97 protein-coding genes, 6 tRNA genes and 1 riboswitch (2 of these 104 only partly in view) are annotated in these 115343 nt (G+C 64.1%); of the genes, 37 read left to right on the plus strand and 66 right to left on the minus strand.

Going from position 1 to position 115343, the window contains the following annotated elements; all coding sequences use genetic code 11:
• The 9 genes from gltB to hisI all read right to left on the minus strand — a co-directional run.
• Positions 1-914 carry the 5' portion of a glutamate synthase large subunit gene (gene gltB, locus AC1L6K_RS14500; protein WP_480952778.1) on the minus strand. 3652 nt of this gene lie to the left of the window's left edge, so 914 of the gene's 4566 nt are visible here — the first part of the coding sequence; its start codon is at positions 912-914; its stop codon lies off the left edge, out of view.
• A gap of 1450 nt (positions 915-2364) precedes the next feature.
• Entirely contained in the window at positions 2365-3636 is a 1272-nt protein-coding gene (gene lgt, locus AC1L6K_RS14505; RefSeq protein WP_480952779.1) for a prolipoprotein diacylglyceryl transferase, read from the minus strand.
• A complete protein-coding gene (gene trpA / locus AC1L6K_RS14510) occupies positions 3636-4487 on the minus strand; it encodes a tryptophan synthase subunit alpha (RefSeq protein WP_480949564.1) in 852 nt (283 codons plus the stop codon). Before trpA ends, lgt begins: the two co-directional genes overlap by 1 nt.
• On the minus strand, positions 4484-5932 hold the full coding sequence (trpB, locus tag AC1L6K_RS14515) for a tryptophan synthase subunit beta (RefSeq protein ID WP_480949565.1): 1449 nt from the start codon (positions 5930-5932) through the stop codon (positions 4484-4486). Before trpB ends, trpA begins: the two co-directional genes overlap by 4 nt.
• 132 nt (positions 5933-6064) lie before the next feature.
• Positions 6065-6880: an indole-3-glycerol phosphate synthase TrpC gene (gene trpC / locus AC1L6K_RS14520; RefSeq protein WP_480949566.1), complete on the minus strand. Its 816-nt coding sequence runs from the start codon at positions 6878-6880 to the stop codon at positions 6065-6067.
• 2 nt (positions 6881-6882) lie between these two features.
• A complete protein-coding gene (locus tag AC1L6K_RS14525; RefSeq protein WP_480949567.1) occupies positions 6883-7158 on the minus strand; it encodes an HGxxPAAW family protein in 276 nt (91 codons plus the stop codon).
• A gap of 97 nt (positions 7159-7255) precedes the next feature.
• Positions 7256-7867: a Trp biosynthesis-associated membrane protein gene (locus tag AC1L6K_RS14530; RefSeq protein ID WP_480949568.1), complete on the minus strand. Its 612-nt coding sequence runs from the start codon at positions 7865-7867 to the stop codon at positions 7256-7258.
• Positions 7864-9417, minus strand: coding sequence for an anthranilate synthase component I (locus tag AC1L6K_RS14535; RefSeq protein WP_480949569.1), 1554 nt, complete (start codon positions 9415-9417; stop codon positions 7864-7866). Before AC1L6K_RS14535 ends, AC1L6K_RS14530 begins: the two co-directional genes overlap by 4 nt.
• A gap of 56 nt (positions 9418-9473) precedes the next feature.
• Positions 9474-9890, minus strand: a complete 417-nt coding sequence (gene hisI, locus AC1L6K_RS14540) for a phosphoribosyl-AMP cyclohydrolase (protein ID WP_480949570.1) — start codon at positions 9888-9890, stop codon at positions 9474-9476.
• A 147-nt stretch (positions 9891-10037) separates the two neighbouring features.
• Here hisI and AC1L6K_RS14545 point away from each other — a divergent pair, with 147 nt between their 5' ends.
• Positions 10038-10682 carry a TIGR03085 family metal-binding protein gene (locus tag AC1L6K_RS14545; RefSeq protein ID WP_480952780.1) on the plus strand — a complete coding sequence of 215 codons (645 nt, stop codon included), beginning with the start codon at positions 10038-10040 and terminating at the stop codon, positions 10680-10682.
• Positions 10683-10810: 128 nt separating this feature from the next.
• On the opposite strand, the gene hisF is transcribed toward AC1L6K_RS14545, so the two are convergent.
• From hisF to AC1L6K_RS14640, 19 genes are all read right to left on the minus strand, one after another.
• A complete protein-coding gene (gene hisF / locus AC1L6K_RS14550; protein ID WP_444530028.1) occupies positions 10811-11581 on the minus strand; it encodes an imidazole glycerol phosphate synthase subunit HisF in 771 nt (256 codons plus the stop codon).
• Positions 11582-11624: 43 nt separating this feature from the next.
• On the minus strand, positions 11625-12470 hold the full coding sequence (gene hisG / locus AC1L6K_RS14555; RefSeq protein ID WP_480949571.1) for an ATP phosphoribosyltransferase: 846 nt from the start codon (positions 12468-12470) through the stop codon (positions 11625-11627).
• Between the two features lie 93 nt (positions 12471-12563).
• Positions 12564-12827 carry a phosphoribosyl-ATP diphosphatase gene (locus AC1L6K_RS14560; protein ID WP_444530030.1) on the minus strand — a complete coding sequence of 88 codons (264 nt, stop codon included), beginning with the start codon at positions 12825-12827 and terminating at the stop codon, positions 12564-12566.
• A gap of 203 nt (positions 12828-13030) precedes the next feature.
• Positions 13031-13519: a 6,7-dimethyl-8-ribityllumazine synthase gene (gene ribH, locus AC1L6K_RS14565; RefSeq protein WP_480949572.1), complete on the minus strand. Its 489-nt coding sequence runs from the start codon at positions 13517-13519 to the stop codon at positions 13031-13033.
• A complete protein-coding gene (locus AC1L6K_RS14570; RefSeq protein WP_480949573.1) occupies positions 13516-14226 on the minus strand; it encodes a GTP cyclohydrolase II in 711 nt (236 codons plus the stop codon). The genes ribH and AC1L6K_RS14570 overlap by 4 nt, the downstream gene beginning before the upstream one ends.
• Positions 14223-14897 (minus strand): 3,4-dihydroxy-2-butanone-4-phosphate synthase, encoded by a 675-nt coding sequence (gene ribB / locus AC1L6K_RS14575; protein WP_480949574.1) that lies wholly within the window; start codon positions 14895-14897, stop codon positions 14223-14225. Before ribB ends, AC1L6K_RS14570 begins: the two co-directional genes overlap by 4 nt.
• The gene (locus tag AC1L6K_RS14580) at positions 14894-15526 is read right to left on the minus strand and encodes a riboflavin synthase (protein WP_480949575.1); all 633 of its coding nucleotides are present in this window, start codon (positions 15524-15526) and stop codon (positions 14894-14896) included. The genes ribB and AC1L6K_RS14580 overlap by 4 nt, the downstream gene beginning before the upstream one ends.
• A gap of 1 nt (position 15527) precedes the next feature.
• On the minus strand, positions 15528-16688 hold the full coding sequence (gene ribD / locus AC1L6K_RS14585; RefSeq protein WP_480949576.1) for a bifunctional diaminohydroxyphosphoribosylaminopyrimidine deaminase/5-amino-6-(5-phosphoribosylamino)uracil reductase RibD: 1161 nt from the start codon (positions 16686-16688) through the stop codon (positions 15528-15530).
• Complete coding sequence (gene pnuC, locus AC1L6K_RS14590) at positions 16685-17425, minus strand: nicotinamide riboside transporter PnuC (RefSeq protein WP_480949577.1); 741 nt, start codon at positions 17423-17425, stop codon at positions 16685-16687. The genes ribD and pnuC overlap by 4 nt, the downstream gene beginning before the upstream one ends.
• A gap of 126 nt (positions 17426-17551) precedes the next feature.
• Positions 17552-17696: riboswitch (FMN riboswitch) on the minus strand.
• 261 nt (positions 17697-17957) lie between these two features.
• On the minus strand, positions 17958-18635 hold the full coding sequence (rpe, locus tag AC1L6K_RS14595; RefSeq protein WP_480949578.1) for a ribulose-phosphate 3-epimerase: 678 nt from the start codon (positions 18633-18635) through the stop codon (positions 17958-17960).
• Positions 18636-18719: 84 nt separating this feature from the next.
• On the minus strand, positions 18720-20297 hold the full coding sequence (locus AC1L6K_RS14600) for an RsmB/NOP family class I SAM-dependent RNA methyltransferase (RefSeq protein WP_480949579.1): 1578 nt from the start codon (positions 20295-20297) through the stop codon (positions 18720-18722).
• Positions 20294-21214, minus strand: a complete 921-nt coding sequence (locus tag AC1L6K_RS14605) for a methionyl-tRNA formyltransferase (RefSeq protein WP_480949580.1) — start codon at positions 21212-21214, stop codon at positions 20294-20296. Before AC1L6K_RS14605 ends, AC1L6K_RS14600 begins: the two co-directional genes overlap by 4 nt.
• Positions 21211-21774, minus strand: coding sequence for a peptide deformylase (gene def, locus AC1L6K_RS14610; RefSeq protein WP_480949581.1), 564 nt, complete (start codon positions 21772-21774; stop codon positions 21211-21213). The genes AC1L6K_RS14605 and def overlap by 4 nt, the downstream gene beginning before the upstream one ends.
• Before the next feature lie 78 nt (positions 21775-21852).
• The gene (locus AC1L6K_RS14615; RefSeq protein WP_480949582.1) at positions 21853-22695 is read right to left on the minus strand and encodes a PD-(D/E)XK nuclease family protein; all 843 of its coding nucleotides are present in this window, start codon (positions 22693-22695) and stop codon (positions 21853-21855) included.
• 159 nt (positions 22696-22854) lie between these two features.
• A tRNA-Val gene (locus AC1L6K_RS14620) sits at positions 22855-22926 on the minus strand.
• Positions 22927-23010: 84 nt separating this feature from the next.
• A tRNA-Gly gene (locus AC1L6K_RS14625) sits at positions 23011-23083 on the minus strand.
• Positions 23084-23121: 38 nt separating this feature from the next.
• A tRNA-Val gene (locus AC1L6K_RS14630) sits at positions 23122-23193 on the minus strand.
• A gap of 49 nt (positions 23194-23242) precedes the next feature.
• Positions 23243-23316: transfer RNA gene (locus AC1L6K_RS14635), tRNA-Cys, on the minus strand.
• A gap of 24 nt (positions 23317-23340) precedes the next feature.
• Positions 23341-23413 (minus strand) — tRNA-Gly (locus tag AC1L6K_RS14640).
• A 594-nt stretch (positions 23414-24007) separates the two neighbouring features.
• On the opposite strand from AC1L6K_RS14640, the gene AC1L6K_RS14645 reads away from it, so the two are divergent.
• A tRNA-Val gene (locus AC1L6K_RS14645) sits at positions 24008-24082 on the plus strand.
• A gap of 450 nt (positions 24083-24532) precedes the next feature.
• Positions 24533-24916: an antitoxin gene (locus tag AC1L6K_RS14650; protein WP_480949583.1), complete on the plus strand. Its 384-nt coding sequence runs from the start codon at positions 24533-24535 to the stop codon at positions 24914-24916.
• Between the two features lie 111 nt (positions 24917-25027).
• Here the strand turns inward: AC1L6K_RS14650 and zapE are convergent, their stop codons facing one another.
• Complete coding sequence (gene zapE / locus AC1L6K_RS14655; protein ID WP_480949584.1) at positions 25028-26095, minus strand: cell division protein ZapE; 1068 nt, start codon at positions 26093-26095, stop codon at positions 25028-25030.
• Between the two features lie 260 nt (positions 26096-26355).
• Between zapE and AC1L6K_RS14660 the strand changes: the two genes are divergently transcribed.
• From AC1L6K_RS14660 to ybaK, 3 genes are all read left to right on the plus strand, one after another.
• Entirely contained in the window at positions 26356-27276 is a 921-nt protein-coding gene (locus tag AC1L6K_RS14660) for a sulfurtransferase (RefSeq protein WP_480949585.1), read from the plus strand.
• Between the two features lie 115 nt (positions 27277-27391).
• Positions 27392-27850 carry a SufE family protein gene (locus tag AC1L6K_RS14665; RefSeq protein WP_480949586.1) on the plus strand — a complete coding sequence of 153 codons (459 nt, stop codon included), beginning with the start codon at positions 27392-27394 and terminating at the stop codon, positions 27848-27850.
• 232 nt (positions 27851-28082) lie between these two features.
• Entirely contained in the window at positions 28083-28583 is a 501-nt protein-coding gene (gene ybaK, locus AC1L6K_RS14670; RefSeq protein WP_480949587.1) for a Cys-tRNA(Pro) deacylase, read from the plus strand.
• 41 nt (positions 28584-28624) lie between these two features.
• Here the strand turns inward: ybaK and AC1L6K_RS14675 are convergent, their stop codons facing one another.
• Positions 28625-29842 (minus strand): alpha/beta hydrolase family protein, encoded by a 1218-nt coding sequence (locus AC1L6K_RS14675; RefSeq protein WP_480949588.1) that lies wholly within the window; start codon positions 29840-29842, stop codon positions 28625-28627.
• A 122-nt stretch (positions 29843-29964) separates the two neighbouring features.
• On the opposite strand from AC1L6K_RS14675, the gene AC1L6K_RS14680 reads away from it, so the two are divergent.
• From AC1L6K_RS14680 to AC1L6K_RS14720, 9 genes are all read left to right on the plus strand, one after another.
• Positions 29965-30456 (plus strand): hypothetical protein, encoded by a 492-nt coding sequence (locus tag AC1L6K_RS14680; protein WP_480949589.1) that lies wholly within the window; start codon positions 29965-29967, stop codon positions 30454-30456.
• A gap of 14 nt (positions 30457-30470) precedes the next feature.
• On the plus strand, positions 30471-30965 hold the full coding sequence (msrB, locus tag AC1L6K_RS14685; protein WP_480949590.1) for a peptide-methionine (R)-S-oxide reductase MsrB: 495 nt from the start codon (positions 30471-30473) through the stop codon (positions 30963-30965).
• A 104-nt stretch (positions 30966-31069) separates the two neighbouring features.
• On the plus strand, positions 31070-32455 hold the full coding sequence (locus tag AC1L6K_RS14690) for a DUF6421 family protein (protein ID WP_480949591.1): 1386 nt from the start codon (positions 31070-31072) through the stop codon (positions 32453-32455).
• An 18-nt stretch (positions 32456-32473) separates the two neighbouring features.
• Complete coding sequence (locus tag AC1L6K_RS14695) at positions 32474-33199, plus strand: SDR family oxidoreductase (protein ID WP_480949592.1); 726 nt, start codon at positions 32474-32476, stop codon at positions 33197-33199.
• A gap of 42 nt (positions 33200-33241) precedes the next feature.
• Entirely contained in the window at positions 33242-34309 is a 1068-nt protein-coding gene (locus AC1L6K_RS14700) for a threonine aldolase family protein (protein WP_480949593.1), read from the plus strand.
• 431 nt (positions 34310-34740) lie between these two features.
• Positions 34741-35319, plus strand: a complete 579-nt coding sequence (locus AC1L6K_RS14705; RefSeq protein WP_480949594.1) for a DUF3000 domain-containing protein — start codon at positions 34741-34743, stop codon at positions 35317-35319.
• Positions 35320-35389: 70 nt separating this feature from the next.
• A complete protein-coding gene (locus AC1L6K_RS14710) occupies positions 35390-36832 on the plus strand; it encodes an HRDC domain-containing protein (RefSeq protein WP_480949595.1) in 1443 nt (480 codons plus the stop codon).
• Positions 36833-37116: 284 nt separating this feature from the next.
• Entirely contained in the window at positions 37117-38364 is a 1248-nt protein-coding gene (locus tag AC1L6K_RS14715) for a thiolase family protein (protein ID WP_480949596.1), read from the plus strand.
• The gene (locus tag AC1L6K_RS14720) at positions 38361-40505 is read left to right on the plus strand and encodes a 3-hydroxyacyl-CoA dehydrogenase NAD-binding domain-containing protein (RefSeq protein ID WP_480949597.1); all 2145 of its coding nucleotides are present in this window, start codon (positions 38361-38363) and stop codon (positions 40503-40505) included. The genes AC1L6K_RS14715 and AC1L6K_RS14720 overlap by 4 nt, the downstream gene beginning before the upstream one ends.
• A 90-nt stretch (positions 40506-40595) precedes the next feature.
• On the opposite strand, the gene AC1L6K_RS14725 is transcribed toward AC1L6K_RS14720, so the two are convergent.
• Entirely contained in the window at positions 40596-41210 is a 615-nt protein-coding gene (locus tag AC1L6K_RS14725) for a hypothetical protein (protein WP_480949598.1), read from the minus strand.
• A 128-nt stretch (positions 41211-41338) separates the two neighbouring features.
• Here AC1L6K_RS14725 and AC1L6K_RS14730 point away from each other — a divergent pair, with 128 nt between their 5' ends.
• A complete protein-coding gene (locus AC1L6K_RS14730; RefSeq protein ID WP_480949599.1) occupies positions 41339-41791 on the plus strand; it encodes a Rieske (2Fe-2S) protein in 453 nt (150 codons plus the stop codon).
• A gap of 48 nt (positions 41792-41839) precedes the next feature.
• Here AC1L6K_RS14730 and AC1L6K_RS14735 read toward each other — a convergent pair whose 3' ends face one another.
• From AC1L6K_RS14735 to AC1L6K_RS14780, 10 genes are all read right to left on the minus strand, one after another.
• Complete coding sequence (locus AC1L6K_RS14735; RefSeq protein WP_480949600.1) at positions 41840-42829, minus strand: aldo/keto reductase; 990 nt, start codon at positions 42827-42829, stop codon at positions 41840-41842.
• A 128-nt stretch (positions 42830-42957) separates the two neighbouring features.
• Positions 42958-44343 carry an MFS transporter gene (locus AC1L6K_RS14740; protein ID WP_480949601.1) on the minus strand — a complete coding sequence of 462 codons (1386 nt, stop codon included), beginning with the start codon at positions 44341-44343 and terminating at the stop codon, positions 42958-42960.
• On the minus strand, positions 44336-44776 hold the full coding sequence (locus AC1L6K_RS14745) for a MarR family winged helix-turn-helix transcriptional regulator (RefSeq protein WP_480949602.1): 441 nt from the start codon (positions 44774-44776) through the stop codon (positions 44336-44338). The genes AC1L6K_RS14740 and AC1L6K_RS14745 overlap by 8 nt, the downstream gene beginning before the upstream one ends.
• A 157-nt stretch (positions 44777-44933) precedes the next feature.
• Positions 44934-45614 (minus strand): hypothetical protein, encoded by a 681-nt coding sequence (locus AC1L6K_RS14750; protein ID WP_480949603.1) that lies wholly within the window; start codon positions 45612-45614, stop codon positions 44934-44936.
• Positions 45611-46168, minus strand: a complete 558-nt coding sequence (locus AC1L6K_RS14755) for a DUF402 domain-containing protein (protein WP_480949604.1) — start codon at positions 46166-46168, stop codon at positions 45611-45613. The genes AC1L6K_RS14750 and AC1L6K_RS14755 overlap by 4 nt, the downstream gene beginning before the upstream one ends.
• 14 nt (positions 46169-46182) lie before the next feature.
• Positions 46183-48174 (minus strand): 1-deoxy-D-xylulose-5-phosphate synthase, encoded by a 1992-nt coding sequence (gene dxs, locus AC1L6K_RS14760; protein WP_480949605.1) that lies wholly within the window; start codon positions 48172-48174, stop codon positions 46183-46185.
• Positions 48175-48636: 462 nt separating this feature from the next.
• Positions 48637-51465, minus strand: coding sequence for an aconitate hydratase (locus tag AC1L6K_RS14765; protein WP_480949606.1), 2829 nt, complete (start codon positions 51463-51465; stop codon positions 48637-48639).
• A 68-nt stretch (positions 51466-51533) separates the two neighbouring features.
• The gene (locus tag AC1L6K_RS14770) at positions 51534-54140 is read right to left on the minus strand and encodes an HAD-IC family P-type ATPase (RefSeq protein ID WP_480949607.1); all 2607 of its coding nucleotides are present in this window, start codon (positions 54138-54140) and stop codon (positions 51534-51536) included.
• Between the two features lie 8 nt (positions 54141-54148).
• Entirely contained in the window at positions 54149-55606 is a 1458-nt protein-coding gene (locus AC1L6K_RS14775; protein ID WP_480949608.1) for a class I SAM-dependent RNA methyltransferase, read from the minus strand.
• Between the two features lie 5 nt (positions 55607-55611).
• Positions 55612-57582, minus strand: a complete 1971-nt coding sequence (locus AC1L6K_RS14780) for an APC family permease (protein ID WP_480949609.1) — start codon at positions 57580-57582, stop codon at positions 55612-55614.
• Between the two features lie 221 nt (positions 57583-57803).
• Between AC1L6K_RS14780 and AC1L6K_RS14785 the strand changes: the two genes are divergently transcribed.
• Positions 57804-58475, plus strand: a complete 672-nt coding sequence (locus tag AC1L6K_RS14785; protein WP_480949610.1) for a potassium channel family protein — start codon at positions 57804-57806, stop codon at positions 58473-58475.
• 1 nt (position 58476) lies between these two features.
• Positions 58477-59136 carry a potassium channel family protein gene (locus tag AC1L6K_RS14790; RefSeq protein ID WP_480949611.1) on the plus strand — a complete coding sequence of 220 codons (660 nt, stop codon included), beginning with the start codon at positions 58477-58479 and terminating at the stop codon, positions 59134-59136.
• Positions 59137-59229: 93 nt separating this feature from the next.
• Here AC1L6K_RS14790 and AC1L6K_RS14795 read toward each other — a convergent pair whose 3' ends face one another.
• The 4 genes from AC1L6K_RS14795 to dut are packed head-to-tail and all read right to left on the minus strand — an operon-like array spanning position 59230 to position 61691.
• Positions 59230-59964 carry a DUF3159 domain-containing protein gene (locus tag AC1L6K_RS14795; protein ID WP_480949612.1) on the minus strand — a complete coding sequence of 245 codons (735 nt, stop codon included), beginning with the start codon at positions 59962-59964 and terminating at the stop codon, positions 59230-59232.
• A complete protein-coding gene (locus AC1L6K_RS14800; RefSeq protein WP_480949613.1) occupies positions 59965-60294 on the minus strand; it encodes a single stranded DNA-binding domain-containing protein in 330 nt (109 codons plus the stop codon).
• An 11-nt stretch (positions 60295-60305) separates the two neighbouring features.
• Complete coding sequence (locus AC1L6K_RS14805) at positions 60306-61097, minus strand: DUF3710 domain-containing protein (protein WP_480949614.1); 792 nt, start codon at positions 61095-61097, stop codon at positions 60306-60308.
• 51 nt (positions 61098-61148) lie between these two features.
• On the minus strand, positions 61149-61691 hold the full coding sequence (gene dut, locus AC1L6K_RS14810; protein ID WP_480949615.1) for a dUTP diphosphatase: 543 nt from the start codon (positions 61689-61691) through the stop codon (positions 61149-61151).
• Positions 61692-61785: 94 nt separating this feature from the next.
• Between dut and AC1L6K_RS14815 the strand changes: the two genes are divergently transcribed.
• Positions 61786-62301 (plus strand): DUF3093 domain-containing protein, encoded by a 516-nt coding sequence (locus tag AC1L6K_RS14815; RefSeq protein ID WP_480949616.1) that lies wholly within the window; start codon positions 61786-61788, stop codon positions 62299-62301.
• Between the two features lie 27 nt (positions 62302-62328).
• Here AC1L6K_RS14815 and AC1L6K_RS14820 read toward each other — a convergent pair whose 3' ends face one another.
• Positions 62329-62619, minus strand: a complete 291-nt coding sequence (locus AC1L6K_RS14820; RefSeq protein WP_480949617.1) for a DUF4193 family protein — start codon at positions 62617-62619, stop codon at positions 62329-62331.
• Between the two features lie 298 nt (positions 62620-62917).
• Between AC1L6K_RS14820 and sepH the strand changes: the two genes are divergently transcribed.
• A complete protein-coding gene (sepH, locus tag AC1L6K_RS14825; protein WP_480949618.1) occupies positions 62918-64369 on the plus strand; it encodes a septation protein SepH in 1452 nt (483 codons plus the stop codon).
• A gap of 71 nt (positions 64370-64440) precedes the next feature.
• Here sepH and AC1L6K_RS14830 read toward each other — a convergent pair whose 3' ends face one another.
• The 3 genes from AC1L6K_RS14830 to AC1L6K_RS14840 all read right to left on the minus strand — a co-directional run bounded on the left by AC1L6K_RS14830 (position 64441) and on the right by AC1L6K_RS14840 (position 69633).
• The gene (locus tag AC1L6K_RS14830) at positions 64441-65676 is read right to left on the minus strand and encodes an alkaline phosphatase family protein (RefSeq protein WP_480949619.1); all 1236 of its coding nucleotides are present in this window, start codon (positions 65674-65676) and stop codon (positions 64441-64443) included.
• Between the two features lie 4 nt (positions 65677-65680).
• On the minus strand, positions 65681-66370 hold the full coding sequence (locus AC1L6K_RS14835; RefSeq protein WP_480949620.1) for a DUF5998 family protein: 690 nt from the start codon (positions 66368-66370) through the stop codon (positions 65681-65683).
• A 587-nt stretch (positions 66371-66957) separates the two neighbouring features.
• A complete protein-coding gene (locus AC1L6K_RS14840) occupies positions 66958-69633 on the minus strand; it encodes a bifunctional acetate--CoA ligase family protein/GNAT family N-acetyltransferase (RefSeq protein ID WP_480949621.1) in 2676 nt (891 codons plus the stop codon).
• Positions 69634-69717: 84 nt separating this feature from the next.
• Between AC1L6K_RS14840 and AC1L6K_RS14845 the strand changes: the two genes are divergently transcribed.
• Both AC1L6K_RS14845 and AC1L6K_RS14850 read left to right on the plus strand, forming a co-directional pair.
• Positions 69718-72369 (plus strand): DNA gyrase/topoisomerase IV subunit A, encoded by a 2652-nt coding sequence (locus AC1L6K_RS14845; protein ID WP_480949622.1) that lies wholly within the window; start codon positions 69718-69720, stop codon positions 72367-72369.
• An 86-nt stretch (positions 72370-72455) separates the two neighbouring features.
• Complete coding sequence (locus AC1L6K_RS14850) at positions 72456-72974, plus strand: DinB family protein (RefSeq protein WP_480949623.1); 519 nt, start codon at positions 72456-72458, stop codon at positions 72972-72974.
• Between the two features lie 194 nt (positions 72975-73168).
• Here the strand turns inward: AC1L6K_RS14850 and AC1L6K_RS14855 are convergent, their stop codons facing one another.
• From AC1L6K_RS14855 to AC1L6K_RS14870, 4 genes are all read right to left on the minus strand, one after another.
• The gene (locus AC1L6K_RS14855; RefSeq protein ID WP_480949624.1) at positions 73169-74188 is read right to left on the minus strand and encodes a GNAT family N-acetyltransferase; all 1020 of its coding nucleotides are present in this window, start codon (positions 74186-74188) and stop codon (positions 73169-73171) included.
• Positions 74189-74197: 9 nt separating this feature from the next.
• Positions 74198-77677: a thiol reductant ABC exporter subunit CydC gene (gene cydC, locus AC1L6K_RS14860; RefSeq protein ID WP_480949625.1), complete on the minus strand. Its 3480-nt coding sequence runs from the start codon at positions 77675-77677 to the stop codon at positions 74198-74200.
• 1 nt (position 77678) lies between these two features.
• Complete coding sequence (cydB, locus tag AC1L6K_RS14865) at positions 77679-78770, minus strand: cytochrome d ubiquinol oxidase subunit II (protein ID WP_480949626.1); 1092 nt, start codon at positions 78768-78770, stop codon at positions 77679-77681.
• A gap of 71 nt (positions 78771-78841) precedes the next feature.
• Positions 78842-80443, minus strand: a complete 1602-nt coding sequence (locus AC1L6K_RS14870) for a cytochrome ubiquinol oxidase subunit I (protein ID WP_480949627.1) — start codon at positions 80441-80443, stop codon at positions 78842-78844.
• 172 nt (positions 80444-80615) lie between these two features.
• On the opposite strand from AC1L6K_RS14870, the gene AC1L6K_RS14875 reads away from it, so the two are divergent.
• On the plus strand, positions 80616-80993 hold the full coding sequence (locus AC1L6K_RS14875; protein ID WP_480949628.1) for a BlaI/MecI/CopY family transcriptional regulator: 378 nt from the start codon (positions 80616-80618) through the stop codon (positions 80991-80993).
• 65 nt (positions 80994-81058) lie between these two features.
• Positions 81059-82009, plus strand: coding sequence for a M56 family metallopeptidase (locus AC1L6K_RS14880; RefSeq protein ID WP_480949629.1), 951 nt, complete (start codon positions 81059-81061; stop codon positions 82007-82009).
• A 139-nt stretch (positions 82010-82148) separates the two neighbouring features.
• Here AC1L6K_RS14880 and AC1L6K_RS14885 read toward each other — a convergent pair whose 3' ends face one another.
• Positions 82149-84260 (minus strand): DNA gyrase/topoisomerase IV subunit B, encoded by a 2112-nt coding sequence (locus AC1L6K_RS14885; protein ID WP_480949630.1) that lies wholly within the window; start codon positions 84258-84260, stop codon positions 82149-82151.
• Between the two features lie 209 nt (positions 84261-84469).
• Here AC1L6K_RS14885 and AC1L6K_RS14890 point away from each other — a divergent pair, with 209 nt between their 5' ends.
• The 3 genes from AC1L6K_RS14890 to AC1L6K_RS14900 all read left to right on the plus strand — a co-directional run bounded on the left by AC1L6K_RS14890 (position 84470) and on the right by AC1L6K_RS14900 (position 88138).
• Positions 84470-84694: a DUF7455 domain-containing protein gene (locus AC1L6K_RS14890; RefSeq protein ID WP_480949631.1), complete on the plus strand. Its 225-nt coding sequence runs from the start codon at positions 84470-84472 to the stop codon at positions 84692-84694.
• A 320-nt stretch (positions 84695-85014) separates the two neighbouring features.
• Positions 85015-85212: a hypothetical protein gene (locus tag AC1L6K_RS14895; protein ID WP_480949632.1), complete on the plus strand. Its 198-nt coding sequence runs from the start codon at positions 85015-85017 to the stop codon at positions 85210-85212.
• 58 nt (positions 85213-85270) lie between these two features.
• The gene (locus AC1L6K_RS14900; RefSeq protein WP_480949633.1) at positions 85271-88138 is read left to right on the plus strand and encodes a helix-turn-helix transcriptional regulator; all 2868 of its coding nucleotides are present in this window, start codon (positions 85271-85273) and stop codon (positions 88136-88138) included.
• Between the two features lie 97 nt (positions 88139-88235).
• Here the strand turns inward: AC1L6K_RS14900 and AC1L6K_RS14905 are convergent, their stop codons facing one another.
• The 4 genes from AC1L6K_RS14905 to AC1L6K_RS14920 form a co-directional block, all read right to left on the minus strand.
• A complete protein-coding gene (locus AC1L6K_RS14905) occupies positions 88236-89504 on the minus strand; it encodes an RNA polymerase sigma factor (RefSeq protein WP_480949634.1) in 1269 nt (422 codons plus the stop codon).
• Between the two features lie 417 nt (positions 89505-89921).
• Positions 89922-91229 carry a DUF4192 domain-containing protein gene (locus AC1L6K_RS14910; protein WP_480949635.1) on the minus strand — a complete coding sequence of 436 codons (1308 nt, stop codon included), beginning with the start codon at positions 91227-91229 and terminating at the stop codon, positions 89922-89924.
• A 193-nt stretch (positions 91230-91422) separates the two neighbouring features.
• Positions 91423-92781 carry an MFS transporter gene (locus tag AC1L6K_RS14915; protein WP_480949636.1) on the minus strand — a complete coding sequence of 453 codons (1359 nt, stop codon included), beginning with the start codon at positions 92779-92781 and terminating at the stop codon, positions 91423-91425.
• Between the two features lie 4 nt (positions 92782-92785).
• Positions 92786-93763 (minus strand): proteasome assembly chaperone family protein, encoded by a 978-nt coding sequence (locus AC1L6K_RS14920; protein ID WP_480949637.1) that lies wholly within the window; start codon positions 93761-93763, stop codon positions 92786-92788.
• 433 nt (positions 93764-94196) lie between these two features.
• Between AC1L6K_RS14920 and AC1L6K_RS14925 the strand changes: the two genes are divergently transcribed.
• From AC1L6K_RS14925 to AC1L6K_RS14945, 5 genes are all read left to right on the plus strand, one after another.
• Positions 94197-95720, plus strand: coding sequence for a leucyl aminopeptidase (locus AC1L6K_RS14925; protein ID WP_480949638.1), 1524 nt, complete (start codon positions 94197-94199; stop codon positions 95718-95720).
• Between the two features lie 238 nt (positions 95721-95958).
• Complete coding sequence (gene lpdA / locus AC1L6K_RS14930; protein WP_480949639.1) at positions 95959-97341, plus strand: dihydrolipoyl dehydrogenase; 1383 nt, start codon at positions 95959-95961, stop codon at positions 97339-97341.
• 142 nt (positions 97342-97483) lie between these two features.
• Positions 97484-99229, plus strand: a complete 1746-nt coding sequence (gene sucB, locus AC1L6K_RS14935) for a 2-oxoglutarate dehydrogenase, E2 component, dihydrolipoamide succinyltransferase (RefSeq protein WP_480949640.1) — start codon at positions 97484-97486, stop codon at positions 99227-99229.
• Between the two features lie 221 nt (positions 99230-99450).
• Positions 99451-99783 (plus strand): hypothetical protein, encoded by a 333-nt coding sequence (locus AC1L6K_RS14940; RefSeq protein ID WP_480949641.1) that lies wholly within the window; start codon positions 99451-99453, stop codon positions 99781-99783.
• A 193-nt stretch (positions 99784-99976) separates the two neighbouring features.
• The gene (locus AC1L6K_RS14945) at positions 99977-100405 is read left to right on the plus strand and encodes an OsmC family peroxiredoxin (protein ID WP_480949642.1); all 429 of its coding nucleotides are present in this window, start codon (positions 99977-99979) and stop codon (positions 100403-100405) included.
• 132 nt (positions 100406-100537) lie between these two features.
• On the opposite strand, the gene AC1L6K_RS14950 is transcribed toward AC1L6K_RS14945, so the two are convergent.
• On the minus strand, positions 100538-102289 hold the full coding sequence (locus tag AC1L6K_RS14950) for a serine/threonine protein kinase (protein WP_480949643.1): 1752 nt from the start codon (positions 102287-102289) through the stop codon (positions 100538-100540).
• A gap of 112 nt (positions 102290-102401) precedes the next feature.
• On the opposite strand from AC1L6K_RS14950, the gene lipB reads away from it, so the two are divergent.
• The 3 genes from lipB to AC1L6K_RS14965 all read left to right on the plus strand — a co-directional run bounded on the left by lipB (position 102402) and on the right by AC1L6K_RS14965 (position 105050).
• Positions 102402-103118 carry a lipoyl(octanoyl) transferase LipB gene (gene lipB, locus AC1L6K_RS14955; RefSeq protein ID WP_480949644.1) on the plus strand — a complete coding sequence of 239 codons (717 nt, stop codon included), beginning with the start codon at positions 102402-102404 and terminating at the stop codon, positions 103116-103118.
• Complete coding sequence (lipA, locus tag AC1L6K_RS14960; RefSeq protein ID WP_480949645.1) at positions 103115-104131, plus strand: lipoyl synthase; 1017 nt, start codon at positions 103115-103117, stop codon at positions 104129-104131. The genes lipB and lipA overlap by 4 nt, the downstream gene beginning before the upstream one ends.
• A gap of 148 nt (positions 104132-104279) precedes the next feature.
• Positions 104280-105050 (plus strand): DUF4191 domain-containing protein, encoded by a 771-nt coding sequence (locus AC1L6K_RS14965; RefSeq protein WP_444532783.1) that lies wholly within the window; start codon positions 104280-104282, stop codon positions 105048-105050.
• A gap of 442 nt (positions 105051-105492) precedes the next feature.
• Here AC1L6K_RS14965 and AC1L6K_RS14970 read toward each other — a convergent pair whose 3' ends face one another.
• On the minus strand, positions 105493-105930 hold the full coding sequence (locus AC1L6K_RS14970; protein WP_480949646.1) for an RDD family protein: 438 nt from the start codon (positions 105928-105930) through the stop codon (positions 105493-105495).
• Between the two features lie 179 nt (positions 105931-106109).
• On the opposite strand from AC1L6K_RS14970, the gene glnA reads away from it, so the two are divergent.
• On the plus strand, positions 106110-107534 hold the full coding sequence (gene glnA, locus AC1L6K_RS14975) for a type I glutamate--ammonia ligase (protein ID WP_480949647.1): 1425 nt from the start codon (positions 106110-106112) through the stop codon (positions 107532-107534).
• A gap of 386 nt (positions 107535-107920) precedes the next feature.
• Here glnA and AC1L6K_RS14980 read toward each other — a convergent pair whose 3' ends face one another.
• From AC1L6K_RS14980 to AC1L6K_RS15000, 5 genes are all read right to left on the minus strand, one after another.
• Positions 107921-108106: a CsbD family protein gene (locus tag AC1L6K_RS14980; protein ID WP_480949648.1), complete on the minus strand. Its 186-nt coding sequence runs from the start codon at positions 108104-108106 to the stop codon at positions 107921-107923.
• A gap of 94 nt (positions 108107-108200) precedes the next feature.
• Positions 108201-108416, minus strand: coding sequence for an AsnC family protein (locus AC1L6K_RS14985; RefSeq protein WP_480952781.1), 216 nt, complete (start codon positions 108414-108416; stop codon positions 108201-108203).
• 208 nt (positions 108417-108624) lie between these two features.
• Positions 108625-109536 carry a glutaminase gene (locus AC1L6K_RS14990; protein ID WP_480949649.1) on the minus strand — a complete coding sequence of 304 codons (912 nt, stop codon included), beginning with the start codon at positions 109534-109536 and terminating at the stop codon, positions 108625-108627.
• A gap of 102 nt (positions 109537-109638) precedes the next feature.
• Positions 109639-110385 (minus strand): amino acid ABC transporter ATP-binding protein, encoded by a 747-nt coding sequence (locus AC1L6K_RS14995; protein ID WP_480949650.1) that lies wholly within the window; start codon positions 110383-110385, stop codon positions 109639-109641.
• On the minus strand, positions 110382-111827 hold the full coding sequence (locus tag AC1L6K_RS15000) for an amino acid ABC transporter substrate-binding protein/permease (protein ID WP_480949651.1): 1446 nt from the start codon (positions 111825-111827) through the stop codon (positions 110382-110384). Before AC1L6K_RS15000 ends, AC1L6K_RS14995 begins: the two co-directional genes overlap by 4 nt.
• A gap of 305 nt (positions 111828-112132) precedes the next feature.
• Here AC1L6K_RS15000 and AC1L6K_RS15005 point away from each other — a divergent pair, with 305 nt between their 5' ends.
• Positions 112133-113620: an arylsulfatase gene (locus AC1L6K_RS15005; RefSeq protein WP_480949652.1), complete on the plus strand. Its 1488-nt coding sequence runs from the start codon at positions 112133-112135 to the stop codon at positions 113618-113620.
• A gap of 61 nt (positions 113621-113681) precedes the next feature.
• Here AC1L6K_RS15005 and AC1L6K_RS15010 read toward each other — a convergent pair whose 3' ends face one another.
• On the minus strand, positions 113682-115343 hold the 3' portion of the coding sequence (locus AC1L6K_RS15010; RefSeq protein ID WP_480949653.1) for a bifunctional [glutamine synthetase] adenylyltransferase/[glutamine synthetase]-adenylyl-L-tyrosine phosphorylase. 1500 nt of this gene lie beyond the right edge of the window; the window shows 1662 of its 3162 coding nt (coding positions 1501-3162); the start codon falls outside the window, past its right edge — the gene reads right to left on this strand; its stop codon occupies positions 113682-113684.

Raw genomic sequence — 115343 nt, forward strand, 5'->3', positions numbered from 1 at the left:
ATGGGGCGGCCCGACAGCCACAAGAGCTCGGCCACCTCATCAAAGGAAGCAGAGTCAGAGGCTCCCGGGGTGCAGACGGGGAACAGTTCCTCGGGGTTCTCCCCCAGCAGCGGGTGGGCCATGGTGGACTGGCGGGCGCGCATCCAGTTCCGGTTGCCCTTGACGGTGTTGATTTCACCGTTGTGCGCAATGGTGCGGAACGGCTGGGCCAAGGGCCAGGACGGGAACGTGTTCGTGGAGAAGCGCGAGTGAACAATGGCCAGCTTGGTGGCGAAGCGCGGATCGGAGAGGTCCGTGTAGAACGGCTCCACCTGGGCGGTTGTCAGCATGCCTTTGTAAACAATGGTCTTGGAGGACAACGACGGGAAGTACACACCGGACTTTTGCTGGGCACGCTTGCGCAGCCGGAATGCCTTGCCGTCCAGGACGTTGGCCGTGAGCACATCCAGGGGCTGCGCAGGCTCCTTGGCCAGGGCCACGAACAGCTGGCTGAAGTGGGGCATGCAGGCAAGCGCGCTGGCCCCAACAAGGTCGCTGACCACCGGAACTTCACGCCAGCCTAGGACGCGCAGCCCTTCGCTTTCGGCCAGCTCCTCCAGGTCGGCCTTTGCCGCTGCCAGCTCGACGGGCTCAACTGGCAGGAATGCGGTGCCAACGGCGTAGTTTCCAGGGGCGGGCAGCTCAAAGCCGACGACAGCGCGGAAGAATTCATCGGGGACCTGGGTCAGAATGCCGGCACCGTCGCCAGTTCCTTCGTCGGCGCCTACGGCGCCCCGGTGCTCAAGGTTGCGCAGGGCAATGAGGGCCTTCTGCACAATATCGTGTTCCGGGATGCCACGCAGGGTGGCAACGATGGCCAGGCCACAGGCGTCCTTCTCGGATTCCGGGCGGTAGAGGCCCGCCTGTTCCGGCATGCCGGCGAAGCGGGTGAACGGCGATACGGCCGGTGTTTGGTGGGAGTCACGTGCTTTGGTCCGTGTCACGACGTGTAGGTCCTTCCCCTTGTTGGAGCGATTCGTGGGGACGACGCTGGCCCGGTCGTTGGGAAAGCGGATCCTCCTCAACGGTGCTGCTTTGTTTCCGTACTGCCCGGGGCTGCCCGGAAGTCTCCGGAACTGCTCAGCAGGCGCCCATGCAGCAGAACGGGTGGTTTCTAGTGCACTTGCACAAAGGAGACTGGATGTTTGGGTCACAACTCCCTGCGCGGCGTGTTTCACTATATCGCCGCCGGAAGCAACGGAATATACTGATCTTATATCTTGGAAGTCTATGCACGATCAGTAATATTTTTGGGCGAACATGGCTGTCTCCAGCGTATTTCCCGGCTTCCAACGGAGCTGCCAACCCACTGACAGGCTCCCCCTCCAAACGCTCGCGCAGATATGGGGCGTTTTTCCCAAACGCTCGCGCAGATATGTCTAGTCCTGGATTACGCTGCCCATTGGCCACGCCGCTTTCGTCCAGGGAAGTTGTCGGCCGAGACGCAGTCCGCGCCGCCCTGGCCTTACTGCCGTTGTTTGAAATGCCAGATCATTCGATCGAAGCGGCTCCCCCGGCGTTGAAATCCGAATACACCGAGAAGGGGCCAAGCCCGCACAGTTCTGAGGCTGCTTCGTAGAAAATGGCTCAAGCCCGCGAGACGGCGTATCTTCGACGCATTCTCGCGACCAAGGACCTTTCTCGGCGAAACGTGAAGCCGCAGGAGACGGCTCCGGGTCATTCTCGACGAAGCACACCCTCTGGCACAACATTCCCGTACACCTGCGAAAGTAAACGGTGGCCAGTAACTGACGGTGGAGCAGCTGCGCCCCGACATCGACTCGACGCCCGATGGTGCAGTCACAGCTTTTCAGGCGGACGTGCCTGCTAGCCGGGTCGCCGGCACGGGGACCCGGCTGTCTGCGGATGGCGGCGAAGCAATCAATGCCACACCACATTCCGGCACACTCAAAACGGCCCGGGCTGCCACGCACAACTTTGCCCTGAATCTGAATGGACAGCCCGCCGCAACCGGCGCCCATGCCCCTTGCATTGCCCTCGGCGCGGACCTCGGCGCGGACATCGGAGAACGTGCCCCGGCCGAGGTGCCCGTTCAAGACCCCGGCAGCGCTTGGCGTGGCAACCTGGCAGCTGCCCATCCAACGGGCCACCCCGGATCTCGCCATGTCACAACTGACGCGACCCAGCCACTGGCGAAGGCACGCATCAGTTACGGCCCGTAGTACGGACCGGCCTGCCAATGGGACAACTGCCTTCAAGTATTAGGTGCATCCATGCAAAAGGGCGGCCCCGGAATCCCGGGACCGCCCTTTTATGGAACGCTCAACCCTTCATGGCCCAACAGCTGGGCGCAGCAGCTATTGCTCAGGCATCCTTTGCCTGATCGCGCTCAGCGCTGTCGGTTGCTCCGGCAGGCCGGGACTCGTCGACCTTGGCAGCGTCACGGGCGCCGGCATCGGCGTCCGTCCTCGTCCAGGAAGCAGCGTCAGCCGCGGACACATCTTCAATCTCAGACTTGTCAGCCGCTGCGGCCTTGCCCTCGTCCGCCGCCGACTCCTGCGCGGAGTCCGTCACGGACCCAGCCACAGCGCTGTTGCCGGAAGGCCTGCCGGCGGGTTCGACGTCGTCGTCCTTGGCCGTTGCCGCAGTCTCCTTTGACGACGCAGCGTCCTTCGACAACCCAGTCTCGGAAGCCTTGGCACCCGCGGCGACCTTCTCCGCAATGGTCTCGTCGACGGCTGCACCCACCATGGCGGGTTCGCGCCCGGCCAGGTACACGGACTCGTTGTCCCTGCCACGACTCGCGTACGTAATCACCAGGAAGGCGACCAAGGCCACCACGAAGACAACAATGCTCGTCCACACGTTAAGACGGGCGGTGACGCCGAAGAAGGTGATTTGTTCGGCTGTGTCAATGCGCAGCATTTCAATCCACACCCGGCCTGCGGTGTAGATCATTGCGTAGAGCAGGAACAGTCGGCCGCTGCGCAGCTTCAGCTTGCGGTCCACGAGCAGCAGAACGACGACACCCAGCAGGTTCCAGACACATTCGTACAGGAATGTGGGGTGGAACAAGGTGTCGGGGCTGTAGCCTGCGGGCACAAATTCGGGCGAAACGCTCAGGCCCCACGGCAGGGTGGTGGGGCCGCCAAAGAGTTCCTGGTTGAAGTAGTTGCCCCAGCGCCCGATGGCCTGCGCGAGCAGGATTCCCGGGGCTGCGGCGTCAATGAACGCCGAAATCTTCACGTTTGCGCGGCGGCAGCCGATCCAGGCACCCACCACGCCGAGCACGACGGCACCCCAGATGCCCAGGCCGCCAAGCCAGATTTGCGGTATCAGGGAAAGGTCGCCGGTACCGTCAAAGCCGGGGCCGAAATAAGCCTCGGGCGAGGAGAAGACATGGTAGAGCCGGCCGCCGATGATGCCAAAGGGAATCGCCCAGATGGCGATGTCCCAAATGGAGCCTTCGGGGCCGCCGCGGCGCTTCCAGCGGACGTCGGTCAGCCAGAGTGCTGCGACGATGCCCAGCAGGATGCACAGCGCATAGGCGTGGATGCGCAGCGGGCCAACGTCAAATCCAGACCATGCGGGGGCCGGGATGGAGGCCGCGAGGGCATGGGGCGCGAGAGACGAAATCACAGGGTGGCTGCTTCCGTGGTGGAGGGGGCTGCAAAGCCGGAGCTGAGTTCCTTGGCCAAGGCGCCGACGGCGGGCACGCCGCCGTCGCGCAGTGCGGCAACCAGTGCCGTGCCGACAATGACACCGTCAGCATAGGCGGCAATCTCGCGGACATGCTTGGCCTGGGACACGCCCAGGCCCACGCAGGCGCGTTCGGCGCCGGCGGCATGCGCCGCGGCGACGACTGCTTCGGCTGCGGTGGAGACGGAGCTGCGGGCGCCGGTGACGCCCATGATGGACACGGCGTAGACGAACCCGCGCGATGCCGCAACTGTCATGGCCACACGTTCCGGCGTGGAGGACGGCGCCACCAGGAACACGCGGTCAAGGCCGTACTTGTCGGAGGCGGCGAACCACTCGGCCGCCTCGTCCGGAATCAAGTCCGGGGTGATCAGGCCGGCGCCGCCGGCTTCAGCCAGGCGGCGGGAAAATTCGTCAACGCCCATGCGCATGACGGGATTCCAGTAGGTCATGACCATGACGGCTGCGTCCGTTTCAGCCGTGATGGCGGCAACGATGTCAAAAACATCGGCAACGTGGAAGCCGTTCTCCAAAGCCTGTGTGGTTGCTGCCTGGATGACGGCACCGTCCATGACGGGGTCGGAGTACGGGATGCCGATTTCAATGATGTCGGCGCCGTTGCGGGCCACTGCAATGGCCGCGTCGATGGAGCCCTGCCTGTCGGGGAACCCCGCCGGCAGGTAGGCGATCAGGGCCTTGCGCCCTGCAGCCTTGGCCCTGTCGATGGCGGCCGCAGACTTGCTGGCAATCACGCCAGGTCCGGCCGTGTTGGTGTTTGTCTCACTCATTGGGCATCCTCTGCATTGATATCCGCGGCTGCACTGCCCGCCGAAGCGTCGGCACCGGAAGCGGCGCCTCCCCCGTGGGCTGCACCCTTCGCGCTCCGGGTGGAAAGCATGGTGCCCTTCACATTGCCGTCCTCATCGAGCATGTCGAACCACTCGGCCGCCGTCTGCACGTCCTTGTCACCGCGGCCCGAGAGGTTGACGATGATCACCACGTCTTCGGGCTTCGCGGCGTCGACGACGAGGCGCTGGCCCACCGTCAAGGCACCGGCCAGGGCGTGTGCGGACTCAATGGCCGGGATGATGCCTTCGGTGCGGCACAGCAGCTTGAAGGCGTCCATGGCTTCGGTGTCGGTAATGGCCTCGTAGGTGACCCGGCCAATGTCGTGGAGGTAGGAGTGCTCGGGGCCAACGCCCGGGTAGTCAAGTCCCGCCGAGATGGAGTGCGACTCGATGGTTTGGCCGTCGTCGTCCTGCATCAGGTAGGTGCGCGCACCGTGCAGCACGCCGGGGCGCCCCAGGGTGATGGTGGCCGCATGGCGGCCGGTGTCGACGCCGTCACCGGCTGCCTCAAAACCGTAAATCTTGACGGCAGTGTCGTCGAGAAAACCGTGGAACAGGCCGATCGCGTTGGAGCCGCCGCCGATGCAGGCGCAGACGGCGTCGGGCAGCCGGCCGATTTGATCGATAATCTGGCCGCGGGCTTCCTCGCCGATGACCTCATGGAAGAAACGGACCATGGCCGGGAACGGATGGGCCCCCGAAACCGTGCCGAGAACGTAGTGCGTGTTCTCCACGTTGGCGACCCAGTCGCGCAGGGCGTCATTGATGGCGTCCTTGAGCGTCTGCGAGCCGTTTGTGACGGGCACCACCGTTGCGCCGAGCAGCTGCATGCGGGCTACGTTCAGCGCCTGGCGGCGGCAGTCTTCGGCACCCATGTACACAACGCATTCAAGGCCCAACAGGGCGGCCGCGGTGGCGCTGGCCACACCGTGCTGACCGGCACCGGTCTCCGCGATGATGCGGGTCTTGCCCATGCGCTTGGCCAACAAGGCCTGGCCCAGGACGTTATTGATCTTGTGAGAACCAGTGTGGTTGAGGTCTTCACGCTTGAGGAATACGCGAGCTCCTCCGGCGTGGGCGCTGAAGCGCTTTGCCTCGGTCAGCAGCGACGGCCGGCCGGAGTAGTTCTTGTTAAGGTCAGCGATTTCTGCCAAGAATTCAGGGTCAACTTTTGCTTTTTCAAAAGTTTCCTCGATCTCATCCAGGGCGGCAATGAGCGATTCCGGCATCCACCGGCCGCCGTAGCTCCCAAAGTAGGGGCCGGGCGCGTGCCGCAGCGAAGGCTCGGGTGTTGAGCCTGCAGGGACGCCGCCCTGCAGGAAAGCTGTTGCCGGATCCACCATGTCAGCGGGATCCTGTGACGAAGCTGCTGGCACTTGAGCCATCAATTCCACCTGTTCCTGGATAGTTGTGCACTTCATTGTCTATGCGCGGTGGCGCCTGCGGGTGTGTCTGCCGGCCCCGTGCAGCCGGTGCGCCGGGGCGAAGGGCCCGCCCGTTGCCGGACGGGCCCTGCACTACCGTGCGCTGATTGCCAGCGCCCCGGCAGCCTTGAATTCGGCAATCCGTTCGCGGGGGGTTGAATCCTTCACGAGCGCCTCACCCACCAGAATGGCGTGGGCCCCGTGGGCACTGTAATGCTCGACGTCGGACACGTCACGGACACCTGATTCGGCCACCACGATGGGTCCGGCCGGAATGTTTCCGGCCAGCGCGGCAAACACGCCGCGGTCCACATCCAGGGTTTTCAGGTTGCGGACATTGATGCCAATGATCCTGGCCCCAACGGCCACAGCCCGGTCGATCTCTTCCGCGGTGTGTGTTTCCACGACCGCGTTCATGCCCAGTTCGTGGGTCAGGGCCAGGTAGCTGCCCAGCTCCGCATCGCTGAGAGCGGCAACAATGAGCAGGACCAGGTCCGCGCCGTGGGCGCGGGCTTCCCAGATCATGTACTCGTCGCAGGTGAAATCCTTGCGGAGCACCGGAATGTCCACGGCTGCCCGGACCGCGTCAAGATCGGCCAGCGAGCCGCCGAAGCGGTGTTGTTCGGTGAGCACGCTGATGACGGACGCCCCGCCGGCCTGGTACAGGGCTGCCAAGGCTGCCGGGTCGGCGATGCCGGCCAGGTCGCCCTTGGAGGGGCTCCGGCGCTTGACCTCGGCAAAGACCTTCAGATCCGGCCGGGAGGCGGATTCGCCGCCGAGCACGGCCCAGGCGTCCAGGGCCGGGGCCGTGGTCCTGACCTGCTCCTGCAGCTCGGCCAGGCTGACTTGCGCCTGCCGGGCCACCATGTCCTTCCGGACACCGTCGATGATGTCGAGCAATACACTCACTGCTAGTGGCCGTTGCTCTTCAGCTTGCTGCCGCCAACACCGAAGCCGGCGGCCTTCAGGACCGGGCCGAGGATGACGCCCACGCCGATGACGCCCACGCCGATCCAAAACAGCATGGTGGCGCTTTCGCCAATGACGAAGGCGATGCAACCAATAATCGTGCCGATCAGCATGACAGTGACGCTGCTCCAGGCTGCCGGGCTGTTGCCGTGACCCAGTTCAACACTGTGGTCCATGGGTTCTTGCACGGATACTGTTGCAGCCGACTTGTTGCTCATGGTAAATCTCCCTATTTAACGCGGATACTGAAATACATTCTGCCATTAGTTGTCCGTGGACGCCGAAAGGTGCACGCCCCGCGGACATGTGCCGCACTTATGCCGTCGGGTCCTCGCCGCGGCTGAGCTGGTCCCACCTGTCAATCTCGTCCACCGGCTCGGCCGAGGCACCCGCCGGGGCCTGGTTGGCGGCGTCGTACTTGGTGCGCACGCTCCAGGAACGCCCGAACCACAGGATCAGCAGCGCAACCACCCCCAGCACGACGGCTGCCACGACCGCAAGGACCGGGAAAATGGTGGTGGTGGCGTTCGACCCCTGACCCTCGATGCCTGTTGCGGCACCCACTTCGGTCATGGCTGCTGCCACGGGATCGGCCAGAATTCCCAGCACGACGGCGACAATCCCCGCCGCGCCCAGAAACACGATCGCTGTGGTGACGATGCGGGCAATTTTCCCGGCAATGCTGGTGGCCAGGGCCCCGGCCAGGGCCACCAGTGCCAGCGCCGAGACGGCCACGGCGGCCTTGCTGCCCGGGATGTCAAGGTCGGTCTGGGCCACTTCCCCCTGGCCAATGGCAACATGGATCCACGTCTGCGTTGTCGTGCCAAAAACGGCCAGGGCCGCCAGGACGGCCAGGAGGATCAAGGTTGACTTGCGCTGCCAGACCGGGACGGCCTTGGCCGTGGTGTGTGGAAGTTCGGTGTTCACGAGTGGTCTCCTGCGTTCTCATCCAGGGCCCGCAGCGATGCGGCCGCATATACTGCCCGCAGCGGCGCTGCCGCCTTGTTGACTGTTTCCTCGGCCTCGGTTTCATTCACGGAATCAGCAACAATGCCGCCGCCCGCCTGCACATACGCCTTGCCGTCGCGCAGCAGGGCCGAGCGGATGGCGATGGCCATGTCCATGTCCCCGGCAAAGTCCAGGTAGCCGACGACGCCGCCGTAAATGCCGCGCCGGATCGGTTCGAGCTCGTCCAGCAGGCGCAGGGCACGAGGCTTGGGCGCCCCTGACAGGGTCCCGGCCGGGAACGTTGCCGCCAACACGTCGTAGGCGCTCTTGCCGGAGTCCAGTGTCCCCACCACGGTGGAGACCAGGTGCATGATGTGGCTGAAGCGCTCAACGTCCATGAACTGGGTGACATCGACCGTTCCCGGCACACACACCTTGGAGAGGTCATTGCGGGAGAGGTCCACGAGCATCAAGTGTTCGGAGCGTTCCTTCTCATCGGCCAGCAGGTCCTTGGCCAGCCATTTGTCTTCCTCGGTGGTGGCGCCGCGGGGGCGTGATCCGGCGATGGGGTGGGTGATGACTTCGCTGCCCAGCACGCTGACAAGCGCTTCGGGCGAGGAACCGACGATGGAGTACGGCTGGCCGTGGGCGTCCTCAAAGCTGTACAGGTACATGTAGGGGCTGGGGTTGGTGTTGCGCAGCACCCTGTAGACGTCCAGCGCAGAGGCTTCGCAGGCCATTTCAAAGCGGCGCGAAACCACCACCTGGAACACCTCGCCGTCAACAATGGCCTCCTTGGCCAGGTCCAAGGCCTTCAGGTACTCGTTGCGGTCCCACTGCTCGTGCACGCTCTCGGCAAAGCTGGCGGCCGGGACGTCCACCACTGACATGGGCTGGGCGAGCGGTTTGCGCAGCTGGTCCACCATGGTCCGGACACGTGCGACGGCGTCATGCCAGGCGCCGTCGACGTTGTCGTCGGTGCCGTTGGCATTGATGGCGTTCGCGATCAACAGCACAGTGCCTTCGTTGTTGTCGTGTACGGCCATGTCGGCCACCAGGTTCAAGGCGACTTCGGGCAGGTGCAGGTCGTCGGGAGGCGGCGTGGGCAGTTTTTCCCAGTGCCGCACCGCCTCCCAGCCGACAAAACCCACCAGGCCCGAGGTGAAGGGCGGCAGCCCCTCAAAACGCTCGGTGGCCAGCAGCTTCAGCGTGGCTTCCATGGCGTCCACGGGGTTGCCTGTCAGGGGCACGCCCGCGGGTGGCTGCCCCTGCCAGAACGCCCCGCCGTCGTCAGTTGTCAGGGTGGCGCTGGAACGCACGCCGATGAAGGAGTAGCGCGACCAGACACCGCCCACGGCAGCCGATTCCATCAAGAAGGTGCCGGGGGCCCCGGCCGCCAGGGAGCGGTAGAGGCCGATGGGCGTTTGCGCGTCGGCGAGGACTTTCAGATGAACGGGAACAACCCTGCGGGTCCGGGCCAATTCCCGGAATTCCGCCAAAGTGGGGCTGATGACACCTAGATCTTGCATGGAATGTTTGGCTTTCTTCAGTCAAGCGGGTGGAGGAGGCGAAACGGGCGGCGGGATTATTCCCCGCGGCTGCCCACTACTGCGGCCAGCGTCCGGGCATCGAAACAGGTGTGCGTGCCGGTGTGGCAGGCCGCCCCGACCTGGTCGACAGTGATCAACAGGGCATCGCCGTCGCAGTCGAGTGCCACGGACTTCACGTACTGGAAATGGCCGGAGGTGTCGCCCTTGCGCCAATACTCCTGCCGTGAGCGGGAGTAGAACGTGACCCGGCCCGAGGTGAGTGTGCGGCGCAGCGCCTCGTCGTCCATCCAGCCAAGCATGAGCACTTCCTGGCTGTCGAACTGCTGGATGATGGCGGCCACCAGGCCGGCACCGTCATGTTTAAGCATCGCGGCGACGTCCGCGGGCAACTCGAGGGGGGGCTGGCCGGTGGAATTCACTGCCGTTGACTGGGGTTCTGGGCTTTGCTGCATCGCATCCAATTCTAGTGCCAGAAAAAGTTTCGGGGGGCCATCGCGGCCGCCGATTGGATTACGTGGCGCAGCCAATACTCAACTAGACATCCCCTTGCGGCGGTTCCTGGTGCCCTCCCGGGCGAATACATGCTAATTTCAAAAGTGATGCAATTTGTAGAACCTTCCCGTGAATTCCTCGCCGAGACCCTGCTGGCAGCCGGGCCGGGAGCTGACACGCTGTGCGCTGGATGGCGAACCCAGGAACTGGCCGCGCACCTTTACCTGCGCGAACACAATCCCCGCGTGGGTTTGGGGATGGTGTTGAAGCCTTGGAAAAAGGCCACCGAGAAGGCCATTGCCAAGCTCGCAGCCGAATCCGGCACGCCCGAATCCTTTGCGGCACTGGTGGAGAAGTTCCGTGCCGGCCCGCCCAAAATGTCGCCCTTTGCGCTGAAGTCGGTTGACCACAATGCGAACCTGTCGGAATTCTTTGTGCACACCGAGGACGTCAGGCGTGCAACCGACCGATGGGCCCCCCGCTCACTGGATGCCGACTACTCAGAGGCGCTCTGGGCCGAGCTGCTCAAGCGGGCAGCGATCCTGTACCGCAGCGTCGACCTGGGCATAGTGCTTGTCAATCCCGAAGGCCCTCGCCATGTCGCCAAGCGCGCCCCGGTGTCGGTGGCCATCATTGGCGATCCCGGCGAGCTGCTCATGCACGCCAACGGGCGCACGGGCCAGGCACTCGTCTCCTTCGAGGGTCAGCCCGACGCCGTCACACTGCTGCAGACAGCTGAAGTCGGCCCCTAGCCATAAACAACTGAGCCGCAGTTGTGGTTGCTGAATCAACCGGATTCGATTGATTCAGCAACCACAACTGCGGGCTAGATCGCGGTGGTTGGCGGTGGGGTTCGCCGCGTTGGGTCGCGGCGGGGCGCTTAGCGGACTTCGTAGCCGGCGTCGCGGATGGCCTTCTTGACGTCGGCGATGGCGCTGTCCGGCCCAAAGTGGAACACGGATGCGGCCAGCACGGCGTTGGCTCCGGCGGCCACGGCCGGCGGGAAGTGCTCTGGCTTGCCGGCACCGCCCGAGGCGATGATCGGGATGTGCACGGCCGCCCGGACCAGGCGGATCAGCTCCAGGTCGAAGCCTTCCTTGGTGCCGTCGGCGTCGATCGAGTTCAGCAGGATCTCCCCCACGCCGCGGTCGGCAGCCTCCTTCGCCCATTCAATGGCATCAATCCCGGTCCCCTTGCGGCCGCCGTGGGTTGTGACCTCAAAGCCCGACGGCGTGCTCCCGGCCTGGGTGCGCCGCGCGTCAACGCTGAGCACCAGCACCTGGGAGCCGAACCGCCGGGTGATCTCGTCGATGACAGCGGGACGGGCTATGGCTGCGGTGTTGATTGAGGCCTTGTCGGCACCATGGCGCAGGAGCTTGTCGACGTCGGACACCTCACGCACTCCCCCGCCCACCGTCAGCGGAATGAAGATCTGCTCGGCTGCGCGTGACACCACGTCAAAGGTTGTCTCACGATTGCCTGACGACGCCGTCACGTCCAGGAACGTCAGCTCGTCGGCTCCGGCACGGTCGTACCGCTGCGCCAGTTCAACGGGATCCCCGGCGTCACGCAGGTTCTGGAACTTGACGCCCTTGACCACCCGGCCGTTGTCGACGTCAAGGCAGGGAATGACCCTGATGGCAACACTCATGGCAGGTACCTTCTTCGTCTTGAGTTGTTGGGGTGGCCGGCTGTCAGATGCGGCAGGCGTGGATGTTGCTGACGAGGATGGCGCGGGCGCCGAGCTCATACAGTTCATCCATGATCCGGTTCGTGTCCTTGGCCAAAACCATGGACCGAACGGCAACCCAGTCACTGTCGCGCAGCGGCGAAACCGTGGGTGACTCCAGGCCGGGGGTCAGCGCCGTGGCCTTGTCCATGAGCGTCTTCGGGACGTCATAGTCAAGGAGCACGTACTGGCGTGCAACGAGCACGCTGTGCAGCCGGCGGATCAGGACCTCGACGCCGGCCGGCGGGGTGACGCCGCGGCGGCCAATCAGCAGGGCCTCGGAGTTCAGGATGGGCTCGCCGAAAATTTCCATGCCGGCGGCCTTCAAGGTGCTGCCAGTTTCCACGACGTCGGCAATGGCGTCCGCCACGCCGAGACGGACGGAGGATTCAACGGCGCCGTCGAGCCGGACGACCTGGGCATTGATGCCAAGCTCGACCAGGTATTCGCGCAGGAGGCCGTCGTAGCTGGTGGCCAGGCGCTTGCCCTCGAGCTCGGCAGCACTGCTGAAGTCACCCACCGGGCCGGCAAAGCGGAACGTGGACTTGGCAAACCCCAAGGGCAGGAGCTCCTCGGCGTCCACCTGGGCGTCCATCAGCAGGTCACGGCCCGTGATGCCCACGTCCAAGGTGCCGGCGCCGACGTACACGGCAATGTCACGGGGGCGGAGGAAGAAAAATTCCACGTTGTTGTCAGGATCAACCATGACGAGTTCGCGGGAATCGCGGCGCTGGCGGTAGCCGGCCTCCGCCAACATCGCTGAAGCGGCTTCGGACAGGGAACCCTTGTTGGGTACAGCAACACGCAGCATGGGAAATATCTTTCAGGTTGGGTTCAGGCACAAAAGGTTGCGGCATCGAGCACAATGCCAGGTCAGGGACGAAAAAGCAGCCACAGCGGGTGGCTAGAGATGCTTGTAAACGTCCTGAAGGGTCAAACCTTTTGCGATCATCATGACCTGCAGGTGGTAGAACAGTTGGGAAATCTCCTCGGCGCAGGCCTCATCCGACTCATACTCGGCGGCCATCCACACCTCGGCGGCTTCCTCAACCACTTTCTTGCCGATACCGTGAACGCCGGATTCAAGTTCGACGACGGTACGGGAGCCAGCGGGCCGGGCTTCGGCTTTCGCACTAAGCTCATCAAAAAGGGATTCGAAGGTCTTCACGGACTTCATCTTACTGGGTTGGGCGGCCGTCCCGGGATTCCGGGACGGCGCGTGTCCAGCATGTGAACACATTTCCCCCGCCCTCCGGGCCGCAGCGGGCCGAAGACACCCCTGCACACGACTCGCGACGAGTCGTGTGCAGGGGTTCACGGCAGATCGGCGCAAGCCGCACACTGGCAGCTGCGGCTGCGGCTGCGGCTGCGCTATGCCCCGAGCTGCGCCAGGGTCAGTGCCGTGGCGAGGGCTGCCGTCGTGGCTTCATGGCCCTTGTCCTCCACGGAACCGGGCAGTCCGGCGCGGGCAAGGCCCTGTTCTTCGGTGTCGCAGGTGAGCACGCCGAAGCCGACGGGGGTGCCTGTGCGCACGCTGACGTCCGTCAACCCCATGGTTGCCGCCTGGCACACATAGTCAAAGTGTGGTGTTCCGCCGCGGATGACAACGCCCAGGGCCACGACGGCGTCGAACGTTGCGGCCAGCCGCGCCGCAGCCACGGGCAGCTCGAAGCTGCCGGGAACCCGCACGACAGTGGGGTTGTCAATGCCCGCATCGGCTGCCCCGCGCAAGGCGCCGGCCAGCAGGCCGTCCATGATCTCCGTGTGCCAGCTGGCTGCGACGATGGCCAGCTTCAGGCCGGCCGCCGCTGACTTCTCCTCGGGGTTGAAACCGATGGTGGGTGCTCCGTGTCCGCTCATGCTGTGTGTCCTTCCGTGGGTGGGGTTTTCTGTTTGCTTGCCGGTGTGGCGTGTGCCGGGGTGGCTACCGACAATGCGTGGTCCATGCGGTCCCGCTTGGTCTGCAGGTAGCGGACGTTCTCGGCGCGCGCCGGAACTTCCGCGGGCACCACGTTCACGACCTCAATGCCGTGCCGGGACAGGTCGGCCCGCTTCAGCGGGTTGTTGCTGAGGAGGTCGATGCGGCTCAGTCCCAGTGAATGCAGGATCCCGGCCGCGGCCGCATAGTCGCGCCCGTCCACGGGGAGCCCCAACTGCTCGTTGGCCTCCACCGTGTCGGCGCCGGCTTCCTGCAGGCTGTAGGCGCGCATCTTGTTCGCCAGCCCAATCCCCCGCCCTTCGTGCCCGCGCAGGTAGACGAGGGTGCCGCCGAGCCTGTGGATCAGGTCCAGGGCATAGTCCAGCTGTTCGCCGCAATCGCAGCGGTAGGAACCAAAAACGTCGCCCGTCAGGCATTCGGAGTGCAGCCGGACCAGGGGGACGACGGCGCCAGCCTGGGTTTGCGCCGATCCGTCACCGCGGGTGCCCGCAGCCTCGCCCGGTGCGCTGAGGCTGAGGTGTTCGGCCCCTGTCGCCACATCAATCCAGGCCTGCGCCGCAAAGGCGCCAAAGCGGGTGGGCAGCTGCACCACCGGCCCGCCCGTCACGCTTGCCGGGTGGCCGCTCATGCCAGGCTCCCCTGCTCGGCGCCGGCGCCGTCCCCGGCGTCGGCGGAGGCCAGGTGGGCGACGAGATCGGCGATGGAAATCAGCAGCAGGCCGTGGACGTCGGCGAAGTCGCGCAGGCCGTGGAGCCTGACCATTTCACCGCTGTCGTCCACGACCTCGGCGATGACTGCCACTGGCTCGCAGCCGGCCAGCCGGCACAAATCAACCGAGGCTTCGGTGTGCCCGGCCCGCTGGCGCACTCCGCCGGCCACGGCGCGAAGCGGGAACATGTGCCCGGGGCGCGTGACGACGTCGTGCGTTGCCAGCGGACTGGCCAGAACGGCGGCCGTCAGCGACCTGTCAGTGGCGCTGATGCCCGTGGAAACCCCTGTGGCCGCATCGCAGCTGACGGTGTAGGCCGTGCCCTTGGCGTCCTGGTTGTCCTCAACCATGGGTGGCAGGGCCAGCCTGTCGGCGTGGGCACCGTCCATGGGCACGCAGATGACACCGGAGCTGTGCCTGATGGTCCAGCCCATGAGTGCGGGCGTGCTGTGCTGGGCGGCGAAAATGATGTCGCCCTCGTTCTCGCGGTCCTCGTCGTCGACCACAAGCACGGCCTCCCCGCGCGCAATGGCGGCGATGGCCAGTGTGACGGGATCGAGGAGGGTCGCCGGATTTGTTGTGCCGCTCATGATGAGGCTCCCTTGTATGCGCTGAATTCAAGCAGGCGCTGGGCGTATTTCGCCAGCACGTCGACTTCCAGGTTGACGGTGCCGCCCGCTGCCTTGCCGCCAAGGCCAGTGTTGGCCAGGGTAACGGGGATGAGCCCCACCTCAAACCACTGCCCGGGTTCGCTGGCGGGGCTTACGGCCGTGACTGTCAGCGAGACGCCGTCGATGGCGATGGAACCCTTTTCGGCAATGTACTGCGCCAGCTCGCGCGGCACGGCAAACCGGAGCCTGTCCCAGGCGCCCAGGCTCTCGCGTTCCAGCAGCGAGCCAACACCGTCAACATGGCCCTGCACAACGTGGCCGTCAAGGCGGCCCCCGGCCACGACGCAGCGTTCGAGGTTCACGATGTCGCCGCCGTGCAGTTCCCCGGTGGTGGTGCGGAGCAGGGTTTCGCCCATGACGTCGACCTCGACGGTGCCGTCACCCAGGGCCACAGCTGTCAGGCACACGCCGTTGATGGCGATCGAGCCGCCCAAATCCAGTCCGTCAAGGACGTCCCCGGCCTTGAGAACCAGCACTGCGCTGTCCGTTTCCGGTTGCGCCTGCAGCCGCACGACGGTGCCGCGGCCTTCGATAATTCCTGTAAACATGTCAGATTCCTTCATCGCTGGGGGCCGCTTTGGCCGGCATCAGCGTCAATTTCAGGTCCGGGCCCAGCACTTCGACGGGGCCCCTGGTGGTGGCGTCCCATTCCCAGCGCTGCGCGTCGGCGAGCGTGCCGATGCCCAGGTCGGTCAGGGCGGGTATGCCGGCGCCCAGCAGGGTCGGTGCCAGGTACACGACGAGTTCGTCCACGAGTCCCCGGGCCAGAAACGCCGCGTTGATCTTGGCGCCGCCTTCGATCATCAGGTGCCCCACGCCGCGCTCCTGCAGTTCACGCACGACGGCGGCGGGGTCGTGGGTGTGCAGGGCCAGGAAGTCGTCGTTGCCCAGGCGGTCCGGGCTGCTGGGGGTGCCCGAGACGCCGCGGACGGCGGCATCCGCCGGAATTTCGCGCATGCCCATGACGACGCGCAGCGGCTGCTTGGCGGCGTCGGTGTCGTCGGCTGCCCGGGCCGTCAGGCGCGGGTTGTCTGCAATGACGGTTTCGGTGCCCACAACAATGGCATCCACGCGTGCCCGCAGTTCATGTGAATCCTGCCGGGATTCCTGGGAGGTGATCCACTGGCTGGTGCCGTCAACGGCAGCAATCCGGCCGTCCACAGTCTGTGCCAGCCGGGCCGTGATGAACGGCCGGCTTTCCCGGACAGCCACAAACCACTGCCGGTTCATGTCCTCTGCTTCCTCGGCCATCAGCCCCATCCTGACGTTGATGCCCTCATTGTGGAGGATTTCAGCCCCTCCGGAGGCTGGCAGGTGCGGGTCGCGGACGGCAAAAACGACGTTGCCGATGCCGGCGTCGAGAATTGCCTGTGTGCAGGGTCCCGTGCGGCCGACATGGCTGCACGGTTCAAGGGTGACAATGAGTGTGGCCGCCGACAAGTCACGTTTGACACCCGTGCCGAGGAGCCTGTTGATCACATCCGCTTCGGCATGGGCGGTGCCTGCCCCGCCGTGGTGGCCGATCGCCAGGAACGTGCCGTCGGCGTCGATGATCGCGGCCCCCACCAGCGGATTGGCGCCACGCACTCCCTGCCGCGCAGCGGAGAGGGCCGTTTCCATGCCGAGAAGCTCGGCCGCGGTGAACTGTTCCGGCTCCGTGCTGTAGGGGTCCTGGTCAAAGGATCCGCGGTTCAAGTTGCTGAAGTTCATGGTTTGGCCTCTCTAGTGCCCACAGTGATGTCAGGGAAGGTGGTGTCGACCGACACACGGCGGGCTTCGGCATCACTGTTGTGCCGCACCCTCCACCATACGAAGAATCCGGCCAGGGTGAAGGCGCCGTAGAAAATGTACATGAAGGCCGAGGCGTAATAGCCGGCACTAAAGAGCAACGGCACCCCGACCAGGTCAACTGCCACCCAGATGAGCCAGAACTCCACCCAGCCCTTGGCCATGCCGTAGGTGGCGAGCAGTGATCCCATGAAGATCCAGGCATCAGCCCAGACCGGTTCGTAGGACCCCAGGGCTTTAAAGATGGGGGTGAGGATTGCGGTGCCGGCAATCATGGTGCCCACCAGTATCCAGCGGACGCGGGCTCCGGCCCAGCGGGGCTGGACCGCCTCGCCCACGTGCGTGCCGTCGTCCTGCGTGCCCTGGCGGGTTTGCCGCCACCGTTGCCAGCCGTACACGGAGACGGCGATGAACATGATTTGCCGGCCGGCCTGGCCCAGGAGGTTGACGTGGTCGGCCGAGCCGAAGACGGAGCCCACAAAGACTGTGAGCAGCAGGACATTGCCGACAATGCCCACCGGCCAGGCCCAGATTTTACGGCGCATGCCGCCGAGGGCGCTGGCGAGCCCAAAAAGATTTCCTATGACTTCACGCCAGAGAAGGAACCCGCCGCCGGCGAATTCGAGTTTGGCGTCAAAGAGCCACCGCAGAAAGTCCATCGTTACCCTACCCTTTCGAGACCGCGATGGCTCCGGGGGTAACGACAGCGGGCGCGCAGGGTGCAAGGGGTGCGCGGCGGATCTGCAAATGCTTCCGCCACACCCTTGACCTGACGGCCAAAACTGTTCGTGCTTCTCCCATCCAGACTTTAACTGTCGGTTCCGGAATTTCACCAGATCAGCCGGGCGCTGCCTGCTGTTTCCAGCCTGCTGCGCGCGGGTCGCGGACTATAACCGCCGGTTCGGAATTACACCGACCCCGGAGCACGTGATGTTTCAATTGCAGCACCCGCGGTTGCGGGCACCTTTCTACATTATGGCACTTCTTCAGTGCCGTGACTGCTACTGGTGTAAGCGATGGCGGGTCGGATTCATTCCCGGCCGCGTGAACGTCTCGGCCCGCGCCCCACTCCCCCTGAGATGTGCGTTGCAGTTACTGGACAAAAACAGGACAAAACGCCTCGGCATCCCGCCCAATAACTGCCACACGGATTTGCGCGGCAGATCTTGCAAGGGAGGTCAGCAGACCGGTTCAGCCGAAAGCGAGCCGGCCCTTTGCGCGCAGTGAATCGATGGCCTCGGCGGGCGAGGGCTTGCCGTAGACGGCAGAGCCAGCCACGAAAACATTCGCCCCGGCTTCGGCCGCGCGGGTGATGGTTTCCTCGGTGATGCCGCCGTCCACCTGGATGGCAACGTCCACGCCGCTGCCCTCAATGGCGGCCCTGGCACGGCGGATCTTCGGCAGGGTGAGGTCCAGGAAGGCCTGTCCGCCAAACCCGGGCTCGACCGTCATAATCAGCAACATGTCCAGCTCGGGCAGCATGTCCAGATACGGCTCAATGGGGGTTGCCGGCCGCAACGCCATCCCGGCTTTCGCGCCACGGGCCCGCAGTTCCCTGGCCAGTTTGATGGGCGCGTCCGACGCCTCCACATGGAACGTCACCGAGTCCAGGCCGGCGTCCGCGTACAGCGGCGCCCAGCGGTCGACGTCGGAAATCATCAGGTGCGCGTCAAGAGGCACCGGGCTGATCTGCTGGAGCCGTTCAACCACGGGAAGGCCAATGGTCAGATTGGGCACAAAGTGGTTGTCCATGACGTCGACGTGCACCGCGTCGGCGTTCGCGATCCGGGCCAGCTCGGCCTGGAGATTCACGAAGTCAGCTGACAGGATGCTGGGGTTGATGCAACATGTGGACGAACGGCTTGTCACGAAGGAACCTCATCTTCTTGGTTGGGTATTGTGCCCGGACGGCAGGACCTGCTCGGGCCCGGTCCGCGAACCGGGCCCTGCTGATCAGTTTTTGCGGATCAAGGCCAGGAACATGGCGTCGCTTTGGTGGATGTGCGGCCACAGCTGGGCCATTTTCTGGTGGGCGGGCAGCGGCGAAGCGGCATTGCCGGCACCCAGGTTCCCGCCCAGGCTGACGGCGTCAAGTGCGGCACCGGCGTCGAGCAGTTCAAGGTCGTCCCGCTTGCGCATGGCATCCTCAACCACCGCGATCGTTTCGGCCACATGCGGGGAGCAGGTCACGTAGGCGACAACTCCCCCGGGCTTTACGGCCGCCAGTGCCGAGGCAAGGAGTTCGCGCTGCAGCGGGCCAAGTTCGGTGACATCGGAGAGCTTGCGGCGCCAGCGTGACTCCGGACGGCGCCGCAGGGCGCCGAGTCCGGTGCACGGGGCGTCAACCAACACCCTGTCGAACGACTCGGGGTGCTCCTTGCCAATGTCCCTGCCGTCGCCGGTGCGAACAGTCCAGCTGTCCTCCGGCACCGCACCAAGTGCTTGGGAGACCAGTTTGGCGCGGTGCACGGCGGGCTCGTTGGCAAGGAGCCAGGCGCCCTTTTCGGCCGCGAGGGCCGCCAACAGGGCTGCCTTGCCGCCGGGTCCGGCGCACAGGTCAAGCCAGCGCTCCTCGCCGTCGTTTTGTTCAGCTGTGATCTCCACCGCCGCCAGGGCCCTGGCGACCAGCTGCGAGCCGGCGTCCTGGACACGGACGGAGCCTTCGCGGACGCTCTCCAGCCGGCTCAGATCGCCACCGGACGACAGGGCGGACTCCGCCACCAGTTCCCCGGGTGTGAAGCCGGCCTCGAAAGCCTCGGAGAGGTCGCCGAGACCAGGCAGTGCCACGAGATTCACCACGGGGGCTGCGTTGTCGGCCTCCAGCAATGCCGTGATTTCGGATACGTCGCGGCCGTGGGCCACGAGGGCCTGGCGCATGGCGCGCACAATCCACTCCGGGTGTGAGTGCTCGATCGAGGCGATCTTGACGTCATCGCTGAGCCCCTCGGTGAGCTGGCTGATCCACTCGGGCAGTTCCTTTGCCGCGACCTTTCGCAGAACGGCGTTGACCAGTCCCGACGGGCCGGCGCCAATGACGGCACGGGCCAGGCCGACAGTCTGGTCCAGTGCGGCGTGGGTAGGCACGCGCATGGCCATCAGCTGGTGGGCGCCGATGCGAAGGGCATCCAAGATGGCGGGGTCAAGTTCGCTGAGCGGGCGGTCGACACAGCTGGCCAGTATGGCGTCGTAGGTGCCCTGGGCCCGCAGTGCGCCGTAGGTCAGTTCGGTGGCAAAGCCGGCGTCGCGGCGGTCAAGGCCGTGGCGGCGGATGCGTGTGGGGAGCACCAGGTTCGCGTAGGCGTCGTCGGCCGAGACTGCACGCAGCACCTCAAAGGCCACCAGGCGTGCCGGGTCGGCCACGCGGGTGCGCTGGCCGGGAGCCGTTTCGGTCCTGTTCCGGCCGGTGCTGCGGTTGCGTTCACGCCCTGCGTCATCGCGGCGCCTGACCCCGCCCTGCCCCGAACCGCCCAAGCCGCCGCGTTCCTGGCCGCTGTTGTGGTGGCTCGAACGTCCGCCTTGCTCGCTGGTCATTCAAACACCACATCTTCCTTGTTGGCCAGGCCTCGGGCCCAGTCTGTTGCTTTCATAAGTTTTTTGCCCGCGGGCTGAACATCAATCAGTTCCACGGCGTGCGATCCCGTGCCAACCAGCACCGATTTCGCTTCGATCCGCAGCCGGGCCGGAGCCAAATCCGTGACATCTGTGCGCAGCAGCACCGGCGACAGCTTGAAACGCTGGCCGGCCAGCGTGGTCCACGCACCAGGTTCGCTGGTGACCCCGCGGATCCTGCGGTTGATGGCCAGGGCCGGATCGCCCCAGCGCACGTGGCCGTCTTCCAACGTCAGTTTGGGCGCCAGCGAAATGTCGCCTTGCTGTGCGACGCCGGAGAGCTGACCGGCCGCGATGCCGTCGATGGTCTGGGCCAGCAGCACTGCACCGCTGTGTGAGAGCCGCTCGAGCAGTTCCGCACTCGTGTCGGTGGGCCGGATGGACTCCGTCATGGTGCCATATACGGGCCCCGTGTCGAGCCCTTTTTCCAGCAGGAAGGTGGATGCCCCGGTGACCTCGTCGCCGTTGATGACCGAATGCTGCACCGGTGCCGCCCCGCGCCAGGCCGGCAGCAGGGAGAAATGCAGATTGATCCAACCGTGCTCGGGGATGCCCAGCGCGCTCGGCGGAATCAATGCCCCATAGGCGACGATGGCGGCAACCTCCGGCGCCGCGGCAGCGATGTCTGCGGCGGCCCCGGCGTCGATCTTGTCCGCCTTGATGACCGGCAGGCCAAGCTCCGCTGCCCGGGCGGCCACAGGCGACGGCGTCATGACCCTTTTGCGGCCAAGCGGCGCATCCGGGCGGGTCAGGACAGCGACGATTTCATGCCCGGCGGACCGCAAGGCTTCAAGGGACGGCAGTGCAACAGCTGGTGTTCCGGCAAAAAGAAGCCTCATTCGGCGGCACCGGCACTGAATGCCGAGCCAACGGTGCGTGCCCGCTGGGCAACCGTTCCCGCGGTGACGTCGTCGTATTTGGCCATGCGGATGAAGCGGAGCGCTTCCTTGCGGTCCTCGCCTTCAAGGCGGTCCACATAGAGCTTGCCATCGAGGTGGTCCGTTTCATGCTGGAAACATTTGGCCAGCGTGCCTGTGGCCTCCATGTCGATGGGCTCTCCGTGCACGTCGACACCTGTGATGCGCACCCAGCGGTGGCGTTCGACAGTGAAGCCCAGGCCGGGGACGGACAGGCAGCCTTCGGGTTCCGCCGGCGCCATGTCGTCGCTGGCGACCAGGACGGGGTTGATCACACAGCCCTCTTCACCATCCACCGAGTAGGTGAAGATGCGTTTGTTGACGCCGATCTGGGGTGCCGCCAGGCCTGCTCCGCGGACATCGACCATTGTCTGGTGCATGTCGTCGATGAGCTTGGCCAATTCGGGGCCGAAAGTTGTCACTTCCTCGGCGACTGTTCTCAGGACGGGGTCGCCAATGATGCGAATGCTCAGGATGGCCATGGGTGGGCACCTCACTTTGATATTGATGCGAACCAATTCCGGCTCGCCAACTGCTGGCCCTACCAGTCTAGTTGGCCGCTAACGTCCAGGTGGCGCAATATCGAGCAAAGGTGTCCCTGCAGCTGCCGCATCCAATGAGGTTTGCCACACGCGCCGCAGGGACGCGAACTTGAACCAATGTGCCTTGAGTACCTCCGGGTTGGCCCGGAGGGTGCGCACCTCAGTTTCACCAATGGCGACGCCAAGCAGGATGGGGTCCTGCCCATATTTCCAGGGTTCCCAGGTGCCGGCCGCTTCATCAACAATTGACTCTTCGGCCTTCATGCCGGCCACCAGCTGCATGACAACTTTGGCGTCGAGGCTCTTCACCTGGCCGTTGCGGTCCGTGCCCTTGGTCTTGTAGTCGATGATGCACAGTTTTCCACCGATGGTGGCAACCAGGTCCAGGGTGCCTGCGTATCCAAGTGTTTCGTTCCAGACGGTGACCTCGGGAGCAAGCGGCTGGACCTTGAATTCGTCCCACCACGTGTCAAAGCGAAGGGCAAAGTTCTCTTCGCTGTTTTCGGCCAGGGCCTCACGGGCCTCGGCCAGCTGGTGCGGGCGGTCAAGGGCGCGCAGGGCCACCTGCTCGCAATAGTTGTGGACGCGATCGCCCCGGGCGGCTGCGGCATCCCTGAACTGTTCGGCTGCATTGGAACTGTCACGCACTACCGTGCGCAACTGTCCGGGATTGCCCACAGCTGTGCCCAGGTCGGGGTGCTTGGCCACTGCGGATGCAGCCATGTAACCGATCCAACCGTCGAGGGTCGCGGACTGCTGGCCAATAACGGTGGTGATCGAGGGGACCTTGGGCGGGTCCTGCAGGGAGCGGGCGTACATGCGCCCCAATTCTGTGCTGTGTGCCAATGCTGGTGCTGTCATGCCTCTACTATTCCACGACCGTCAGACACCGCGCAGCATGCCGGCCGGGCACTGTGGATAACTGGCATCGCACTGGAACCCCTCAGCCGGGTTAGGGGCCGCGAACACGAAAAAACCGTCCCAACCAACATTGCTGTCGGTTGGGACGGTTTCCTGGAGTGGGCGATACTGGGATCGAACCAGCGACCTCTTCCGTGTCAGGGAAGCGCGCTACCGCTGCGCCAATCGCCCAAATTCGCACGTATGCACGTGCCTGTCCGGGATTGCACAAAACTGCCGGAACCCTGTGGATTCCGGCAGTTCATGATCATTCCGAGTGGTCGACGAGATTCGAACTCGCGACATCCACCTTGGCAAGGTGGTGCTCTACCAGCTGAGCTACGACCACAGGTGTTACAACTTCAAATGAACCTGGTAGTTCATTCGTGGGCGATACTGGGATCGAACCAGTGACCTCTTCCGTGTCAGGGAAGCGCGCTACCGCTGCGCCAATCGCCCAAATGCATCCCGCTGAACTCTACAGCAAAATACTTTGGTTCAGCCAAAATGGAGGTGGGAACGGGATTCGAACCCGTGTGCACGGATTTGCAGTCCGTTGCCTCGCCTCTCGGCCACCCCACCGTAAGTACTGAACGGTGTCCTGCGAGTGGTCGACGAGATTCGAACTCGCGACATCCACCTTGGCAAGGTGGTGCTCTACCAGCTGAGCTACGACCACTTGAGCTTCACTTCCCCGGCCTCGGCGTTTCCGCTTCGGTAGTCCGTGTTGCTGCGGTGAAAACATTACCCGAGGCCTTTCCCAAACACCAAATCGGCACGACCCTCGAAGCGCAACCACGGCATCCAAGGCCCTGGAATTACCGGAATGGCGGGGATTTTGGCCTGGTATTCGAATTACATTGATGTCATTCACGGAGCTGTTTTGGCTGGTTTTGGAGGTATTTCGGGAAAATACACTGTGAGGCGCTGGTCACATTTGCGCAGCTGGCCCCTGAATTTGCGCATGTGGGCCTCGACGCGCAGCTCCCAGGGACGACGCCGGACACTCCCCTGCCGCTTCCCCCTCACCATGGGTGCGGCTGGCCCAGGCCGGCTGCCGCGGCTGCCGCATCTGTGTCGGGCGAAGCCGCAACCAGCAAGCCTGGGCCGCATGCATGTCCCGGCAACGCCCGAACGCCATGAACGCGAGTCCCATGAACGCGTCGTGGCCGACGGTTTCGCCCTAGATTATGAGCCGGGGAAAGTTTGGGCTATTGTTTTGAACGCACCAACGAGCGCGCATGATCCGCAGGCCGGATGATGTTGCGGATTTGGGCGATTGGCGCAGTGGTAGCGCGTTCCGTTCACACCGGAGAGGTCACTGGTTCGAACCCAGTATCGCCCACCAGATTAAAAGCCGTTTCGGCCAGCACATTAGCTGGCGGGAACGGCTTTTTTGTGTTTGCAGCCAGAGTCCCCGGCGTCCATTGTGCAGTCATAGGGGTTCCCCGCCGCAGGCACCTCCCATGACTGCCATGTCGATGGATGGACCCCACGCGGGGGTTGGCGGCCAAACAGTCGTGTGGGGCAGTTGCGGTGGCTCCGGGGTCGGCATATCGCCGCCAGTGGCCTGGTTGCGGCCCCTAACCCGGCCGGCAGGGGCCATGACCCGGAAAGACGCTAAAGACTGCGGCCCTGGTCGCAGATTCGCGTGGAGCACTGGACGCCGGTTCACGCGCCCGCACCATTGGGGCCCCACTCAGGCACCGTCCAAGCTCCGTTTCCCATTGATCCCGCGGCATGCCACAACCCACGAGAGGTGTCCAAACTAAGCGCCGCAGCACCACGGGAAGGCTTCATGGCGCACTCCTCCGCCGTCAAAGTCCACCCGAATAACGTTGCGGGCCGTCTGGCTGAAGCATCGATATCAAGCACCGCGGACGAGCAGGAACACGCCCATGAACTTGCAGCCAGAACCATTGACAATGGCCAACCGCCCACTATGCTGGAAAAAGTTGGGGCGGCAATGGCCCCAGGGAGCGAAGGGAGGTGCCAATTGTCTATTTTTGACGATATTAAGGGCAAGGCCGAGGGATTGATCAACGGCCACGAGGATCAAATCAAGGATGGCGTCGAGAAGGCTGGCGATTTCGTCGACAGCAAGACCGGCGATAAATTCAAGGATCAGATCGACACAGCTCAGAAAGCTGCTGGCGATTTCGTGGACGGTTCGTCACAGTAACTCCGAACCTTCGCCCTTAAACAAGGCGTCAAAGAAGGCGTCGGTCCCGTCGAGAGACGGCACCGACGCCTTTTGACTTTAAGGCCGCTGGCCTGCCAGGCCGCCAGGGCATCACCCCACGGACTGCGGAACGGCCGCTTCCTGTGCTTCCCGGGCCAATGCCGTCAGGCGGGACACGGCACGGAAATACTTCTTTTGGTATCCGCCGGTCATCATTTCGGGAGTGAACAGCTGGTCCAGGGGCGCCCCGCTGGCCAGGACCGGCACGTCCTTGTCGTAGAGCCTGTCTGCCAGCACAACAAAACGCAGCGCCACGGACTGTTCGGTGATGGTGTGCACATTGCGCCACACAACTGCATCAACGCCTTCCAGCAGTTGCCGGTACCGTGACGGGTGGACGCCGGCAAGATGGTCAACCAGCGTGCCAAAGTCGTCCACGGCCACGGTGCTGCCGTCAAAGTCCCGGCGCATGCGCGCGTCAAGGTCGCTGTTGGCAACGGGTTCGGGCGGGGTGGGCAGCCCGCGGTGGCGGAAGTCCTCCCCGTCGATGTGCAGGATCTCAAACTGGTCTGCCAGGACCTGGATCTCCCGCTGGAAGTCAACAGCGGCAAAACGGCCGTCACCCAGGGAACCCGGCAGGGTGTTGGACGTCGCCGCCAGCTTCACTCCGGCGTCGGCCAATTCACGCATCAGCCGGGACATCAGCACAGTGTCCCCGGGATCGTCAAGCTCAAACTCGTCAATGCAGACAAGCTTGTACGCGCTCAGCGCCTCAACCGTCTTGCGAAACGACAACGCACCCACAAGGTTCGTGTACTCCACGAAGGTGCCGATGGCCTTTGGTCCCTCGACCTCATGCCACAGGGACGACAACAGGTGCGTCTTCCCCACACCGAAGCCGCCATCGAGGTAAATCCCGGCCCGCTGCCCCACACCCTTGCCGCCGGCCTTCGCCTTTCCGCCAAAGAACCTGCGCAGTCCGCCGACCGGCTTCGCGACAGTGCCCGCGGCGAATTCCTGCAGCATGCCCACGGCTTGCGACTGCGAAGGCTGTGCGGGATCCGGGCGGTAGGTGTCGAAGGAAACCTCACCGAATCGTGGTGAAGGGACAAAGCCCTTCAACAAATCCTCCACCGAAACTGCCGGGCGGCGGGTGGAAAGTTGCTCAACTTGTACCAAGGATGTTTCCGATCATAAAGAAATTTCAGCCGGGCATGCTGCGCACGGTCCACGACTCACGAATACAAGAATACCCACCACATATTGCGTTTCGTTAACGAAAGGGAAGGATTCAGCACCCCAACTCGTTACGGTAATAAGGAAGAACAGCTGCTGCACCAAGTTCGCTGCGGCACGCCAATCTGTCACTCACGGCCACGGAATGGTCCCGGGATTTCCCGGGGCGGCCCCGGCGTGAACAGTTAATGAGAAGGGGCACCATGCCTGTTGCAGTTGAAACAAACACGAAGTTCGCCAGCTACGCCCACCCGGAACGCCTGGTCTCCACCGAATGGCTGGCCGAATCCTTGGCCAACGGCGCCACGAAGGACGGCAGCCTGGTTGTGGTCGAATCCGACGAAGACGTGCTGCTGTACGAAACCGGGCACATTCCCGGTTCGGTCAAGATTGACTGGCACACTGACCTGAACGACGACGTCACCCGTGACTACATCGACGGCAAGGCCTTCGCTGTGCTTGCCGCGGCCAAGGGAATCTCCCGCGACACCACAGTTGTGGTGTACGGAGACAAGTCAAACTGGTGGGCAGCCTACGCACTTTGGGTATTCACCTTGTTCGGCCACGAAGACGTCCGCCTGCTCGACGGCGGCCGCGACAAGTGGATCGCCGAAGGCCGCGAACTGACGACCGACGCCACCGAGGTCACCCCCGCAGCCAGCTACCCGGTGGTCGAGCGCAACGACGCCCCCATCCGCGCGTACAAGGAAGACGTCCTGGCACACCTGGGCAAGCCGCTGATCGATGTCCGTTCCACCGAGGAATACACCGGCGAACGCACCCACATGCCTGCCTACCCCCAGGAAGGAACACTCCGCGGCGGCCACATCCCGACGGCCGCCTCCATCCCCTGGGCCCGGGCAGCTGCCGAAGACGGCACCTACCGCTCACGCGAGGAGCTTGAAGCCCTCTACCTGGGCGAGGCCGGGCTCGTTGCCGGGGACGACGTCGTTGCCTACTGCCGCATCGGCGAGCGTTCCAGCCACACCTGGTTCGCCTTGAAGTACCTGCTGGGCTTTGAGACCGTCCGCAACTACGACGGCTCATGGACAGAATGGGGCAATGCAGTCCGGGTTCCCATCGCTGTTGGCACAGAGCGCGGCGAACTGCCCACCGCAAACTAGTCGCACGCCCTCCCAAGGTTCAGCCGCTGACGCGCCTGAACCTTGGGTCGTCCGGGCCGGCTTCCCACACCATGTTGTTTCACACTCACAAGAAAAGAAACGTACGCTTTAGGCGATGACTACTTCACAAGCACTCCCACCGGCGTTGGCTGAGATCGTTACGGATTTCCAGGAACTGGAAGAACGCGACCGCCTGACGCTGCTATTGGATTTCTCCAAATCCCTTCCGGCGTTGCCGGAGCGTCTGACAAATCATCCTGAATTGCTCGAACAGGTGGTGGAATGCCAGTCGCCCTTGTTCCTGACTGTTGAGTCGGAGAAGACGGAAAACGGCGACGTCGTCCGCTTGTACTTCCAGGCCCCGCCGGAAGCCCCGACAACCCGCGGGTTTGCCTCGGTGCTTTTTGAGGGCCTCGACGGTTTAACTGCGGAGGAAATCCTGGCCGTTCCTGATGACATGCCCGAGCAGCTGGGGCTTACCCGGGCCATTTCTCCCCTGCGCATGCGGGGGATGTCAGCCATGCTCGGACGGGTCAAGCGAAAGATCCGCGGCGGCCTGCGCCCGGCTGCATAGTCCAGCTGAATATACCGTCTGGCTAGTCCGGCATTATGGATCTGCAGCCTGAAGCTTGAGATCCGAGGATGCTCCGCAACCCACCTCACCGGTGGGTTGCGGGGCATTTTTCATTCTTCGACATTGCCGGTCGTGCTCCCGCCACGCAAGGCTGCGACCAACACCTCGGGACGGTGTTTCACAGCGCGGGACGGTATTTCACAGCGCACGTCGGCGCTGGCATAATCGGGACATGGCCAAGAAATCATCCGCCGCAGGCCCCGGCACACCGGCAACAGTTGCCCTGACCGCCGCCGGCGTGTCCTTTACGGCCCACGGCTATGCGCACGATCCCGCGAACACCAACTACGGGCTGGAAGCCGCCACCGTCCTGGGCATCACCCCCGACAGGGTGTTCAAGACCCTGATGGCCGACGCCGGCGGCACACTTGCCGTTGCCATTGTGCCTGTCAACGGCACCTTGGACTTGAAGTCGTTGGCCCATGCCCTGGGCGTCAAGAAGGCCGCCATGGCTGACCCGGCTGCAGCCCAGCGGCGCACCGGCTATGTGCTCGGCGGCATCTCACCGCTGGGCCACCGACAGCACTCCCCCACGGTCCTGGATGAATCAGCGCTCCAGCATGAAACCATCTACGTCTCCGGCGGCCGCCGGGGCTTCGACGTCGAGCTGTCGCCTGCAGACCTCATCAGGCTGACCCGGGCGACCACGGCAAAAATCGGGCACCCGGACTGACGGCAGGGCCGTCAGACGCGCAACTGTCAGCCCCGCAGCGATTAGTCGCGCGGCAGGGCGTATGTGCCCAGGCGCGGCCGCAACCACGCTTCAACGACACGCTCCCACCGCACCGGATCCACATTCCATTCCTTGGTGTGGCGGGCCTTGCTGAATGGTTCAAAGGTGACCATCTCGGGATTCCTCCGGGCCAGTTCGGCAGTGGGTTCGTAGGGCACAAAATCATCGTCGATGCTGTGCAGGATCAACGACGGTGTCCTGAGCTCAACGGCCCGGGTCACCCAGTCCATGCTCTTGAAATCCACGGGTGCCGCAAGGCCGGTTATGCGCCTGCCCAGCGGATGCGTCAACATGAGCTCCGCATAGCTGCCAATGTAGTCGGGGATCCTGTTCAGCTGGGCCTGGTGCGCCAGCACGTTGATCCAGTTGATCACAGGCGCGTCCAGCACCATGGCCAGGACGTGCTTGCGGTTCCGGGCCACGTCTGCCGCCTGCAAACTGATGGCCCCGCCCATCGAGTAGCCAAAGAGCACAACGTCCTTGGCACCCCGGGCCAGCGCAAAATCGATGGCAGCCTCAACATCCGCCCATTCGGTGACGCCAAGGCCGTACCGGCCGTCGGGCGCATTGGGGGCATCGCCGTCGTTCCTGTAGGACATCAGCAGGGCGTTCATGCCCAGGCGGTGCGCGGCGGGCACGGCACGCAGGCCCTCGTTGCGGGTGGCGCCGCGGCCATGCACCATGATGGCCCACGTGTGGCCGGGGTTCAGGGCCGGCACCAGCCAGGCGGGGCCGGGGCCGCCGGGAAGGTTGATGATGACGTCTTCGTGTTCCAGGCCCATCTCGTCGGGGTGCGCATACAAGTTTCCCGACCACCCGCCTGACGTGGCGCTGCGCAGTTCGCCGCCGTGGACGGCCAGTACGGCACGCGTGACGCTGCCTTCGCGGGGCACATAGGCGAGGATTGGGCCGATGACGGCGTGGGATCGGCCGGCGTTGAAGTAGAGCCCGTACGTGCCGTCAACGATGGTGTCAGGGGTTGCCTCCAACACCACCTGCAGCTGCGCCCCGTCGGTGATGACGGCCAATATGGCGACGTCGTCGGCGCGCTGTTTTTCCGGTGTGACAATCCGCCGGGCAAAGTAGGCCGCGAGTCCGGAGGTGGCGGTGACAACGGCGACCGCTCCGGCGCCTGCTGCTGCGGCACCCAGGGCACCCCATTTGAGCCATGCACTTGACTGCTGATCTGAGGTGGCCATGGCTCCATTCTGCCCACGGGCGCTGCGCCCGTCGAGCGGCGCACCGGGCGCATGCGTAACTTTCTTCGCACAACTTGCTCCGCGGCCGTTGTTTATGGTGCGCGGAAGCCTAAGCTGGAGCCATGAGCGACGCGATCATCATCCTGACCGAAGAACCCCTGACCGCTGTGGACGTCGAAAACATCACCGACCTCTACGGCCCCGACGAAGACGTTGAACTGGTGCTGCTGGTGCCCGCCGACACCAAGCGCAACCTGTTCGTTGATGTCATCGACCAGCTGACCATGCTGGACCTGCCGGGGGCCCTGCGCGAGTTCAGGGAAAAGCCCGACGCTGCCACTGTCATGAGGGAGGCCACGGACATTCTTGATGAATCGATGGCAGCCCTGAAAGCCGCCGACGCCAACGCCACAGGCAGTGTTGCCGAGGGCGACGCCGTTGCCTCCCTGGTCGCCAAGGTCACCGAGCTCGGTGCCCGCCAGGCAGTCGTGGTCACCACTCCCCATGCCGTCGCCGACACCTTCCGCCGGGACTGGGCGCACCAGGCCCAGCGCAAGCTCGGACTGCCGGTGTTGCACCTGTACTCCGGTTCGGGATTTATTGGCGACTCCTGAGCGTTGACATAGGCATGAGCACTTTCGACACCACCGGGAAAACCGGAAATACAGAACACACCGCAACCACTGCCGCCCCTGCCGTCGTCAAAAGCGATGTCCAGTGGCGTGAAGAGCTGAGTCCCGCGGAGTATCAGGTGCTGCGCCAGGCCGGCACCGAACGGCCCTTTACGGGCGAATATTGGGAGTCGACCCAGGAAGGCGTGTATGAATGCCGGGCCTGTGGCGCGGAACTGTTCACCTCCCGGGAGAAGTTTTCCTCGCACTGCGGCTGGCCGTCGTTCTTCGCGCCGTTGGCGGAAGGCACTGTGCGGTACCTGCATGACACTTCGTTGGGCATGAAGCGGGTCGAGGTCCGATGCGCCTCGTGCGACTCGCACCTGGGCCACCTGTTTGAGGGCGAGGGTTATGACACGCCCACGGATGAGCGCTTCTGCATCAACTCCGTCTCCCTGAAGCTGCGGGAGGGCCCGCTGGAGCTTTCGCCCGAGGCGCCGCAAATGCCCTGAGCATGACAACTTCTTATGCTTGACGGTATTCAACATTAGTTTTCCTGTTCCATTGCTACGCTCGAAAAAAGCCCCGAGGGCCCGGCGAAGCGAGGATGAAAAACATGAGCATCACCTTGGAAAACACTGACAGTGCCAGCACCTTTGACTACACTACGTTGGCCAACAATCCGGCCTGGCTGGCACTGAAGCAGGCGGCCACGGATCTGGCGGCGCTGCAGTTCAAGGATGGCTCGGTCCCGGAGCCGGCGGACCGGAACGCGGCCCTGGGGCTGGTGGAAGCCATCAGGGCCGCCATCCGGGAATTGGCCCCGAACTTCCCGCACGACGCCCGGTACCTGGAGCTCCTCGACGGTGACTTCAGCAAATGGGCGGACAGCGGGCTGGGCGTACCAGACTTCTTGGATTCACTGATGGCTTTCAACCCGCAGGAACACCGGATCAACGGACTCGGCCACCTGGTCGTGTTCCCCATGTACACACAGAACGGCTCGACGTCCCGCCACGTTGAAGCAGTGCTTGTCGATGTGATCTGGCCCGAGTTCATTGACGAACTGGAGTCCGGCAGTTACTCCAACAAGCTGTTTGTTCCGCTGCGCTTCATCGATTTCACGCCCGGCTACGACAGCAACTCGGCGGTGTTGTTCCCCGAGAGCGTCTCCGTTCGCGAAACGCCCACCTTCACCTGGGGCGCCATCTTCCAGGACCGCGAAGCCGCCAGGTTCCGCCGCGTGGTCCGGGAGGCAGCGGCGGTGACGCGGCTGGATCTGCCGGCCGACGCCGTCGAACTTCTGGACGACCAGGCGCTGACGCAGGAAACGTTTGTGATGTGGGACCTGATCCACGACAGGACGCACATGCGCGGGGATCTGCCGTTTGACCCGTTCATGATCAAGCAGCGGATGCCGTATTTCCTGTACTCGCTGGAGGAACTGCGCTGCGACCTGACGGCCTACCGCGAATCGGTGGCCGTGGAACGTGACGAGGAGGCCTCGCCCGAGGCCCGCAAACACGCGAAACTTGTTCAGTATGCAGTGATCTTCGACAGGATTTTCCGCTTCGCCATCACCGGTTCCCGCGTGCGCAACTACGACGGCCTGGGCGGCCAGTTGCTGTTCGCCTGGCTGCACCAGCACCACGTGCTGCACTGGACCGATACGAGGCTCACGATCGACTGGGCAGAGGTGCCCGAGACCGTTATCGCCTTGGGCCGCGAAATTGAGGAGCTGTACTGGCGCTCCATCGACAGGCCCAAGCTGGCGCACTGGCTCGCCGCCTACAAGCTGGTCTCAGGCACGCTCACCCCCAACCCGGCCTCCATCTGGGCCAAGGGCCCGGACGCCCTGCAGCTGACCGGGGCCCTGCGCGAAATCACCGACCAGGTCCTGGACGACGAGTTCCCGCTCTCCATGTTTTACGAGGCGCTGGGCAAAAAAATGCGCGGCACCATTGAATCCACATCCGGCATTACCGGGGCCGGTGCCGCCTAGGTGGCTAGTGTAGGAGACATGAATACTCCACCCCTGGTTTTGGTTGCCGGCGGCAGCAGCGCGGCAGGCATCGCTGTTGCCGGCGCGCTGCTCGGTGCCGGCATGCGCGTGCTCACCATAGGGTCCGACGCCGGACGCATCACGGCGGCAGCCGAGCTCGCCGGCGGTGCCGTCCCCTTCGTGTGCAATCTGTCGGATCCCGCTTCCGTTGCCGCCCTGGCCGCGGACATCCACCGGGATTTCGGCCCCGTCGACGGACTCATCCATTTGGTGGGCGGCTGGCGCGGTGGCGGCGGGATGGCAGGGCAGTCGGATGCCGACTGGGACTTCCTGCACACCTCCGTGATGACAACGTTGCGCAACACAAGCCGGGAGTTTTACGACGACCTGGCCGCCTCGGCCGCGGGCCGGCTGGCCATTGTGTCCTCAACGTCCGTCACGGCCCCCACCGTCGGCAACGCGAACTATGCGGCCGTGAAGTCGGCGGCGGAAACGTGGGTTCAGGCGCTGGCGCAGGGCTTCGGCACCCCGACAACCACCCAGGCAGGTGCGCCGGCCGGGCAGACCGGGCCGGCCGCCGTCGTGCTTGTTGTGAAGGCACTGGTGGATGACGCCATGCGGGCAGGCGCCCCCGAGCGCACCTTCCCCGGCTTCACCGACGTGGCCGTGCTCGCGGAGGCTGTGGCCGGGCTGTTCTCGCGGCCCGCCGCGGAGCTCAACGGAGCCCGGATCATTTTGGACTAGCGTGTTATTACTGTTTTCAGCATCGACGATCAAAGGCACATTGTGAGCATTGGCACCGAATCCACCCCCCTGCACGACACCAGCGTGATCAGCTTCGCCTCGGACAACTATTCCGGCATCCACCCGCAGGTGTTGGCGGCGCTGGCCGCGGCCAACGGCGGACACCAGGTGGCCTATGGGGAGGACGTCTACACCGCCCGGCTGCGCGAGGAGATGGGCAAGCTCTTCGGCAAGGACGTGGACGTGTTCCCCGTCTTCAACGGCACCGGCGCCAATGTGGTTGCGCTGCAGTCGCTCCTGCCCCGGTGGGGTGCGGTGGTGTGTGCGCAGACGGCCCACATCAACATGGATGAGAACGGCGCCCCCGAACGCGTGGGCGGCATGAAGCTGCTGCCAGTGCCAGCACCCAACGGCAAGCTGACCCCGGAACTGATTGACAAGGAAGCGTGGGGCTTCGGCGACGAGCACCGCGCCCAGCCGCTGGCCGTGTCCATCACCCAGACCACGGAACTGGGCACCTGCTACACCCCGGGGGAAGTTCGGGCCATTTGCGACCACGCCCATTCCCTGGGCATGAAGGTCCACATGGACGGCGCCCGGCTGGCCAACGCCGCCGCGTTCCTGGGCGTTCCGGTGCGTGAATTCACCTCCGACGCCGGCGTGGACGTGCTGTCCTTTGGCGGCACCAAGAATGGCATCATGTTCGGCGAGGCCGTCGTGGCGCTCAACCCCGCCGCCACTGACGGACTCATCTACCTGCGCAAGATGAACATGCAGCTCTCCTCCAAGATGCGGTTCATCTCCGCCCAGCTGCTGGCGCTGCTCAGCGGCGACCTCTGGCTCCATTCGGCAGGACACGCCAATGCCATGGCGGCCAGGCTGCGTGCCGCCGTTGAATCCATTCCCCAGGTGCAGTGCACCCAGGCCACCGAATCCAACGGCGTCTTCGCCATCCTGCCCGACGGCGTCGCGGACCGCCTGCGACAGACGTTCCGGTTCTACGACTGGGACGAAGCCGCGCGCGAAGTCCGCTGGATGTGCTCCTTCGACACCTCGGAAGCTGACGTTGATGCCTTCGTGGCAGCACTTCGCGTCGAGCTCGGAGCCTGAACGCCACCCGAGCCTGAACCCCGTCATTGCTTGAACCCCCTCTGATCGCCCGGCTGACCACACCATCTGGTTGGCCGGGCGCGTGGTCCCTTCTTCCCTGTTGATGGGGTTGGTGGCCATCATGCCGCGCCACCTTAGTGGTCATTCGCCGTCGCTGCGGACAATTTCCAGGGCCAGGGGGCTGTTGTGGTGATTCGCCCCCGGCCGGCCGGTGGCGAATCACCACAACAGCCCCCGCAACCTCAAAAGGACCCGGCCGCCCTGGACAAATATGGACTCGAAAGCCATTCCTCGCGTCATATTGGCGCCCACGCCGCGACAGCGATGCGCACGCCGGGACCGGCGTTTGACACGGCGGCCGATTGCCCCGAAAATGACCCCTCCCGGCGCGCCTGCAGCACAAAGACCCGGTGCCGTCATAATCTGCAACTGTGAGCACCTTGCCCCAGCTTCCAGCTGACTTCCAACTTGCCTTGGCATCGCTGCGGAAAGTACGAAGCCGCAGTGAATTGTCGCTGGCCGAAGTTCCCGCCCCGGCCCGGCTTGCCCCCTTCGGTGTGGCATTGGGCGCCGAGGTCATGATCGACGGGGAAGAGCTGGCCACAGGACGATTCATCCTGCTCCACGATCCGCAGGGGCAGGAACTCTGGGGTGGCACCTTCCGCATTGTCACCTACATACGTGCCCAGCTGGAAGCCGACATTGGAAACGACTCACTTTTGGGAAACGTGGCCTGGGCGTGGCTGATCGAGTCGCTGGAGGAACAAGGCGCCAACTACACCAACACCGGCGGCACGGCCACACGAATACTCTCCGAAAGCTATGGTGCCCTGGCCGCCCGGCCCGACGCCATCGACCTTGAGCTGCGGGCCTCGTGGACGCCCGTGGGAACGTCCATCAGCCCGCACCTGGAAGCCTGGGCCAACATTGTCGGCACCTTTGCCGGCCTGCCGCCGGTTCCCGAAGGCGTGACGTTGCTGCCCCGGCGCCGCAGCAACCGGGACCGCTAGCGGCCGGCAAACACCCCCTCCGGGTGAAATTGGGCGAGCCACCTAGGCCATTCGGTAGACTAAGGGCATCATGACCAACCCAGAATCAAGCACACACAGCCGCGCACGGGCTAAAATGTCCACACCCCGACAAGGCCACAGCTCCACTGCCAGCAACAGTGAGGGCACAGCCGGCACCCGCAAACCCGGTGGTACAGGCACGGAAGTGGCCCCCGCCCCGCTGACCTCGGTTGTCATTGACGGCGTCCGGGTTGAACTTGGCGATCTGCCCGAATTGGTCGAACTCGACATGCCCAGTGACGGGATTCCCGCCGTCGTGGAAACCGAGCCGGCCTTGCAGCGGTGCGCCGCAGCGTTGGCCGCAGGCCGCGGACCCGCGGCTGTCGACACCGAACGCGCCTCGGGATTCCGCTACGGACAGCGGGCCATGCTCGTGCAGATCCGCCGCGAAGGCGCCGGCACCTGGCTCATCGACCCCGAAGCCTTTGACGACTTGAAGATCATCGACGAGGCGCTGCGCGGCGTTGAGTGGATCTTGCACGCAGCCAGCCAGGACCTGCCATGCCTGGCCGGCGTTGGCATGTGGCCGGACAAACTCTTTGACACCGAACTTGCCGCGCGCATCGCAGGCCTGCCCCGTGTGGGCCTCGGCGCGGTGGTGGAATCGCTCCTCGGCTACCACCTGGCCAAGGAACATTCAGCGGCCGACTGGTCCACCCGGCCCCTGCCGGAGCCATGGCTGCGCTACGCCGCATTGGACGTTGAGGTCCTCGTTGACCTGGAGGAGGAACTTGTTGCCCTGCTTGAAAACGACGGCAAGCTTGAATATGCAGCACAGGAATTCCAGCACCTGATCGACGCCGGCGTGCCCGCCCCAAGGGTCGATCCCTGGCGCCGCACCTCCGGCTCACACACCATTCGCAACCGCGTCCAACTGGCCGGAGTGCGGGAGCTGTGGCAGACGCGTGAAAAGTTGGCCGAGCACCGCGACATTGCTCCCAGCCGCCTCATTCCCGACACTGCGATCGTTGCCGCGGCCAAGGGCATGCCGACCACGGTTCCGGCCTTGCTGGCACTGTCCGGATTCCACGGCCGGGCCGCCAAGCGAGACGCCCCCAAATGGCTGCACGCCCTGCAAACGGCCAAAAACAGCACGGATCTGCCGCCCCTGCAGGTTTCCAACAACACCCCGCCCCCGCCCCGGGTGTGGGCCGAGCGCGACGTCCCAGCCGCCGCCCGATATGCAACGGCCCGGCCCCGCCTCGCCGGCCTTGCTGAAGAGCTCAACATTCCCGTCGAGAACATCCTCACCCCCGACTTCCTGCGCCGCGTTTGCTGGCGTCCGCCGTCGAACATCACTGTGGAGACGATCTCGGCCCAGCTGGCCGAACTTGGCGCCCGGCCCTGGCAAATCGAGAAGACTGCCGCACTGCTGGCCGAGGCGCTGGCGAACCCGGAGCCACTGGCACCCAAGGAACCCAAAACTTCCAAGCACGACGGCGCCGAAAGCTAAGCTGGGTGCCCGGCCCGCTCACTCGCATTCCTGAGTTGCGGCCCCGGTGCCGAGGGATCGGGCCGCATGGCCCGATCCCTCGAACCGTTGCGTTCCTGGGCGCCGCGAATACTTTGGCGGCCTGCGCCGCCGGCATCCGTTCCGGCGCATCCCCATGCGGCATCCCCAGCAGAGGCCTCCGGCTTTGACTGCTAAGTTACTCACTAGTAACATGATCCTTGACGCAGTCGCCCCAAACGCCTTGGGTTGAACTGAACCCGGTGTTTGCAGTCAAGGAGCAAAACGTGAGCCAAAATCGGCAGATTAGGGATGTTGTCTTTGTTGACGGCGTCCGCACACCCTTTGGACGGGCCGGGGAGAAGGGCATCTATGCCAACACCCGCGCCGACGACCTGGTGGTCAAGTGCATCCGGGAACTGATGCGCCGCAACCCGCAACTGCCCGCCGAGCGCATTGACGAGGTGGCCATCGCCGCCACCACCCAGACTGGCGACCAGGGCCTGACCATCGGGCGGACCGCAGCCCTTCTCGCCGGCCTGCCGCAGTCGGTGCCCGGCTTCGCCATCGACAGGATGTGCGCCGGCGCCATGACGGCTGTCACCACCACGGCCTCCGGCATTGGTTTCGGAGCCTATGACGTCGTCATTGCCGGCGGTGTGGAGCACATGGGACACCACCCCATGGGCGCAGGCGCCGACCCGAACCCGCGGTTCATGTCTGAACGCATCGTCGACCCGGCTGCCCTGAACATGGGCAACACCGCCGAAAACCTGCACGACAGGTTCCCGGCCATCACGAAGGACCGGACCGACGCGTTCGCCGTCGCCAGCCAAAACAAGCTGGCCGCCGCCTACGGACAATCCCAGATCCAGCCCGACCTTGTCCCCGTGGCGACACTCAAGCCGGGGCAGGGCTGGACTGTCAACACCGTCGACGAACCGCCGCGCCCCGGCACCACCCTGGCGGACCTTGCCGCCCTGCGCACCCCGTTCCGCTCCCACGGCCGGGTCAGCGCAGGCAACGCCGCCGGCTTAAACGACGGCGCGACGGCAGCACTGCTGGCCTCCGCCGACACGGCCGCCGAGCTTGGCCTGCCTGTCAAGATGCGACTCGTCACCTACGCGTTCGCCGGCGTTGCCCCGGAGGTCATGGGCATCGGCCCCGTCCCGGCCACCGAAAAGGCGCTCAAGCTCGCCGGGCTCACCATCGAGGACATCGGCCTGTTTGAGATCAACGAGGCGTTTGCCGTCCAGGTGCTCAGCTTCCTTGACCACTTTGGGATTGCCGACGACGACCCCCGGGTCAACCGCTACGGCGGCGCCATCGCCGTCGGACACCCCCTGGCGTCCTCCGGCGTGCGGCTCATGAACCAGTTGGCCCGCCAGTTCGAGGAGGACCACTCGGTGCAATACGGCATCACCACCATGTGCATCGGTCTCGGCATGGGCGCGACAGTCATTTGGGAAAACCCGCATTATGTCCCCACCGCCGAAACGGCTGCAACCAAAACCACCGAAGGGAGCGCAGCATGAGCGCCCAGGACTTCAACAAGCTCGCGGCACTGTTCCCCGAAGAAGTGGTGACCCATTCATACGTCCAGGACATTGCCCTGCCCGGCATCGACGGGGCCCCCAGCGCAGGCACCTTTGCGCTCATCACCCTTGACAACGGCCTTGACCACCGCCGGCCCAGCACACTGGGGCCCAACACGCTGATTGAACTGGGCACCACCCTGGAAGCCCAGCGCGGGCGGGCTGCGAAGGGCGAGATCAAGGGTGTTGGTGTTACGGGAAAGCCGTTCTTCCTGGCTGCGGGCGCCGACCTGTCGGCTGTCAAGAGCCTGAAGGACCGCGAATCCGGACTGTTGATGGCCCAGTTGGGCCACGATGTTTATTCCACCCTGAACGACCTGGGCGTCCCCAGCTTCGTGTTCATCAACGGACTGGCCCTGGGTGGCGGGCTCGAGATCGCGCTCAACGCCAATTACCGGACCGTCTCCACCGGTGCCGGCGCGCTGGCCCTCCCGGAGGCATTCCTGGGCCTGGTTCCCGGCTGGGGCGGCGTGTACCTGCTCCCCCGCCTGATCGGGCCGGCCAACGCCGTGAAGGTCATGCTGGAAAACGCCTTGAGCAACAACCGGACACTCAGCGGGCCGGCGGCGTTCAAGCTCGGCATTGCCGACGCCATGTTTGAACCGGCAGACTTCGTGGAACAGTCGCTGAATTGGGCCGCCCGGGTCCTCACCGGCACCGCGGACGTCAGCCGGCCAAACGCGGTGGCCGAACCACTCAGCGAGGAAAACAGCGCAGCCTGGGACGCCGCCGTCGTCCATGCCAAGGCGTTTGTGGAGGCCAAGACCTCCAACGCGGCCCCCGCCCCGGCGAAGGTCATCGAGCTGCTGGAAAAGGGCAAGCACTTCACCAAGGCAGAGTCCTTTGCCGCCGAGGACGAGGCGCTGGCGGAGCTCATGGGCACGCCGCAGTTCAAGGACACCGTCTATGCGTTCCTGGACCTGGTGCAGAAGCGTGCCAAACGGCCGGCGGGTGCGCCGGATCCGAAGCTGGCCCGCCCGGTCACCAAGGTTGGTGTGGTGGGCGCGGGCCTCATGGCCGGGCAGTTTGCGCTGCTGTTCGCCCGCCAGCTCAAGGTCCCCGTCGTCATGTCAGACATTGACCAGGGCCGCGTCGACAAGGGCGTCTCCCACGTCCACGGCGAGGTTGACAAGCTGCTCGCCAAGGGCCGGATCAGCCAGGATGCGGCGAACCGCACCAAGGCGCTCGTGACAGGATCGGTCTCCAAGGACGTCTTCGCGGACGCCGACTTTGTCATCGAGGCCGTGTTCGAGGAGCTCAATGTCAAGAAGCAGGTCTTTGCCGAGGTGGAGGCCATCGTCTCCCCCGAGTGCATCCTTGCCACGAACACGTCCTCGCTGTCGGTCACGGCCATGGCTGCCGACCTCAAGCATCCCGAACGCCTGGTGGGCTTCCACTTCTTCAACCCCGTGGCAGTCATGCCGCTGCTGGAGATTGTGCGCGCGCCCAAGACCGACGACGCCGTTCTGGCGACCGCTTTTGCGACGGCCAAGGCTCTGCGCAAGACCGCGGTGCTGGTCAAGGATGCGGCCGCGTTTGTGGTCAACCGTGTGCTGCTGCGCCTCATGGCCGAGGTGTCCAAGGCCTTCGACGAGGGCACCGACGCCCACACGGCCGACAATGCGCTGCGCCCCATGGGCATGCCGATGACGCCGTTCACTCTGCTGGCCATGGTCGGCATCCCCGTGGCACAGCACGTCACCGAGTCGCTGCACACCGCCTTTGGCGAACGGTTCCACGTCTCGGCCAACCAGCAGGCGTTGATCGATGCCGGCAAGAAGGCGCTCTGGGAGACCGCGGCGGATGGCACCGTATCCATCCCGGCCGACTCCCTGGCACTGTTGAGCTTTGGGGATTCGCCGTCCACCGGCGAGGAGCTGCTGCGCCGGACCCAGGACGCCCTGGCCGAGGAGATCGGCCTCATGCTCGAAGAGGGGGTTGTGGCCGGGCCCGAGGACATCGACCTGTGCATGATCCTCGGCGCCGGCTGGCCCATGCACCTCGGCGGCATCACACCGTATCTCGACCGGGTCGGCGCCTCCCAGCGGGTCAACGGGAAGCCGTTCCACCCGGAGTCCTAGCCGGCACGGCCTTCCCCCGCTGCGCCCTTTTCCCGGCACGACGCCGGACCCCCGCCTTGGCTGCCAAGGCGGGGGTCCGGCGTCATACTGTCAGGACTGGAACTTGAACTCGACTTCAATGCCCGCATCGATGCCGGTGATCATTCCCTTGTAGAACGCCGTCGCCTGATCTTTCAAGATCGTTTCATTGGATTCAATGTACTTCTCCTGAGCATCGTCGCTGAGAATCTCGTTGACCATCTGGACGGTGTCAATTTCGGGCGTCATGAAGCTCAAAGCACCATTCGATTCAGTGGCCAATTTGAATGTCGCCTTGTCATGCCCGATGAAAATGAATTCAGGAATCGTGACAAGATACTTGTCTTCTCCGGTTTGCTCTACCTGGACGTCTTTGCCTTCGATGCCCAGTTTCGCAGTAAAGCCGTATTGCATGAATGCAGCCCTCTCAGTACCGGGAACAGTAACTCCGTTAAAACCAAACTGCTCACTCTTATCCTTAATTCCCTGAATGCCCAGCCCCAACAGAACGACTTGTTCCATGCGGTTTACTGAGTTGATGACTTGGGTATCGTGGGTCTCTGGCACCAATTTAAAGGGAACAAGCGCTGGCCACAAGGCCTTCGCACCGAAAACCACAGCCCCCAGTAGGGCGGCTACAACGAGAAAACTAAGCCCAATACGTGCAGCTTTGCCGAGGAAAATCATCGATCGGTCCATGCTTTCTCTGGTCTAATTCTATTTTCTGCTCAGGTCCAGAATAATGCACAGATGTGACTAAGCACGCACTTGCCGTCGTTTGGCTTTCCTGCGGCACGGCCTGAAAGAATGGGGCCATGACTTTTGATCCTTCACCAACCCGCCGCGCGACCCTTCGAGCCACGACGGCAGCTACCGGCGCGGCCTGCGCACTGGCCTTGGCCGGCTGCGCCCCCTCCGCCAACGACAGCCGCACCAAGGGAAAAACACCAGCGGAAATCCCCACCGGCGGTACACCGCACCAGGTGGGCAAGCTTTCGGAACTTCCCGTGGGCGGCACCGCCGCGGGCACGGCCGGCGGCGTGGAGGTCATGCTGTTCCGCCCCGACGAAACCACCGTCCTGGCCTACACGGACATTTGCACACATGCGGGCTGCAAGGTGGCCCCCGACGGCGCCGACTTCAAATGCCCCTGCCACGGCACGGTGTTTGCCGGCAGCGACGGGACGGTGCAGTCGGGTCCGGCCAAGGAGTCGCTCCCGCGCTACGCCGCCGCCATCGACGGGGAATGGATCACCGTCTCCGTCTAGGACCCGCTCCGCACAACACCCGGGGTGGGCCGGGCGCCGTCGAACGCCCTAGAACAAGGCCACGCGCGGCACCTTCGGGAAGATGGTGTCCAATTCCGCGAGGTCTGCGGCTGTGGGCTTCCAGCTCGCGGCCGCGGCGTTTTCGCGCACCTGTTCGGGCTTCGTGGCACCGGCGATGACGCTGGCGACCGAGGGCTGCGCTGACAGCCAGCTGAACGCCACCTGCACCTCGGTCAGTTCACGGGCCGCGGCAAAGACGCTGAAGGCGGCGAACTGCCCCTGGTCGGCTGCGGAGACCATGTGCTGGCGCGTGTGTGAGAGACGGCTGCCGTCAGGCACCACGCCGTCCTTGTACTTGCCCGTCAACAAGCCGTTCGCGAGCGGGAAGTACGGCATGACGCCGAGCCCATACGCCTCGGCGGCCGGGGTGACTTCCTGCTCGGCGCGGCGGTCCAGCAAATTGTAGTGATTCTGGCTCGCCACAAAGCGTTCGGTGCCTCGGGCCCGGGCGGTGTGTTCGGCGTCGGCGATCTGCCAGCCGGCCAAATTTGAATGGCCCAGGTAAAGGATCTTGCCCTCGTGGACCAGATCGTCCAACGTGGAAAGTGTCTCCGCCATCGGGGTGTGCCCGTCCGGGGTGTGGTAGTAATACAGGTCGAGGTAATCGGTGTTCAGGCGGCGCAGGGACGCCTCAACGGCTTGGCGGATGTACTTTCGCGAACCGCGGCGGCCCCAATCCACGCCGTTCGCTCCCTGGGCATTCATCCCGAACTTTGTGGCTACAACAACGTTCCCGCGCTGCGCACCGAGGGCCTTGCCCAAGATGGTTTCGCTCAGGCCGGGGGTCATCCCATAATTATCGGCTACGTCGAAATGCGTGATGCCGGCATCCAAGGCGGCATGGACGACGGCGTCACTTCCCTCTTGAGTCTGCGTCACCGTCCCGCTGCGGCCGAGGTTGTTGCACCCCAGCCCCACGGTGGAAACTGTCAATCCGGATGAGCCCACTTGGCGAAATTCACTCTGATTCTGCGTCATCCCTCAACAATAGCCAAACGACCGGCCCCAACGCATTTCCCCCTCGCCCCATGGATTCAGGGAGCATCTCCGTCAAAAGGCGAGATCATTGGATGGAATTTCATTGCCTTGAATCGGTGGATCAGGGCTTAGCCGCGGCGACATCTGACGCGAAGCGCATTGACAAGAAGTGCCGCGCAGACGCCCAGGCAAAGGGCTGCGCCAAGCGCAAAGGTGGCCGTGATGCCGGCGTTGCTCGCGTGCAGCTCCGACGTCGAGTTGGCGGCAATGATGGCGGCTGAAACGGCCGTGCCAAAGGAACTTCCAATGGTGCGCAAGACCTGGTTGAAGCTGACCGAGCTGCCCAACTCTTCAGTTGCCACGCTCCGGGCAATCAAGGCGGGCATCGCGGCATAAGCCGCACCCATCCCCCACCCAAAGACCAGCATCCCCAACAAGATTTCCCACAGCTGGGCATGGAACAGCCAGAGCCAGCTGCCTGCCACCGCCATGAGCCCGGCACCGAGCGGAAGCAAAGTAGTCAATGGCACGCGATGGGAGACTCTCCGGACCAGGCGATTGGCGGTGAAACTGCCCACCGACAAGGGGAACATCACAAATCCTGCCCAGAATACTGGCAGGGCCATGCCGTACCCCGTGGAGGCGGGCGCCTGGGCAACCAGGCTGGAGACGGAAAGCCCTATGTACAGCGCTGCCCCCAAGCCAATGGCCGTGACGTTGGCCAGCAGAACTTCACCTTTTTTGAACACGCGCAGATTGATCAAGGGATGCTCTGACTTCAGCTCGGTGCGCACCCAGACCATCAACAGGATCGCGGCGACCGCCAGGATCCCAATCGTCCAAGGTGATGTCCACCCCCAGCTTGGCCCCTCGCTAATGCCCAACAGCAGGGTACCCAAGCCGAGGCCGAGGAGACTTGCTCCGGCATGGTCGAAAGGCAATGCCGGCGCGAGCCTGTCCGGACCATCGGGCACCACCTTCTGCACAACGATGATCGCCGTCAAGACAAACAGTGCCGCAAACCAGAAAGCGAAGCGGTAATTGAAGAGCCCGGCGAGGATTCCAGTCAGCGGGTATCCAATTCCAATTCCGGTGGCCACCGTCACTGAAAGGCTGGAAATGGACGACTGAACCTTATCGCCCGCGACGTAGCGGCGGGCCAGGGAAATCGTCACTGGAACAATTCCATAGCTCAGGCCCTGAAGTGCCCGCCCAATAAGGAATACCGTGAAGTTGGGGGCCAAGGCGGCAATGATGGAACCGAGCAGAATCAGAAACAGGGCCAGGAGCAGCAACTTCTTTTTGTGTGGCCCATCACTGAGCCGCCCCATCACCGGGGTCGCAATGGCGCCGGCCAGAAGATTGAGGGTCAGCATCCATTGCGCGGTGCTGACAGGAACGTTCATTTCCTGGGCAATCGAAGGCACCAGCAACATGCCCAAGGAACTGACAATGGCTGTGGACAGTGCCGCGTACACCAACGCCGACACCAGGCGGGGACTCGACTTAGTCATTGTCCAACTCCAAGCCAATGATCCGCAGCACCGGGATGGCTGCTTCGAGCGTTCGCTGCTGGGCAGGGGTCAGCTTTTCCGAAATGGCCCGCTCGAGCCAATCGTGTCCCGCCAAGGTCTCTTTGGTGAGTTTCTGCATTCCGGCATCCGTTAGCTGCAGCCACATTTTCCGGCGATCAACGTCATCTTGGACACGGTCCACAAATCCCAGGGTCGTCAGCTCCCGCGCGGCCAGCGAGATTGCCTGCGGGCTGACCTTGATGGCAGCGGCCAGTTCAGTTGTGGTTGCCCGGCCGCGCTCGGACAGATGGCGCAGCACTCCCAGCTTTCCAGCCGAGATGGAGCGTCGGGCATGAAGCTTTCGAAGGAGTGGGAACAAAACCTCGAGGAGCTCGTCGGTTGATGGTGGGGTTGTGCCAGGCTGCAGTGTCATGGAAAAAGCATACAAGTAACTTGATCAAGTTACTTGATCAAGTCAGGGATGTTGGGAAAATGAGACCGACATCAAACAGCTGCACCTTCCGGTGCTGTCGCAGCATTGCAGCGACAGCACCGGAAGGTGCGAAGTTGGGCGAGACCGGGGACTGGGCCTACAGGCTGAAGGACGTGCCGCCCGTGGCACTGTGCTTTGCCCGCAGCGCACTTGGGTCGTCGATGGGGCCGGTCGCCACCGTCAGCTTGGTGAAGTCGAGCTTCTCCTCGCGGATGCACACCTTGATGTTCGCGACGGCACGGGCCGCATCGGGGGCCGCGATGTAGACGTTCAGTTTCCCCAGTCCATGGCCGGCGGCAGTGAATTCCATCTTTTCCAGCACACCGCTGCCACGCCAGGCAAGGTGCGGGGTCAGGGTGTCCCTGACGCGCTTGGCCAAGTGCTTGTCACGGTCCGAGACGCGGTCGCTCTTGAGCGCGAACTGGGCCACCACGAGCGTCTGCTCATCGCGGCTGAGCACGGCGTAACCGTCCTCGGCGCACTGTACGGCGAACGCCGCCAGCATGCCTTCGGCTTCCTCCACCGTCTTCACCACCACGTCCTTGGACGTGCTGATGTGCCCGACGGTGCCGTGGTTGAGCACAAAGTAAATCTCCGGCGTTGCAGCTGTCCCGGCCTCGTCGTCCGTCTCCCCGGCTCCCCCGGCGTCAACCCACGCTTCACGGAAAACCAAGGTCCCGGCCTCGTCTTTCTTGTACATGCGCACAATGTTCGGATCCAAGCCCGCCAAAATTGTTTGGTTGCCCTGCTCTGTCATGCTTTCCTCTGTGCCAGTCATGGCGATGTCCTTCCTAGGGCGAACCAGGCCGCAGCGCGGCCGTCGAATGGTGCATTTCCGTCAGCCACGGCGCCGGTGAGCGCGGTGCAGGCGGCCTCGATGCGGGTGCACAGCTCCTGCGGGTAGCCCAGTTCAACACTGTGTTGGGCGAATTCGTCGCGGTCGTCGACGTACAGGCCGCGGGAGCTGGTGCGGACGACGTCGAGGTCCATGTCAACCATGTGGAATTCAACGACGCCGGGGCGGATCCGCCGCCACTGCAGGTCGATGGCCAAATCGATGTACAGCTCGACGCCGTCCGGGTGGCTGTCATCGAAAAACGTGGCAACCCAGTCACCGGAGTGCGGGATCAGCAGGACTGCGTCGGACTCGGTGTACTGGGCCGCGCCCGGGCGTGAAATGAACTCGCCCGTGCCCTGGAAAACCCAGTGGCCGTGGTGGTCCGTGCCGAGGTGGCGGCCGGGCACCACCCAGTGCGCACCGCCGTCGTACTTGCGGTTCCGGGCCACCACCAGGTCCCCGGCCTCGGGCGCGTCCTGGGCTGCGGCGGGCACGTGCGGGAACTCCGTCACAGGATCGGCATCTGCCCTGTGCGCGGGGCGGGCTGGCCGGGCAGGGGGCGCGCGAAGGGGACCTTGGTGCCAAGGACCTGTTCGACGACGTCCTGGGAGACCCGCTGTGCCGTCAGGCCGACGCGTTCGAGCACTTCGCTGCGGGTGCCGTGGTCCAGGAATTCCACCGGCAGGCCGACCTCGTTCAGGGCGGTGTCAATGCCTGCGGAGCGCAGTTCCTGGCGGATGCGCGAACCAACCCCGCCGGCGCGAACGCCGTCCTCCACGACGATGACGATGCGGTGCCGGGATGCCAGCTGCACGATCGAGCGCGGCACGGGCAGCACCCAGCGCGGATCGACGACGGTGGAGGTGATCCCCTGGTCGCCAATGCGTTGGGCCACCTCGAGGGACAGTTCACTCATGGCGCCCACGCTCACGATCAGCACGTCAGTCTGCGGATCTTTGCCGGCCCCGGGCATGTCGTGGTGTGCACGGGCCAGGACGTCGACGCCGTCGTACAGCCGCTCCAGGGCAACGATCTCCGGCCCCACCTTGCCCTTGGAATAACGCAGCACGGTGGGGGCGTCCGAAATGGCGACGGCCTCGCGCAGCTCCTCGCGCAGGCGGACCGCGTCGCGCGGGGCGGCCAGGTGCAGGCCGGGTACGATTTGCAGCATGGAAAGGTCCCACATGCCGTGGTGGCTGGCACCGTCGGGACCGGTGACCCCTGCCCGGTCCAGGACGATCGTGACGCCGGCTTTGTGCAATGCCACGTCCATGAGGAGCTGGTCGAAGGCACGGTTCAGGAACGTCGCGTAAATGGCGATGACGGGGTGGAGTCCGCCGAAGGCCATGCCGGCAGCCATGGTCACGGCATGCTGTTCGGCGATGCCGACGTCGATGACGCGGTCGGGGAACTTTTCGGCGAACTTTGCCAGGCCGACGGGAAGGAGCATGGCTCCCGTGATGCCGACGATGTCCTTGCGTTCCTCGGCGATCTTGCTGATCTCATCCCCAAAGACGGCGGTCCAGGATTTCCCGCCGGGCGTTTCAACCGAGGCACCGGTCTTGGGGTTGATGATGCCGACAGCATGGAACTGGTCGTTGACGTCGGCGCGGGCGGGGGCGTAGCCGCGGCCCTTTTCGGTGAAGGCGTGGACGATGACGGGTCCGCCATAGTTCTTGGCCGCCGCCAGCGCCGCTTCCATGGCTTTTTCGTCGTGGCCGTCAATGGGGCCGACATACTTCATGCCGAGGTCGTCAAAGAGGCCTTGTGGAGCCCACCAGTCCTTTACGCCTTTCTTGGCCGCGTGCAGGCTCTTGTACATGAAGCGGCCGGCGGCATTGCCGTCCTGAAGCCGCTTTTTTCCCCATGACATGGATGCTTCATATTTTTTGTGGGTGCGTACGTGGTCCAGGGCCGGGCGCAATGATGCCAGGTAGTCGGCAACGCCCCCGACGGTGGGTGCGTAGGAGCGGCCGTTGTCGTTGACGACAATTATCAGCTTGCGGTTCTTGTCCGCGGCGATGTTGTTGATGGCTTCCCAGGTCATGCCGCCGGTCAGGGCGCCGTCGCCAATCACGGCCACGACGTAGCGGTCGTTTTCGCCGTTGAGCTGGCGGGCGCGGGCGATGCCGTCGGCCCAGGAAAGCGAGGAGGAAGCGTGTGAACTTTCGACAATATCGTGCTCGGATTCAGCCCTGTCCGGGTAACCGGAGAGCCCTCCTTGCTGGCGCAGGGTGGAAAAGTCCTGCCGTCCGGTGACCAGCTTGTGGACATAGGACTGATGTCCTGTGTCGAAAACAATGCTGTCACGGGGAGAATCGAAAACCCTGTGGATGGCCAGTGTCAGTTCCACCACGCCCAGGTTCGGGCCGAGGTGACCGCCAGTTTGGGACACGTTCGCAATGAGGAAGTCCCTGATTTCCTGGGCAAGGCCTTCCATCTGGCTGTCGCTGAGCCTGCTCAGTTCGCGCGGATGCGTGATGGTTTCTAAAAGTCCCAATTGGTACCTCCCTGGGTCCACGGTCAACGTCTAACAATATCGCGTCCCATGCCCCGGTGCGCGCAGACCCCGCTGGGTGCGTGCCATTTATGTCCGTGTTCCCGCCCTTCAGCACCTAAAGACACGGCACCAGAGTGCGGGGCCGGTGTCGAAAAGCACATTGCCGGACGGAAATATCACCCTCGGGGGCCGACATGGCGATTGGCCTCCGTGCGCGGGCATCACAATAACTACCCCCGCACAGCAAAACGCCGGGGGCGGGCAGCCGGTTTCCCGGCTGCCCGCCCCCGGCGAACTGCAATCCTGCATCCGCAGGACCCACAGTTATTTGGGCCCACGCGCCGAAACGCCGAAACGTTGGGCCCCTGACTGGAACGCAGAACCCATGGAAACTGGGCCCACGCGCCCGAGGGGCCCCAAGCCAAGACGCGCCAGCGGCTTGACTTGGGGAGGGCGTGGGGACTAGCTCGCTGCTGTGATCTGGCGCAGCACGTACTGCAGGATGCCACCATTGCGGTAGTAGTCGGCTTCACCGGGGGTGTCGATGCGCAGTGCGGCATCGAAACTTACGGTGGTGCCGTCTTCAGCAACTGCCGTGACCTTGAGGGTCTTGGGCGTGGTGCCGTTGTTCAGCTCGGTCACACCTTCAACGGAGAAGGTCTCTGTGCCGGTCAGGCCCAGGGATTCTGCGTTTTGGCCGGCCGGGTACTGCAGGGGCAGAACGCCCATGCCGATGAGGTTGGAGCGGTGGATGCGCTCGTAGCTCTCGGCAACGACGGCCTTCACACCCAACAGTGCGGTGCCCTTGGCTGCCCAGTCGCGCGAGGAACCTGAACCGTATTCCTTGCCAGCCAGGACGACGAGCGGGGTGCCGGCAGCCTGGTAGTTGACGGAGGCGTCGTAGACGTAGGCCTGCGGGCCGCCTGCCTGGGTGAAGTCGCGGGTGAAGCCACCTTCGACGTTGTCCAGGACCTGGTTGCGGATGCGGATGTTCGCGAAGGTGCCGCGAATCATGACCTCGTGGTTTCCACGGCGTGAACCGTAGGAGTTGAAGTCCTTGCGCTCCACACCGTTGGCCAGCAGGTATTGGCCGGCGGGGGTGTCCGACTTGAAGGAGCCTGCAGGGCTGATGTGGTCGGTGGTGACGGAATCGCCCAACTTCAACAGCACACGTGCACCGGCGATGTTCTCGACGGGCTCAGCTTCAGCCTTCATGCCCTCAAAGTATGGGGGCTTGCGGACGTAGGTGGACTTGGGATCCCATTCGAAGGTGTTGCCTTCAGGAGTTTCCAAGGCCTTCCAACGGTCGTCGCCATCGAAGATGGTGGCGTAGGAGTTCGTGAACATTTCACGGTCGATGGAGGCGTCCATGACTTCCTGCACCTCAACCGGGTTCGGCCAGATGTCCTTCAGGAAGACGTCGTTGCCGTCATCATCCTGGCCCAGGGCGTCAGCCTCAAAGTCGAAGTCCATGGATCCGGCCAGGGCGTAAGCGATGACCAACGGCGGCGAAGCCAGGTAGTTCATCTTCACGTCCGGGTTGATGCGGCCTTCGAAGTTGCGGTTACCGGAGAGGACTGCTGTCACTGACAGGTCGTTTTCGGCAATGGCTGCCGAAATTTCGGTGTCCAGGGGGCCGGAGTTTCCGATGCAGGTCGCACAGCCGTAGCCCACTGTGAAGAAGCCGAGCTTCTCCAGGTAGGGAACGAGGCCCGACTTTTCGTAGTAGTCGGTGACGACCTTGGAGCCGGGGGCAACGGAGGTCTTCACCCACGGCTTGGACGCCAGGCCCTTGTTGACGGCGTTGCGGGCCAGAACGGCTGCAGCGAGCATCACTGAAGGGTTGGAGGTGTTGGTGCAGGACGTGATCGAGGCGATCGAGACTGCACCGTGGTCCAGCTCGAATTCAACGCCTGATTCGTTCTTGACGTGAATCGGGCTTGAGTGGCGTCCATTGGCACCGGCAGCGGCGGAAACGACCGTGCGCTCGGTGTCGTGGGTGTGGCTGTCCGGGTGGGTGAAGGACGGGGCGTCGGAGGCCGGGAAGGATTCTTCCAGGGACTCGTCAACCGTGTTGCCTTCAGCGTTTTCGTCGCCGGCAACGTAGTTCTTCAGGTCTGAGCGGAACTGGCCCTTGGCGTTGGTCAGCTCGATGCGGTCCTGCGGGCGCTTGGGGCCCGAGATGGACGGAACGACTGTTGACAGGTCCAGTTCGAGGTACTCGGAGAACTGGATCTCAACCGAAGGATCGTGCCAGAGGCCCTGCTCCTTGGCGTAGGCCTCGACCAGTGCGACCTGCTCGTCGCTGCGACCGGTCAGGCGCAGGTAGTCAATGGTGACGTCGTCGATCGGGAACATCGCAGCCGTGGAACCAAATTCCGGGCTCATGTTGCCGATGGTTGCGCGGTTGGCCAACGGCACACCGGCAACGCCTTCGCCGTAGAACTCCACGAACTTGCCAACAACACCGTGCTTGCGCAGCTGCTCCGTGATGGTCAGCACAACGTCGGTTGCGGTGGCACCCGCCGGAATGGTTCCGGTCAGCTTGAAGCCGACAACGCGGGGAATGAGCATCGAGACGGGCTGGCCAAGCATGGCTGCCTCAGCTTCGATGCCGCCAACGCCCCAACCCAGCACGCCCAGGCCGTTGACCATGGTTGTGTGTGAGTCGGTGCCGACGAGCGTGTCGGGGTAGGCGCGCAGCACGCCGTCGACCTCGCGGGTCATGACGGTGCGGGCCAAGTACTCAATGTTGACCTGGTGCACAATGCCCATGCCCGGGGGGACGACCTTGAAGTCTTCGAAGGCAGTCTGGCCCCAGCGCAGGAACTGGTAACGCTCACCGTTGCGCTGGTATTCGATTTCCATGTTGCGCTCGACGGCACCTGAGTTGCCGAAGACGTCAATCTGTACGGAGTGGTCAATGACCATCTCGGCAGGAGCCAAGGGGTTGACACGGCTGGGATCCCCGCCGAGCTCCTTGACTGCTTCACGCATGGTGGCCAGGTCAACGATGCAGGGGACTCCAGTGAAGTCCTGCATGATGACACGGGCCGGGGTGAACTGGATTTCGGTGTTGGGCTCCGCATTCGGGTCCCACTCTGCCAAGGCCCGCACATGGTCAGCCGTAATATTCGCACCATCTTCGGTGCGAAGCAGGTTTTCCAGCAATACCTTGAGGCTGAACGGAAGGCTCTTTGCGCCTTCTACCGAGTTCAGTCGGAAAATCTCATAATCGGTTCCGGCAACATTAAGTACGCCTTTGGAACCAAAACTGTCCACATTAGTCATCGATGGACTCCTCTCGCCACTGCTTTTATCTTTGTCACGCAAGGGACAGTATGCCAGTTAGGCAGCCCTTACTCACGTTCGGAGACCGCCCCGCGCTTTTTCAAAAAGCGGTACAGCAGCTCGATCGCCACACATCCTGTTGCAGTTACGGCAATCGTAACCGTTAGCAGTCCCCCGCTGGGGATGTCGAGTGCGAAGAAATTCCGGGCGAAAGGCACAGCCATCACCAACACGAGGCCGGCAACCATGGTGGCAACGAGCAGTGCCCGCCACTTGTCGAACGGACGGGCCAGCGCGCCAAGGACCCACAATGCCACCAGCAAAACCGTCATGGTGACGGCAGTCTGTGCCTCCGTGATCACCTGGTCCTCCCGCAGGGACACATCGGGGAACGCCCGCGCATACGAATAAACGGCCATAATGCACGCTGCCACAATGGTCCCCGACGGAATCGCGAACATGAGCGTCCTGCGCAGGAAGCCCGGCTGGTAGCGGCGGGCATTGGGCAGCAGCGCCAGGAAGAACGCGGGGATGCCAATGGTCATGGAGCTCACAATTGACAACTGCCGCGGCAGGAACGGGTAACGCCACATCAAGATGCCGATGACAATTGAAATGATGATGGCATAGGTGGTTTTTGTCAGGAACAGGTTGGCCACGCGTTCCACATTGGCGATGACACGGCGTCCCTCCGCAACCACTGACGGAAGGTGTGAAAATTGGCCGTCGAGCAGCACCAACCGTGAAACGGCCTTGGTGGCTGCCGCACCGCTGCCCATGGCGATGCCGATGTCGGCGTGCTTGAGCGCCAGTGCATCGTTGACGCCGTCGCCCGTCATGGCCACAACGTGACCGCGGCTTTGCAACGCCAGCACGATGGATTTCTTTTGTTCCGGGGAGACCCGGCCCAGCACACTTTCATGTTCCAGGACGTCGGCCATGGATTCAAGGTCCTCGGGCAGCCCGCGGGCGTCATACCCGTCGCCGGTGAATTCAAAGCCCACATCCCTGGCCACGGCAGCAACGGTGCGCGGGTTGTCACCGGAGATGATCTTCAACAGCACGCCCTGGTCGCGGAAGTACTGGAGCGTTTCGGCGGCGTCGGGACGCACCTTTTCGCGGAATACCAGCAGGGCCACCGGCGTGAGCCCTGCCAATGAAAATTCCCCGTCGCCGGGTGCGGCAGGACTTGCTGCGGGGGCGGGTGCCTGCACCGCTCCCGTCACTTGCACCGCTCCGGGCGTTTGTACCGCCCTGTGTGCCAGCACAACAGCCCTCAGGCCGCGCCCTGAGGCCCCATGCGCGGCCTCCAGCACCTCGGAGTGGTGTCCGTCCGCCAAGACCACCTCGGGGGCGCCCAGCACCCAGTCGCCGGCCAGGGGGCCGTGGCCGAAAGTGACGGCGCAGTACTTGCGGGCACTGCTAAAAAGCACCTGGACCGACGGTTCCTGCGCAGGAACGGCCGCATAGGTGGCGGCAAGGGCAGCGGCAGTGGCGTTGGCATTGGGGTGGGCGCCCTGCCAGGCAAGGACCTCTTCCCACCCTGCCACGGCACCAAACACGTTGGTGCCGGCCAGTTCCATCCGGCCTTCTGTCAGCGTCCCGGTCTTGTCCAGGCAGACCATGTCGACCCGGGCGAGCCCCTCCACGGCCGGCAATTCCTGCACCAACACCTTGCGCCGGGCCAGGGTCACCGCCGCCATGCCAAAGGAGATGCTTGTCAACAGCACCAGCCCCTCGGGAATCATGGCCACGATGCTGGCCACGGCGCTGACCACTGCCACACGCCAATCCCCCGAGGCAATGGCCGCTGCCCAGCCGCCGTGGGCGCTCATCTGGCCGTTGATCACCAGCAGGATGATCGGCACCAGGGCCCAGGCAATGTACAGGATGATGCGGTTGATCGAGTTGCGAATCTCCGAGTTGACCAACGAGAATCTCCGGGCTTCCGCGGTCAGCGCGGACGCATAGGATTCGGCCCCGACCCGGTGCACCCGGGCCGTGCCATAGCCGGCGACCACGGCGGAGCCTGACAGCGCCGTGTCCCCGGGCACCTTGGTGACCGGGTCGGACTCCCCCGTCAGCAGCGACTCGTCAATTTCCAGGGCCTCGGCCGCCAGCACCAAGGCGTCGGCGGGCACCTGGTCGCCGGTGCGCAGCAGCAGGACGTCGTCCTGCACCACGTCGGCAACGGCAATTTCACGTTCCTGCCTGTCCCGCAGCACCCTGGCGCGCGGCGCATGCAGCACGGCAAGCCTGTCAAGGGTGCGCTTGGCCCGGTATTCCTGGACCACCCCAATGGCCGCGTTGGCAAGCACAATGAAGCCGAACAAAGCGTCCCGGGGGTCGCCCACCAGCAGCACAAGCAACAGGCAGCTGCCCAGCACGGTGTTGAACAAGGTGAACACGTTTGCCCGGACAATGGCCCAAATGCTGCGGCTGCTCTCATGCGCAACCGCATTTGTCAGCTCGGCGGCTTGGCGTTCATGCAGCTGGGCTGCGTTCAGGCCGGAGCGTTCAAGCTCCTCAGCGTCAACCGGTGCCAGCCTTCCGCGCGCCTGCCCCATGGCCGAGCGGCGGTGTTCGTCGCGCCGCTCGGCCAGCACAGTGCCCTTGGGTTTGTTGTGCGTGAGGTCGCGCCTGGGCGGGCGGGCCTGCGCTGCCTCCTGTTTCAATGCCGCTCCTAGTTCGGGCTGGATGCTTTCGCTGCCGGCGCGGTCTTCGCGGCCGGAACAAGGAGGGCCACCGTTTCGACGTGGTGCGTGTGCGGGTACAGGTCAAAGGCGCGCAGCTTTTCAATCTGCCAGCCGGCGTTGGCGAAGTATTTCACGTCCCTGGCAAAGGCTGCCGGGTCGCAGGAAACGTAAGCAATGGCCGACGGCGACGTGGCCACCAGCGCACGCACCACGGCTTTCCCTGCCCCTGCCCTGGGCGGATCAAGCACGACGGCGTCAAAGCGGCGGCGCTGTCCGGCCTCGGTTTGGGAGGAGCGGGACTGGGTGCCAAGAATTTTCTCCACCCGGCCCTGCAGAATTTCCACCTGCTCGCTGGCGTGCAGGTTCTTGCGGGCGTCGCGGCTGGTTCCCGGGGAGCCTTCCACGGACAGGACACTGCCGTCGGGACCCACGGCGTCGGCCAGCGGTGCCGTGAACAGGCCTGCCCCGGCGTAAAGGTCAGCCACATCGGCGCCGTCGTTCAGGTAGCCGCCCTGCAGCAGGAAGCCGAGGGCCGCATCGGTGAGGACCTTCGGTGCGTTGCGGTGGATCTGCCAGAAGCCGTCACCTGTCACCCGGAACTCATGGTCGTCGGTGGTTTCCTTGACCCAGCCGCGGCCGTTGACAACCTCGATGGCACTGTTTTCAGGGTTCCAGCGGGCCACCGACGGCGGGGTTTCCAGGGCTGCCAGGGCGCGGGCCACGCGCTTGACGGCGGCACCAGAGGCCTTGTCGCTGAGCCCAAACACGGGTGCCAGCAGCACCAGGGTTCCTGAACCGTTGGCGGGGGCGGCAACCTCAACGCGCTCGATGCCGGTGAAATCGATCTCCCAGAGGCGCAGCTCGTTGACGGCCGGGATGGCGAGGGGCATGTCCTGGATGGGCAGGATGCTGTGTGAACGGTGCGCGTGCATGCCCAGCCTGCCCGACGGCGTGACAGCGAAACCAACCCGGGTGCGCCAGCCAAGGCCTTCCCGTTGGGCCTGGTTTCCCTTGGTGTCAACGTCTTCAACGCCGGCCGCGAACAAGTCATCGAGCCGGTCTGTGGACAGGCCGCCGAGGCGTTCAAGCTGCTCGCGCACCACAGCAGTCTTCAGGCCGCGCTGGCCGGTGCGGGTCAGGTGCCCGAACTCAGCCCCGCCCACGGGTGCTCCATGGCGGGCAGCCGCCTTGAGCGCGTCGGCCTCGGGCCAAAAGTGCGCCACGCGTTCGGGGGACGCTTCCACGACGCGGGTGACGTCCGCGCGCCAGAACTTGGCGTCGTCGTCGTGCTCTGTCAGTGAAATTTCCACGGTTTCCCCGGGGATGGCGTGGCGGACGAAGATGACGCGGCCGTCGTGCCGGGCGACGCAATGGCCGCCGTGGGCCACCGGGCCAACCGTGACTGTGAGGCGGGGTGTGACAGGGGTGGTGGTGGGCTCGCTCATATGCTCTATTCCTGGTATTTCTTCGCGTCAGTGGAGGATTTCAGCTGCCAAGGCACACTGGCAACCACTACTCCGGGTTCAAAATGCAGCCGCGTCTTAATCCGCAGGGCGGTCTGGTTGTGCACCAGCTGCTCCCACCATTTGCCCACCACGTATTCCGGGATGTACACCACTATCAAGTCGCGCGGTGAATCCCTGCGCATGGCCTTGATGTGGTTGATCAGCGGTGTCAGCGTTTCCCGGTAGGGACTCGCCAACACAGTCAACGGTACCGGGATGCTCAGCCTCTCCCAATCCGCGATGGTCTGCTCGGTCTCCGCAGGGTCCAAATCAACTGTGATGGCTTCCAGTGTTGACGGCCTTGACGCCCGGGCGAAGGCGATCGCCCGCATGACAGGCTTGCGCACGTGGGAGACCAAGATCACCGCGTGAATGCGGGCCGGCAGGGCCTTGACGGCCGAGTCCGTCTCCACGGCCAGCTCCTTGGCCACGTTGTCGTAGTGCGCACGGATGCTCCACATGATGACAAACAGCACGGCCATGGCGAGCAGCGCAATCCAGGCGCCCTGTTCAAATTTTGTCACCAGCACTATCAGCAGCACCATTAGGGTCATGCTGAAGCCGAAGGTGTTGATGAGCCGGGAGCGCTTCATGCGGAACCGCAGGGCCCTGTCCTTCACCTTCAGCAGCTCACGGGTCCAATGCCTCATCATGCCGAGCTGGCTGGCGGTGAAGGAGATGAACACACCCACGATGTACAGCTGGATGAGGCGGGTGACGTCGGCGTCGAACGCGATGATCAACACCAGGGCGCCGGCGGCCAGCAGGAGCACGCCGTTGCTGAAGGCCAGCCTGTCACCGCGGGTGCGCAGCTGGCGGGGCAGGTAGCCGTCCTTGGCGAGGATGGAGGCCAACACGGGAAAACCGTTGAAGGCGGTGTTGGAGGCAAACACCAGGATGGTGCCGGTTGCGGCCACGATGATGAAGAACGGGATGGAGCCGGCCCCGAAAATGGTCGAGGCGATTTGGCTGATGGACGGATTCTGCACGTAGTCGACCGGCGGGGCCACACCGTTGACAAGGAATTCGGTGTGCGGGTCCGCAACAATGTGCACACCTGTGCCATTGGCCAGAAACAGGATGCTGGCCATCATGCCGGCGGCGATGGCGCCCAGCAGCAGCAAGGTGGTCGCCGCGTTCTTGCTCTTGGGCTTGCGGAAGTTGGGCACGCCGTTGCTGATGGCTTCAACACCCGTCAAGGCGGCAGCGCCGGAGGAGAAGGCGCGCAGCAGCAGAAACGCCCCGGCCAGTCCGACGAGCCCCTGGTTAAAGGCGGCCTCGGGGACGATCTCAAATTCCGCCGACGGCGCCCTGCCCAGGGTTCCCGTCGCGGCCTGGAAAATGCCAGCCGCGGTCATGGCGAAGATGCAGAACATGAAGATGTACGTGGGCACGGCAAACACCGTGCCCGCCTCCTTGATGCCGCGCAGGTTCACCAGGGCCAGGATGATGACACCGACGACGGCGATCACGGCCTGGGTGCCGTGCCAACCGGGGATGGCTGTGGCCAGGTAATTTGCCGCCGAGGACATGGACACGGCCACCGTCAGGACGTAGTCGACCATGAGCGCCGAGGCCACTGTCAGGCCGGCACTTTTGCCCAGGTTGACGGTGGCAATCTCGTAGTCGCCGCCGCCCGATGGATAGGCGTGCACGTTTTGGCGGTAGGACGCCACAACCGTCAGCAGGACAACCATGACGGCCAGGCCCACCCAGGGCGACAGCGACACCGCCGCCACTCCGGCCAGGGCCAGGGTGAGCAGGATTTCATCGGGCGCATAGGCAACCGACGACAGGGCATCGGAGGCAAACACCGGCAGGGCGATGCGTTTGGGCAGCAGCGTGTGGGCAAGTTTGTCGCTGCGGAACGGACGCCCCACAAGGACCCGCTTAAACGCATTGAAGAAGTTCAGCACGCGGGTAACGCTAGCACCACCGGGCCGTGCAGGACCTGCAATGTCGCTGCCGCCCGCTGCGTGGCACACTGGTGCTAGCACTTTGACAGCCCCCAAACGGTCACAACTTGACCATTGGTGCACCGGCAACGTGAAATTAGACCCGCACCGCATGCCACAGCATGCGGCACCAGTTGCGGTTCCCGGCAGTCGCCGCCGGGCCGCCAGGACAAGGAGCATCAGTGGCACATTTTGTGATCATGGGCTGCGGCCGCGTGGGCGCAACCCTGGCCCACACCCTGGAGGATTCCGGCCACTCGGTGGCCATCATTGACCAGGACGAGCGGGCCTTCAGGCGCCTGCGCACAGGGTTTGGCGGACGCAAGATCACGGGTGTGGGCTTCGACCAGGACACCCTGAAACAAGCCGACATTGAAAATGCCTATGCCTTTGCCGCGGTCTCCAGCGGTGACAACTCCAACATCCTGGCCACCCGCGTCGCGCGTGAGACGTTCCATGTTGAGCATGTGGTGGCCAGGATCTACGACCCCGGCAGGGCTGAAATCTACCAGCGCCTGGGCATCCCCACGGTGGCGGCCGTGCGGTGGAGCGCCGACCAGGTGCTGCGGCGGATACTTCCCGAAACTGCCATCAAGGGAGACTTCCGGGAACCGTCCGGGCGGCTGCTGCTCAGCGAGCTCAACCTGCATCCCGGCTGGATCGGGCGCCACATCCTGGACATTGAAGGAGCCGCCCACGTCCGTGTGGCCTACCTGACCCGTTTCGGGGAGGGCATGCTTCCCGGCCCGGACTCGAGTTACCAACAAGGCGACATTGTGCACGCCATGATTGTGGGCACGCAGTCAAGCGAGGTCGCACGCGTCCTCGCCGCCGCACCCGTGAAGGAGAATTAGCATGCTGGTAGTCATCGTCGGGGCAGGCAGTGTGGGATGTTCAATTGCCAAGGAGCTTCTCTCCAACGGGCATGAGACGTTGTTGATAGACCCCAAGCCGGAGGTGATTGGCAAGAGCGGATTGCGCGGTGCCCGGTGGCTGGTGGGCGACGCCTGTGAAATCAGCACGCTGCGTGAGGCCAAGTTGGAGGAAGCCGACGTGGTGGTCTCAGCCACGGGCGATGACAAGGTCAACCTGGTGGTCTCGCTGCTGGCCAAGTCCGAGTTTGGTGTGGGCCGGACGGTTGGCCGGGTCAACAATCCCAGGAACGACTGGATGTTTAACGATTCCTGGGGTGTCGACGTCGCGGTGAACACGCCCCGGCTCATGACGGCGCTGGTGGAAGAGGCCGTGGAGATTGGCGACCTTGTCCGCCTGTTGACGCTGCAGGCCGGTGTCGCGTCGCTCGTGGAATTCACGGTGCCGTCGGATTCGCACGTGATCGGCCAGACTGTCGGCGCCATCAGCTGGCCGCAGGACTCCACACTTGTTGCCATCCTGCGCGACGAAGCACCCATAACACCCAGCCCGGACGACGTTGTCGAGTCCGGGGATGAGCTGTTCTTCATCACCACGATCGCTGCGGAAAAGGATCTCCGCGCCCTGCTCTCCTCGCGCTAATCCCCCCTTAAAGAACTCGAGTTTGCACTTGTTGGACCGGCAACCGCTTTCGTGGCGGCGGCGTCCAACAAGTGCAAACTCGAATTCTGAGGGCTAGGCTTCGGGGGCTGCTTCTTCGGCTTTTTCGGCTTCAGCTTCGCCGACGGGTCTGCTGACGAGCCAGGCAATCCACAATCCGAAGGCATACAGTGGCACGCCCATGATCAGCCGCATGGCACCCAAGGCGTCCACCTGGCCCGCAAAGTACAGCGGCAGCTGCACCGCCAGCCGGGCCGCCATGACGCCGACCAAGATCCAGGTGGCGACGCGGTAGGCGCGCAGGCGCTCGGCCTTCTCCCGCCAACGCAGCCCCTCGTTGCGGGCGTAGCCGAACAACAGGCCCAAAACGGGCCAGCGCACGGCAATGGAAACCACCATGGCCGCAATGTAGGCGGCGTTGGTGTAGAACCCCACCGTGTAGTAGTTCTCAGCCTTGCCGGTCTTCATGGCCAGGAAAGCTGAGAGTGCGACGCCGGCAATACCTGCCAGCGCCTGCGTCAAGGGGGTGCGTTGGATCAGCCTGGCAACAAGGAACACGGCAGCCACGGCGACGGATCCAACCAGGGCGATGGTCAGGTCCCTGGTAATGGTGAAGGCCACCAGAAAAACCAGGCCCGGCAGAATGCTTTCGGCGATGCCCCTGACGCCCCCGGCAGCGGCCAACAAGTCAATGTGCCCGTTTTCCTTGCGGACCAGGGCATTCTTGGCAGCCATTTCCTGGGCAATTTCGGCGAAACTGCCGGCGGGCTTGTCCTCCGGCGGGTTCTCTTCGGGGCTCTGCTGGCTCAACTAGCTCTCCTGGGTTCCAATGATCTCGTAGCGAGGATTGTACATGGTGGGCTGTCCGTCACGCAGGGACACCATGCCTTCCACCCGCAGACGGGTGCCGGCCACAATGCCGGGCATCCGACGACGCCCAATCCACACCAGGCGCAGGCGGTGATTCGTGCCGTCGTCGGCAATCCGCGGGGATTCCCTGTCCGTAAGAATGGCTGTGTAGGCCGGGGCCGTCGTTGCCGGCAAAATCGTGACTGCGTCGATGGCCCCGGCACAGACGGCACGACCACGGGCCGGCAACGCGCTGATGGCGACAGGCTCGAGCCAGTCGCTTTGCTGCATCGCTGCCAAAGTTAGCCGATCGCCGTGATTTCAGGCCCGCGCCGGAACGGCTCGCCACCCTGTGCGGGTGCTGCATGGTCGGCTGCCACTCCGCCGTCTGAGCCGGCAACGGCGTCCTTGGGCAGGCGCAGCAGCAGCAGGTCGCGAGGAGGCAGGGGGGTCTCGCCGCGAACCACAACAACACCGCGGAACAAGTCTTCAAGCTCTCCGGCGGCTGCACTGTCGGCTGCGGCATTGCCGCCCAGGACCCCGCGCAGGAACCAGCGCGGCCCGTCGATGCCAATGAACCTGGCCACCCGGAATCCCTTGCTGCCGTCGGTGCCCTGGGCGGGCACCTTGGCCAGGACTTCCTTGCCGAACGTGCCGTCCAGGATCTCAATTTCGCCGCCTTGAGACCCGACAGAGAGGCCGATCTGTTCGCGGATGTCACCCCACAGCTTCTCCGAGCGGGAGGCTGCAAACGCCTGCAACTGCAGGCTTGAGCCGTTCAGGTCAAGCGTCACGGCAATGACCCGGGACGTGCTCTCCTCGACTTCAAGGCGCAGCGACAGGCCTTCACGCGGGGTGATGAGCAGGGCGCCAAGGTCGACGTAACCGTCGGTACCGTCGACTTCGGAGTCGTCCAGGGGACCGTGGACCGCCCTGTCGTAGGCCGTGTCCGACGGATCCGGGGGGAGGTCAAGCATCTCCGGGGCTGCCCCGGTGGGTGTGGTCCCGGCGTCGTCGGTCCCAGCTGCTGCCTGTTCGACAATGGCCGGCTCGTCCGAGCCGTTCTTCTTTTTCTTACCGAACCCAAAAGCCATGGGAATAAAGACTCCTTGTAGAAGATGAAGCGGTAGATGTTGGGACGGCTGTCAAGCGTTGCTGTGCCCCGGTGCGGCTTCGCCGTGTGATGCCGGGGAAAATCCGCCGGTGGATCCGAACCCGCCGGTGCCGCGCACCGAATCAGGGAGTTCATCCACCTCAACGAATTCAGCCGTTTCGACGCGCTGAATCACCATTTGTGCAATTCTATCGCCCCGCGAGAGGGAGATGGAATGGCGGGAGTCGGTGTTGAGCAGCGTCACTGAAAGCTCGCCCCGGTATCCTGCGTCAACCGTGCCGGGGCTGTTGACAATTGTCAGCCCCTGCTTGGTGGCCAGGCCCGAGCGCGGGTGGATCAAGGCGACGAACCCAAAAGGCAGTGCAATGCTGACACCTGTGGGGACGAGTGCGCGCTCCCCCGGGGCCAGCGCAACATCGATGCGTGTGCGCAGGTCTGCGCCGGCGTCACCTGGATGCGCGTAGCTGGGCGGTTCGATCCCGTCATCGAGCATGCGCAGTTGCACGCTCAGTGTTGGGGCTCCGGGCTCCGGGAGTTGATTTGCGGGAACTGTTGGAAAAGTCTGTTGGCTCACAACAGCCCACTCTATCGCGAACCCGGCGGGGCCCCGCGCGGTCCCTTGAAGCACCCAAGGTGAAAAGCTGGGCAAAAGGTGAAAAGCTTGGGCCATGTCATCACAATCGCCGCAGAGCGCAGTGTCCCCCTCGACGGCCAACTACACCGAGAAGCTCTGGCCCAATTTTTGGGGATGGGTGATTGTGCTCGGCCTCTCCGCAGCAGGAATTCTGATCTTCATCCCGATCAGCCCCACCGCCGGATTTATCGCCTTCTTTGTCCTGTTCATCGGCCAGGCAGTGCTTTTGATTGCCTCCACGCCCACCATTGCCGTCACCGCCGACACGCTTCAGGTTGGCCGGGCTCAGATTGAACGCCAGCATGTCGGCGAGGTGACGTATTATCTCGGCGACGACGCAACCGCCCAACGCGGCACCAAGCTCAACGGCCTGGCGTACCTGTGCATTCGCGGTTGGATCAAGCCCGTTGTCAGGATCGAAATCACCGATCCCTCCGACAGGACACCCTATTGGCTCACGTCCTCACGCCACCCGGAACACCTGGCCGCAGCGCTTGGCGGCGGCCTCCACGGTGAATCAGTCCCCGGGGACCCTGCCCCCGAAGCCTGATTGACCGTCTGAATGATGCCCTGCCGGTCAGCCTTCGCAGTCCCGGCAGAAGCTCAAGCCATCCTTTTCCCGCACCAGCTGTGAGCGGTGCCTGACGAGGAAACATGAGCTGCAGGTGAATTCGTTGGCTTGTTCCGCCAGGATTTCCATTGCCAGCTCGTCGGGAGGCAATTCGCCCCCGGGGAGTTCATGGCCTTCTGCAAGGTCGATCTCGGTGAGATCAACCACAGCATTCTTGACGGCTGCGTTCGTGTGCCCCGTAAGGCCGTGTCCCGAAGGTGCGTGGGCCGTCCGCGGCCGGTGGTAGCCGGTAGTCATTGTTACTTCCTTAAATTCGCTGCCCTGTGCGGCAGACACTAGATACTGCCAACACCATAAAGTCGAAAACAAGTCACAACCGCAAAGTGATGCCGGAGTTCGCAGCTGGCTTAAGTCTCCGCCCTCGGCATCGGCTGCCGGGTGGCGGCTTGGCGGCCCGCGGGCATATCCGCGGCGCCGGGGTGCTAGCGTTGAAGCCCCGGCAGCTGGTGGGTGGAAAGCACTATTTTCCAAGCCTTCTCACGCCACGCCTGCGCGGGTAGTAGGAAATCGCCCGCATCGGTGGCAAAGTTTCGAAGTGAACCAGAAGAACTATTGGGAGGACGGCATGGCTGATCTGCGGCTTGTGGGTGTCCAAGACGACGGCGGACACTTGCTTCTCAGTGGTCCCGATGGCACCAATTACCGGCTTCCCCTTGATGAGGCGCTGCGCACGGCGGTTGGCAAGACTGCCCACCGCTCGACCAGGACAGCCCAACAAATGGGCACCCGGATGTCCCCACGGGAAATTCAGGCAATGATCCGGGCCGGATCCAGCGCAGCGGATGTTTCCGAGCAGTCGGGACTGACACTCGAGCAGGTCCGGCGCTACGAAGGCCCCGTTCTTGCTGAGCGTGAATACATCGCCGGGCAGGCCCGAAAAGTTGAGGTCGCTGCCGCCTCGCCGCACAGCGACGGCTACAAGTCAGCCTTTGGCGACAGCCCGGCAACCCTTGACGACATGGTCGGGCACCGCCTGGCCGCCTTTGGCATTGATCCCAAGTCACTGCGCTGGGACGCCTGGCGCGAACAGGCCGGCGCCTGGACGATCAGTGCGGATTTTGAACCCGGCACCCAGTGGGCCGCCAGCAGCATTGGCGAGCCTGCCCCGGCGCTGTGGCGTTTCCATGCAAGCCGCAAGGACCTGCACAATGCCAACCGCTGGGCCCAGCAGCTCAGTGAGCTGGAGCCATTGGACAGCCCCGTTCCGGAACGGCGGCTCAGCGCCGTCATGGACAAACCCTTCGACGTTGATGCCGAGGCGGCCTTGGCGCAGGCCGATCCTGACGAGCAGCCAGCCGCTGAGGGCGACGCTGCCGCAGACCCGGCTCCGGCCGAGGAAAGCTTCCCCGGCCGTGGCATCCTTGACATGCTCCGCTCACGCCGTGGCGTGCGATTGGGGCTGGATGAAGACGGCGACGACGAACTTGCAGCCATGCTCGGCACGCATGTGCCCGGCGCCCATCCCCGCGATGAAGCACTCTACGGCGCCCAGGCGGAGCCTGTCCCCGACGACGGCGACACAGACAGCGGCACAGACACCGGCACCCCCAACGATGACGAGCAAAACAGCGGCCGCCACAACAGTGACAACCACCGGTCGGATACCCACAAGTCCGGCGCCTCAGGTGCGAGGGAACGCCTGCGTGGCATCCCCTTCCTGAAATTGGCGCCCAGCCTTGCGGACCACGACGACCTCAGCGTGGACAAGGTCGACAGCGTGGCCGAGGTCAGCTCGGAAACCCGGGAGGTCGTCCTGTCGGGAGAGCCGGCGACGGCTTTGCGCCCTGCAGCTGCCCGCCTTGAGACCACCCCGGAGCCAGCCGGCGAACAGGTTCAGGAGCCGGCCGGAAGCAGCAGCAATCCCGATGAAGACGGACCCAGCGACAGCGAGGTTGCGGCACGGCTTGAACGCAAGGCCGCCGGCAAACCCAAGCGCTCAAGCGTTCCGAGCTGGGATGAAATAGTGTTTGGCACCAAGGGCGACTAGCCCCGTAAAATGCCCCCTGCGTTGCTTGCCGACAAGCAACGCAGGGGGCATTTTACGCGCACGCCGGCAGGCTAGCGGCGCCGACCCTTGGACTTTTTGGGCGTCACGGGGATCCGCAGCAGCGGAACTTCCCGTTCTGCCTTGGTGATGGAGCCGTGCTGGCCAACCACATCCATGGCTTGCGGTCGCACGCGGCGCAGGTCATAAAACGCTATCAATTCCCTGGCCAGCACCAACACGTCGCCGATCCGGGCACTGACGGAATCGCTGACGTCACCAAAGTATCCTGCCGCCACCGCTTGTTCACGGGTCAGCACCCAGGCCTGCCTGCCGAAACGCTCCAGCCATGCTGCGACCAGTTGTTGGCGGGTTTCGGCGGTGGCGCCGGGTTCCAGGTACAGGTGCACCATGCGTGGTTCGCCGGCGGTATGCCTGACTCCTGCGACCAGCTCCGGGAACACTGAGTAGTCGATTCGGGCCGAACGCGGCACATCGACCATGCCGTGGTCGGCGGTGAGCAGGATCAAGGTGTTTGCGGGAGCCGTGGCGGCAAGACGTTTCATGCCGGCGTCCAGCTCCTCCAATTGGTGCTCCCACTGTGCGGAGTCGGCGCCATGGGCGTGCCCCGCCTTGTCCAGTTCGCTCCAGTACAGATACACAAGCGCCTTGGGCGTGGCTTCAAGGGCAGCCACTGCCTCCTCCACGCGTGCATGCGGGGACACCGCGCCCCGGAAGTTGCTGCCGCGCAGCGCTGCACGCGTCATGGCCGAGTCGGCAAACCGCGGCAGGCTCACGGTTGTTGCCGGTACGGCAGTCCCGAGCCGCTCAAAAACCGTGGGGAACGGCTGCCACAGCAGCGGGTCAACGCCGCCGTCCCAATTGCCCAGCAGGTTCACCACCTTGTCCTGCCGCGGATCCAGCACGTCGTAGCCAACCATGCCGTGCTGGCCGGGAACCGTGCCCGTGCCCAACGCAGTCAGGGACGTCGCCGTGGTGCTGGGGAAGGCTGCATGCAGTGTGCGGGGGTGTACACCTGTGCCGTCCGCAGCCATGACCGACCGCAGGAAGGGGGTGTGTGCCGAACGTTGCTTCAGCAGCGACTTGCCCAAACCGTCGACCAGCACCACACAAATACGCTGGGCAGCCGGCAGGTTCAGGACATTTTCAAAGCCGTCGGACCCCAGCACGGCCGCCGCACTGCTGAGCACATCGCCGATGCTTGACTTGCCGTAGGCGGGAGCCGCCGGCAGTGGCGGCTGCCCGTCCAGCGCGGCGGCCGGAAGTGCTGACGGCGCGGCACCTGCCACAGCGTTAGCGGCGGTGATGTGAGCGGCCCAACCGTGCCCCGAAGGCGGGGAACTTGGTGGCGCCCAGCTCGGCATGGCCGGTGGAAATTGTGCCCGTGTTGGCTGCGCGCAGGGCACGGGCGAAGGCCTTGGCGTCAATGACTGCCTGCAGGCCTTCGGCTTCCGCGCTGATGCGCAGCGCGATGTCTTCCTGGGCGATGGTTCCCGAGTAGCCATGGTCGGCGTCGCACTCCGGATCCCCGCACGACGCCGGACCCATCTCCACACGCTGTCCGCCGGACCAGGCGATGGACAAGGTGAGCTCACGGGCCGGGTCAGAGGGCTTGTAGTCCTGGGGCTGGGCGTAGATGTAGCTGAGCACCACTGACTTGATCTGGCTGACGGGCACCGATTCGGTCGACACCTGTGCCACCATCTGCTCCCCCGACTCATCCAGCTGGTGATCGTCAACGTGCGCGATGACAAGCATCTCGGCCGTCAGCACCAGCACCGTGATGTGCCGCTGGACCTCTGTGCGGTCAAAGTGGGTCTCCAGGTGCACCAGGTGGGAAAGGCTCTCCTGGCCGTCCAGGGCATCATTGACCACATCGGCGACAAGGCGGGGATAAAAACCCGAGCGCTGGAGTGCGGATTCCAAATCACGGCCCTGGGTGTTGGCCGGGCTGCCGGCTCCTAAGCTGTTCATGTACACCATTTTCGCACTTTGCCGCCACCGTTGCGAACTGGGGGTGCCTCACTGTCATACCGGGCGTGACACGACATGCGGGATGTTCCCCGTGAGGGCCACGTCGACAAGGGACAAGGCCTGAACCTGTGGAGTCCCGGGAAAATGCGTGGGGAGTCTCAAACGCCGTTCCTGCCTTCGCCACGGGTCTCCACCACCGCTCAGGTGGAGTCGGTCACGGCACAGGACCCGCCGGGACCCGTCCCCGTACTGCCAGCGTGGATCCATCGTCGCGTGCCGTTGGTGGTTTGCACCGGGCATGGAGGCGCCGCAGTCAAGGGTGGACCACCCATCTCAACGTCAAATGAACAACATCGGGCCCTCATCTGGGGTGCAGAACTCCGCGAAGTGCACCTCGCATTGCCGACGTTTTTGCGGCTTCCTGAACGGCCACCACCTTGCCGAAGTCAGCTCGGTGTTCCCGCTGCCTGAAAAATCCCACCCGTAGTTGTTCCCCGTGACCAGGAACCTGTTGCAGGAACACGACATGATCGAAGGTCCCGTGTTGCAACTGGAGACAGCCATCGAGGCCCTCAGTTGCACCTCGATCAACTTGTCTAGGAAATCATGGCCCGCCGCGCACTGTCGGTGCGCTGGGCCGGGTTGCCGATGCGCAGGTCCACGGCAAGCACTGTCACGGCTGTGGGGCCCACCAGGATCGGCTTGAATTCCAGGAATGCCACCTCGGGGTGTTCGTCCTTGAGCATGGCCACCCTGGCCACGAGGTCCTCCAACGCCGCCACGTTCCCGGCTGGCAGGCCCTCGTAGCCAAAGAGCTTGACCGCGGCCCGCGGTGAACGCACCAGCTCGGCCGTGTCGGCCACCGACAGCGGCGGCACCCTGTGCGCCCAGTCATCGAGCAGGTTCACGGCATCGCCCGACAGGCCAAAGGAAACCACGGGCCCCAGCAGCGGGTCCTCAATGGCCCGCAAGGTGCACGACTGGCCAACCTCGGCCATGGACTGGACCTCCAGTTCCTTGTCACCATACGGTTTGAGGTACTTGCGCATCTGGACAATGTTGCGCCGCAGGGAGTCAGCGTTTTCAATGTTGATGCGCACACCGCCCAAATCCAGCCGGTGCCGCAGGCTCGGGTCGGTGGTCTTGATGGCCACGGGCCAGCCCAGCCGTTCTGCCGCCGCCACGGCCTCGTTCTCGCTGCCAAAGGGCACGGATTCCATGACGCCGATGCCATAGTGGCCCAACAGCTCCCTGGCCTGTGCGGCGCTGAGCGTGACGAGCCCGTCGCCCACCACATCCTCCAGCCAGCTGTCCAGCAGGGTTTCCACCGCCTGCGGATTGACGCCCGCCGGGGGCTCAAAGACGGGAGACTCAAGTGTCAACCAGTGCGCGTAGCGGGTCACGGCGGCCAGGGCAGAAATGGCCGCCCCGGGGCTTGAAAAGGCCGGGAGGGAGCCCGCCATTTGCCGGTTGACCTGGATCCGCGGGTCGAAAATGCCGGAGAATACGGCAATGACGGGCTTCCCTGCTTCCTCCGAACAGGCCTGCAGCGTCGTGGCAATGCTTTCAACCGTCAGCCCGATGACGGGCATAAGCGTGACAATCGCCGAGTCCACCCCGTCCCGCCCCAGCGTTTCGAGCACCGTGCGCCGAAGCAGCGGGAGCGCCCTTGACTGGCCGATGTCAAGCATGAGGGTTGACTCGACGGCCTTAACAGTGAGCCCGTACTCTTCGGTGGCATCGGCAACAACGCTGCCCATGGCGGCGGAATTTCCGATGATGGCAAGCCCCGGGCCCTGCGGCAGCGGCTGTCCCACAACGATCTGGGCCACGTCGGAAAGCTGTTCAATGGTGCCTACCCGCACGACGCCGGACTGGCGCAGCATCGCATCAAGCGCCCCGGCCGGGGCCTGGGTTGTGCGCACAACGTGCCCTGGCGGCAGCCGCAGGCCCATGGAGTCCGACTTCGCCACGATGACTGGTTTGCTGCGGGCCAGCCGCCGGGAGATGCGGGAGAACTTGCGCGGATTGCCGATGGATTCCAGGTACAGGGCACAGGCTGTGGTGTTGGGGTCGTCCTCCCAAAACTGCATCATGTCATTGCCTGAAACATCCGCCCGGTTTCCGGCCGAAAGCACCGTTGACATGCCAAGGTCGCGCCGGGTCATCGAGGCAAACAACGACACCCCCAAGGCTGCGGACTGGGTAAAGATGCCCAGCCCGCCCGGGCGCGGCAGGGCCGGGGCCATGGAAGCGTTCAGGGACACTGCCGGGTCGGTGTTGGCCAGGCCCAACGACGCCGGGCCCACCAGCCGCATGCCGTTTGCCCGGGCCTGGCGCACCAGGGCGCGCTGCCTCGCAAGGCCGGCTTCGCCGTCGTCCGCAAAACCTGCCGTGGCAACCACCAGGCCCTTCACTCCGGCCTTCCCGCACTGTTCAACCACGGCTGGCACCTGGTTGTAGGGGACCGCGATGACGGCCAGGTCAACAGGCCCGGGAACCTCCGAAATGCTGGCGTAGGGCAGCATCCCGGACACTTCCAGGGCATCCTGGTTGACGGCGTAGATGGTGCCGGTGAACGAGCCTTCCACCACGTGTTCCAGCAGCTGCTGGCCCACGCTCCCCCACTCCCTGCTGGCACCAATCACGGCCACCGAGGCCGGGGCGACCAGGCCGGCCACGCTGCGGGCCTCGGCACGGTGCTCGCGCGACTCCATGACGGCGCGGGACTTCTCCGTCGGGTCAATGTCAAAGTGCAGGGAGATGACACCGTCGTCAAAGTGCCTGTGCACCTCGTACCCGGCTTCCGAGAAAACCGTGATCATCTTGCGGTTCTCGGGCAGGACCTCGGCCGAGAACTTGTCGATGCCGTTCTCCCTGGCGGCCGCGGCCAGGTGTTCCAGGAGGATGGAGCCAAGTCCGCGGCCCTGGTTGGCGTCGGAGACGTTGAAGGCAACCTCGGCCTCGGCCGGGTCGTCAAGCCTGTCGTAGCGGCCAATCCCAATGATGGCACCGCCGCGGGTTATGACAAATGCCACACGGTTGCTGTAGTCAAGTTCGGTGAAACGCCGCAGCTCCTTGTCAGTGAGCTTGGATTTGTACGTAAAGAAGCGCAGATAGATGGAATTTTGCGATTGCGCCATGTGAAATGCCTGCACAGCGTCCGCATCTGCGGCGGTCATAGGGCGCAAATGCCCGGTTCCGCCGTCCCGGAGGACAACATCGGCTTCCCAATGGGCCGGATATTCGGGCGCAGACTCTGGCTTCACCATAGAATCACTGTACCGACATGATCCGCCTTTGAGCGTGCATGCCAGCCCGCAACACCCCCGTGCAGAAAAGGAACCGCCTCGATCATGGCCAAGCGCCAAGCTCCCGCAGCCGACGACTTCGTTGAAAACATCGTTGACATTGATGTTTCAAGTGAGATGGAAGGCTCCTTCCTGGAGTACGCCTACTCGGTGATTTACTCCCGGGCGCTCCCTGATGCCCGCGACGGGCTCAAGCCCGTACAGCGGCGCATCCTGTACATGATGAGCGAGATGGGGCTGCGCCCGGACAAGGGGCACGTCAAGAGCGCCCGTGTGGTGGGCGAGGTCATGGGCAAGCTGCACCCGCACGGCGACACTGCCATCTACGACACGATGGTGCGCATGGCACAGGACTGGACCCTGCGCCTGCCGCTCATTGACGGGCACGGGAACTTTGGTTCGCTCGACGACGGCCCCGCAGCCCCCCGCTACACCGAGGCGCGCCTGGCTGCTGCCGCCCTGGAGCTGACGGGGAACCTGGATGAAAACGTGGTGGACTTTGTCCCCAACTATGACAACCAGATGCTGCAGCCATCGGTGCTGCCAGCCGCCTACCCGAACCTTCTGGTCAACGGTGCCAGCGGCATCGCGGTGGGCATGGCCACCAACATGGCACCGCACAACCTCGGCGAGGTCATTGCCGCCGCCCAACACTTGATCGCGAACCCCGAGGCCACGCTCGAAGACATCATGGCGTATGTTCCCGGACCGGACCTGCCTTCGGGCGGCCGCATCGTGGGCCTGCAGGGCATCCGGGACGCGTACGCCAACGGGCGCGGTTCCTTCAAGACGCGGGCCAAGATCGCCGTCGAACAGCTTTCCCCGCGCCGCGTGGGCCTGGTCGTCACCGAACTGCCTTATCTGGTGGGTCCGGAAAAGGTGCAGGAAAAACTCAAGGACGCCCGCAACAACAACAAGGTTGCCGGTGTCGCCGACTTCATTGACCTCTCCGACCGCAAAAACGGCTTGCGCCTGGTCATTGAGCTCAAGAACGGCTTCAACCCGGCCGCCGTCATGGAACAGCTCTACCGATACACCCCGCTCGAGGAATCCTTCGGCATCAACAACGTCTGCCTTGTGGACGGGCAGCCGCAGACTCTCGGTTTGCTGGCGCTGCTGCAGGTCTTTGTCAGCCACCGCATCGACGTGGTCAGGCGCCGCACCGCCTTCCGGCTGGGGAAGAAGCAGGACCGCCTGCACCTGGTCGAGGGCATGCTCATCGCCATTGTGGACATCGATGAGGTCATCCAGATCATCAGGACCTCGGACGAGGTTGCCGCGGCCCGGGAACGGCTCATGGCCATCTATGACCTGTCAGAGATCCAGACCAACTACATCCTTGACCTGCAGCTGCGCCGCCTGACCCGTTTCTCCATGGTTGAGCTGGAAACCGAACGGGATGAGCTGCGCCGCGAGATCGCCGCGCTCGAGGCCATCCTGGGTTCCGAGGAATTGCTGCACCAGCTGGTGTCCGATGAGATGGGTGAGGTGGCAGCCAAATACGCCACACCCCGCCGGACGGTGCTGCTGGAATCCGAGGCCATGGCGCCCTCAGTGGCCAAGGCACTGGCCGCCGGCCTCGGCGGGAAGGCCGGAAAGGCCGCCCCGCTGGCCCTGGAAATTGCCGATGATCCGTGTTGGGTGCTGCTGAGCGCCACGGGGCAGATTGCCCGCACCAGCACGGCTGATCCGTTGGTTGAATCGGGCGGGCGGAGCAAGCATGATGTCTTCTCCTCGGTGCTGAAAACCACTGCCCGGGCAGAAATCGGTGCCCTGACGTCGCTGGGCCGGATGCTCCGGTTGTTGGTCGTGGACATGCCGGTCCTGCCACCCACGGCCGCCCTGCCCAACCTGTCCGGCGGAGTGGGCGCGAAGGACTTCATCACGCTCACCAAGGGCGAATCATTGGTGGCCTTCGTGCCGTTAAACAGCATCTTCGCGGTGGGAACGGCGTCCGGTGTCGTCAAACGCGTCACCCCCGACTACCCGCTGAACCGCGACGATTGGGAATTCATCTCTCTCAAACCCAAGGATTACGTGGTTGGTGCCGGTGTTGCCACGGACGACGACGATCTTGTGTTCATCACCCAGGGCGCCCAATTGCTGCGGTACAGTGCCGCCGTTGTCCGTCCGCAGGGCCGCACGGCCGGCGGCATGGCCGGCATCAAGCTGGGCGCGGGCGACACCGTGCTGTCCTTTGGCGTGGTCTCCCCCACCGACACTGACGCAGTCGTGGTCACCGTGGCCGGCGGGCAGGAGGCCCTGCCGGGCACGCCGTCGGGCTCCGCGAAGGTCACAGCACTTGCTGAGTACCCCGCCAAGGGCAGGGCCACCGGCGGCGTGCGGGCGCACCGCTTCCTCAAGGGTGAAGACAGGCTCTTTGTGGCGTGGGCCGGACACGGCCCCGCCAAGTCGTCCACGCGCGCGGGTGCTGTGCGGGCACTGCCTGTGGAACACGGCAACCGGGACGGTTCGGGCGTGGCACTCAGTGCCACGATCGACCTGGTGGGGCCGAGCCTGGGCGGCACCACTGTGGGCGGCACCGGGGCTGCCACGGCCGACGGCGCGGCCGCGGCGCCGGCAACTGCCCCGGCCAACGCACCCGCGAAGCCGCGCCGGGCACCTGCTGCCCCCGCCAGCGACCCGGCTCCCATCCCGGACAGCACCCAGGAAGCGTTCGAGCTGCCCCTGGATTAGTCCCCGGTCGGGGCCCTTGGACCCGTCGTTCCGGCCACTCCCGCAACAGGCATTTGCTGCCCGGTTCTTGAGCATAGACTGGCCCCATGGCGATCGTTCCTGATGACAAAGACTGGACCTGGGTTCTTGACCGGGCGTGCCCGGAGTGTGGATTCAACGCTTCCAAGGCAACACCTGCCACCGCGGCGACCATGCTGCCCGCCGTCCTGCCGAGGTGGCAGTCGGCCTTGCGTCGGGCCAATGTTGAGGACCGCACCAGTCCCGACACCTGGTCAGTGCTGGAATACGGGGCACATGTCAGCGAGCTCTTTAGCGTGTTTACGTCCCGGCTGGAACTCATGCTCAGTGAGGACAACCCCACATTTCCGGATTGGGACCAGGACCAGGCCGCCCTTGACGGCAACTACTCCACGCTTGACCCCGACGATGTCGCCCGGGACCTGGTGCAAAACGGCCTTGATGCCGCTGCCGCGTTCGGGGCGGTCACCGGCGATCAGTGGGGTCGCCGCGGCTTGCGCAGCAACGGCTCGGCATTCACAGTGGTGACCCTCACCGGATATTTCATGCACGACGTCGTCCACCACCTGCACGACGTCAACGCCTAGGAGCGGCTCCAGCACCAACCGGTGGCAGCCGGTTCGCAATCGCGCGCCGGCCTTGCGGTCATTTTTCAAGGCTCGCGGGGCTGTTGTGGTCATTCGATGCTGGCCGGCCAGGCTCGAATGACCACAACAGCCCCGCGCCCGCATTTGGACAAGATTTCCGGCTCCTGCCCGGCCCTAAAACTTGCCGGCAGCCTCTACAGCAGCTTGTCCCATGCCATGCTTTGGCGTTGGGGACGGTACCCCATGTGTGCGTACAGTCCCAGGGCGCCGCTTGGATTTTCCGTGTCCACATCCAGTGCGGCGTGGTCCAGTCCGTCCGCAGCAAACCTCGCCATGGCGTCGGCAAGGAGGGCAGGTGCGATGCCGCGGCCGCGCCACGCCCGGCGCACGCCCAGCAGTTCGGTGTAGCCTTCGCGGCGGCCGTGCCGGGCCTCCACGCCGGGATCGACTGTGGCCAGTTGATACCCGGCAACGCCGCCGCTGGCATCGTCAATCGCGACGGCCGACAGATCCAGGCGCAGGTGTTCGTGGACCGTCTGGACGGCCCACTGTTCGGGGGTGCGGGGCTCGGAACCCCAATGGTCGGCAAACGCCTCGTTGTGGGCCAGCCTGGCTGCCTCGTTCAGTTCAGGCGTCCACGGCACAATGGAGATCCCGTCAGGAACCGGCACTGCCGGGGCGTCCACAAGCGGGCGCAGCATCTCTGAGAAGTACCGCACCACGGAGTACCCGGCCCTTGCCAACAGGGCCTGCAATGCCGGATTGTCTTCCTCCACATAGTTCCGGGCCTTCGCCCCCGGCTGTCCGTCAGCCGCGAATCGTTCCGCGGCCCGGGCTTCCTGCCATGCCAAGACGGCTGATCCCACGCCGCGCCGCTGCCATGCCGGATCCACCCCGCCCAGCACGTAGGCCTTGTCTCCGCCGGGATTCTTCACGACACGCCCGAAGGCGCGCAGAACACCGCCGGCGTCCACGCCGGCCACGGAATCGTCCGCCACCGGGTTCACGGCATCACAGAATGCTGCCTCCAGCTCGGAGCGCTGCGCATGCCAGGGCGCCTTTTCAAAGCCCGCAATGCGCACGACCAGCTCAAGCCACCCCTCCACATCCGCGGCAGCCAGCGGCCGGAACACCAGCCCGTCAGCGCTGGGGAAGGCGGCGTTTGGGAGCGCGGTTGCGGGCGGCGGGGTGTCCGGGCTGCGTGTTTCTGTCATCCCCCAAGCCTAAAGCCGCGCCGCCGCAGCTTCCAGCCCTGCCTCCCCCAGCCGAAGCCGGGTGTCGCCGCCCGCGGCAAGTTCGTCGTCGTGCGTGACAAGGACGACGGCGGTCTCCGACAGCGCCCCGCGCAGGTCCTGGATGAGCCGGGCTGCCTCGTCCCCGCCCAGGTGGGCTGTTGGTTCGTCAAGAAGCACGACGTCGGCACCGGCCACCAGCGTCCGGGCCACCGACATGCGGGTCCGCTGCCCGCCGGACAGGTGGTGCCCGCCCGGGCCGACGCGGGTGTCCAGGCCCAGCGGCAGTTCCTCCAGCCACGGCCCCAGGCCAACAGTGGCCAGGGCCTGTTCCAGTTCGGCTGTGGAGGGCGGGTTCCCGGCAGGCTGGGCGATGGCGAGATTGGCTCGCACGGTGGAATTGAAGAGGTAGGAGTCCTGCGGGCACCAGGCGATGCGGTCCAGCGTGTCTGCCGTGGCGGGCTGCCCGTTCAGCAGGTAGGTGCCGCGCTCCGGGCGCAGGAATCCGAGCAGGACAGCCAGCAGTGTGGACTTTCCTGCACCGGAGGGTCCGCCGACCGTCCACCATTTGCCGCGCTCCGTGCCGCCGGTGACATTGCTGAACACCGGTTTGGCCATGCCTGGGTATCGGGCGGTGATGCCCTCGACGGCGATGCCTGTCAGCGGAGTTGCCTCCGCTTGTGTCGAAGCGGTGGTTTGGGTGCGTGTTTCCAGCACCGTGGCCGGGGCGTCGAGCAGCGGCAGGGTGTGCTGCATCATGGCGGCCAAGGCGGGCAGCGCCGAAACGGCCTCAACGAACTGGCCCAGTGGTTCCGACAGGGCCAGCATGAGCAGCGCCGCGACGGCGGCCGCACGCGGATCGACTCCGGCACCGATGGCGGTGACAGCCACAGCAATTGCCGCCAGCGACGTCAGCAGTGTCACGGCGCCCTGGCCCAAGCCGTCGGCCCAGGCCAGCCGGCGCAGCGGCTTGGCCACTGTGGCGTCTTCGGCGCTGAAGCGCGCCGCTTGGCCGCGGCCCACCCCGTTGGCCCCGAGCTGGCCGGCTGCCGCAAACAGTGTCGTCACCCGGCCGGCGAGCCAGACCCGGTGGGCGGCTGCCGCGGCTGAGGCGCGGCGTTGGGCGGCAAGCACCACCAGCGGCAGCACAATCAGGCCCAGCACGCCCAGGACGATGACGATGCCGGCAACCTCGGGAACCAGCAGGAACATGGTGGCCAGGACTGCACCGTAGGAGAGGATGGCCGCGGGGATGGGGACGACGGCGCGCGGAACGGCATCGCGCAGCTCGTCCACGTCGGCAACGAGTGTGCCGAGGGCGCCGCCCGAGCGGGTCAGCTTGCCCCAATGCACAACCGACGACCCCAGTGAGTCCCACAGTTTCAGGCGCAGTTCGGCCGCCCACCTGAAGACGGCGTCGTGGGTCAGCAGGCGTTCGCAGTAGCGCAGCACCGAGCGGCCAATCCCGAACGCACGCACACCCACGATCAAGGTCATCAGGTACAGGATGGGCGGCTGGTCGGCCGCCCACACAATGAGCCAGCCGGAGATGCCGCTCAGCGCCGCGGCGCTGAGCGTGGCGAGGGAGGAGACGAGCACGCCGGCTGCAAAACGGGGTGACCGGAGGGGCAGCTGCTTGAGGTGGCGCCAGGAAAGTTTGGGCAGTGCGCCCTCCCATGGCGCCGTTTCCGTCGACGCAGCTTCGGTGGACGTGGAAATCGTGGAGGTGGCCAGTGCAGGCCCTTCTGCTGCGAAGGCGCCTTCCCCGGGAACGCCGGGAGCAGCCGCCTCGTGTTCCCTGCCGGACTCCACCGCTGTTGCTGCTGGTGCTGGTGCCCCGAGTATCGCTGCCAGCTGGGTATCGTGCGTTGCCACGACCACCGCCACGCTCCCCCGCAGACTGCCCAGTGCAAGGCGGACGGCCTGGGCCGAAACAGCGTCGAGATGCGCCGTGGGTTCATCGAAGAGCGCCAGCTCGACGGCAGGGTCCGCGGCAATGCGGGCCAGGGCGCGGGCCACTGCCACCCGGCGAAGTTCGCCGGGGCTGCAGTCCACCACTGTGCGCCCGGCAAGGTGTGCCGCATTGACGCTGGCCAGGGCAGTCATGAGCGTATTGGTGTCGACGTCGAGCCCCTGGGGCCCGGCGGCGTACAGGGCCGTCTCGGCGAGCACAGTGTCCTCCGTGAAGGCCGGATGCTGTGAAACAAACACCAGGGCATCGGACGCACGCAGCTGCAGCTTTCCGCTGACGATCGCGGCCGAACCCTCATCTGCGGCTGGCAGTGTACCGGCAACGGCGGCAAGAATGGTGGATTTTCCCGTGCCGCTGGCAGTGGCAAGCACGAGGGCTTCACCCGGGGCGAGCCTGGCACTGAAACCGTCAACGGCGGCCACGCTGCGCCCTGGATAGGTGACGGTCAGCCGGTCCGCGACCAGCACGGCGGAGCCGCTCTCGGTGCTCCCGTACTCGGTGCCGGTTGCGCTCCCGGTTCCGGCGCCGTTTTCGGCGCTGGTGCCGACGCCATGTTCTGTGCCGGTGCCAATGATCTCGTTGACGCGGCGCAGGGCCTCCACGCCATCTTCGCTGCCGTGGTGCGCAGCGCCGACGTCGCGCAGGGGCCTGAAGCATTCAGGTGCCAGCATCAGGGCGAGCAGTCCGGCTTCCAGGGCCATGTCGCCGGAAACCAGCCTGACGCCGATGAACACGGCAACCACTGCCACCGAAATGGTGCTGATGAGTTCCAGGGCCATGGAGGACAGGAACGCTGTGCGGAGGGTTGCCATGGTGGATTTGCGGTAGGCCTCGCACACATCGGAGAGGGCCTTGCGCTGGGCCGCTGCCCGGCGCAGCCCCACCAGGACTGGCAGTCCGCGGGCCAGTTCCAGCAGGTGGTTGGACAGCCTGTCCAGTCCCCGTGCGGCCAGCTCAACGCGTTCCTGTGTGTGGAAGCCAATCAAGATCATGAAGACGGGCACCAGCGGCACCGTCAAGACCACGATCAGGGCGCTGACCCAGTCGGAGATCAGGATTTGCAGGCCCACCATGAGCGGCAGCACAGCACAGGTGACCAGGGCAGGCAGATAGGTGCTGAAGTAGTTGTCGAGCCCGTCGAGGCCGCGGCTGGCCAGCATCGACTCGGCGCCGACACCGCCGGCGGCTTGCCCGGGGCGGCGGTCGAGCCGATGGGCCACGAGCCGGCCGCGCAGTTCCTCCTTGGTGCCAAGGGCTGCCCTGCGGGCCAGGACGGACTGGCCCCATACGGCTGCAGCCATGAGCCCCGCACCCACAGTCCCCTGCACCAGCAATTTGACCGGGTCAAGGGCTGCGCCCGCAGCCCACTGGCCCAGGGCATGGGCGAGTGCACCCATGAGCAGGACCAGGGCAACGGCCTTGACGGCGGCAAGGCCGCCCAAGCCGGCCAGGGCCAGGCGTGTTGACCTGCCTTCGGGCAGTGCGGGGCGGGGGCTCATGTTAGGCGCCGCCGCCCGTCGCTGCGGACTTGTCGCGGCGGCCGGGCGCATCAGTGCCCGCCTGTCCCGTCCCGACGGCCGGTGCAAAGTCGATCGGTTCGGGCAGGTGCGCCACACTGATCCGCTTGCGGAAGATCCAATAGGTCCACGCCTGGTAGGCCAGGACCAGCGGCAGCCCCACGGCGGCCACAATTGACATCAAGCCCAGCGTGTAGCTTGACGACGAGGCGTTTGCCACTGTCAGGTTCCAGATCGGATCCAGGGTCGAGGGCAGGACAACAGGGAAGACCGTGCTGAAGATCGCGGCACTGCCGGCCAGCAGGAACCCTCCCATCGCCAGGAAGCTGAAGCCTTCGCGGCCGGCACGGTTGGCTGCCCAGGCGGCGATTGCAGCAACGACAGCGGCGGCGATCAACACCCAGCTGAACCACTTGCCGTTGGGCAAGGCGACAGCGATGGCCCAGACAGCCATCGGCGCCAGGCCCAGCGGCATCCAGCGCCCGACCAGGCGGCGGGAGCGGTGGCGGATGTCGCCGTCGGTCTTCAGTGCCACGAACGCGGCGGCCTGGATCAAGGCAAAACCAACCACCGCCAGCCCGCCCAGCACCGCGTACCAGGTGAACCAGGCGAAGGGGCCGCCCACGCGGTCGCCGTTCTCGTTCAGCGGCAGCCCGGTGGTGGTCAGTGCGAGCATGGCGCCAATGCCGAAGGCCGCAACGAAGGAACCCACCGCGATGGCCCAGTCCCACACGGTGCGCCAGGTGTCGTTGTGGATCTTGCCGCGATATTCAAAGGCCACGGCGCGGAAGATCAGGGCCAGCAGCACGAAGACGAGCGGGATGTACAGGGCGGAGAAAAGTGAGGCGTACCAAAACGGGAAGGCGGCAAAGGTGGCGGCGCCGGCCGTGATCAGCCACACCTCGTTGCCGTCCCACACCGGACCTACGGTGTTCAGCAGCAGCCGGCGTTCCTTTTCGTCGCGGGCGAACGTCTTCATGAGCATGCCGACGCCGAGGTCGAAGCCCTCAAGAAAGAGATAGCCGGTCCACAACACAGCAATGAGAATGAACCATAAAGTAGGCAGAAAATCCATTGTTAGTCCTTTAGTTCCGGCAGCTCGTCAGGGGCGGGACACGGTGGGCGGCAGGGCGGCCTGCGCCGTGGTCAGTAGGCAAACGCGAGTACATCGTCGTCCGCCTCCCCGCCCGGGCCGTTGTCGCCGTCGTCCTTGCCGGCATGGTTTTCAGGATTCGTCTGGTCGAGCTCAGGCATGGCCGAGACCACCCCGCCGCGGATGTACTTGGACAGCAGGGAAACTTCCACCACCAGCAGCACCGCATACACGGTTCCCAGGGCCGCGAGGGAGAAGATCATCTCACCGGCAGAGACGCCCGGGGAGACCCCGGCCGCCGTGAACAGGAAGACCTGGTCGACGCCGGACATGGCCGGGTTGGGTGCCACAACGAACGGCTGGCGGCCCATCTCGGTGAAGATCCAGCCGGCCGCGTTGGCGCCGAAGGGGGCCAGGATGCCGATCAGCGCAAGGCGCATCAGGCCCTTGGACCGCGGCACCGTGCCCTTCCTGGTCAGCCAGAGGGCAACAGCTGCGGCCATGGCGGCGACCCCGCCGAAGCCGATCATCATCCGGAAGCCCCAGTAGGTGACGGGCATGATCGGGACGTAGTTGATTTCCTGCCCGGCGCGTGAGCCGTACATGGGGTCGTCGGGCAGGTGGGTGCCGTACTTGGCCTGGTATTCGGGCACCAGGGTGTTCACGCCCTTGATGTCGGTGGTGAAGTCACCGTGGGCCAGGAAGGAGAGCAGGCCCGGCACTTCCATGACGGCCACGACGTCGGAACAGTCCTGTGCACCGACATCGCCGACGGAGAGGATGGAGAAGCCGGTGCCGTCGTGGCAGGCTGCTTCGGCGGCTGCCATCTTCATGGGCTGCTGCTCAAACATGAGCTTCGTCTGCACGTCTCCGGAGACGGCGGCACCGGCAAAGGCGATCATGGCCACGACAGCCCCGATGCGCAGGGACTTGATCCAGACCTCGTGGTCCTTCTTGTCGCGGCCGGGGATGGTTGCGGAGTCTCCCACCACGACACGGCCCTTGGCGTCCACGGTGTCGATGCCGTCCTTGCGGCGCCTCCACAGGTGGTACCAGGCGATGCCGAGCAGGAATCCGCCGGCGACAGCCAGCGCCCCGGTGAGGGTGTGGACGAACGCAATGATGGCGGTGTTGTTCGTGAACACGGCCCAGGCGTCGACCATGACGGGGCGCCCGTCGAGCATTTCAACGCCGACGGGATGCTGCATCCAGGAGTTGGCCACGAGAATGAAGTAGGCGGAGACGATGGAGCCGCACACGGCAATCCAGATGCAGGCGAGGTGAATCTTGGCGGGCAGTTTCTTCCAGCCAAAAATCCACAGCCCCAGGAACGTTGATTCGACAAAGAATGCCAGCAGTGATTCCATGGCCAGCGGGGCGCCAAAGACGTCCCCGACAAAGCGGCTGTACTCGCTCCAGGCCATGCCGAACTGGAACTCCTGGACGATGCCCGTGGCCACGCCCATGATGAAGTTGATCAGGAACAGCTTGCCCCAGAACTTGGTCATGCGCAGATACGCTTCGTTGCCTGTCTTGTGCCACCGCGTCTGCAGAATCGCCACCAGCGTGCCGAGACCAATGGTGAGCGGCACCATCAGGAAGTGATAAACCGTCACTATTCCGAACTGCCATCTGGCTATGTCCAGAGCTTCCACTTGATACCCCTCGTCCACGAAAATCGGCAGGCTGTCCACTACTTTCTACATCACGTAGAAGTTCTAGTTCTACCCCGTGTAGAACATTGCTGTCAAACCGTGTAGATTTAGCTGTGTGGCAATGATCAATCGGCCACATTGCTCGATGCCCGCAGGAACCTAAGGATGAATTATGGCAACGCTTGGAGATCTCGAAAGAGCGGTCATGGACCTGCTGTGGGAACATCAGGAAGCCATTACGGCAAACATCCTGCGCGATTTGCTTTCACAGCGCCCCTCGGGCGGTGACGGCACCACCGAGTCCCGCCCGCTGGCCGTCACAACCGTCCTGACAGTGCTTTCGCGCCTGGAAAAGAAGGGCCTCGTCGAACGCGAGCGTTCCTCCCGTCCGCACCGCTACCGTGCAGTGACCACCCGTGAGGACCACACAGCCGAACTCATGCTCGAGGTGTTGGGCTCGGCTCCCGACCGTGAAGCAGTCCTGGCACGGTTCATTGGCACCGTCAGCTCCGGGGAAGCGGAAACGCTGCGGAAGCTGCTGGGGCACTGAGGCCATCACCGCCAGCCGTGCCTGCTCCATGCCGGCACGCAGCTGCACGCGGTAAGTTGTAATACATGTTTTGGACCTCATGGTTCCTTGCCGCCTTGGCCGTAGCCTTGGCGTGGCCGGTGCCCGTCTTCCTTGCCCGTGCAAATTGGCCTGCGCGGGCCCCTTTTGCTGCCATGGTGCTGTGGCAGTCCATCGCCCTTGCCGGCGGGCTCTCCATGGTCGGGGCGATGTTGTGCTACGGGCTCGTGCCCCTTGGCGACAACCTGGCCAGCGGTTTGCGCGGGCTGCTCCGGATCGTCACCGGCCACCAGTCCCTCGACACGCTCGGCCTGCTCCACGCCTTCGCCTTGAGCGCGGCGGCCCTGCTCTCGGCCCATCTCGTGTTCACGCTGTGGCTGAGCTACTACCGCATCCAACGCCAGCGCCGCCGCCACCGGGACCTGCTGCACCTGCTCAGTTCCCCCTCGAGCGACCGGCCCGACACACTCGTCATCAGCCACCAGGCCCCTGTTGCGTATTGCCTGCCCGGAGGTTCCCGCTCCGTCACCGTCTTGTCAGAGGGGCTGCTCGAGCTGCTCTCCCCCGAGGAACTGCATGCCGTCCTGCTGCACGAACAAACTCATCTGACCCAGCGCCACCACCTGCTGCTGTGGGCGTTTGCCGCCTGGCGTTCAGCCCTGCCCTGGCTGCCCACCTCAAAGCTTGCCCAGCAGGCCGTGTCCTCGCTGATCGAGATCATGGCCGACGACGTCGCCCTGCGTTCAGTGAGCAAGTCCACCCTTGTCACGGCCATCGCCCTGGTCGCCAGCGGCTCAGCCCAACTGCCCGCCGACACGCTGGTTGCCGGCAATGCCCAGCAAATTGACACCCCTGCCACGACGTCGGCCCGGCTGGGCAGGCTGCTGGCACCGGCCCCCGCCCTGCAAGCCGGCACCCGGTCAGTCGTCGTTGCCGGAGCGCTGCTCCTGCTGGCCATCCCCACGGCGCTGCTGCTCGTGCCGGGCATCCTCGCCTGACCCCTTCCCCGACGCTCCTGCAGTTGTGGGCGCAGGCGGGCGCCACCAAAAAAGTAGGCCGGCGCAAGTTCGCCGTGACAGCGGAAGGTGGCCTCCCGCCGTCGTGCCTGGCGATGCAAGGTCCGCGGATGTTGATTGCCTAGGCGTCGATGCGCTCCTGGTCCAGGTACTCGCTGCCGGCCACGATGAACTCCTTGCGCGGGGCCACCTCGGAGCCCATGAGCAGCTCAAAGGTGTGCTCGGCGCGGTCGGCGTCGGCGCTCGTGACCCGGCGCAGCATCCTGTGCCGCGGGTCCATGGTGGTCTCCGCCAGTTGGTCGGCATCCATTTCGCCCAGGCCCTTGTAGCGCTGGATGGGCGTCTTGTGGCTCTTGCCGGCCTTCTCCAACTTGGCGAGCAGGGTGTGCAGTTCCTTCTCAGAGTAGGTGTACACCATCTCGTTGGCCTTGGTTCCCCTGTGGATGACTTCCACCCGGTGCAGCGGCGGGACTGCGGCGTAGACGTTTCCGGCGTCGATCATGGGGCGCATGTAGCGGAAGAACAAGGTCAGCAGCAGGGTGCGGATGTGGGCCCCGTCAACGTCGGCGTCGGTCATGAGGATGACCTTGCCGTAGCGTGCCGATTCCAGGTCGAAGCTCCGCCCGGATCCGGCACCCACCACCTGGATCAGGGCCGCACATTCGGCATTGGCGAGCATGTCCCCCACCGAGGCCTTTTGGACGTTGAGGATCTTTCCGCGAATGGGCAGCAGCGCCTGGAAGTCGGAGGACCTCGCCAACTTCGCCGTACCCAGCGCACTGTCACCCTCCACGATGAACAGCTCACTCTTCGCCACGTCATTGCTGCGGCAATCGGCCAGCTTGGTGGGCAGCGAGGATGTCTCCAGGGCGTTTTTGCGGCGCTGGGTTTCCTTGTGGACTCGGGCCGAGATGCGCGACTTCATCTCGGAAACAACCTTCTCCAGCAGCGTGGCGGCCTGGATCTTCTCGCCACGGGCGCTGGACTCCAGTTTGGCCTTGAGCTCCTTCTCCACCACTTTGGCCACAATGTTCTTGACGGCGGGCGTGCCCAGGATCTCCTTGGTCTGCCCCTCGAATTGCGGCTCCGCCAGGCGCACCGTCAGGACGGCCGTGAGGCCCGCCATGACATCGTCCTTCTCAATCTTGTCGTTGCCGGCCTTGAGCTTGCGGGCGTTGGCTTCGATGACCTTGCGGAACGTTTTCAGCAGCGCCTGCTCAAAGCCCTCCTGGTGGCGGCCACCCTTGGGCGTGGAAATGATGTTCACAAAGCTGCGCATGGTCGTGTCGTAGCCGATGCCCCAGCGCAGGGCAATGTCCACTTCACAATCACGTTCGACGGCGGTGCTCTCCAGATGGCCGGCACTGTTCAGAACCGGGACGGTCTCGGTAAACGTGCCGTTTCCCTGCAGACGCCAAATGTCGGTGACAGGGCCGCCGACGGAGAGGAAGTCCACAAACTCGGAAATGCCTCCGTCGTGGTGGAACACTTCCTCGTGGGTGGCGAACTCCCCCGGCGTTCCGGCAACGCGGCGCTCGTCAACGACACGGATTTTGAGCCCCGGCACCAGGAATGAGGTTTGGCGGGCACGGCCCACCAGCTCGTCGTAGGAGAATTTGGCGTCGGCCGTAAAGATCTGCCTGTCGGCCCAGTATCTGATGCGGGTTCCCGTCACCCCCCGCTTGGTGGTGCCGACAATGTCAAGGTTGGACTTTTCGGTGAACGGTTCAAACGGCACATCCGGGCTCAGCGACTTGCCGACGTCCTTGAAGTGCCCGGGCTCGCCGCGGCGGAAACTCATTTGATAGGTCTTGCCACTGCGGTCGACCTGCGCGTCCATGCGGGCCGACAGCGCGTTGACGACGCTGGCACCAACACCGTGCAGGCCACCGGAGGCCGCGTAGGAGCCGCCGCCAAACTTGCCGCCCGCATGCAGTTTGGTCAGCACCACTTCAACGCCGCTCAGGCCCGTTTTCGGTTCCACGTCCACGGGGATGCCGCGGCCGTCGTCGTGCACCTCAACCGAATTGTCCTTGTGCAAAATGACGGAAATGTTTTGCCCGTACCCGGCCAGGGCCTCGTCCACGGAGTTGTCAATGATCTCCCACAGGCAGTGCATCAAGCCGCGGGAGTCCGTGGAGCCGATGTACATCCCCGGGCGTTTCCGAACAGCTTCCAGCCCCTCCAGCACAGAGAGGTGGCGTGCACTGTAATTGGAACTCTCGCGTGCCACGGTGGACATACTCCTTCAAGGTTTTTGCTGGCCGGTCATTATCAAGGTTAATGGGTGTCCCGACAAAAGCTGGCAATCGCCACAGTCCCCGGGCCCCCAATCGCCGCGTTCAACACGGATACGCGGTTAGCGAAAGTCCCCCACGCCATGGAAGGAAGCGGGGCAAATGATGGTTGTATGAAGTACAGGAACTTATGAAGGAGGCCATCATGACCACAACAACAGCTACCAGCCCTCAGCTGACCACCCTTGATCGCTGCGACCGTTGCGGCGCACAGGCATACGTGCGCGTAGTCTTGGAATCCTCCGGCGGTGAACTGCTCTTCTGCGGTCACCATGCCCGCGCAGTCGAGGCCACCCTGAAGCCGTTGGCGTCAGACTGGCTCGATGAGACCGGCCGCCTGCACGAAAAGGCGCCCGTCTCGGTCGACTAGGAAATATTGCCAAAGTAAGGGTCCCGGAATCCGGGGCCCTTACTTTTTTGCCCTGCGTACGACGGCGTGGCGTTGCGTCCCGCCGATCCCCCGCCAGGGCGTGTCCCCGGCCGTGCGGCCGAGCCCGCGCCCCGGCCGCAATTCCGCCCACCCCGGCCCGGAATCCGGCCCGTCGCCTAAGGCAGCCTGGGTGCCTTAGGCACGGCCGGGCTGGCCAAAGATAGGGCATTTACCCCATGTTCGAGGTCGCCTGGAACGGAAGAATTGAGTCATCACGAAGGCTCCACATCCGCAGGAACCTTCACGAACAAGGGGTGACCATGTCTGACTTCATGGCTCTGCAAATATCCCACCAAAACGAACGGGAAATGGCAATCGCCTTGGAACGGCGCAGGCTGCAAAAGGAAGCTCTTGCCGCCAAGGTGCCGGCACGCCGGGCTTCAGGCCGGTGGCACCGCTTCCTGGCCAGGGCCTCCCGCCCCGCCACATCGGTTCGCAGCAGTTTCCGGGCAGGATAACGTCCCCACAGCCCCGCACACCACTGACGCCCCCGCTGGATCGTGGCAGGATTGGACCATGCAGATGACCCAGGCGAGCACTCAAATGATCGGCCGTGACGCCGAGATGCAAGCGCTCATGGCCTCCTTTGCAGACGCTGCGGACAGCAAGCCCCAAGCCGTCATCATCGGCGGCGAGGCAGGGTTGGGCAAGACGCGGCTGCTGGGCGAGTTCCTGGAAGCCATCTCGGGGCAGGCAAGGATCATCACCGGACAGTGTGTGGACCTTGGCACACTGGCCCCGCCGTACGCACCACTGACCGGGGTGTTGCGCTCCCTCGCAGCACAGATCGGCATAGACACCGTGCTGGACTTCGCCGGCCCCGGGCGGGACGCCTTGTCCCTGCTGCTGCCGGAGGTCGGCACGGAACTCGAGGGGCTCCCCACCGCCAACCGCGTCCTGGAGGCCGTCAGCACCGTTTTGGAACGTGCCAGCGCAGGCCAGCCGGCCGTCGTCGTGGTGGAGGACCTGCACTGGGCCGACGATGCCACCTTGACAGTATTGCGCTTCATTCTCCGCGCCTTCAGCGGCGGACAGTTCCTGCTGATCTTGAGCTATCGCAGCGACGACATCCACCGCGGGCATCCCCTGCGGAACTTCCTGGCCGAATCCGAGCGCGGACGCTACGCGAAGTCCATCCGCCTGAGCCGGCTCACCAAGGACCAGGTGCGTGCCCTAGTCGAGGCAATCACTGGCCAGGATGCCGGTTACGAACTGGTTGAAAACGTTTTCGCACGCAGTGAGGGCATTCCCTTCTTTGTGGAGGAGCTGCTGGGCCTCGGGGACTGCGGCCCGGCAGAGGCCCTGCCTGCCACACTGACCGACCTGCTGCTGGCACGGTACGAGCGGATGGTTGATTCCGTCCAGTATTTCCTGCGTGTCCTGGCTGCCGGGGGCCTGTCCGTGCCGCACACGCAGGCCTTGGCGGCTTATGACAGGTCCCTCGAGGAATTTGAGGCCTCCGCCCGTGCGGCACAGCGCGCCAACTTGCTGACGTTGGACGGGCGCTGCTATGCCTTTCGGCATGCCCTGGTCCGTGAGGCCATCCATGCCGACCTGCTCCCCGGTGAGCGCACCCGTTTCCACACCCGGTACGCGCAGGCACTGGAATCCACCGGCCCCGGTCACCGCGACGCCGTCGAAATTGCCTATCACTGGCATGCCGCAAACGCGCAGGAGAAAACATTCCGGGCCTCCATTGCCGCAGTCGCAGAGGCGGAACACAGCTACGCCTATTCAACGGCAGCCCGCATGGGTGAGCGTGCGCTGGAACTCTGGGACCGGGTTGAGGACGCAGCAACCCTTGCCGGCATGCCCCGCTTCGCCCTGATGGCACGCACCGCCTCCGCGCACAACCAGGCCGGCAACGGCGAACGGTCACTGGCCGTCATCCGCCTGGCTGCGGCAGAGCCAGATGTCGGCGGGACCGACTTGGCACGGTTGCTCGCCGACCAGGCGCGGTACCTCGGGTTCAACGCACAACCGGGTTCGGCCGAATTGCTGCTGCGGGCCCTGGAATTCACCCCTCGGGGCAGCGACGACCGGCTCCGGGCAACCCTGTTGAACCACCTTGCCGCCAGGTACATGCTGGAGGCGAAGCCAAGCGAGTCGATCAGCATGGCCAGCGAGGCCCTGGAGCTGTCCAGGGCGGGCGCGGACCGCGCCGAACAGTCCATCGCCTTGAACCTGCGCGGCTGTTCACGCAACATTGCCGGTGACATCGACGGCTGGCGGACGGACCTCGAAGCCGCAAAAGACCTCGCACAGGGCGACTCTGACGCGCTCCTGCGTTACCGCATCAATTATTCGGATGCACTTAACCAGCTGGGCAAGTACGACGAATCCATCAGTGTCGCAGAAGAAGGCATCAGGCAGGCTCGCGAGCTGGGCGTGGAGCGAACGACAGGCGCCATCCTCTCATCCAACGCCGTGGAACCCCTTTTTGCCCGGGGCGACTGGGACAAGGCCCATGCCCTCCTGGAACGCAACTTGTCCCTGTCACCTCCGAGCTCTTTCCACGCCTACCTCCTGCGCTCAAAGAGCTGGTCAACCCTCTGGGGCGGTGACACCGCCGGAGCGGCTGCCCTGTTCCAGCAGTGGCAGCCGCTGCTGCACGAGCTGGCACGTGTGGAGATGCAGTCACGGCTGCCCCTGGCAATGTTCGCTGCGGAACTGGCGTGGGTGCGCGGGGACCTCGATGCGGCTTGGCGGGAAGCGTCATTCCTCATGAGCCCTGAGTTCCGCTCACTCCCGGGCTGCGACCTCCCATTGATTGCCGTCGCGGCGAGGATTCTTGCCGCCAGGCGCCAGTCCGGGATGGACGTTGACGATGCCGCCGAAGCCCGGCTGAGGAGCCTCTTGCAACGGGACAGTTTCTGGCCCACGCACCCGGCATGGTCGGCACTCTTTGAGGCCGAACTTGGCGGCGACGGGGGAACCGGCAACGATCCGCCCGCCTGGCACAGCGCCGCAGAACTGTGCCAGGCACTGCCGGCCCATCTCAGATGCTACGTTTCACTTCGAAAAGGGCAGGCCGAACAGTTTGCCGGGCACAAGTCCGCGGCGGCCGCATCGCTGCGCGATGCCATCGAAGCTGCGGAGGGAATCGGGGCAGGCCTGGTCACGGTCCTTGCCAGGGACTTTGCCACCAGGTCCGGGCTGCCCCTTGACGGTCCGAGCCCGCGCCCCAACACCTTGGAACTGACGGCGCGAGAGACCCAGGTGCTGGACTTGGTCGCCGAGGGCCTGGGCAACAAGCAAATCGGGGCGCTACTCTTCATCAGCGCCAAGACAGTCAGCGTCCACGTCTCGGCAATCCTGCGCAAGCTGAACGTGGCCAACCGCACCGAAGCGGCCAACCATGCCAGGGCGAAACACCAGCCCTGAGCCTCCCGGCCTTAAACAAGTGACCCGCAGTTGTGGTCGTAAAACACGCCTTTCAAGGGTGTTTTGCGACCACAACTGCGGGTCAGCTTCAAGCAGCTTAGTCCAGGTAGTCGCGCAGGACCTGTGAGCGCGACGGGTGGCGCAGCTTGGACATCGTCTTGGATTCGATCTGGCGGATGCGCTCACGCGTAACGCCGTAGACCTTGCCGATTTCGTCTAAAGTCTTCGGCTGTCCATCGGTCAGGCCAAAGCGCATGGCAACTACGCCGGCTTCACGCTCAGACAGCGTGTCAAGGACCGAGTGCAGTTGTTCCTGCAGCAAGGTGAAGGACACGGCGTCGGCGGGGACAACGGCTTCGGAGTCTTCAATCAAGTCACCGAATTCGGAGTCGCCGTCTTCACCCAAGGGGGTGTGGAGGGAGATGGGCTCGCGGCCGTACTTCTGGACCTCGACAACCTTTTCCGGGGTCATGTCCAATTCCTTGGCCAATTCCTCGGGTGTTGGTTCGCGGCCCAGGTCCTGCAGCATCTGGCGCTGGACGCGGGCCAGCTTGTTGATGACCTCAACCATGTGCACGGGGATGCGGATGGTGCGGGCCTGGTCGGCCATGGCACGGGTGATGGCCTGGCGGATCCACCAGGTGGCGTACGTGGAGAACTTGAAGCCCTTGGTGTAGTCGAACTTCTCGACTGCGCGGATCAAGCCCAAGTTGCCTTCCTGGATCAAGTCCAGGAAGAGCATGCCGCGGCCGGTGTAACGCTTTGCCAGTGAGACCACCAGACGCAGGTTCGCCTCCAGCAGGTGGTTCTTGGCGCGCTTGCCATCGTGCACAATGCGCCCCAGGTCGCGCTTGAGCTGGGCATCCATGGCGTCGCCACCGGTGGCAAGCTTCTGGGTGGCGAACAAGCCGGCCTCAATGCGCAGGGCCAAATCAACTTCCTGCTCAGCATTGAGCAACGCGACCTTGCCAATTTGCTTCAGGTAATCCTTGACCGGGTCGGCGGTTGCACCTGCCGACATGACCTGCTGGACCGGGGCATCGTCATCGTCGGAGTCGGAGTAGACAAAGCCTGTTCCGGTGGGCAGGGGACGTTTCGGAGCTGAATCGTCCTCGTCCTCTTCCACAACGGTCTCGGTTGTGGACTCTTCTTCGTCCTTGATTTTTCCCTTGCCCCGGCGTGCGGGCGCGGCTTTTTTGGGGGCAGCTTTCGCCGCGTCAGCGGGAGCACCCTCGGCAGCGGCGGCCTTCTTGGCGGCAATGGTGGCAGCCCGCTTCTGGGCGGGTGTCAACGGCACGGTGGCTGAAGATGCGGAGTCCTCAATCTCCTTGGTTGTGGAGACTTTGCTCTTGGCAGTAGCAGACACAGAAAACCTTTCTTACGGCGGTCTGTGGAGTTACCTTCGGGCAACACCACTATGACCCTGTCAAGTCCATGTTGCTTGTCGCATCAGGTTTGCCTGGAGGGTCACAAGGTATAACTCCTTGTGAGGCTGCGTTGTTCCCGCATCCCTGGAAGAAAATACCTTCCAGACCTTTTGTCCAAACATTGCCAATACATCAACACGGACCCAACCGGGTCTCGGCTTACAGTATCTCACGATTTATCCTGTGGTCAGTGCCCAAGGAGACCCGTGGCGGGTGTGTTCTTTCACGAATGTTCACAGCGGGCCGGCGCGGACTGGCGCAGCTCCTTCGCACTGGCGCAGCCGTTCGCACCGGAGCCGCACCATGCCTTGGGCCTCTCTCCTTTGGAGGACAGCTTGTTTGTGGGCCAGAGTCCGTCATGCAACCTCGTCCGGCGCTTCTTTGTCCGCGTAGCCGTGCCAGGCGGTGTTGGGGTTCTTGGCACACTCGGCAATGTGTCCGGCTGCCAGCAGCTGGTCAAGCATGCTTGCCAGCCTGTATCCCGGTTGATGTTCCTGGCAGGCCTGAAAGTAGCCTCCCGCCCATGTCCCGTGTCCCTTGCACCACTGGATCCACCCCAACAGGCACAGCACCGGCGCCTTGTCAGCGGACTGTGTGGACCGGGCCAGAAACTGCAGCAGCGGTTCGGCCACGTCCAGTCTGGCCCAGTCCGGTCCGCCCGTCCCGGCAGCGGTGAGGCTGGCAGTGCTGAAACCGGCGACACTGCTGCTGCCAGACACTTCTCCCACCAATATGCGGGCAAAGTCTGGGCCGGCCAGCCTGATTTCCTCATCGCCGATGTTGTCCAAGTCCACTTCGCAGCCGGAGGCTTGATTTCCACCGTGCCAATTGCGCGGCACCTTCACCCTGTCGGAGTCCAGCGGCACAAGGCCCAGTGCGGCGGCGCCTGCCATCGAGTGTCGTGGCGTCGCGGCAAGCGCGACGATGACGGCGTCGCGGACGGTCCCTTGGGCCAGGCTTGCCAGAAGGTAGGCAGCCATGGCCGGGTCGGGTGTCACCGGCCAGCGGGCCAGACTGTATTCCCACGCTCCGAGAGTGACTGCCAGCTGGTGTGCGCCCGAGCCGCCCACCGCCAGTGGCTCCCTCAGGTCCGTCCCCGCCGCCATCACGGCCTCAACGAATTTTGGATCCCTGAGGGCCACGAGTTCCTTGATCTGTGCCTTGGGGCTGTCCCTGACCATGCTTCCGCGGAAGATGAACTCGGCATTGACAAAGCTCTCCTTGATTAAGGCGTTGTCTTTTCCCGGCCACGGACAGCATTGGGCGTCGTCGCATTCGAGGCTGCGCCAGTGGTTCAAACCAACGAACCAGGAGTCGCGCACGGGCAGCTCGTATTCTTCGAAGGCCGCCCGCAACGCCTTGTACACCCGGGCGTGTGGGAGTGGCTCCGGCTGCAGCCACTCCTCGTCACCGAAGATTGCTATCAGGCAGCCGTCAGCTTCGTAGTCGCTGGCAAGTTGTGACGCGGCAATGGTGGCAAAACGCGCCAGATCAACAGCGGAGTTGTCGGGAGGCAGGTCCAGCCGCATGGTTGCCCGGAGATGCTTGCCGCTCATGCCGATGCACACGATGCTGCGCTCCGGCCAGTACCCCACCATATGGGGGATGAACGCCAGGAGATCCTCACCGGCGCTGACTTTGATCTTATCTATTTGCTTTCTCATGCCTCAAGGCTGCTGCCCCGCAGACGCAGAAAACAGGGCCCTTGGACGAAAACGGTGCATCTGTGGATAACACAGCCCCGCTTCCGCATGTTTGCGGCTGGCGTCCGCTCTGCACAGCCATCCCCCGCAGGCCGGACCGCCGCCACCCGGCCCGTGCAGTTCGGCCCGGGCCACTGCGGTTCGGCAGCGATGCTCAGTCCCTGCGAGCCGTCCGCTCGTCCTTTTGCTCCTGTCGGAACTGCTGGCGCCTGCGCCGGTTGTCGGACAGGACATCACGCAGCGGCGGGACGAGTTCGCCGCGTTCCGCCATGCTCCGGCGCACCTTCCGCCGGGTGGTGATGACAGCTCCGATGCCGATGCCGAGCACCAGGAACTGAAACGAGAACGCCACCCGGAAGGCGTCGAGCGAATACAGGCCGTCGGAAGAAAACCCAACTTGGTTGAGCACGTCGATGATGAGCCCGATCACGTACATCGTCACCAATGCGGCGAAGAAGCCGCCCACATTCACAATGCCTGTCGCCGTGCCAATCCTGTGCGAGGGATTGAAGGTCCTGGCAAAGTCAAAGGCGATCATTGAGGCCGGCCCGCCCACGGCAAGGACAAGGACAAGGACCACCAGCAGCCATAGCGGTGAGGGGCCGGAATGCAGCAGCACAGCCGCCCAGGCAGCCGCGATGGCAACAGTGACGGCAAGGACCATCGTAGAGCGGCGCAGCGGGTGCCTGCCCACCCAGCTGCCCAGGAACGGTCCGCAGATGATACCCACAACCACGAACAAGCTCAGCAGGATGCTGGCCGTTGCCGTGTCCAGTCCCTGTCCCGAAACCAGGAACGGATAACCCCATGTCAGGACGAAGACTGTGCCTGAGAATTGCGTGGCGAAGTGGGTCCACATCCCAAGCCGCGTCCCGGGCTGCCGCCAAGCCGTGGCAAGGTCCGCTGCGGTCTCCTTGATTCCCGGCCGGACAATGGGTGCAGCCGAACCCGCCGGCGCATTCCGCAATACGGCGGCAGAGAGCACACAGGCCAAGACCCCCAGGGCTGCCAGCCCCAGGAAAGCCTGGCTCCACCCGGCATGGTTCAACACAAAAGCAAACGGGGCGATGCTGATGAGCTGGCCAAATTGGCCCAACTGGCCCGTCAGCTGCGTCAGCACCGGGACCCGGCGTGTGGGGAACCACAGCGGGATGAGGCGGATGACCGCAATGAAAGTCATGGCGTCGCCTGCGCCAACAAAAATCCTGCCCACCACACCTGCCGGCACGGACGTGGCACCCGCCAGCTGCAGCTGGCCCAGCACCATCAGCGCGGCTCCGGTGGCAATCATGACCCGTGGCCCAAACCTGTCAACCAGCACGCCAACGGGAATTTGCAGCCCGGCGTAAACAATGAGCTGAATGACTGTAAATGCTGACAGCGCGGACGCCGTGGCCCCAAACCGTTCGGTGGCGACGAGCCCGGCAACACCAAAGGACGTTCGATGGGTGATTGCAATCAGGTAGGCAAAAACTCCAACACCCCACACCAACCACGCACGTTTGCTATCCACCCACCTAGCCTATGCCAGTCCCGGACCCATCCTGCCGCCCGCCATGCTGCCCGGCGTCACGGCTGGCCAGATACGCCTCCACTGCGGCACCGAGCTCATCGGCGTCCGGAAGTTCGTCATTGTCGCCAGCCAACAGCGAGCGGGGGGCGTTGCCGTCCGTGTGTTCGTCGTACTGTTTCTCCAGATTTTTAACCACCGTGGCAACCTCGCTGGAACCTTCAACCTGTTCGGTGATTTGGCGTTCAACGGCCCGGCCGGCCTCGCGCAGGCGTTCGCTGGGCAGCATCAGGGAGGCGGCGGCCCCCAAATACTCCAAACCGGCGACGGCGGCCGGCGGGTACTCGGCGTCGGACAAGTAGTGCGGGACATGGACGGCATATCCGACCACATTGCGCCCCGCGGCGGCGAGCTTGAATTCAAGCACGTGTCCGACGGCGGCAGGAATCTCCATGGTGGTTTTCCACGCCGAGATGCCCTCAATCAGGTCCGGCCGGTTGCCGTGCACGGTGGCACCGATTGGGCGGGTGTGCGGGACCGGCATGGGCACCGAATGCACCCAGGCAACCAGATTCACGTCAAAGCGTTCAACCAAGCCCAGGACCGCCCGGCTGAATCGTTCCCACTGCAAATCGGGCTCGCTGCCCGTGAGGTAAAGGAACGGTGTGCCCAGGGCGTCAACCATGCGGTAGAGCACCAGCGACGGTGCTTTGTAGCCACTGAGGTGATCCTCGGAGAACGTAATGCGGGGCCTGCGCGAACGGTAATCAACGAGCTGGTCAATGTCGAAAACAGCCACGGGCTCGCCGGCCAGCTGGTCCTTGAGTTCGCCGGAAATTTGGGTGACAACATGGCCGGCATCCGAGAAACCGGTGAACGCCATGAGCAGGTTGGCACCGCGGAGGTCTTCGCCGGCGATCAGCTCTTCGTTCAGGGCATAGAGGGACTCGGGGTCTTGAAACGGGGTGTACTCGGTCATATTCATGGGTTTCCTCAGCAGCTTGTGTCTCTGAACAGCACAACGCCACCGTCGCCCCGAACATTCCAATGATGCCATCGATCGCCCCGCAAGCTGCGGTTCCGCGCGGGACCGCCCGTGGCGGTGATCGCAGCCGGCGTCCCCGGCTGTCCGATGCCAGAGCCGGCCCACCGGTGTTGCCGCCGGCGTCGCGCACTTTGACGCCGGGGCTCTGGATGCAGTGGGCAGGAGCAGCGCCACTGGGCGACTTCTGCTTTCCCCGGCGATTTCGCGCATGGCCCACACGGCCCCGCAGCCGGCAGCCCTGGCCGGCCAATGCCGTCGATTCCCCGTCCATGCCCGCCGGCCGTTCGCCGGCGCGCATTCGGGAGGCGATGACGCTACGATCGAAGGCAGCGATACCCGTTCATCAACACCCCAAAGTGAGGACAGTATTTCAGTGAGTTTCAAGGAAAACATCAGCTTCCGCGTAGTCAGCAGCGAGTTGGCAAAGGTTTCGGCAGACGCCCTCGTCGTTGCCGTGAGCAAGGGTGCCGACGGGCCCGTCATTTTGGATGCCCCGCTCTCCGCCGCGGCGCTTGCCTCCCTCAAGGCCTCCATGCCTGCACTGGGCGTCACCGGTGCCGCTGACCAGATCATCCGACTCCCCGGGCTGCCGGAGAGCGGCGCGAACATCCTGGTTCTTGCCGGCATTGGCGCCGTCAAGAACAACACGGCCGGCGATGAAGCCCTGCGCCGAACGGCGGGCGCGGCGATCCGCCAGCTTGCAGGACTCAAGCACGTCCTTTTTGCCATTCCGACGACGGGCGTCGGCCAGGTTGCAGCGCTTGCCGAGGGCGCCGCACTGGGTGCCTACCAATACGCGAGCCTGCACTCAAGCACCAAGGACAGGCGCGAGCCCGTGGCCAAGGTCACAATTCACTCCACGCTCGCGAAGGATCCGGAGCTGGCAGCCGCATTGGAGCGCGCAACCATCGTTGCCAAGGCAGTCAACGCCACCCGCACGCTCGTCAACGAGCCTCCCAGCAAGCTGTACCCGGCCACTTTCGCCGATGCCGCCAGGGATCTGTCCAAGGGCCTGCCCGTGAAGGTCACGGTTATGGACGAGAAGCGCCTCCTCAAGGACGGCTACGGCGGCATCATGGGCGTGGGACAGGGATCCTCACGACCGCCGCGCATGGTCAAGCTGGAATACAAGTCCGAACGCGCAGTTGCAGACCTTGCCTTGGTGGGCAAGGGCATCACCTTTGACAGCGGCGGAATTTCCATCAAGCCCGGCGCCGGCATGATCACCATGAAATGCGACATGGCGGGCGCTGCAGCAGTGCTCAACGCAGTCCTGGCCGTGGCCGCACTGGGCCTGCCGGTCAACGTCACGGGCTGGCTGTGCATTGCCGAGAACATGCCCTCAGGCACCGCCATCCGCCCATCCGACGTGCTGACAATGTTTGGCGGGAAGACCGTCGAGGTGCTGAACACCGACGCCGAAGGCCGCCTCGTCATGGCTGACGGTCTCGTTGCCGCATCCCAGGAGTTCCCCGACGTGATCATTGACGTCGCCACGCTGACCGGGGCACAGGTCGTTGCCTTGGGCCACCGCACCGCGGGCGTCATGGGTGACGAAGGCGTCAGTGCAGCATTGAAGGCCGCCGCCGACAGGGCCGGCGAGCTCGTCTGGCCGATGCCGCTGCCCGAAGAGCTGCGGCCGTCGCTGGATTCCCCAGTTGCGGACATGGCCAACATTGGCGAACGCATGGGCGGCATGATGACAGCCGCCGTATTCCTGCAGGAATTCGTCGGCAAGGGCAAGGACGGGGAAACCATCCCGTGGGCCCACCTGGATATCGCCGGGCCGGCCTTCAACGAGGGCTCCCCATACGGCTACACACCCAAGCAGGGCACAGGCATGGCAGTGCGCACCCTGGTCGCATATGTTGAGGACGTTGTGGCCCGCAGCGCCTAAAACGGGCGCCCGCTGACTGGCCCATGGGCAACACCACAGTGAGTATGACCACATTCACCTTTACTGTGACAGCAGCGCGGGTGTTGCATGGAACAACTGACGTAAGGTAAATGCTGAAAGTATTTATCCATGACCGGCAGAAGTGGCACATTCTGGAACGAATGGGCCCTTCTTTCAATAATTGATGAGATGGCGCGCGAACAATGCGTGCGCCACCCGAACGCGAGGGAGCGTCTAAGTGGCCGAACAGGCAGCTGGGCAAGAATTCGATATTTTGGTTCTCGGCGGTGGCAGCGGCGGTTATGCAACTGCCCTGCGCGCAGTCCAATTGGGCATGACCGTTGGCCTCGTGGAGAAGGGCAAGTTGGGTGGCACCTGCCTGCACAACGGCTGCATCCCCACCAAGGCCCTGTTGCACGCAGCAGAGGTAGCCGACCACGCCCGTGAAGGCGCCTCAATCGGCGTCAACAGCCAGCTCAACGGCATCGACCTGGTCGCTGTCAACAAGTACAAGGACGGCATCATTGCCGGCAAGTACAAGGGTTTGCAGGGCCTCATCAAGGGCAAGGGCATCACTGTCATCGACGGTGAAGGCAAGCTCACGGCAGCCAACACCATCACCGTGAACGGTGTGAACTACACAGGCAAGAACATTGTGCTGGCCACTGGCTCGTACTCACGCAGCCTGCCCGGCCTGGAAATTGGCGGCAAGGTCATCACCTCCGACGAGGCGCTGACCATGGAAACCCTGCCCAAGAGTGCCATCGTGCTCGGCGGCGGCGTCATCGGCGTCGAATTTGCTTCCGTCTGGAAGTCCTTCGGCGTCGAAGTCACCATCATCGAAGGCATGGCTTCACTTGTGCCCAACGAAGATGCCTCCATCATCAAGGTCCTTGAGCGCACGTTCCGCAAGCGCGGCATCAAGTTCAACACCGGCACCTTCTTCCAGGGCGTCGAGCAGAACAACGACGGCGTCAAGGCCACCTTGGTTGACGGCAAGACGTTTGAAGCCGACCTCATGCTTGTCGCTGTTGGCCGTGGCCCGTCCACGTCCGGCATGGGCTTCGAGGAAGCCGGCGTCACCATTGACCGCGGTTTCGTCGTCACCAACGAGCGCCTGCACACTGGCGTCGGCAATGTCTACGCAGTGGGGGACATCGTCCCCGGTGTGCAGCTTGCACACCGCGGCTTCCAGCAGGGCATCTTTGTCGCCGAGGAAATCGCCGGCATGAACCCTGTCATCGTCGAAGACATCAACATCCCCAAGGTCACCTTCTGTGACCCGGAAATTGCTTCGGTTGGCCTGAACGAAAAGCAGGCCAAGGAAAAGTTTGGCGATGCCAACGTCGAATCCACCGAGTACAACTTGGCTGGCAACGGCAAGAGCGCCATCCTTGGCACCGGCGGCATCATCAAGTTCGTTCGTGAGAAGGACGGCCCCGTGGTCGGCGTTCACATGATCGGCAGCCACATTGGCGAGCAGATCGGTGAAGCACAGCTGATCGTGAACTGGGAAGCTTACCCCGAGGACATCGCGGGCTTGATCCACGCACACCCCACACAGAACGAAGCTTTGGGAGAAGCGGCAATGGCCTTGGCCGGACGCCCGCTCCACGGCTAGCAGCAAACCCTCTTAGTGCATCCGGCCGAACGGCCGGGTGCACTAAGCTAAAAACCATACTTAATTTTAAGGAATTTCGTGGCGATGCATCAAGGTGCACCATCAGCGAAATGCAGCGCATTAGAAGGAGAACGGGGACGAAATGTCTGAATCCGTGAACTTGCCCGCCTTGGGTGAAAGCGTCACCGAAGGTACCGTTACGCGATGGCTCAAGCAGGTCGGGGACCGCGTTGAAGTCGACGAGCCCCTACTGGAAGTATCCACCGACAAGGTTGACACCGAGATTCCGTCGCCTTTCGCCGGCATCCTGGAAGAAATCCTGGTACCTGAGGATGAGACCGCCGAAGTCGGTGCAACCCTTTGCCGCATAGGCACCGGTGCGGCCCCAGCGGCCGAAACCCCTGCCGCTCCGGCGCAGGAGCCTGCAGCCGCGGCTGAAGCGCCCGCGGCTGACGCGCCTGCCGCTGAGGCTCCCGCTGCCGAGGCTCCCGCTGAGGCCCAGGCAGCACCTGCAGCCGCACCGGCCGGCGACGCCCACGAGCTGGTTCTCCCCGCCCTGGGAGAGTCAGTCACCGAAGGCACCGTCACCCGCTGGTTGAAGGCCGTGGGCGACACCGTTGAGGTTGACGAGCCCCTGCTTGAGGTGTCCACCGACAAGGTTGACACGGAGATCCCCTCCCCCGTTGCCGGCGTTTTGCTGGAAATCCGCGTCCCCGAGGATGAGACGGCTGAAGTGGGCGGCGTCCTGGCACTCATCGGTGCCGCAGGCGCAGCTGCCCCTGCAGCTCCGGCACCTGCTCCAGCTCCGGCACCTGCCGCTGCTCCGGCACCCGTGGCCTCTCCGGCACCCGTTGCAGCACCTGTTGCTGCTCCGGCACCCGTTGCCACACCCGCCCCCGCGGCAGCCCCCGCTCCCGCACCGGTTGCCGCCGCGGCAGCCCCCGCTGCCGGCGCCGACTCCAACTACGTGACTCCGTTGGTGCGCAAGCTTGCCAACCAGCACGGCGTTGACATCACCACCGTCACCGGCTCCGGTGTTGGCGGACGCATCCGCAAGCAGGACGTCGTGGCTGCCGCTGAGGCCGCCAAGGCTGCTGCCGCTCCGGCGCCTGCCGCCGTGGCGACCTCCGCTGCCAAGGCTGCTCCCGCCGTCGTGCCTTCTTCATTGCGCGGCACCACAGTCAAGGCACCCCGGATCCGTCAGGTCATTGCCCGCCGCATGCGCGAGTCGCTGGATGCTTCCACGCAGCTCACGCAGGTGCATGAGATCGACATGACGCGCATCGTGAAGCTGCGCAACCAGGCGAAGGGACCGTTCCAGGCTGTGAACGGTGCCAAGCTGACGTTCCTGCCGTTCATTGCCAAGGCTGTGACCGAGGCGCTCAAGCAGCACCCCAAGGTCAATGGTGAGTACAACGAGGAAACTCAGCAGATCACCTACCACAACGCCGAGCACCTCGCGATTGCCGTGGACACGGAAAAGGGCCTGCTGGTTCCTGTCATCACCAACGCGGGCGATCTGAACCTGGCCGGCCTGGCTGTCAAGATTGCCGATGTTGGCGCACGCACCCGCAGCGGCAAGATCGGTCCGGACGAGCTCTCCGGCGGCACGTTCTCCATCACGAACATCGGTAGCGTTGGCGCACTGTTCGACACCCCGATCATCAACCAGCCCAACGTTGCCATCCTTGGCACCGGCGCGATCGTCAAACGCGCAATGGTTGTTGCTGACGCTGACGGCGATGACACCATCGCCATCCGTCACATGATGTACCTGTGCCTGACCTACGACCACCGCCTGGTGGACGGCGCGGACGCCGGCCGCTTCCTGCAGACTCTCAAGGTCCGCCTGGAAGCTGGCGCGTTTGAGGCAGATCTGGGTCTCTAGCGCTCCTCGTTCACCCTTGCGGTGAACACTTTGCAGTACATGTTCGACGGCGGCCGGCGGCTTGGGAAACCAAGTCACCGGCCGCCGTCGTTGTCTCCGCTGCTGTTGCCGTGCGGCGCCCCAACTGCGGGCCTCCACGTAATGTGCACCACATAAGGCGGTCCTTGATAGACACTGTGTCAGCAAATTGATTAAGCTGGGGCATGGACTTTTTACGCTTAGTGCTCGTTTTTTTGCATATCCTAGGTGCCGCCGCGATCGTTGGTGGCTGGCTCGCTGCGTTCAAGACGCCGACCGTAACCAAGTGGCAGTGGATTGGTGCGCTGACCCAGCTCATCACCGGCCTGCTGCTCGTGGGCCTGGCTGAAATGGGCGACGGCGACGTCAACCACATCAAGATCGGCGTCAAGCTGCTGATCGCCCTCGTTGTGGTCGTGGCTGCATTCATTGGTCGCCGCAAGGCCAAGAACAATCAAGACGTTTCGAAAGGCCTGGCCCACGCAGTGGGTGGCATGGCGTTCATCAACATCGCTGTAGCCGTTTTCTGGGTCTAGATTCCCCTGGAAGCATCGCCCGAACAGGTTCTTCCCGCAAGGCAGCGCTTCTCCCGCCCGGAGGTGGTTGATCCACCCCCAGACACCGGAGAGGCGCTGTTTTGTGTTTAAGGCATAGGGTGGAAGGGGTGTCGCTTCGGAGCATTCGCGCGTCACCACTACTCACCTCTCATCACGAATCATAGGAGTGAACATGGCTACAACTCGTAATGCCCACGCAGGCTGGGTCGGCGACCTTCCCACCGGCGGCGGACAGGTCACCCTGGACAGCTCGGAACTTGGCACCTTTGACATCACATGGAAGGCACGCACGGAAGCCTCCGAGGGCAAGACCAGCCCCGAAGAGCTGATTGCAGCGGCCCACTCCGCCTGCTTCGCCATGGCCTTCTCCAACGAGCTCTCGGGTGCCGGCTTCGCGGCCGACTACGTCAACACCAGTGCGGCCGTCACGTTCGTTCCCGGCACCGGCATCACCGGCAGCCACCTGACATTGGCAACAAAGATTCCCGGCATCAGCCAGGAAGACTTTGACAAGATTGCCAATGGTGCCAAGGCCGGCTGCCCGGTCTCAGCAGCACTTGCCGGCGTCGAAATCACGCTTGAGGCAACGCTGGAGGCATAGCCGCTTTCACCCCCTAAGACCAGGTGGCACCGCTGCGGCGGCTGCCATCTGGTCTTTTTGCGTCCAGCCTCCTTGCCTCCGGTGCAGTCACGAGCCGAGTGTGGCCCGGCGACAGTGCCAGTGCCAGTGCCGCTAGCTTGGCGCCACCTCGAGAATTTGCTCAATGGCCCACCGGGAATCCACTTGCACCATGACAATGTCCAGCTCCTGGCTTTGCTCCGTTTCTTGTTTGTGGACCAGTGTCCCCGTCGCATCAAGTTCCGCAAACGCACTTGTGGTGACCGTTGCCCGCACAGTCGCAACCTCCGGGCCAGGCAGCTGCGGCCCTGTCGGGTTGGATTGCTTTTCGTATTTGGTCTGTCCCTGGGAAATGTTTGTCTCCAGTCCGGCAAGCGTGTGGCCCAGATCCTTGAGACTCTGCACTATGGCGTTGTCGGCTTCGAGGGCTGCCGACCCGGGCGAGTTGACCTTTGCCACCAGGTCGCCGTCGGCGTTGGACAGCGCATAGGCACGGACCCACGCCAAGGCGTGCAAGGCTGCCACGGGTTCCGGTGCGGCCAGCCCTTGTTGAATCTCCGAAGGCAGCGCCGCCGCCCATTCCAGCGACGAGTCGCTGTCTGCGGCGGGGGCCGTGGGGTCACCCGTCGCGCCTCCTGCCAGCCCCGATCCCCACCCGCCATTGGCAAGGGGGAACCCAGGGGACATCATCACCACGGCCACGGTGGCGACGACCGCTGCGGCCATGGCAGCCACGACCACCCTCTTGCGTCGGCTGGATCCACTGCTTGTGCCATGCCCGCTCCCCCACAAGCCCCCGAGCCGCCTTGCTTGTCGTCCAGCGCGCAGCTCCCGCCGCCGGAACCGCAGGCCGCCGGAAGCGCCTTGGTTCCTGAGCGCACGCCGCTCCCGTCTTCCTGGCCTGCGGGCTTTTTCCGCCCTGATCGGCAACCGCAAGCCGAACAAGGTGCGCCGCAACGCGTGCTTCCTGCGCCGACGCACTTTCACATCGTTTCGGGTGAGCAGTTCAGGCAGCACGCTGGGATGAACGGCGTTGCCAAGTGCCACGGCCTCCGCCCGCGCACTGCGAAAGACAGCTTGGGCAAACGCCGCGGCGGTTGGCCGCAGCGCCGCGTCGTCGTTCAGGCCGGCCTCCAGCGCTGCAACAAGTTCGCTCGGGACGTCGTGCACAATGGTGCCCAGCGGCATTCGGTCCCTTGTGGCCGGTGCCGGACGGCCTGTCAGCGCAAACCAGCCAACGGCAGCGAGGGCGTACACATCCGCAGCCTCATCACGGGCAATATCCGCCATGCAGTAATATCCGGGCGTCCCGTTCAATGCGCCCATCCCCTGCCCCAGAAGCCTGCCGAACCCAAAATCCGACAGGTACGGTTTCCCCGCCGCGCTGAGCAGCACATTCCCGGGCGACACGTCGCCGTGCACAGCACCCCTGCCATGCAGAAAGGCCAGGACCTGGCCGATGGGAGTTAGGACAGTGACAGTCTCCCCCACGTTCAGGGGACCCCTGGCACCAACTATCTGCGCCAAGGAGCCGCCGGCGGCATAATCCATCAGCAAAACTTGCGCACCTGTGGAATCCCGCACCAACCGACGCACCGGGATGAGGTGGTCGTGGTGAAACTGGGTCAACACCCGCCATTCCTGTGTGATCTGGCTTTCATTGTGACGAACGGGGTCGCCAAGGATGTCGGAGCTGTCAGCTTCAGCTCGGGGCGCCAGGCATTTGGCCGCCACAGCAGCCGAGCCGTCGTGCGAGGACATGAGCCACACCCGGCCCTGCGTGCCGCTGCCCAAGCAGCGCACAGGATCATGGCCGGGGATTGCCGGAGGCTGCCCCTGCAACGTCTGCAGACCGAAATTATCCATATACCAGTAGTAGTCCCGATTCGGATTTCCTGCTTGAAGTTATCCACAGCCCACCCGGCGGGCGACGATTTCTGATTTAGGCGAAAATGCAACGTCCCCTAAACTAGCTCCTATGAGTGTTCAGTTCTCCGATCTCGGATTTGCCCCTAATTTTGTCGACTACGAGGGTGCATGGGAGAAGCAACGTGCAATTCATGCCGCCGTCGTTGCCGGCACCGCGCCCAACACTGCGTTGCTGCTCGAACACGCGGCGGTCTACACCGCGGGCAAACGCACCGAAGACCACGAACGCCCCTTCGACGGGACACCTGTGGTCAGCGTTGACCGGGGCGGCAAGCTCACCTGGCACGGCCCCGGCCAATTGGTCATGTACCCCATCGTCCGCCTGGCCGACGCCCACAGCATCAGGGCCTATGTCCACGCCCTGGAAGACATTATTATTGAGGTCCTCGCACACTACGATGTTGCCGGTGTGCGGATAGACGGCCGGGCCGGCATCTGGCTCACCGCCGACGACAAGGGCGGTGACCGAAAGATTGCTGCCATCGGCATCCGGGTCCATGACGGCGTGACAATGCATGGCATTGCCATCAATGCCAACAACAGCCTGGCCCCCTACGGGCAAATCATCGCCTGCGGCATCCAGGATGCCGGCACCACCACCCTGCAGGCCGAAACAGGCCGGAACATTTCGCCGCAGGACCTGACACCGCTGGTCAAGGAAGCCACCAGCCGGATCCTGGCACCACTTATCAACGACTTACAGCCTGAACAGGCATCAACCGCCGGTGCCGTGGAAACGGGCCGGTCAGAAGGAGCATTGCTGTGACGTTGGCACCTGAAGGACGCAAGTTGTTGCGGATCGAGCAGCGCAATGCGGCTGTTCCGGTTGAGCGCAAGCCGGAATGGATGAAGGCCAAGGTCGAGATGGGCCCGGAGTTCATTGCGATGAAGAACCTGGTCAAGAGCGAGGGCCTGCACACGGTGTGTGAAGAGGCCGGCTGCCCGAATATTTTTGAGTGCTGGGAAGACCGTGAGGCGACGTTCCTCATTGGCGGGTCCGAGTGCACCCGCCGCTGTGACTTCTGCCAGATTGACACGGGCAAGCCGTCCCCGATCGACATGTTCGAGCCCACGAAGGTGGCCCGTTCGGTGGTGAAGATGAACCTGCGCTATGCCACTGTCACCGGGGTGGCCCGTGACGACCTCGCCGATGAGGGTGTCTGGCTGTATGCCGAGACGGTCCGCAAGATCCATGAGTTGAACCCGAACACCGGTGTTGAGTTGTTGATCCCGGATTTCTCCGGCCGGCCCGAGCACATCACGGCGATCTGTGAGTCCAGGCCGGAGGTGTTCGCGCACAATGTGGAGACGGTGCCGCGGATCTTCAAGCGCATCCGCCCGGCGTTCCGTTATGAACGGTCCCTGGATGTGCTGACCCAGGGCCGGGACCAGGGCATGGTCACGAAGTCGAACCTGATCCTGGGCATGGGCGAGACCCGTGAGGAAATCTCGGTCGCGCTGCAGGATTTGCATGACGCCGGGACCGACCTGATCACGATCACCCAGTACCTGCGCCCCTCCGAACGCCACCTGCCCGTGGACCGCTGGGTCAAGCCGCAGGAATTCCTTGAACTCAACCAGGAAGCCGAGGAAATCGGTTTCCTCGGTGTCATGTCCGGGCCGTTGGTGCGTTCCTCCTACCGGGCCGGGCGGCTCTGGGCCACTGCCATGCGCAAAAAGGGCCGCGACATCCCCGCACACCTCGCCCACATCGCCGACGGCATCGAGGATTCCGGCCACACCCGCCAGGAAGCCGCCTCCCTCATCGCCGCCCACTAAAGCAACACACTAAAGCATCGCCCCGAAGCCGGAAGCAGCTGCCATTCGGCAGTGCAAGTGGTTCTGCGGCAGGTCCCGGCCCCTTGCTTTTGGGCTGGGCTTTCCGCGTGCAACATTCCCGTCCAACACCCGCTAGAATTGACTCACTATGGCCAAAACCACTGACTCCGCAGACAGCAACGCTGACAAACCGAAGCGTTCCCTCTTTTCCCGCGCTCCGAAGGCAGACAAGCCCAAAAAGGACAAAAAGCCGGGTCGCATCAAGCAAATGGTGGACATCTTCAAGATGACCCGCCGCCACGATCCCATGGTGACATGGATAATGCTTGGCGCATTTTTCGGCTTGATCCTGGTTTCCCTGCTGGTGGTGCTGCTGATTTCTCCCGGCAACTGGATTACGGGTCTGATGATCGGCATTCCGCTGGGCCTCTTGGGTGCGCTGCTGCTGATGTCGCGCCGCGCCGAGCGCGCCGCATACGCCCAGATCGAGGGCAAGGCTGGCGCCGCAGGCGCTGCCCTGAGCTCGCTCAAGAAGGGCTGGATCTTTGACGAACAGCCCGCCTCGGTCAACCCGCGCACGCAGGACGTCGTTTTCCGCGCCATCGGCAAGCCCGGCATTGTCCTTGTCACGGAAGGCCCGTCCAACCGGGTCAAGGGTCTGGTCGATGCAGAACGACGCCGCTTGAAGAGGATCCTGCCCAACGTCACTGTCACGATCATTGAGACCGGCAAGGCAGAAGGCCAAGTGCCGATCGCCAAGGTCACCAAAAAGATGGGCAAGCTCAAGAACGAGCTGACAAAGGTTGAGGTTGGTGCCGTCAACAAGCGCATCACGTCCATGGGCAACAAACTGCCCATCCCCAAGGGCATTGACCCCTACAAGGCTCGTCCCGACCGCAAGGCTGCACGCGGACGTTAGCTTGAAATAGTTGTCAGTGACAGCTGTTGGGCCCGGCAGGTATTCCTGCCGGGCCCAACATGGTTAAAGGCCAGTGCCTCCGTCACCGTCGCCGCAAACGACGGCATGTCCGCATTCGCGATGGAACGCGTCGCTGTCGGCAAGGGTGGCGCGCTGAACAATGTGGCGGCTCCTCGGGGTGCACGACAGTTCAAGGAACCTCCCGATTTGGCATCCAGCTTACGATTCCGGTGACCCGGCGTTAACAGAGTTCTACGCGGAATCAGCTTGGAATTTCGATTGGACACCGGCATCCAGAAGCCGTTGACGGCCTTGATCCCTGCCTCGTTGCGCGGTCGTTCTTAGCTCTCGCGGCAGCTGATTCAGCTCCATCTCAAGGTACGTCCCCGATTTTGCATTCAGGCCGGGGCCGTGGGGACTGTGGCCCGAATTCCGCTGCAGCTTAGCGGCGTACGAGGATTGTTTTCATGGCCTTGTCGTGCAGGCCGCGATGATCTGCGTCGACGATAATCGCTGGGACCACCAGGCACACAAGCACAGCGCGAACCACGCCGGCTAGCAGGCCGGGAGGTCCGCCGTCGAGCCTTGTGACCTGAATTCCCATGATCCGGTGGCCCACACTGTAGCCAAGGGTGCCCACGAGGACCATTTGCTCGGCGGCGAATATCGCCAGTATCGCATTGGGATTTGCCTCGAAGAAGGCGATGGCAATCAAGTATGAAAGGCCCCAGTCGATGCAAATGGCGAGGATGCGGCGGCCGGCGCGGGCCATGGAGCCACGCCCGGATTCGGGTCGTCCCAAACGCTCGCCGGGAAATTTGGATATATTGGAAGTGTCCGGCCCGCTGAGCCAGGAACCTATGTCTTTACGATCTACCACACCACCAGCCTACCGGTGTGGGCCCGAAGCAGGGGCACCGGGACTTCCCGGGGTGCTTGTAACGTGCCGGAAACATTTCTGACACGATGGAGTAACGGCCCGGTTCTAGGCTTATGTCAGTTGTACAGGCACCATGGTCGCACCAAGCCGGCCAATTCCCCCAGCGCCAAGGAGCGTAAATGTTCAAGAACGCGGAAGAAGTCCTCCAGTTCATCAAAGACGAAGATGTCAAGTTCGTCGATATTCGATTCACCGACCTGCCCGGAGTCCAGCAGCACTTCAATGTGCCCGCCAAGACTGTCGACCTTGACTTCTTCGTCAACGGCCAGCTCTTCGATGGTTCATCCATCCGCGGTTTCCAGGGTATTGCTGAATCAGACATGCAACTGATCCCGGATCCCAAGACCGCCTTTGTTGACACGTTCCGCCTCGAGAAGACCCTCGCGTTGAACTTCTCCATCGTGAACCCCCGTACTGGCGATCCTTACCACCGCGACCCGCGCGGCGTAGCCGAAAAGGCTGAGGCCTACCTGGCCTCCACAGGCATTGCCGACACCGCATTCTTTGGTGCCGAGGCCGAGTTCTTTGTCTTCGACAACGTACAGTACGAGTCCTCCGCAAAGGGTGCCTTCTACAAGATCGACTCCGAAGAAGCTTATTGGAACACCGGCCGCAAGGAAGAAGGCGGCAACCTCGGTTACAAGACTCCCCAAAAGGGTGGTTACTTCCCCGTGGCGCCGATCGACCACCAGGCCGACCTGCGAGACGCCATGTGCCTGGAACTCGACGCTGCAGGCCTTGAGGTTGAGCGCTCCCACCACGAAGTTGGTGCCGCCGGCCAGGCTGAAATCAACTACAAGTTCAACACGCTGGTGCACTCCGCCGATGACCTGCAGAAGTTCAAGTACGTCATCAAGAACACCGGCTGGGCCTGGGGCAAGTCCGTCACGTTCATGCCCAAGCCCGTCTTTGGCGACAACGGTTCCGGCATGCACTGCCACCAGTCGCTGTGGAGCAATGGCGATCCGTTGTTCTACGACGAGAAGGGCTACGCCGGCCTGTCCGACATGGCCCGCTGGTACATTGGCGGCCTGCTCAAGCACGCCGACGCCGTCCTGGCCTTCACCAACCCCACGGTGAACTCCTACCGCCGCCTGGTCAAGGGCTTCGAAGCCCCTGTCAACATGGTGTACTCGCAGGGCAACCGCTCCGCAGGCATCCGCATCCCGATCACCGGTTCCAACCCGAAGGCCAAGCGCCTCGAATTCCGTGCACCGGATGCCTCGTCCAACCCGTACCTGGCGTTCTCGGCCCAGCTGATGGCAGGCCTCGACGGCATCAAGAACCGGATCGAACCACCGGCACCCATCGACAAGGATCTGTACGAGCTCCCCCCGGAGGAAGCCAAGGACATCCCCAAGGCACCGGAGTCGCTCGAAGAGGCCCTGATCGCCTTGGAGAACGACAACGAGTTCCTGCAGGCCGGCGGCGTCTTCACGCAGGACCTGATCGACACCTGGATCGACTACAAGCGCGAAAACGAGATCAAGCCGCTGCAGCTGCGCCCGAACCCGTACGAGTTCGAGCTCTACTACGGCTGCTAGTCCCCCAGCTGGACTAATCTCGACAAACTAAATCGGCTGGGAGGGGCGTTGTTCACGTCCCTCCCAGCCGATTTTCGTTTCTCGCGGCCCGGGCACGCGGTCAGCGTCCAGTCGCGTTCCTGACGTGTCTTCTTGGAGTGTCGCTGTGGTGGATCAATCCGTGGTGGCACCCGCACACACGACACCCAACCACCGGCGTCTGCACACCGGAGCCTGGCCGCGTCACGCCAGCGTGGGCGGGACGCCCCTCTGCGCAGACGGGCTGTTTCGGGCAAACATCACAGTCACGCGTTCAATCGCCGGTGAAACGCGCACCCGCCACAAGAAAATGAAGGGCCGGAACACTAGGTCCCGGCCCCTCATTCAATGTTTATGCAGTCTGCGGGTTACTTGCCGAAGACATCCTTGCCAGCGTCCTTGACGTGCTCCCCGGCCTGCTTGGCTTTCGCCGCGGCCTGGTCCGCTGCACCCTCAGCCTGAAGCTTGGCATTGTCGGTGGCGTCACCGACAGTCTCCTTGACCTTGCCGGCTGCTTCCTGTGCTTTGTTGCTGATCTTATCTCCGAGTCCCATGAGGACCTCCTTCAATATGAATCCAACGGGTAACACTTTCGAAGTTACGTATCTAACCTGAGAGTTGCCTGCACGTGAAGTAAATATTGGGTGTTTATCGCTTCCCGAATTTTTTGTGCACCGCCTGCTTCGTCACGCCCAGGCACAACGCGATCGCTTCCCACGACAATCCTGCAGCCCTTGCCCGGGCCACCATCTCGGACTCCGTCCGGGCCAGTTCCCTGCGGGACTCCGCGACTGCTGAAAGGGCTTCGGCGGGCCCCATTCCGTCCATGTCACCCAACAATGTTTTCACTGTCGCCACCTCCACCGTCAACACTAGTTGACGAGATCCTTGGCGTCAACGCAGGTTGACGATGCTTGGTTCTTCCTTGCATCCTGCACCCTGGCGGGCCGCGCCACGCCCACAGGGCAAAGGCCCACGCGCCACGACGGCTACATCGCGCCAGTCACACCACGCCAGGACCAAAGTCCCACACCTAAAATCCCGCACGCAATGTCCCTCGGGGTAAGCCGGCCTAGAAGATTGACCATTCGGTGCGTGCCGTGAACTCATCCAGGGCCGCAATGCCGGCCACTGAATTGCCGTTGGGTCCAAGAGCCGGGCCCCACACCGTGACTGAGCAGCGGCCCGGGACGATTGCCACGATGCCGCCACCAACCCCGCTTTTGCCGGGCAGGCCCACACGGTAGGCAAACTCTCCGGCCGCATCGTAGGTTCCGCAGGTGAGCATCACCGCGTTGACCCGCTTGCTTTGGTTGGGGCTCAGGAACGGCGTGCCGCCCGTTGAAACGCCGTGACGGGCAAGGAACAGCGACGCCTTGGCGAGGTCCTCACAGCTCATTTCAAGCGCGCATTGGTTAAAGTAGTTGGCCAGGACGTCGTCGACAGGGTTTTCGAGGTTGCCGTAGCTGGCCAGCAGGTGCGCCATGGAGGCATTGCGGTGGCCGTGGGCGGCCTCGGAAGCGGCCACGACCTCGTCCACGTCGACTTCCGGATTGCCTGATTCCCTGCGCAGCAGTCCGCGTACCGACCCGGCAGCGTCGCCGGTCAGCGTCAGCAGCCTGTCGGTGACAACGAGGGCGCCCGCGTTGATGAACGGGTTGCGGGGAATGCCGCGGTCGGCCTCAAGCTGGACCATGGAGTTGAACGGGGTTCCGGAGGGTTCACGGAAGACACGCCGCCAAATCGAGTCGTAGTCATACGACATCACGAGTGCAAGTGAAAAAACCTTTGAAAGACTTTGAATCGAGAATCGCGTGCGCCAGTCCCCCGCCCCGTACACCGTGCCGTCGGCCATGGCCACGCAGATGCCAAACTTTTCCGGCGAGACCTCGCCCAGGCTTGGAATGTACGCGGCCACTGAACCTTGCCTGCACAGCGGCGCGACATGCTCAACTATGTCGTCAAGAATGCCCTGCATGTCCATCACGCACCTCCAAAACTGTTATGCCGGCGTCGTCCGCCGAACCATCTGAAAATTTAAGGACAGGGGTGGCCCGCCCGAAGGCCGGCCACCCCTGCACCACCGCTAGAGAACCTTGGCCAGGAACTCCTGCAGGCGCGGCTGCTGGGCATTGGAGAAGATGGCCTCGGGGGTGCCTTCCTCGCAAATGACCCCGGCGTCCATGAAGACGACGCGGTCGGCAACCTCGCGGGCAAAGCCCATCTCGTGGGTGACAACGACCATTGTCATGCCGTCGGCGGCGAGATCGCGAATGACCTGCAGCACCTCGCCCACCATCTCCGGGTCAAGGGCGCTGGTTGCCTCGTCGAAAAGCATGATGCCCGGGTTCATGGCCAGCGCGCGTGCAATGGCCACACGCTGCTTCTGGCCGCCCGAGAGCGACGCCGGACGCGCATCGGCCTTCTCGGACAGTCCCACGCGCTCCAACAGCGCCAGGGCCTTGGTCCGGGCGGCAGCCTTGTCCAGCTTCTTCAATTCAACCGGTGCCAGCATGATGTTTTGGATGACACTCATGTGCGGAAACAGGTTGAAGTGCTGGAACACCATGCCGATGTTCTGACGCACGGTATTCAAGTCCACCTTGGCATCCGTCAGATCGAAGCCGTTGACTGTCACGGTCCCGGCGGTGATGTCCTCGAGCTTGTTCAGGCACCGCAAAAACGTGGACTTGCCCGAACCCGACGGACCGATGACGCACACAACCTCGCCCTCCGCCACGTCAATGTCAAGGCCCTTGAGCACTTCGTTGGAACCAAAAGTCTTCTTTAGGTCACGGACACTGATTTTTGCCGTTTTTTCGCTTGCGCTCATTTGTTGAACTTCCTGTCCAGGACGTTGGAAAACTGGGTCAAGATGGTGATCACGATGAAGTACAGCGCAGCCACGATCAACAGCGTTTCACCCGTGCGGAAGTTCGAGGCGTAAATTTGCTGGCCCTGGTAGGTGAGTTCCGCAAAGCCGATGACGGCCAGCAGCGAGGTGTCCTTCAACGTGATGACGAACTGGTTGATGAACGACGGCGTCATGATCTTCACGGCTTGCGGCACCACTACACGGCGCATGGAGGTGACGTAGCTCAGGCCCAGGCTGCGGCTGGCCTCGAGCTGGCCCGTATCCACCGATTGGATGCCGCCCCTGACGATCTCAGTCATGTAGGCGCCTGCATTCAAGCTCAAGGTGATGACACCGGCGGTGAGCACGTCAAGCGGCTGGCCGGTCATCTGCGGGAGACCGAAGTAGAAGAAGAACGCCTGAACAAGCAGCGGCGTGCCACGGAAAATGGCCACGTAGGTGGTGGCGATGCCACGCAGGATCTTGTTCTCGGCAACCTTGAAGAAGCCAAAGAGCACACCCAGGACCAGTGCGATGGCCAGCGACAGGACAGTGGCGACCAATGTCAGCCACAGGCCCTTCATCAGGGCCGGGAAGCTGTCCTTGACGAGCTGGAAGAATCCGCCCTGCTCCTCGACCTCTGACTTGGCAAGGTACTTGTCAAGGATCTTGTCGTACTCGCCGTTGGCCTTCAGTGCCGCCAGTCCCTCGTCGAAGGCCTGCAGCAGCTCCTGGTTCTGGCCCTTGTTGACAGCAAAACCGTAGGAACTACCCTGTTCCTTGTCGGTGACAATCTTCAGCCCGTTGTTCTGGCTGACACCGTAGGCAAGCACGGGGTAGTCGTCAAACACTGCCACCGAATTGCCGGCCTTGACGTCGTCGTACATGGTGGCCGAATCGGCCAGGGCCTTGACGGTGAAGCCGTACTGGCCCTTGATCGAATTGGCGAAGGCCTCGCCCTCGCTGCCGCGCTTGGCGGTGACTGTCGCGCCCTTGAGGTCCTCGTAGGTCTTGATCTCCTCATTGTTCTTGGCCACGGCCATCTGCACGCCGGAGTCAAAGTAAGGATCGGAGAAGTCAAAGATCTGCTTGCGCTCATCGGTAATCGACATGCCCGCGATGACGCCGGCCACCTGGTTCGACTGCAACGCCTGCAGTGCCGCGTCGAAGCCGAGCGACTTGATGTCGACCTCAAAGCCTTCTTCTTCGGCGATCGCGTGCAGCAGATCCATGTCGATGCCCACCAATTCGCCGCTGCCGTCGCGGAACTCAAACGGGGCAAAGGTGGTGTCAGTGGCAATGGCGAACGTCTTGCCCTTGACGTCGGCAGCCTGGGCACCGGCAGCTTCGGTGCCGGCCGAAACAACTGTCGGGGCGGCTGGTGCACTCAGCGCTGAGGCACCGCCGATCCCCAAAAACATGATTGCTACAGTAAAAAAGGCGGCGAGGGCGGCGAAAGTGCCACCTCTGCGCCGCCGTTTGGGTGGAAGCCTCAGCATTAATTTTCCCTCACAACGGATTTTCGCCCCTCGTGGGCCGAATGAAGTACCCCAAAGACGTTACATCCTTTGGCGGGTTCGCGCGAGACCGCGCCAATATTGCCAGGCTTTCGGCTCCTGTTTGCATCCCCGCGACTGCCGCCACCCAGCCGGTGCGAGGGGGCCTTGGCGTACTCTGGATGTGGCCCCGGTTACTCCCACTGCGGGCCGCCCGAGGAAAGTGGACCATGACCAAACCGAACGTGATCCTCATTTGCGTCGACGAGTGGCGTGGCGACTGTCTCGGCGCTGAGGGGCATCCCCACGTGCAAACACCGCATCTGGATGAGCTGGCCAGCAGGGGCACCAGGTTCCGGCATGCCTATTCCGCCACCCCCACCTGCGTTCCGGCCCGGGTTGCCTTGTTCACCGGGCAGTCCCAGGAGCGCCACGGCCGGGTTGGCTACGAGGAGGGCGTCAAGTTCGACGACGTCCATCCAGTCACGCTGCAGGGCGAGTTCGGGCGGGCCGGCTACCAGACCCAGGCCATCGGGAAGCTGCATGTCCACCCTGCACGCAACCGGGTGGGCTTTGACGAGGTGCTCCTGCACGACGGGTTCTTGCACTTTGCCCGCAAGGAACACCGCAGGGACTTCAAGTTCTTCGACGACTATGTCCCGTGGCTGCGCCGGCAGCCGGGTGTGACGGCCGACGAGGAGTACTTTGACCACGGCGCCGGCTGCAACTCAACAGTCGCCCGTCCGTGGGACAAGGCCGAGCGCCTGCACCCCACGTCCTGGACCGGCGCACAGGCGGTCGAGTGGTTGTATCGGCGCGACCCCACAACGCCCTTCTTCCTGTACCTGTCGTTTCACCGCCCCCACCCGCCGTATGACCCGCCCCAGTGGGCCATGGACATGTACCTTGACCTGCCGGCATTCAAGCGCCGGCTCGGCGACTGGGAACACCACTTTGAATCGGTGCGGACCAATGGCAACCACCAGCTGGCCTTCGGCACGCTGCCGGAGGCTGTCACGCACCGGGCACGTGCTGGCTATTACGGCTTGATGACGCAAATTGACATGCAGCTTATGCGCGTCTTTGAAGCCCTGAACGAATTTGGGCTGGCGGAGGACACCATCATCGCGTTCACCTCCGATCACGGCGAAATGCTGGGCGACCACGACTTCTACCGCAAGGCAGTTGGCTACGAAGGCTCGGCCCGCGTGCCGTTCATCGTGGCGCCCGCCCCCAACGATCTTGCCGCCCGACGCGGCGGCGTGGTCGATGAGGTGGTGGAGCTCCGTGATGTCATGCCCACCCTGCTCGACCTGGCCGGAGTGCCGGTGCCGGATTCCTGCGATGGACGGTCCCTGGCCCGATTTGTGCACGACCCGGCTGCTGATGCGCCCGACCCTGTGCCATGGCGCGAGTGGCTGCACGGCGAGCACGTGTATTTTGGCCAGTCGCTCCAGTGGGTGACCGACGGACACGTGAAATACCTGTGGGCGTCGGAATGGGGCACCGAAGAGCTCTTCGACCTCGACGCCGACCCCGGCGAAATGCACAATCTCGCTCCCCTGCCCGAACAGGCCGAACTGCTGGCGTTGTGGAAGGGCCGGCTCATCACCGATCTCACCGGGCGGGAGGAGGGCTTCGTGCACGACGGCGAATTGGTCACCGGGGCGGCAGTGGTCACCATGTTGTCGCACGCCCGCGCCCTGGCCGGGAGCTAGCGGGTTGCGGCCCGGCCGTCTGGCCCGGTCGCAGCCCGGCAGCCGGCCGCAGTCCGGCGGCTCAGCCGTAGTACAAGCGTTCAAAGACCGCCCTGGCGCGGCGGGTGAGACTCAAATAGTCGTCCTCAAAGGCTGCGGCGTGGCCCGGCTCGTAGCCGCACCACCGGGCCACAGCCTCCAAATCCCCCCGTGCAGACGGCAGCAGGTCGGAGGTTTTGCCCGTCCACATCACGTTGGCGTTGCGGATCTTTCCCGCCAGTCGCCACGCCGACTCCAGGAGCTCTGCGTCGTGGCCGTCAACGAGGCCAAGTTCCCTGGCCGCATGCAGGGCCGGCATGGTCTGGGTTGTGCGCAGCTCCGGATGGGCGTGGGCATGCTGCAGCTGCCACAGCTGGACAAGCCATTCGACGTCGCTGAGGCCGCCACGGCCCAGTTTCACGTGCCGTGCAGGATCAGCGCCGCGGGGCAGCCGTTCGGATTCCATCCGGGCCTTGATGCGCTTGATCTCCCGCGAATCGTTTTCGGGCAGCACCCGCGGGTATCGGATGGGGTCGATCATGGTAACAAACTCCCGGGCCAGATCGTCGCAGCCGGCCATCGGCCTCGCCCGCAGCAATGCCTGGGCCTCCCACGCGGAAGACCACCGGGAGTAGTACTCCCGGTACGCTTCCAGTGAGCGCACCAAGGGACCGTTGCGACCTTCGGGGCGCAGGTCCGCGTCAATGCTGAGCACCCGTTCGGCCTGGATGGCGGGACGCACCGGGGCCGTGAGCAGGGCCGTCAGCTTCTGGACAACCACCATGGCCTGCTTGTTTGCCAGGCCCAGTTGTTCGTCGCTGAGGCCGTCGACAGGCTGGTGCACAAACAAGACATCGGCGTCGGAGCCGTAGCCAATTTCACGCCCGCCCTGACGGCCCATGGCCACCACCTGTACACGGGTCAGCCGAGTTTCCTCCGCATTCACTTCTGTTTCGGCGACCCGCAGCGCACCCAAAACAGTCGCCCTGTCGGCATTGCTCAACGCTTCGGCAACTTCGTCCTGGCCGAGGAGCCCGCAGCAGTCGGCGATGGCAATCCGCAGGATCTCCCGCTGCCTGATCAGCCGGATCAAGCGCATGGCGCCCGGCGTGGTGCCATGGCGGGAAATGGTTGCCTGGATCTCAACCCACTGGGACTCAAAGGTTTCCGGAACCAGTTCCTTGGCGTTGCCCAGCCACGCAGTCGCTTCCGGTGACACCTCAAGGAGGTCGCTGACAAGCCGGGAGCTGGAAAGCAGGTGGCAGAGGCGCTCGGCGGCGGCCCGGTGGTCGCGCAGCATGCCCAGGTACCAGTGTGAGGTGCCCAGCGCATCGGACACGCGGCGGAAGGCGAGCAGACCGGCGTCGGGGTTGACGCCATCCGCCAGCCAGCCAAGCAGCACCGGCAGCAGCTGCCGCTGCAGGGCCGCCCGCCGGCTGATCCCGGCGGTGAGCGCTTCGATGTGGCGGGCGGCCCCCGCAGCGTCGCGGTAGCCCAGCGCGGCCAGCCGGGCCTTGGCGGCTCCCGTTGTCAGTGCGGCGTCTTCGGCGCTGAGATTGGCTGTTGTGGCGAGGATGGGACGGTAGAAAATTCGTTCGTGCAGCGAGCTCACCGACCGCTTGACCTTGGCCCAGTCGGCCAGGAGCGACTCGGCACTTGGCCGTTTAAGGCTCAGTGGGCCGGAAACCGCCCTCGCCAGGGCCCG

It is taken from the genome of Specibacter sp. BI4 (genome assembly GCF_056680095.1).

What these genes read in the sequence shown, in the direction of transcription:
- trpA (WP_480949564.1), bottom strand. Translation starts at nt 4,487, where the DNA reads ATGAGTGAGACAAACACCAACACGGCCGGACCTGGCGTGATTGCCAGC.
- trpB (WP_480949565.1), bottom strand. Translation starts at nt 5,932, where the DNA reads ATGGCTCAAGTGCCAGCAGCTTCGTCACAGGATCCCGCTGACATGGTG.
- AC1L6K_RS14525 (WP_480949567.1), bottom strand. Translation starts at nt 7,158, where the DNA reads ATGAGCAACAAGTCGGCTGCAACAGTATCCGTGCAAGAACCCATGGAC.
- AC1L6K_RS14535 (WP_480949569.1), bottom strand. Translation starts at nt 9,417, where the DNA reads ATGCAAGATCTAGGTGTCATCAGCCCCACTTTGGCGGAATTCCGGGAA.
- hisI (WP_480949570.1), bottom strand. Translation starts at nt 9,890, where the DNA reads ATGCAGCAAAGCCCAGAACCCCAGTCAACGGCAGTGAATTCCACCGGC.
- AC1L6K_RS14545 (WP_480952780.1), top strand. Translation starts at nt 10,038, where the DNA reads ATGCAATTTGTAGAACCTTCCCGTGAATTCCTCGCCGAGACCCTGCTG.
- hisF (WP_444530028.1), bottom strand. Translation starts at nt 11,581, where the DNA reads ATGAGTGTTGCCATCAGGGTCATTCCCTGCCTTGACGTCGACAACGGC.
- hisG (WP_480949571.1), bottom strand. Translation starts at nt 12,470, where the DNA reads ATGCTGCGTGTTGCTGTACCCAACAAGGGTTCCCTGTCCGAAGCCGCT.
- ribH (WP_480949572.1), bottom strand. Translation starts at nt 13,519, where the DNA reads ATGAGCGGACACGGAGCACCCACCATCGGTTTCAACCCCGAGGAGAAG.
- AC1L6K_RS14570 (WP_480949573.1), bottom strand. Translation starts at nt 14,226, where the DNA reads ATGAGCGGCCACCCGGCAAGCGTGACGGGCGGGCCGGTGGTGCAGCTG.
- ribB (WP_480949574.1), bottom strand. Translation starts at nt 14,897, where the DNA reads ATGAGCGGCACAACAAATCCGGCGACCCTCCTCGATCCCGTCACACTG.
- AC1L6K_RS14580 (WP_480949575.1), bottom strand. Translation starts at nt 15,526, where the DNA reads ATGTTTACAGGAATTATCGAAGGCCGCGGCACCGTCGTGCGGCTGCAG.
- ribD (WP_480949576.1), bottom strand. Translation starts at nt 16,688, where the DNA reads ATGAACTTCAGCAACTTGAACCGCGGATCCTTTGACCAGGACCCCTAC.
- pnuC (WP_480949577.1), bottom strand. Translation starts at nt 17,425, where the DNA reads ATGGACTTTCTGCGGTGGCTCTTTGACGCCAAACTCGAATTCGCCGGC.
- AC1L6K_RS14600 (WP_480949579.1), bottom strand. Translation starts at nt 20,297, where the DNA reads ATGACCAGCGAGCAAGGCGGACGTTCGAGCCACCACAACAGCGGCCAG.
- AC1L6K_RS14605 (WP_480949580.1), bottom strand. Translation starts at nt 21,214, where the DNA reads ATGAGGCTTCTTTTTGCCGGAACACCAGCTGTTGCACTGCCGTCCCTT.
- def (WP_480949581.1), bottom strand. Translation starts at nt 21,774, where the DNA reads ATGGCCATCCTGAGCATTCGCATCATTGGCGACCCCGTCCTGAGAACA.
- AC1L6K_RS14615 (WP_480949582.1), bottom strand. Translation starts at nt 22,695, where the DNA reads ATGACAGCACCAGCATTGGCACACAGCACAGAATTGGGGCGCATGTAC.
- AC1L6K_RS14650 (WP_480949583.1), top strand. Translation starts at nt 24,533, where the DNA reads ATGGCGCACTCCTCCGCCGTCAAAGTCCACCCGAATAACGTTGCGGGC.
- AC1L6K_RS14660 (WP_480949585.1), top strand. Translation starts at nt 26,356, where the DNA reads ATGCCTGTTGCAGTTGAAACAAACACGAAGTTCGCCAGCTACGCCCAC.
- AC1L6K_RS14665 (WP_480949586.1), top strand. Translation starts at nt 27,392, where the DNA reads ATGACTACTTCACAAGCACTCCCACCGGCGTTGGCTGAGATCGTTACG.
- ybaK (WP_480949587.1), top strand. Translation starts at nt 28,083, where the DNA reads ATGGCCAAGAAATCATCCGCCGCAGGCCCCGGCACACCGGCAACAGTT.
- AC1L6K_RS14675 (WP_480949588.1), bottom strand. Translation starts at nt 29,842, where the DNA reads ATGGCCACCTCAGATCAGCAGTCAAGTGCATGGCTCAAATGGGGTGCC.
- AC1L6K_RS14680 (WP_480949589.1), top strand. Translation starts at nt 29,965, where the DNA reads ATGAGCGACGCGATCATCATCCTGACCGAAGAACCCCTGACCGCTGTG.
- msrB (WP_480949590.1), top strand. Translation starts at nt 30,471, where the DNA reads ATGAGCACTTTCGACACCACCGGGAAAACCGGAAATACAGAACACACC.
- AC1L6K_RS14690 (WP_480949591.1), top strand. Translation starts at nt 31,070, where the DNA reads ATGAGCATCACCTTGGAAAACACTGACAGTGCCAGCACCTTTGACTAC.
- AC1L6K_RS14695 (WP_480949592.1), top strand. Translation starts at nt 32,474, where the DNA reads ATGAATACTCCACCCCTGGTTTTGGTTGCCGGCGGCAGCAGCGCGGCA.
- AC1L6K_RS14710 (WP_480949595.1), top strand. Translation starts at nt 35,390, where the DNA reads ATGACCAACCCAGAATCAAGCACACACAGCCGCGCACGGGCTAAAATG.
- AC1L6K_RS14720 (WP_480949597.1), top strand. Translation starts at nt 38,361, where the DNA reads ATGAGCGCCCAGGACTTCAACAAGCTCGCGGCACTGTTCCCCGAAGAA.
- AC1L6K_RS14725 (WP_480949598.1), bottom strand. Translation starts at nt 41,210, where the DNA reads ATGATTTTCCTCGGCAAAGCTGCACGTATTGGGCTTAGTTTTCTCGTT.
- AC1L6K_RS14730 (WP_480949599.1), top strand. Translation starts at nt 41,339, where the DNA reads ATGACTTTTGATCCTTCACCAACCCGCCGCGCGACCCTTCGAGCCACG.
- AC1L6K_RS14735 (WP_480949600.1), bottom strand. Translation starts at nt 42,829, where the DNA reads ATGACGCAGAATCAGAGTGAATTTCGCCAAGTGGGCTCATCCGGATTG.
- AC1L6K_RS14740 (WP_480949601.1), bottom strand. Translation starts at nt 44,343, where the DNA reads ATGACTAAGTCGAGTCCCCGCCTGGTGTCGGCGTTGGTGTACGCGGCA.
- AC1L6K_RS14745 (WP_480949602.1), bottom strand. Translation starts at nt 44,776, where the DNA reads ATGACACTGCAGCCTGGCACAACCCCACCATCAACCGACGAGCTCCTC.
- AC1L6K_RS14750 (WP_480949603.1), bottom strand. Translation starts at nt 45,614, where the DNA reads ATGACTGGCACAGAGGAAAGCATGACAGAGCAGGGCAACCAAACAATT.
- AC1L6K_RS14765 (WP_480949606.1), bottom strand. Translation starts at nt 51,465, where the DNA reads ATGACTAATGTGGACAGTTTTGGTTCCAAAGGCGTACTTAATGTTGCC.
- AC1L6K_RS14775 (WP_480949608.1), bottom strand. Translation starts at nt 55,606, where the DNA reads ATGAGCGAGCCCACCACCACCCCTGTCACACCCCGCCTCACAGTCACG.
- AC1L6K_RS14790 (WP_480949611.1), top strand. Translation starts at nt 58,477, where the DNA reads ATGCTGGTAGTCATCGTCGGGGCAGGCAGTGTGGGATGTTCAATTGCC.
- AC1L6K_RS14800 (WP_480949613.1), bottom strand. Translation starts at nt 60,294, where the DNA reads ATGCAGCAAAGCGACTGGCTCGAGCCTGTCGCCATCAGCGCGTTGCCG.
- AC1L6K_RS14805 (WP_480949614.1), bottom strand. Translation starts at nt 61,097, where the DNA reads ATGGCTTTTGGGTTCGGTAAGAAAAAGAAGAACGGCTCGGACGAGCCG.
- AC1L6K_RS14815 (WP_480949616.1), top strand. Translation starts at nt 61,786, where the DNA reads ATGTCATCACAATCGCCGCAGAGCGCAGTGTCCCCCTCGACGGCCAAC.
- AC1L6K_RS14820 (WP_480949617.1), bottom strand. Translation starts at nt 62,619, where the DNA reads ATGACTACCGGCTACCACCGGCCGCGGACGGCCCACGCACCTTCGGGA.
- AC1L6K_RS14835 (WP_480949620.1), bottom strand. Translation starts at nt 66,370, where the DNA reads ATGGTGTACATGAACAGCTTAGGAGCCGGCAGCCCGGCCAACACCCAG.
- AC1L6K_RS14840 (WP_480949621.1), bottom strand. Translation starts at nt 69,633, where the DNA reads ATGGTGAAGCCAGAGTCTGCGCCCGAATATCCGGCCCATTGGGAAGCC.
- AC1L6K_RS14845 (WP_480949622.1), top strand. Translation starts at nt 69,718, where the DNA reads ATGGCCAAGCGCCAAGCTCCCGCAGCCGACGACTTCGTTGAAAACATC.
- AC1L6K_RS14850 (WP_480949623.1), top strand. Translation starts at nt 72,456, where the DNA reads ATGGCGATCGTTCCTGATGACAAAGACTGGACCTGGGTTCTTGACCGG.
- AC1L6K_RS14855 (WP_480949624.1), bottom strand. Translation starts at nt 74,188, where the DNA reads ATGACAGAAACACGCAGCCCGGACACCCCGCCGCCCGCAACCGCGCTC.
- cydC (WP_480949625.1), bottom strand. Translation starts at nt 77,677, where the DNA reads ATGAGCCCCCGCCCCGCACTGCCCGAAGGCAGGTCAACACGCCTGGCC.
- cydB (WP_480949626.1), bottom strand. Translation starts at nt 78,770, where the DNA reads ATGGATTTTCTGCCTACTTTATGGTTCATTCTCATTGCTGTGTTGTGG.
- AC1L6K_RS14875 (WP_480949628.1), top strand. Translation starts at nt 80,616, where the DNA reads ATGGCAACGCTTGGAGATCTCGAAAGAGCGGTCATGGACCTGCTGTGG.
- AC1L6K_RS14880 (WP_480949629.1), top strand. Translation starts at nt 81,059, where the DNA reads ATGTTTTGGACCTCATGGTTCCTTGCCGCCTTGGCCGTAGCCTTGGCG.
- AC1L6K_RS14890 (WP_480949631.1), top strand. Translation starts at nt 84,470, where the DNA reads ATGACCACAACAACAGCTACCAGCCCTCAGCTGACCACCCTTGATCGC.
- AC1L6K_RS14895 (WP_480949632.1), top strand. Translation starts at nt 85,015, where the DNA reads ATGTCTGACTTCATGGCTCTGCAAATATCCCACCAAAACGAACGGGAA.
- AC1L6K_RS14900 (WP_480949633.1), top strand. Translation starts at nt 85,271, where the DNA reads ATGCAGATGACCCAGGCGAGCACTCAAATGATCGGCCGTGACGCCGAG.
- AC1L6K_RS14910 (WP_480949635.1), bottom strand. Translation starts at nt 91,229, where the DNA reads ATGAGAAAGCAAATAGATAAGATCAAAGTCAGCGCCGGTGAGGATCTC.
- AC1L6K_RS14920 (WP_480949637.1), bottom strand. Translation starts at nt 93,763, where the DNA reads ATGAATATGACCGAGTACACCCCGTTTCAAGACCCCGAGTCCCTCTAT.
- sucB (WP_480949640.1), top strand. Translation starts at nt 97,484, where the DNA reads ATGTCTGAATCCGTGAACTTGCCCGCCTTGGGTGAAAGCGTCACCGAA.
- AC1L6K_RS14945 (WP_480949642.1), top strand. Translation starts at nt 99,977, where the DNA reads ATGGCTACAACTCGTAATGCCCACGCAGGCTGGGTCGGCGACCTTCCC.
- AC1L6K_RS14950 (WP_480949643.1), bottom strand. Translation starts at nt 102,289, where the DNA reads ATGGATAATTTCGGTCTGCAGACGTTGCAGGGGCAGCCTCCGGCAATC.
- lipB (WP_480949644.1), top strand. Translation starts at nt 102,402, where the DNA reads ATGAGTGTTCAGTTCTCCGATCTCGGATTTGCCCCTAATTTTGTCGAC.
- AC1L6K_RS14965 (WP_444532783.1), top strand. Translation starts at nt 104,280, where the DNA reads ATGGCCAAAACCACTGACTCCGCAGACAGCAACGCTGACAAACCGAAG.
- glnA (WP_480949647.1), top strand. Translation starts at nt 106,110, where the DNA reads ATGTTCAAGAACGCGGAAGAAGTCCTCCAGTTCATCAAAGACGAAGAT.
- AC1L6K_RS14980 (WP_480949648.1), bottom strand. Translation starts at nt 108,106, where the DNA reads ATGGGACTCGGAGATAAGATCAGCAACAAAGCACAGGAAGCAGCCGGC.
- AC1L6K_RS14990 (WP_480949649.1), bottom strand. Translation starts at nt 109,536, where the DNA reads ATGGACATGCAGGGCATTCTTGACGACATAGTTGAGCATGTCGCGCCG.
- AC1L6K_RS14995 (WP_480949650.1), bottom strand. Translation starts at nt 110,385, where the DNA reads ATGAGCGCAAGCGAAAAAACGGCAAAAATCAGTGTCCGTGACCTAAAG.
- AC1L6K_RS15000 (WP_480949651.1), bottom strand. Translation starts at nt 111,827, where the DNA reads ATGTTTTTGGGGATCGGCGGTGCCTCAGCGCTGAGTGCACCAGCCGCC.
- AC1L6K_RS15005 (WP_480949652.1), top strand. Translation starts at nt 112,133, where the DNA reads ATGACCAAACCGAACGTGATCCTCATTTGCGTCGACGAGTGGCGTGGC.